At 44.8% G+C, this 115,343-nt stretch carries 90 protein-coding genes, 2 pseudogenes and 1 CRISPR repeat array (2 of these 93 only partly in view); of the genes and pseudogenes, 76 read left to right on the forward strand and 16 right to left on the reverse strand.

All coding sequences use genetic code 11. The features are described from left to right. Positions 1–855: the 5' portion of a class I SAM-dependent methyltransferase gene (locus C6P39_RS11565; protein ID WP_104803882.1), read on the reverse strand. 12 nt of this gene lie to the left of the window's left edge; only the first 855 of its 867 coding nucleotides appear in the window; it begins with the start codon at positions 853–855; its stop codon lies off the left edge, out of view. A 507-nt stretch (positions 856–1,362) separates the two neighbouring features. Here C6P39_RS11565 and C6P39_RS11570 point away from each other — a divergent pair. The 3 genes from C6P39_RS11570 (at position 1,363) to C6P39_RS11580 (ending at position 7,305) form a co-directional block, all read left to right on the forward strand. Then, positions 1,363–3,948: a cation-translocating P-type ATPase gene (locus C6P39_RS11570; RefSeq protein WP_095174829.1), complete on the forward strand. Its 2,586-nt coding sequence runs from the start codon at positions 1,363–1,365 to the stop codon at positions 3,946–3,948. Between the two features lie 259 nt (positions 3,949–4,207). Continuing rightward, positions 4,208–5,488 carry an aminotransferase class I/II-fold pyridoxal phosphate-dependent enzyme gene (locus C6P39_RS11575; protein WP_104803883.1) on the forward strand — a complete coding sequence of 427 codons (1,281 nt, stop codon included), beginning with the start codon at positions 4,208–4,210 and terminating at the stop codon, positions 5,486–5,488. A 413-nt stretch (positions 5,489–5,901) separates the two neighbouring features. Beyond that, positions 5,902–7,305 (forward strand): L,D-transpeptidase family protein, encoded by a 1,404-nt coding sequence (locus tag C6P39_RS11580; RefSeq protein WP_104803884.1) that lies wholly within the window; start codon positions 5,902–5,904, stop codon positions 7,303–7,305. 207 nt (positions 7,306–7,512) lie between these two features. Here the strand turns inward: C6P39_RS11580 and C6P39_RS28170 are convergent, their stop codons facing one another. Beyond that, positions 7,513–12,132 carry a family 16 glycosylhydrolase gene (locus tag C6P39_RS28170; RefSeq protein ID WP_104803885.1) on the reverse strand — a complete coding sequence of 1,540 codons (4,620 nt, stop codon included), beginning with the start codon at positions 12,130–12,132 and terminating at the stop codon, positions 7,513–7,515. A gap of 133 nt (positions 12,133–12,265) precedes the next feature. On the opposite strand from C6P39_RS28170, the gene C6P39_RS11590 reads away from it, so the two are divergent. The 4 genes from C6P39_RS11590 to C6P39_RS11610 all read left to right on the forward strand — a co-directional run bounded on the left by C6P39_RS11590 (position 12,266) and on the right by C6P39_RS11610 (position 16,623). Further along, entirely contained in the window at positions 12,266–13,174 is a 909-nt protein-coding gene (locus C6P39_RS11590) for an AraC family transcriptional regulator (RefSeq protein ID WP_158661544.1), read from the forward strand. Positions 13,175–13,592: 418 nt separating this feature from the next. Then, positions 13,593–14,624 (forward strand): D-alanine--D-alanine ligase family protein, encoded by a 1,032-nt coding sequence (locus tag C6P39_RS11600; protein ID WP_104803887.1) that lies wholly within the window; start codon positions 13,593–13,595, stop codon positions 14,622–14,624. Positions 14,625–14,796: 172 nt separating this feature from the next. Next, positions 14,797–16,176 (forward strand): UDP-N-acetylmuramoyl-tripeptide--D-alanyl-D-alanine ligase, encoded by a 1,380-nt coding sequence (locus tag C6P39_RS11605; protein WP_104803888.1) that lies wholly within the window; start codon positions 14,797–14,799, stop codon positions 16,174–16,176. A gap of 222 nt (positions 16,177–16,398) precedes the next feature. Next, positions 16,399–16,623, forward strand: coding sequence for a hypothetical protein (locus C6P39_RS11610; protein ID WP_158661545.1), 225 nt, complete (start codon positions 16,399–16,401; stop codon positions 16,621–16,623). A gap of 98 nt (positions 16,624–16,721) precedes the next feature. Here the strand turns inward: C6P39_RS11610 and C6P39_RS11615 are convergent, their stop codons facing one another. After that, positions 16,722–17,597, reverse strand: coding sequence for a tyrosine-type recombinase/integrase (locus tag C6P39_RS11615; RefSeq protein ID WP_242987021.1), 876 nt, complete (start codon positions 17,595–17,597; stop codon positions 16,722–16,724). A gap of 94 nt (positions 17,598–17,691) precedes the next feature. Beyond that, positions 17,692–17,859 (reverse strand): hypothetical protein, encoded by a 168-nt coding sequence (locus tag C6P39_RS27925; protein ID WP_242987022.1) that lies wholly within the window; start codon positions 17,857–17,859, stop codon positions 17,692–17,694. Positions 17,860–18,306: 447 nt separating this feature from the next. Between C6P39_RS27925 and C6P39_RS11620 the strand changes: the two genes are divergently transcribed. The 23 genes and pseudogenes from C6P39_RS11620 (at position 18,307) to C6P39_RS11735 (ending at position 44,579) form a co-directional block, all read left to right on the forward strand. Next, entirely contained in the window at positions 18,307–19,509 is a 1,203-nt protein-coding gene (locus C6P39_RS11620) for a zinc ribbon domain-containing protein (RefSeq protein WP_104803890.1), read from the forward strand. A 477-nt stretch (positions 19,510–19,986) separates the two neighbouring features. Beyond that, a complete protein-coding gene (locus C6P39_RS11625) occupies positions 19,987–21,990 on the forward strand; it encodes a polysaccharide biosynthesis protein (RefSeq protein ID WP_104805912.1) in 2,004 nt (667 codons plus the stop codon). A gap of 1,519 nt (positions 21,991–23,509) precedes the next feature. Then, a pseudogene (locus C6P39_RS27485) lies at positions 23,510–23,644 on the forward strand (IS66 family transposase); the annotation flags it as partial. A gap of 187 nt (positions 23,645–23,831) precedes the next feature. Then, positions 23,832–24,314 (forward strand): PglD-related sugar-binding protein, encoded by a 483-nt coding sequence (locus C6P39_RS11635; protein ID WP_104803892.1) that lies wholly within the window; start codon positions 23,832–23,834, stop codon positions 24,312–24,314. 53 nt (positions 24,315–24,367) lie between these two features. Next, a complete protein-coding gene (locus C6P39_RS11640; protein WP_104803893.1) occupies positions 24,368–25,039 on the forward strand; it encodes a PIG-L deacetylase family protein in 672 nt (223 codons plus the stop codon). A 31-nt stretch (positions 25,040–25,070) separates the two neighbouring features. Then, a complete protein-coding gene (locus C6P39_RS27755) occupies positions 25,071–26,372 on the forward strand; it encodes a 3-hydroxyacyl-CoA dehydrogenase family protein (RefSeq protein ID WP_207657126.1) in 1,302 nt (433 codons plus the stop codon). Between the two features lie 9 nt (positions 26,373–26,381). Beyond that, positions 26,382–27,635 (forward strand): acetyl-CoA acetyltransferase, encoded by a 1,254-nt coding sequence (locus C6P39_RS11650; protein ID WP_104803895.1) that lies wholly within the window; start codon positions 26,382–26,384, stop codon positions 27,633–27,635. 3 nt (positions 27,636–27,638) lie between these two features. Next, positions 27,639–28,526: a UDP-3-O-(3-hydroxymyristoyl)glucosamine N-acyltransferase gene (locus C6P39_RS11655; RefSeq protein ID WP_104803896.1), complete on the forward strand. Its 888-nt coding sequence runs from the start codon at positions 27,639–27,641 to the stop codon at positions 28,524–28,526. Continuing rightward, the gene (locus tag C6P39_RS11660) at positions 28,523–29,209 is read left to right on the forward strand and encodes a sugar transferase (protein WP_104803897.1); all 687 of its coding nucleotides are present in this window, start codon (positions 28,523–28,525) and stop codon (positions 29,207–29,209) included. Before C6P39_RS11655 ends, C6P39_RS11660 begins: the two co-directional genes overlap by 4 nt. 2 nt (positions 29,210–29,211) lie before the next feature. Beyond that, a complete protein-coding gene (locus C6P39_RS11665; RefSeq protein WP_104803898.1) occupies positions 29,212–30,108 on the forward strand; it encodes an NAD-dependent epimerase/dehydratase family protein in 897 nt (298 codons plus the stop codon). Between the two features lie 33 nt (positions 30,109–30,141). Further along, positions 30,142–31,326, forward strand: coding sequence for a DUF1972 domain-containing protein (locus tag C6P39_RS11670; protein ID WP_104803899.1), 1,185 nt, complete (start codon positions 30,142–30,144; stop codon positions 31,324–31,326). An 18-nt stretch (positions 31,327–31,344) separates the two neighbouring features. Next, positions 31,345–32,736 carry a glycosyltransferase gene (locus C6P39_RS11675; RefSeq protein ID WP_104803900.1) on the forward strand — a complete coding sequence of 464 codons (1,392 nt, stop codon included), beginning with the start codon at positions 31,345–31,347 and terminating at the stop codon, positions 32,734–32,736. Positions 32,737–33,638: 902 nt separating this feature from the next. Continuing rightward, positions 33,639–34,550, forward strand: coding sequence for a glycosyltransferase family 2 protein (locus tag C6P39_RS11680; protein WP_104803901.1), 912 nt, complete (start codon positions 33,639–33,641; stop codon positions 34,548–34,550). 2 nt (positions 34,551–34,552) lie between these two features. Next, positions 34,553–35,632, forward strand: a complete 1,080-nt coding sequence (locus C6P39_RS11685) for an EpsG family protein (protein WP_104803902.1) — start codon at positions 34,553–34,555, stop codon at positions 35,630–35,632. 11 nt (positions 35,633–35,643) lie between these two features. Then, positions 35,644–36,354 carry an acyltransferase gene (locus C6P39_RS28175; RefSeq protein ID WP_104803903.1) on the forward strand — a complete coding sequence of 237 codons (711 nt, stop codon included), beginning with the start codon at positions 35,644–35,646 and terminating at the stop codon, positions 36,352–36,354. Between the two features lie 39 nt (positions 36,355–36,393). Further along, on the forward strand, positions 36,394–37,677 hold the full coding sequence (locus C6P39_RS11695) for a flippase (RefSeq protein ID WP_158661547.1): 1,284 nt from the start codon (positions 36,394–36,396) through the stop codon (positions 37,675–37,677). Between the two features lie 10 nt (positions 37,678–37,687). Further along, entirely contained in the window at positions 37,688–38,770 is a 1,083-nt protein-coding gene (locus tag C6P39_RS11700) for a polysaccharide pyruvyl transferase family protein (protein WP_104803905.1), read from the forward strand. A gap of 15 nt (positions 38,771–38,785) precedes the next feature. Beyond that, positions 38,786–39,793, forward strand: coding sequence for a glycosyltransferase family 2 protein (locus tag C6P39_RS11705; RefSeq protein ID WP_104803906.1), 1,008 nt, complete (start codon positions 38,786–38,788; stop codon positions 39,791–39,793). Positions 39,794–39,814: 21 nt separating this feature from the next. Continuing rightward, positions 39,815–40,639 carry an SDR family NAD(P)-dependent oxidoreductase gene (locus C6P39_RS11710; protein WP_104803907.1) on the forward strand — a complete coding sequence of 275 codons (825 nt, stop codon included), beginning with the start codon at positions 39,815–39,817 and terminating at the stop codon, positions 40,637–40,639. Positions 40,640–40,928: 289 nt separating this feature from the next. Further along, entirely contained in the window at positions 40,929–41,138 is a 210-nt protein-coding gene (locus C6P39_RS11715; protein WP_104803908.1) for an ATP-binding protein, read from the forward strand. Positions 41,139–41,594: 456 nt separating this feature from the next. Next, positions 41,595–43,154 (forward strand): IS21 family transposase, encoded by a 1,560-nt coding sequence (gene istA / locus C6P39_RS11725; RefSeq protein ID WP_104803910.1) that lies wholly within the window; start codon positions 41,595–41,597, stop codon positions 43,152–43,154. 6 nt (positions 43,155–43,160) lie between these two features. Beyond that, on the forward strand, positions 43,161–43,937 hold the full coding sequence (locus C6P39_RS11730; RefSeq protein ID WP_104803911.1) for an ATP-binding protein: 777 nt from the start codon (positions 43,161–43,163) through the stop codon (positions 43,935–43,937). Positions 43,938–44,231: 294 nt separating this feature from the next. Next, positions 44,232–44,579, forward strand: coding sequence for a hypothetical protein (locus C6P39_RS11735; protein ID WP_104803912.1), 348 nt, complete (start codon positions 44,232–44,234; stop codon positions 44,577–44,579). A gap of 432 nt (positions 44,580–45,011) precedes the next feature. Here C6P39_RS11735 and istA (C6P39_RS28475) read toward each other — a convergent pair. Beyond that, positions 45,012–45,982: pseudogene (istA, locus tag C6P39_RS28475) on the reverse strand (IS21 family transposase); the annotation flags it as partial. A 250-nt stretch (positions 45,983–46,232) separates the two neighbouring features. On the opposite strand from istA (C6P39_RS28475), the gene C6P39_RS11745 reads away from it, so the two are divergent. The 3 genes from C6P39_RS11745 to C6P39_RS11760 all read left to right on the forward strand — a co-directional run bounded on the left by C6P39_RS11745 (position 46,233) and on the right by C6P39_RS11760 (position 49,142). Further along, on the forward strand, positions 46,233–46,760 hold the full coding sequence (locus tag C6P39_RS11745; protein ID WP_104803913.1) for a VanZ family protein: 528 nt from the start codon (positions 46,233–46,235) through the stop codon (positions 46,758–46,760). Between the two features lie 430 nt (positions 46,761–47,190). Beyond that, a complete protein-coding gene (locus tag C6P39_RS11755) occupies positions 47,191–47,910 on the forward strand; it encodes a hypothetical protein (RefSeq protein WP_104803914.1) in 720 nt (239 codons plus the stop codon). A gap of 56 nt (positions 47,911–47,966) precedes the next feature. Beyond that, a complete protein-coding gene (locus C6P39_RS11760; RefSeq protein ID WP_158661548.1) occupies positions 47,967–49,142 on the forward strand; it encodes a plasmid pRiA4b ORF-3 family protein in 1,176 nt (391 codons plus the stop codon). Between the two features lie 282 nt (positions 49,143–49,424). Here C6P39_RS11760 and C6P39_RS11765 read toward each other — a convergent pair whose 3' ends face one another. After that, a complete protein-coding gene (locus C6P39_RS11765) occupies positions 49,425–50,354 on the reverse strand; it encodes an extracellular solute-binding protein (RefSeq protein ID WP_242987023.1) in 930 nt (309 codons plus the stop codon). A 182-nt stretch (positions 50,355–50,536) separates the two neighbouring features. On the opposite strand from C6P39_RS11765, the gene C6P39_RS11770 reads away from it, so the two are divergent. The 8 genes from C6P39_RS11770 to C6P39_RS11805 all read left to right on the forward strand — a co-directional run bounded on the left by C6P39_RS11770 (position 50,537) and on the right by C6P39_RS11805 (position 61,395). After that, on the forward strand, positions 50,537–52,675 hold the full coding sequence (locus C6P39_RS11770) for a CRISPR-associated helicase/endonuclease Cas3 (protein WP_104803916.1): 2,139 nt from the start codon (positions 50,537–50,539) through the stop codon (positions 52,673–52,675). 43 nt (positions 52,676–52,718) lie between these two features. Beyond that, positions 52,719–53,378, forward strand: coding sequence for a type I-C CRISPR-associated protein Cas5c (gene cas5c, locus C6P39_RS11775; RefSeq protein WP_104803917.1), 660 nt, complete (start codon positions 52,719–52,721; stop codon positions 53,376–53,378). After that, positions 53,375–55,171: a type I-C CRISPR-associated protein Cas8c/Csd1 gene (gene cas8c / locus C6P39_RS11780; RefSeq protein WP_104803918.1), complete on the forward strand. Its 1,797-nt coding sequence runs from the start codon at positions 53,375–53,377 to the stop codon at positions 55,169–55,171. Before cas5c ends, cas8c begins: the two co-directional genes overlap by 4 nt. Next, positions 55,155–56,045 carry a type I-C CRISPR-associated protein Cas7/Csd2 gene (gene cas7c, locus C6P39_RS11785; protein WP_104803919.1) on the forward strand — a complete coding sequence of 297 codons (891 nt, stop codon included), beginning with the start codon at positions 55,155–55,157 and terminating at the stop codon, positions 56,043–56,045. Before cas8c ends, cas7c begins: the two co-directional genes overlap by 17 nt. After that, a complete protein-coding gene (cas4, locus tag C6P39_RS11790; protein WP_104803920.1) occupies positions 56,045–56,713 on the forward strand; it encodes a CRISPR-associated protein Cas4 in 669 nt (222 codons plus the stop codon). Before cas7c ends, cas4 begins: the two co-directional genes overlap by 1 nt. Continuing rightward, positions 56,710–57,741 carry a type I-C CRISPR-associated endonuclease Cas1c gene (gene cas1c / locus C6P39_RS11795; protein WP_104803921.1) on the forward strand — a complete coding sequence of 344 codons (1,032 nt, stop codon included), beginning with the start codon at positions 56,710–56,712 and terminating at the stop codon, positions 57,739–57,741. Before cas4 ends, cas1c begins: the two co-directional genes overlap by 4 nt. Positions 57,742–57,750: 9 nt before the next feature. After that, the gene (gene cas2 / locus C6P39_RS11800; RefSeq protein ID WP_104803922.1) at positions 57,751–58,041 is read left to right on the forward strand and encodes a CRISPR-associated endonuclease Cas2; all 291 of its coding nucleotides are present in this window, start codon (positions 57,751–57,753) and stop codon (positions 58,039–58,041) included. Between the two features lie 171 nt (positions 58,042–58,212). Next, positions 58,213–59,305: a CRISPR direct-repeat array (repeat unit 32 nt; unit sequence GTCACCACCTTCGCGGTGGTGTGGATTGAAAT). A 362-nt stretch (positions 59,306–59,667) separates the two neighbouring features. Beyond that, positions 59,668–61,395: an AAA family ATPase gene (locus C6P39_RS11805; RefSeq protein ID WP_104803923.1), complete on the forward strand. Its 1,728-nt coding sequence runs from the start codon at positions 59,668–59,670 to the stop codon at positions 61,393–61,395. 306 nt (positions 61,396–61,701) lie between these two features. Here C6P39_RS11805 and C6P39_RS11810 read toward each other — a convergent pair whose 3' ends face one another. Both C6P39_RS11810 and C6P39_RS11815 read right to left on the reverse strand, forming a co-directional pair. Then, the gene (locus tag C6P39_RS11810) at positions 61,702–63,072 is read right to left on the reverse strand and encodes an MATE family efflux transporter (protein WP_104803924.1); all 1,371 of its coding nucleotides are present in this window, start codon (positions 63,070–63,072) and stop codon (positions 61,702–61,704) included. A gap of 141 nt (positions 63,073–63,213) precedes the next feature. Then, positions 63,214–63,954, reverse strand: coding sequence for a lysophospholipid acyltransferase family protein (locus C6P39_RS11815; RefSeq protein ID WP_104803925.1), 741 nt, complete (start codon positions 63,952–63,954; stop codon positions 63,214–63,216). 422 nt (positions 63,955–64,376) lie between these two features. Here C6P39_RS11815 and C6P39_RS11820 point away from each other — a divergent pair, with 422 nt between their 5' ends. From C6P39_RS11820 to C6P39_RS11865, 11 genes are all read left to right on the forward strand, one after another. After that, complete coding sequence (locus tag C6P39_RS11820; RefSeq protein ID WP_095174785.1) at positions 64,377–65,774, forward strand: MATE family efflux transporter; 1,398 nt, start codon at positions 64,377–64,379, stop codon at positions 65,772–65,774. Between the two features lie 921 nt (positions 65,775–66,695). Next, a complete protein-coding gene (locus tag C6P39_RS27935; RefSeq protein WP_242987024.1) occupies positions 66,696–67,436 on the forward strand; it encodes a protease complex subunit PrcB family protein in 741 nt (246 codons plus the stop codon). Positions 67,437–67,451: 15 nt separating this feature from the next. Then, on the forward strand, positions 67,452–69,011 hold the full coding sequence (locus C6P39_RS11830; protein ID WP_095174783.1) for a DUF3794 and LysM peptidoglycan-binding domain-containing protein: 1,560 nt from the start codon (positions 67,452–67,454) through the stop codon (positions 69,009–69,011). 327 nt (positions 69,012–69,338) lie between these two features. Further along, positions 69,339–70,211: a 4-(cytidine 5'-diphospho)-2-C-methyl-D-erythritol kinase gene (ispE, locus tag C6P39_RS11835; protein ID WP_104805913.1), complete on the forward strand. Its 873-nt coding sequence runs from the start codon at positions 69,339–69,341 to the stop codon at positions 70,209–70,211. After that, the gene (locus C6P39_RS11840; RefSeq protein WP_095174782.1) at positions 70,208–70,882 is read left to right on the forward strand and encodes a GntR family transcriptional regulator; all 675 of its coding nucleotides are present in this window, start codon (positions 70,208–70,210) and stop codon (positions 70,880–70,882) included. Before ispE ends, C6P39_RS11840 begins: the two co-directional genes overlap by 4 nt. Before the next feature lie 396 nt (positions 70,883–71,278). Next, entirely contained in the window at positions 71,279–72,787 is a 1,509-nt protein-coding gene (locus C6P39_RS11845) for a spore germination protein (RefSeq protein ID WP_104803926.1), read from the forward strand. Next, the gene (locus C6P39_RS27940) at positions 72,777–73,847 is read left to right on the forward strand and encodes a GerAB/ArcD/ProY family transporter (protein WP_242987025.1); all 1,071 of its coding nucleotides are present in this window, start codon (positions 72,777–72,779) and stop codon (positions 73,845–73,847) included. Before C6P39_RS11845 ends, C6P39_RS27940 begins: the two co-directional genes overlap by 11 nt. Further along, positions 73,828–74,454 carry a Ger(x)C family spore germination protein gene (locus tag C6P39_RS27945; RefSeq protein ID WP_242987026.1) on the forward strand — a complete coding sequence of 209 codons (627 nt, stop codon included), beginning with the start codon at positions 73,828–73,830 and terminating at the stop codon, positions 74,452–74,454. The genes C6P39_RS27940 and C6P39_RS27945 overlap by 20 nt, the downstream gene beginning before the upstream one ends. Before the next feature lie 120 nt (positions 74,455–74,574). Next, positions 74,575–75,234, forward strand: a complete 660-nt coding sequence (spoIIR, locus tag C6P39_RS11855; protein WP_242987027.1) for a stage II sporulation protein R — start codon at positions 74,575–74,577, stop codon at positions 75,232–75,234. A gap of 82 nt (positions 75,235–75,316) precedes the next feature. Then, entirely contained in the window at positions 75,317–76,138 is an 822-nt protein-coding gene (murI, locus tag C6P39_RS11860) for a glutamate racemase (protein ID WP_104803927.1), read from the forward strand. Between the two features lie 2 nt (positions 76,139–76,140). Next, entirely contained in the window at positions 76,141–76,599 is a 459-nt protein-coding gene (locus C6P39_RS11865; protein ID WP_104803928.1) for a DUF1934 domain-containing protein, read from the forward strand. 63 nt (positions 76,600–76,662) lie between these two features. On the opposite strand, the gene C6P39_RS11870 is transcribed toward C6P39_RS11865, so the two are convergent. Next, positions 76,663–77,154, reverse strand: coding sequence for a hypothetical protein (locus C6P39_RS11870; protein ID WP_095174777.1), 492 nt, complete (start codon positions 77,152–77,154; stop codon positions 76,663–76,665). Between the two features lie 165 nt (positions 77,155–77,319). On the opposite strand from C6P39_RS11870, the gene tig reads away from it, so the two are divergent. The 7 genes from tig (at position 77,320) to C6P39_RS11905 (ending at position 87,719) form a co-directional block, all read left to right on the forward strand. Further along, positions 77,320–78,501 carry a trigger factor gene (gene tig / locus C6P39_RS11875; protein ID WP_095174776.1) on the forward strand — a complete coding sequence of 394 codons (1,182 nt, stop codon included), beginning with the start codon at positions 77,320–77,322 and terminating at the stop codon, positions 78,499–78,501. Positions 78,502–78,648: 147 nt separating this feature from the next. Further along, positions 78,649–80,709, forward strand: coding sequence for a penicillin-binding transpeptidase domain-containing protein (locus tag C6P39_RS11880; RefSeq protein WP_104803929.1), 2,061 nt, complete (start codon positions 78,649–78,651; stop codon positions 80,707–80,709). Positions 80,710–80,715: 6 nt separating this feature from the next. Continuing rightward, positions 80,716–81,933, forward strand: a complete 1,218-nt coding sequence (locus C6P39_RS11885) for a DUF6070 family protein (RefSeq protein WP_104803930.1) — start codon at positions 80,716–80,718, stop codon at positions 81,931–81,933. 119 nt (positions 81,934–82,052) lie between these two features. Next, positions 82,053–82,439 carry a hypothetical protein gene (locus C6P39_RS11890; RefSeq protein ID WP_065543436.1) on the forward strand — a complete coding sequence of 129 codons (387 nt, stop codon included), beginning with the start codon at positions 82,053–82,055 and terminating at the stop codon, positions 82,437–82,439. A 217-nt stretch (positions 82,440–82,656) separates the two neighbouring features. Next, positions 82,657–83,826, forward strand: a complete 1,170-nt coding sequence (locus C6P39_RS11895; RefSeq protein WP_104803931.1) for a class I SAM-dependent methyltransferase — start codon at positions 82,657–82,659, stop codon at positions 83,824–83,826. Positions 83,827–83,994: 168 nt separating this feature from the next. Next, positions 83,995–86,454: a hypothetical protein gene (locus C6P39_RS11900; protein WP_104803932.1), complete on the forward strand. Its 2,460-nt coding sequence runs from the start codon at positions 83,995–83,997 to the stop codon at positions 86,452–86,454. Positions 86,455–86,603: 149 nt separating this feature from the next. Beyond that, entirely contained in the window at positions 86,604–87,719 is a 1,116-nt protein-coding gene (locus C6P39_RS11905) for an aminopeptidase (RefSeq protein ID WP_095175059.1), read from the forward strand. Between the two features lie 83 nt (positions 87,720–87,802). Here C6P39_RS11905 and C6P39_RS11910 read toward each other — a convergent pair whose 3' ends face one another. Both C6P39_RS11910 and C6P39_RS11915 read right to left on the reverse strand, forming a co-directional pair. Next, positions 87,803–88,249, reverse strand: a complete 447-nt coding sequence (locus C6P39_RS11910) for a hypothetical protein (RefSeq protein ID WP_104803933.1) — start codon at positions 88,247–88,249, stop codon at positions 87,803–87,805. A 4-nt stretch (positions 88,250–88,253) separates the two neighbouring features. Next, positions 88,254–88,472, reverse strand: coding sequence for a helix-turn-helix transcriptional regulator (locus C6P39_RS11915; RefSeq protein ID WP_095174770.1), 219 nt, complete (start codon positions 88,470–88,472; stop codon positions 88,254–88,256). 236 nt (positions 88,473–88,708) lie between these two features. Here C6P39_RS11915 and C6P39_RS11920 point away from each other — a divergent pair, with 236 nt between their 5' ends. The 11 genes from C6P39_RS11920 to C6P39_RS11970 all read left to right on the forward strand — a co-directional run bounded on the left by C6P39_RS11920 (position 88,709) and on the right by C6P39_RS11970 (position 104,025). Continuing rightward, positions 88,709–89,209, forward strand: coding sequence for an RNA polymerase sigma factor (locus C6P39_RS11920; RefSeq protein WP_095174769.1), 501 nt, complete (start codon positions 88,709–88,711; stop codon positions 89,207–89,209). 17 nt (positions 89,210–89,226) lie between these two features. Next, complete coding sequence (locus tag C6P39_RS11925; RefSeq protein ID WP_104803934.1) at positions 89,227–91,452, forward strand: beta-propeller domain-containing protein; 2,226 nt, start codon at positions 89,227–89,229, stop codon at positions 91,450–91,452. Positions 91,453–91,643: 191 nt separating this feature from the next. Further along, entirely contained in the window at positions 91,644–93,035 is a 1,392-nt protein-coding gene (asnS, locus tag C6P39_RS11930; RefSeq protein WP_095174767.1) for an asparagine--tRNA ligase, read from the forward strand. A 13-nt stretch (positions 93,036–93,048) separates the two neighbouring features. Then, on the forward strand, positions 93,049–94,104 hold the full coding sequence (locus tag C6P39_RS11935) for a metallophosphoesterase family protein (protein WP_104803935.1): 1,056 nt from the start codon (positions 93,049–93,051) through the stop codon (positions 94,102–94,104). A gap of 7 nt (positions 94,105–94,111) precedes the next feature. Beyond that, a complete protein-coding gene (locus C6P39_RS11940; RefSeq protein WP_104803936.1) occupies positions 94,112–95,704 on the forward strand; it encodes an ATP-binding protein in 1,593 nt (530 codons plus the stop codon). A 135-nt stretch (positions 95,705–95,839) separates the two neighbouring features. Further along, the gene (locus tag C6P39_RS11945; RefSeq protein WP_158661549.1) at positions 95,840–97,843 is read left to right on the forward strand and encodes a beta-galactosidase trimerization domain-containing protein; all 2,004 of its coding nucleotides are present in this window, start codon (positions 95,840–95,842) and stop codon (positions 97,841–97,843) included. Between the two features lie 148 nt (positions 97,844–97,991). Beyond that, a complete protein-coding gene (locus C6P39_RS11950) occupies positions 97,992–99,761 on the forward strand; it encodes a sensor histidine kinase (RefSeq protein WP_158661550.1) in 1,770 nt (589 codons plus the stop codon). After that, on the forward strand, positions 99,758–100,834 hold the full coding sequence (locus C6P39_RS11955; protein WP_158661551.1) for a response regulator transcription factor: 1,077 nt from the start codon (positions 99,758–99,760) through the stop codon (positions 100,832–100,834). The genes C6P39_RS11950 and C6P39_RS11955 overlap by 4 nt, the downstream gene beginning before the upstream one ends. Positions 100,835–100,948: 114 nt before the next feature. Further along, on the forward strand, positions 100,949–102,292 hold the full coding sequence (locus C6P39_RS11960; protein WP_104803940.1) for an extracellular solute-binding protein: 1,344 nt from the start codon (positions 100,949–100,951) through the stop codon (positions 102,290–102,292). 17 nt (positions 102,293–102,309) lie between these two features. Further along, positions 102,310–103,191, forward strand: coding sequence for a carbohydrate ABC transporter permease (locus C6P39_RS11965; protein WP_095174760.1), 882 nt, complete (start codon positions 102,310–102,312; stop codon positions 103,189–103,191). After that, a complete protein-coding gene (locus C6P39_RS11970) occupies positions 103,192–104,025 on the forward strand; it encodes a carbohydrate ABC transporter permease (protein WP_104803941.1) in 834 nt (277 codons plus the stop codon). Positions 104,026–104,080: 55 nt separating this feature from the next. Here the strand turns inward: C6P39_RS11970 and C6P39_RS11975 are convergent, their stop codons facing one another. From C6P39_RS11975 to murC, 4 genes are all read right to left on the reverse strand, one after another. Further along, on the reverse strand, positions 104,081–105,271 hold the full coding sequence (locus tag C6P39_RS11975) for a ribose-phosphate pyrophosphokinase (protein WP_104803942.1): 1,191 nt from the start codon (positions 105,269–105,271) through the stop codon (positions 104,081–104,083). Between the two features lie 3 nt (positions 105,272–105,274). After that, positions 105,275–106,264, reverse strand: a complete 990-nt coding sequence (locus C6P39_RS11980; protein ID WP_095174757.1) for an ATP-binding protein — start codon at positions 106,262–106,264, stop codon at positions 105,275–105,277. 156 nt (positions 106,265–106,420) lie between these two features. Continuing rightward, the gene (locus C6P39_RS11985; protein WP_095174756.1) at positions 106,421–107,506 is read right to left on the reverse strand and encodes a DnaD domain protein; all 1,086 of its coding nucleotides are present in this window, start codon (positions 107,504–107,506) and stop codon (positions 106,421–106,423) included. A 429-nt stretch (positions 107,507–107,935) separates the two neighbouring features. Next, positions 107,936–109,315 carry a UDP-N-acetylmuramate--L-alanine ligase gene (gene murC, locus C6P39_RS11990; RefSeq protein ID WP_095174755.1) on the reverse strand — a complete coding sequence of 460 codons (1,380 nt, stop codon included), beginning with the start codon at positions 109,313–109,315 and terminating at the stop codon, positions 107,936–107,938. 239 nt (positions 109,316–109,554) lie between these two features. On the opposite strand from murC, the gene C6P39_RS11995 reads away from it, so the two are divergent. From C6P39_RS11995 to C6P39_RS12020, 6 genes are all read left to right on the forward strand, one after another. Further along, positions 109,555–110,829 carry a glucose-1-phosphate adenylyltransferase gene (locus tag C6P39_RS11995; protein ID WP_095176304.1) on the forward strand — a complete coding sequence of 425 codons (1,275 nt, stop codon included), beginning with the start codon at positions 109,555–109,557 and terminating at the stop codon, positions 110,827–110,829. Further along, positions 110,826–111,941, forward strand: coding sequence for a glucose-1-phosphate adenylyltransferase subunit GlgD (gene glgD / locus C6P39_RS12000; protein ID WP_095176303.1), 1,116 nt, complete (start codon positions 110,826–110,828; stop codon positions 111,939–111,941). The genes C6P39_RS11995 and glgD overlap by 4 nt, the downstream gene beginning before the upstream one ends. A gap of 85 nt (positions 111,942–112,026) precedes the next feature. Further along, complete coding sequence (spoVG, locus tag C6P39_RS12005) at positions 112,027–112,314, forward strand: septation regulator SpoVG (RefSeq protein ID WP_095176302.1); 288 nt, start codon at positions 112,027–112,029, stop codon at positions 112,312–112,314. 303 nt (positions 112,315–112,617) lie between these two features. Further along, positions 112,618–113,652 carry a uroporphyrinogen decarboxylase family protein gene (locus C6P39_RS12010; RefSeq protein ID WP_104803943.1) on the forward strand — a complete coding sequence of 345 codons (1,035 nt, stop codon included), beginning with the start codon at positions 112,618–112,620 and terminating at the stop codon, positions 113,650–113,652. A 22-nt stretch (positions 113,653–113,674) separates the two neighbouring features. Further along, positions 113,675–114,286, forward strand: a complete 612-nt coding sequence (locus tag C6P39_RS12015; RefSeq protein WP_104805914.1) for a GTP-binding protein — start codon at positions 113,675–113,677, stop codon at positions 114,284–114,286. Beyond that, a complete protein-coding gene (locus C6P39_RS12020) occupies positions 114,279–114,953 on the forward strand; it encodes an urease accessory protein UreE (protein ID WP_104803944.1) in 675 nt (224 codons plus the stop codon). Before C6P39_RS12015 ends, C6P39_RS12020 begins: the two co-directional genes overlap by 8 nt. Here C6P39_RS12020 and C6P39_RS12025 read toward each other — a convergent pair. Continuing rightward, a protein-coding gene (locus tag C6P39_RS12025; RefSeq protein WP_207657127.1) for an RsmF rRNA methyltransferase first C-terminal domain-containing protein crosses the window boundary here: on the reverse strand, positions 114,950–115,343 show its end. Its footprint extends 986 nt past the window's final position; the window shows 394 of its 1,380 coding nt (coding positions 987–1,380); its start codon lies off the right edge, out of view; its stop codon occupies positions 114,950–114,952. The genes C6P39_RS12020 and C6P39_RS12025 overlap by 4 nt on opposite strands.

A 115,343-nucleotide genomic window follows, 5' to 3' on the forward strand; every position in this document is an offset into this window, starting at 1 on the left:
ACATTCCCAGCGGCCGGAAGCACCACAGGGCAGCACAAGTCCGCTTTCCCTTACGGGCAGCCCGATTTCCTGGGAATCCACTTTTCCATGAAGGTCCTTCAGCTCTGTAGCCAGCATATAAGTCAGCACGGCCGGCGCAAGCCCGGTGGTATAAGAATTCACCAGAAAGAAAAGCGGTTTATCACTGAGAAGCTGTGCACACAGTTTGATCAGCGGATGGATCGCTTCTTCAATCTTCCAGATCTCACCCTTAGGTCCCCTGCCATAAGAAGGCGGGTCCATAATAATGGCATCATAATGATTCCCCCTGCGGATCTCCCGTTCCACAAACTTCACACAGTCATCCACCAGCCACCGGATCGGTGCCTCCCCCAGTCCGGAGGACACAGCATTCTCCTTAGCCCAGGAAACCATCCCCTTAGAAGCATCCACATGCGTGACCGCCGCTCCCGCAGCCGCAGCTGCCAAAGTAGCCCCGCCCGTATAAGCAAACAGATTCAGAACCTTAACCGGCCTTCCGGCCCCTTTGATCTTATCCGAAAACCAATCCCAGTTCACCGCCTGCTCCGGAAAAAGCCCGGTATGCTTAAAACTAAAAGGTTTCAGGTTAAACGTAAGCTTCCCATACCGGATACACCACTGCTTGGGCAGATCAAAAAACTCCCATTCCCCTCCCCCCTTCGTACTCCTGTGATAATGCCCGTTCATCTTCCTCCACCCGGCATTTTTCCTGGGCGTATCCCAAATCACCTGCGGATCCGGCCGAACCAACAAATAATCCCCCCACCGCTCCAATTTCTCCCCGTCAGAGGTATCAATAATCTCATAATCCTTCCACCCATCAGCAATCCACATACATTTAATTCCTCTCAATCCTTAATTTCTTATTCAATCACACTTAATCCTAATAAGTTTTTTGTTCCCAGTGTCCGGCAACACAGCCCGCTGCGCCTCTCTCATCGGAGTCAAATTTCCCACATCATATTGAGCAGAGCGCAATAAGCATAAACTGTGACGCACAGCTTGCCGAAGCAATTTTCAAACACATCCAGTACAGCCATCCGCTTTTAAAATCTTTTACCCACTACAGTTTATCGTAGCCAGGGAGTTTGTACGCGGGAGGGGCGGGGATGGTGTTTGCATCGCTGTATGTATTCCGAGGCTACACTTTGCGGAGATTGTGCGCCTGAGGCGGACTCTTGAGTCCGATTCAGGCGCACAATCTCCGCAAAGTGTAGAAATCGGCTTCATACGAGAGCAAACACCATCCCCGCCCCTCCCGCGTACAAGCTCCCGTCCCATATAACTATACCTATTCTAACCCCCAAAAGTCAAGCATACATTATCCAAGGAGGTGAAGCCATGTACGAAGCATTCACAACCCCCCAATTAGAAGAAACCTTCCACACCCGCCAATCCACCGGTCTCCCCTCCGCCGAGGCCGCCGAAAGACTCCGTAAAACCGGAGAAAACATACTAAAAAAAGGCAAAGACCAGACAATCCTGGACATGGTCATGGAACAGCTCAACGACCCTATGATCTTCATCCTGTTCATGGCCGCGGCAATCTCCATGCTTCTGCGCCAGTTCAGCGATACCGCCATCATTTTTGTTGTCATAGCCCTGAACACCACCGTAGGCGTCATCCAGGAGGGCAGAGCCAAAAAAGCCATGGATGCCTTAAAGAAAATGACTGCTCCGTCCGCAGTAGTCAAACGTGACGGTATCTACAAGAAAATCCCCGCCTCCGGCGTAGTTCCCGGAGACCTGGTCAAGATCGAGGCAGGGGACCAGGTACCGGCAGATATCCGCCTGATAAGAGTACAAGGCTTCCAGACCAATGAGTCCGCCCTCACCGGCGAATCCATGCCTGTCCGGAAGACAGATACTGTGCTGCCCCAGGGGATCCCTATGGCAGAATGGAAAAACATCGCATTTATGTCAACCGAAGCCATGAAGGGAAGCGCCGAGGGAATCGTGGTAGCCACCGGCATGGAGACAGAGCTTGGCAAGATAGCCGGAATGATCAACGACACCCCCACAGAGCTGACACCCCTGCAGAGACGTTTGGGCGACCTTGGAAAAATATTGAGCGTAGTGGCTGTTGTCCTCTGTGCTGCCCTTTTCCTTCTGGGTGTTGTCCAGCACCGCAACATTCTGCAGATGCTTCTGGTTGCCATTTCTCTGGCAGTAGCGGCCATACCCGAAGGCCTGCCTGCAGTGGTGACCATTGTCCTTGCCCTGGGTGTTGCCCGCATGGTTAAAGTCAACACCATTATAAGGAAGCTTCCCGCAGTGGAAACCCTCGGGTCTGTGGGCATCATCTGCTCCGACAAAACAGGCACCCTGACGGAAAACAAGATGAAGGTGGTGGAGATTTACGGTGATGACCGCAAGCTTCCGCTGTCAAAAATCCGCCGCAGGGAATTTCCCCGTCTGATGGAAGGGTTTCTCCTGTGCAACAACAGTATGCTGGGAAAACAGGAGATCGGTGACTCCACAGAGCTTGCACTTCTCCACATGGGAGAGGAAATGGGGTATAACCGGGAGAAATTAAAGGAACAATATCCACGTACCCATGAAATCCCCTTTGATTCCGAACGAAAATACATGGCAACCGTACACAAAGACGGGGGCAACGAAACCGTCTACGTGAAAGGAGCCTGTGATTATCTGCTGGAGCGCTGCGCGTTTGTATCAATCCGTGGAAATGCGGTCCCTATGACGGAAGTGCAGCGCATGAAGATCCGCATGGCAATGGAGGCAATGGCCCAGGACGGACTTCGTGTGCTGGCTCTGGCATTTAAGGAACACGTAAAAGATAAAAGCGAGTCTGCCCTCACAGGCAATCTGGTGTTTGCAGGAATGGCAGGCATGATGGACCCGCCCAGAAAAGAAGTCACCCAGTCTATCCGTACCCTGAAAAAGGCAGGGGTACAGGTGGCTATGATCACGGGGGACTACAAAGACACAGCATTGGCTGTTGCAAAAAAGATTGGCATAGCGGACTCCATGGACCAGTGCGTCACCGGCGCAGAGCTGGACAACATGAGCGAGGAGCGTTTTGCAAAGAAGATGAAAGACCTGCGGGTATTCGCCCGTGTCACCCCTGCACATAAAGTAAAGATTGTCAGCCGTTTCCGGAAAAACGGACAGATTGTAGCCATGACCGGGGACGGAGTCAACGACGCACCCTCCCTGCAGGCCGCCGACATTGGAATCGCCATGGGCAAAAACGGAACGGATGTGGCAAAGAATGCTGCGGATATGGTGCTGACGGATGACAACTTTTCCACCATTGAGAAGGCCATGGAAGAGGGCAGAGGCATTTACGTGAACATCAAGAAATCCATCCTGTTCCTGCTGTCCTCCAATTTCGGAGAGATCATTACCATGTTCGTGGCTGTTTTGCTTTCCCTGGAAACGCCTTTGAAGGCAAGCCATATCCTGTGGGTAAACCTGATCACAGATTCCCTGCCTGCCCTGGCCCTGGGCGTGGACAAAAATGACCCGGCATCCCTCATGAGGAAAAAGCCCAGGGATCCCAATGAAGGGCTGTTCGCCCACGGAGGGTGGCTGTTCACCGTATTTTACGGAATGCTGATCAGTGCGATCACGCTCTACGCCTTTCACAAAGGAGGCCAGACCTACGCCTTTACCGTGCTGGGTGTGTCGCAGCTTTTCCACGCCATTGGAATGCGGGACAGGGATAAGTCGGTACTTCGTATGAACCATCTGGATAACCCGTTTATGATACTGGCATTTTTCCTGGGGCTGGCCCTTCAGGTTATGGTCACGGAGGTGCCGTATTTTGTCCGGGCATTTCAGACGGTGCAGCTGTCCTTTGGAGAATGGCGCTGGCTGCTGGGGATTTCCGCAATTCCGCTTCTTATGCATGAGATTCTGCTGCTTCCGAGGCTTATCAGCGGGAATAGAAAAAAACAGTAAGGAAAATGCAGGATTTCATTTGTTAAATTGCATATAAAAAGCTATAAACCCAGTAAAAAGGGGAAAAAATTACCAAAAATGCAAGAGGGTATTGACATAAAGTCATATTCTATCATACAATACCACATAACGAAGCATAATTGTTAAGAAGCTGCACGGGATGCTTTACCGTGGCAGTAAGTCTTCGCAGCCCGACGGAATCGTTGCCCGCGAAGGAATAAAACAGTTATAAATTATGAAGATCACCAGGAGGAGAGCCATGACGCCGTACAAAGAACTGAGCAGAGAGCAGCTGCAGGCTATGAAAGCCGATTTGGAAAAACAATTTGAGGAAGTAAAAGCAAAGGGACTGAATCTGGATATGTCCAGAGGAAAGCCATCCAAGAAGCAGCTTGAGCTGGCAATGGATATGCTGGAAGAGTTAAAAAGCACTGACAAACTGAAATGTGAAACAGGTATTGACTGCCGCAACTATGGCCTGCTGGACGGTATTCCTGAAGCAAGAAGACTTCTGGGAGCCATGACCGAGGTTTCCGCAGACCAGATCGTGATCTTCGGCAACTCCAGCCTGAACGTGATGTTTGACACAGTTTCACGTTCCATTACACATGGTGTCTGCGGCAGCACTCCCTGGTGTAAATTAGATAAAGTAAAATTCCTGTGCCCGTCACCGGGATATGACCGTCACTTTAAGATCACCGAATACTTTGGTATTGAGATGATCACTGTGCCCATGACTCCTGCAGGCCCGGACATGGATATGATAGAGGAGTTGGTAAGCTCCGATCCGGCAGTCAAGGGCGTGTGGTGTGTTCCGAAATACTCCAACCCACAGGGCATCACCTACTCTGAGGAGACCGTGAAACGCTTTGCCAGACTGAAACCGGCGGCAGAGGATTTCCGTATTTTCTGGGATAATGCATACTGCATCCATCATTTATATGAGGAACAGGATTTCCTGCTGGAGATTCTGGAGGAATGTGAAAAAGCGGGCAATCCGGATCTGGCTTACAAATTCATCTCCACTTCAAAAGTCAGCTTCCCGGGTTCCGGTATCGCTGCTGTTGCGTCCTCACCCAGAAACCTGGCTGATTTCAGGAAACATATGGCGATCCAGACCATTGGTCATGACAAGATCAACCAGTTAAGGCATGTGCGTTTCTTCAAGGATATTGAAGGTATGCATGAGCATATGAGAAAACATGCAGAGATCCTTCGTCCGAAATTTGAGGCAGTGGAGAATACACTGGAAAAAGAGATCGGCGGAGCAGGGATCGGAACATGGACCACACCGAAGGGCGGATATTTCATTTCCTTTGACTCCATGGAAGGCTGTGCAAAGGATATTGTTGCCAAGGCAGCGGAAGCCGGCGTGAAGATGACAGAGGCGGGCGCTACCTTCCCATATGGTATTGATCCTCATGACAGCAACATCCGTATTGCACCCAGCTTCCCCACACCGGAGGAGCTGCAGCTTGCAACCGAGATTTTTGTACTCAGCGTGAAATTGGTTAGTATCGATAAGCTTCTGGCAGAGTGATGCACGTTAAAGGTGCAGACCTGCCAAATAGCAGCGGGAAACCACATAAGTGAGATAACAAGGCAGAACTTTTGCAGAAAAGCAGAAGGTCTGCCTTATTGTATAACGCCTTATTTCTATTTGGTTACGGAAGTACCGGATAATTATCGGATAATTTACAGAAATGTGATATTTTAATGAATTTTGCATAAAACACTTTACTTCGACAATCAAAATGAAATAGAATAGTAAACGAAGGATAAGTGTAACTGCTCGGTCAGGTCTGCGCACCTACTGCGTTGAACGTGCAAAAGAGCAGCGGCAGCAGGTATTTGCCCCATTGCAAAGTAATGTATAATGGGCGAATACACGTAGCGATACAGACGACCGGATCGTTACGGACAAACAAAGTTATAACATAAGGGGTAGAGGTTATGAAAAAAAAGAAAGGGAAGAAAGGAAAGTATACGAAGGCAAAGAAGATCGTACTGGGTATTTTGATCGGATATATAGCGCTCATGGTGCTTGGGTACATAGCCGGTGTCGTATACTTTACCAAACATTTCTATCTGGGTTCCCAGATCAACGGAATGAATGCCTCCGGCAAGAGCGTGGAGGATGTGGAAGACAACATAGTGGATGAGATTGCGTCTTACACGCTGCATTTGAAGGAGCGGGACGGTAAGACGGAATCCATAGTGGCATCACAGATGAATATGCAGTATGTGGATGACGGCAAGATCCAGGAGCTGAAGGACAAGCAGAATCCGTTTCTCTGGTTCCTGTCATTTGCGCATCAGAATGACTACGATATGTCAGCCACGACCACCTATGACAAAGACATGCTGTATACTGCTATAGATGCCCTGGATGCGTTCCAGGAAGCAAATATAACACAGCCTGCGGATGCTTATCTGGGCGATACAGACACCGGATACGAGATCGTGCCGGAGGTTATGGGAAATGCCCTGGATAAGGACAAGGTAAAAGAACAGATCCTGAAGGCCATTGATGAGGGAAAAACAGAGCTGGACCTGGAAGCGGAAGAGTGTTATCTGAAGCCCACAGTATACAGCACAGATGAGAATCTGATCAAGCAGCGTGACCAGAGCAATGTATTTCTGGGTGTAACCGTCACCTTTGACTTTTCGGACAGGCAGGAAGTGGTGAACAAGGATGTTATCAAGAACTGGCTTACCACAGATGAGAACGGGGACGTGGTCCTGGACGAGGAGAAAGCAAAAGAGTACGTGGTGGAAATGGCTAAGAAATATGATACCTTTGGTTATCCCCGCCAGTTTGTTACCTCCAATGGAGAGACCATTACAGTCAGCGGAGGAGACTACGGATGGCTGATAGCGAGAAATGATACTACCGCAAAGCTGGTGGAGGCCATAAAGAGCGGCCAGTCCCAGACCATGGAGCCTGAGTACACTTACAGGGGCTATGTGCGGGATACCAATGATATCGGAAATACCTATGTGGAGATCAGTCTGCAGGCGCAGCACATGTGGTTCTACAAGGACGGACAGCTTCTGGTGAGTACGGATGTTGTAACAGGCAACCATAACCAGGGTTGGGATACCCACACGGGAATCTACGGCATTATGTATAAAGAGAGAAATGCCACACTGGTTGGTGAGAATTATTCCTCACCGGTTCAGTATTGGATGCCGTTCTATGCGAATACAGGCATCCACGATGCAGACTGGAGGGAAAGCTTCGGAGGTTCGGAGTACATCAACAATGGTTCCCACGGCTGCGTGAATACGCCTCCGGCCAATGCGGAGAAGATTTATAATAATATAGAAAAAGGTGTGCCGGTAGTGGTGTACTGATGTTGGCAGGAATAAGGCATTCAGAAGGTATAGACCTGCTGAATGGATAGAAGAAAAAATGAATGGATAGAAGAAAAAAGACGAACGGTTGGCAGAAGGCCAATAGTTCGTCTTTTTTCATGAAAATATGTTTCATAAATTTGTGGGGCCGGCATTTTGTGGATACCGGCCCCTTTTCTATAGTGAGTGTGTGCTGTCTGAAATAAATTAACGGGTTTGTGTCCAGGCACCGTTTGCGTTGACATAGTAATTGTCAATCCATGTGTTTTGGGCCATAGCGCCTGAAGCAGTCAGGTAATACCATTTGCCGCTGTCTTTGATCCAGCCTGTAGCCATGGTGCCTGAGGCGGTGAGATAATACCATTTGCCACTGTCTTTTATCCACCCGGTAGCCATAGCGCCGGAGTTAGTCAGGTAGTACCAGCTATTTCCCAGTCTGAGCCATCCAGTAGCCATGCGGCCTGAGGCAGTGAGGTAATACCAGTTGTCGCCGTCTTTCAGCCATCCGGTGGCCATAGAACCTGAGTTTGTCAGGTAGTACCAACTGCTTCCCAGCCGGATCCATCCGGTAGCCATGCGGCCTGATGCATTGAGGTAATACCAGTTATTGTTCAGGTGAAGCCATCCGGTAGCCATAGTGCCTGAAGCGTTCAGATAATACCAGCTATTGTCCGGTTTGATCCATCCGGTAGCCATGGCGCCTGAGGAGGTCATGTAATACCAGTCACTTCCCGGTTTGATCCATCCGGTAGCCATAGCGCCTGAAGCGTTCAGGTAATACCAGGTTTGGCCAAGCTTTATCCATCCGGTGAGCATGGCGCCTGAACCGGAGAGATAATACCAGGTACCACCAACATTCATCCAACCGGTAGCCATGCTGCCGTTGTCTCTGAGATAATACCAGTTTCCTCCGTCTTTGAGCCAACCGGTAGCCATAGCGCCTGAACCGGTGAGGTAATACCAGGTATTTCCGTCCCGGAACCATCCGGTCCGCATATAGCCGTCGGCGTCAAACGCATACCATTTCCCTTCGATAAGCTCCCATTTTCCTGCCGGCCACTTGCCGTTGCCGTAATCATACCACCAGCCCTTGGCATTTTTCTTCCATGTGCCTTTTATTTCCTTTTTCAGGTCAGATACAGCTTTTGTGATGCTTTCGGCTGCTTTGTCAATATCCTTCTGGGAAGCATTTTTATTGTCCAGCACTTTTTTACCTGCGTCTACTGCTTTGGTGAGGTTCTTCCATGAGGACGCGGTATAGTCGTTTTGTTTCAGTTTAGATGCTTTGTCAAGCGCATTTTTTAATGCTGTTTTATTTGTTTTTGTTATCTTCTTCAGTCCGTCTATTGCCTTTTGAATATCCTCTGCAGCTTTTTTGATATCACTGTCAGAAGCTTTTTTGTCATCAAATACCTTTTGGCCTGCACTGACTGCCTCTGTCAGAGTCTTCCATGAGGCTGCGGTATAATCGCTTTCGATGAGCTTTGCAGCTTTATCGAGTGCGGATTTAAGCGCCGTTTTGTCTGCTTCCGGTGCTTCCTCCAGGCTGTCGATAGCATTTCGGATGGCTGTGGCAGCATCCGCGATCTCCTGTGCAATGGCTGTCTCATCATTCATGACAGCCGCTCCAGCATCCAGGGAATCACTCAATACCTTCCAGCTCTCAGCCGTATAATCTTCGGCGTTCAAAGCATCCGCTTCTGCCATGACTGCTTCCAGTTGGGATTTATCCGCAGTTTCCTGCTGATCCTGAAGGAAGGTCACTTTTGCAAGCTGGATATCTGTGTTCTGTACCTCTTTTACTGCCCCTGATCTCAAAGTGTAACTGACACCTTTATAGTCCGGGAATGCAACTTTCACATAATTTGTGCCTTCCGGAAGTCCGTAAGCGTCAAATGTGATCCTGGCATAGCTTGGATATGCCTCAGGGAAATTATCTACAGTCTTAATATTTTCAAACTTTGTCCAGTTCTTTCCGTCAGGTGAGGAAAATACCTGGAAATCAATATTTGCATTATCCTTCAGCGTGGTCCTGATGGATGCGCCTTTGTAGGAACCTGCGCCGCCGTCCCACTGGGCCGCGTCACTGAGGGTCTGATAATAGGCGGTCAGATGTACATCATTTACACCGGGGATTTTGTATACCAGGGACTGGTCCTCAGCGTTTTCTTTTACTGCGATTCTGCTGTCCTCATATCTGGGCTGTCCGCCGTAATAGAAATTGTCCTTGTCCTCATAAGGTTCATCTCCCTTTGTGAGTGCCATAAGGTCGTCTGTTGCCGAGGAAGCACTGATAAAGTAATCGTCATTGGTTCCCCCTGAAATTTCTGTCAGGTCGTCAAAACGGGTAACTGCCTGATCTTCAGTCTGGTATACACGAACCCAGTCAACCAGGAAATCACTGTCCTGTTTTGTGTTCTGTTTGCTGTAGTCCACATCGCCGACCCAGCCGTCGCCCACCTGTGTTTCCAGGATTGGGAACATGGGGCGGGTGTGCATGCCGTCTCTGCCGTCATCCCTGGCCTGGCTGGTTTTATGTACCTGATTGCCATCGATAAAGAAGGTGATAGCTTCAGGGTCCCATTCTACTTCAAATACATGGAAGTCCTGGCACCATGCCTCATAATTGTTGGTGGCAATACCGTGTGAGCCTTTATTGTAGCTCAGGATACCGAAATGGTTGGTGGTCCAGGCTGACCAGGCGTCCTGACCAAGGTATTCCAGCACGTCGATCTCATCATGTCCGGTCTCATCCTGGCACAGCATCCAGATAGCCGGCCAGATACCCTGGGAATCGTTGGGCTTTGCGCGGACTGCCATGCGTCCGAACTGGAAGGAGAACTTATTCTTGGATTCCAGACGGCCGGATGACCATGTGACCTTGGAGGCCAACTGCTGTGAACCGTACTGATCCCAGCCTACCGCATCAATAAGGGCATCTGTGGAGCCGTAGTTTTTGGAGTTGATGGAAAGATAGCTTTCCTCTCCATCCTTCACGATACTGACAGCGTCTCTGTTGTAGATGGCTGCGTGGTTTGCCATACCGTCAATGATATTCCATTTTGTCTCGTCAATGCTGTCTCCGTCAAACTCATCTGCCCACACCAGGGTGTCATATTTGGAATCCGGTGCCACATATTCGGGCTTGGACTCGTCGTAAGATTTACCTGTGGCCCAGATCTCCACCTCTGAATATTTGGTGGGGCTGTTGTTATCTTTGTTTACAGTAAAGCGCACGTATCTTCCGGTAACAGGCTGGTCAAGGGTTATTGTCTGCATGTCAGCACCCTGTGTCCAGTTATTCTGCTGGAATACAGTCTGTCCCGCATTGGTGGGGGAAGAGGACACGGAGACCTTTACGGACTGGTATGTGCCTTCTTCGAGCTTGAAGCAGATTTCTTTCATCTGGTAATTATTCTTGTATTCAAACTGAAGCCAGCGCTCTCCGGTGCTGTTGTGCACCGCATAGTTGTCGTCAACACTGCCGTCTGTGATGGCCTCAATATTGGTAGGGGTCAGACCGCGCACATATGGGATCTTACCCAGGGCAATATTCTGTGACTCCTCCTCCGGCGGCGGAGCGGGAACCTCTGATCTTGGAATGCTGGCAATTACTTCAATCTCATTAAAGAGGATACCGTTGCTGTAACCTTTCCAGGCGCTGTTGGTGTTCTGGATGTAGTGGCCTCTCTCCCAGATCCTGATGTACTGGGCAGATACGGGCTCCTCCAGGACAAGAGTCTGGGGCTGTCCTTTATTGTCGGTGGTCTCCTCATAATCGGCAGTATCGTATACGATGGTGCTCTCTGAGAAATCCTCATCTGCGGACAGTTCCACTTTCACATCTTTGAAGGTGGACACTGCGTTGGGATAAGTGTTCCGGTACAGGTCGATCTCTTTTACGTCGCGGAGCTTGCCGAAATCATACTGCAGGTATACTTGATCCCAGCCGGAATAGCCGTTGTCATCGCCTCCGATTTCTTCTCCGGCGATTATTTTGGTGTTGTTGGAGTCATCGTCACTGCCGGATTTGACACCATCTGTGGCAGCTTCTGGATTCTTGATCTGAACCTGGGGCACGGTGGCGTCACCGCTTACAATCTGGTGCGGAGAGTTGGAGGTGGGAAGAAGACCTGTCATGATGTTGGCGTCCACCATTTCCTCATCGCCGCCGGGGTCTGTGGATCCCTCCTCAACAGAGGCAATGACTTCGATCTCATTGAAAAGGACGCCGTTGCTGTAGCCCTTCCAGGTACCTACCGTATTTTCAATGTAATGCCCTTTTCCCCATACACGAAGGTAGCGGGCATCCACTGTATTCTCTGCTTCCAGGTACTGGGAGGTGCCTTTGGTGTCCACGGTTTCCACTATATCTTCGCCGTCAGGATCACCGTAAAGGACAACACTTTCAGAGAAATCTTCCGTAGACGACAGTTCCACTTTAACGTCCTTGAAGGTGGAGACTGCGATATCATAGGTGTTGCGGTATATATCCACGGCCTTTACACTGTAGACATCACCAAAATCATACTGCAGATACACCTGGTTCCACTGGGAGTAGCCATTGTCATCCCCGCCGATTTCTTCCCCGGCGTCGATGCGGGTATTGTTCATGTCTACATTGCTGTCTGTCTTGATACCGTCTGTTGCAGCCTCGGGATTGGCAATGCCTCCGGCAGCATTTGTGGTGGGAACCAGTCCTTCCAGGATGTTCTTATCCACGATTACGGGTTCTGCCTTGACTGTGGCAGGAGATAGATTTCCTGCGGTCAGGGCCAGAGCCATGAGCAGTGACAGGGACTTGCGGATCTTCTTGTTTCTTTTCATACATATGCTCCTTCCTTGTTATAGATGTTCGGCACATCCGTTGGTATTACATTTTCCTTTTCACCGGATGAGCATAATGCTATAATACTTATAGCTGATTTTATGGATGAGGGTGAAAAGGAGGAGATTCAAAATGGACAGCGTACATAAGGACACCGAGGTGAAATACACGGAATCCCCCAAGTATCAATGCCTGGAATTTCTCAGAAAAAACTCTGTGGAGCTTTATCTGGCTTACTGCGGCAGGGAAATCTGCGAGGCAGGGCATACTTACGGCCCTGCTGCCCGGAAGGAATATCTTCTGCATTATGTAGTAAGCGGAAAAGGCACCTTTACAGCAAATGGAAACACCAGAGAGCTTAGCGCTCATGATGCATTTCTCATTATGCCGGAGGAGACCACTGTATACCGGGCAGATATGGAAACGCCCTGGTCCTATGTCTGGGTGGCATTTGACGGTATCCGGGCATATGAGTGCCTGGAACACGCCGGGTTTTCTGACAGTCAGCGGGTGGTCCGCTTTGAACAGGAGGAGAAACTTACCGCCTGTGTGGATGCCATGCTGGCGGCCCATCAGCTTACTTATGCCAATGACCTGGTGCGTCAGAGCCAGCTTACCCTGTTTCTGGCAAATATTATCCGTGAATATCAAAGTACGCACGTCTCACGGGAGCCTTTCACAGAATATCACCAGCAGGAGTATGTGGACTATGCGGTTGCCTACATTGAACAGAATTATCACAAAGATATAAAGGTCAATGACATGTGCAGTTATATCGGCATTACCCGCAGCTACCTGACTAAGATATTCAAGCAGATTCTTCACGTTTCGCCCTATGAATATCTGCTGGGTGTCCGTATGAATAAAGCATCCCTGCTTCTTCAGGACACAACACTGCCGGTCAAGCAGATCGCGGAAATGGTGGGATATAAAGACGCACTGGTATTTTCCAAAGCATTTAAGCAGAAAATAGGCATCAGCCCCAAGGTGTTCCGCGCCTCCTCGGGGACGCTTGTTCTGTCTGATACAAAGAACGCATAAAAGGGTAAGATGGAGTGCCCATTCGGAATCTCGTCCAACCAGCGCCTGACTTGTTGGAATGTGATAATTTTACTGTAAAATGTGCACAGAACATATGATTTTTTATGCTGTTTGCATGTCAAATTGTATTTTGTGTTGAAGATATATGTCATAAAGATGAAAAATATGGATAAAAGTGCTGAAAAAGATTGCGGTGTGACAGTTATTTTGACGATGGAGAGCTGCTGCGAAATGCTTTTTTGCAGCAGAGATGGAGCCCGGGAGATCAGGATAGAAGGAAAAAATCTGAACCTGAGGTGTCTTTTTTATTGCAGATTATGTTGTGAGACAGCAACAGCGTTGACAAAAAAGTTTAAATTGATTAGTATAAAAAGAACAGGTTAATAAAACCAAATGGCTGTGAAAAGGGAGAAAGAGCATGAATATAGTAGTTTTAGCAGGCGGCAGCAGTACGGAGAGGGAAGTTTCCATTGTGTCCGGACAGGGGATCTGCACAGCTTTGCGCAAGAGAAATCATAAGGCAGTATTGGTGGACGCGTATTTTGGAAAAGAGGAGTGGGGTGAGGAGATGTTTCCCCTTACCTATGATATAGATGCAGAGACTGCTTATATGCAGGCAAAAAGCAGGGAACTGGAAGAAACCATGAAGAGCAGGAAAGAATTCTTCGGACCGAATGTACTGGATATCTGCAAGGCCGCAGATATGGTTTTCCTGGCTCTGCACGGCTCCAATGGGGAGGACGGCAAGGTCCAGTCAGTATTTGACCTGATGGGCATTCCATACACCGGTTCCGGGCCGCTGAGCAGTGGGATGGCGATGGATAAAAGCATCACAAAAATGGTATTTGAAGCAAAAGGAGTACCCACACCCAAGGGTGTGACTCTGCAGAAGGGAAAATGCAGCAGTGAACTGGCTGACTATGATATGGATTTCCCGGTTATCGTCAAACCTTGCTGCGGCGGTTCCAGTGTGGGCGTGTGTATTGCTAAGAACCAGGAAGAGTATGAGGCAGCCCTTGAGGAATCCTTTTCCTATGAAAACGAAGCGGTAGTGGAACAGTTCATTGAGGGGCGTGAGTTCTCTGTAGCCGTAGTGGATGGCAAGGCATATCCGGTTATTGAGATTGCGCCGCTTCAGGGATTTTATGATTATAAGAACAAATACGAGGCAGGTTCCACCATTGAGACATGTCCCGCGGAACTGCCCGAAACACTGACCAGGGAGATGCAGAAATACGCGGAGCTTGGATATAAGGCACTAGCCCTGCAGGCATATGCAAGACTGGACTTCATTTTGGACAAAGAAGGAAATATGTACTGTCTGGAAGCCAATACGCTGCCGGGGATGACACCTACCAGCCTGATCCCCCAGGAGGCAAAGGTATTGGGCATGGATTACCCGGAACTGTGCGAGAAACTGATTGAGGTTTCCTTGAAAAAATATAAATAGCCGGAAAAATCTAACAGTTCAGACGGGTCTGCGCATGCACTGCGCTGGCCGTATGAATGCGTGGCGGCAGTCGGCATCCAGCCCATCGCAAGGCGATCCTTAATGGTTGGATGCATGTAACAGTTCATCTGTCTGAACTGTTACGGAAAATATAACGGATCAGAGGTGTGCCATGAAAAATCTTACGTTGGAAAATATAGCAAAAGTCTGCGGCGGTGTCTATGTGGGCAGCCCGGAGAAGAAGGAACAGGAAGTACAGGGAATAGTCACGGACAGCAGAAAGGTGGAGGAAGGTTTTCTGTTTGTTCCTATTAAGGGTGCCAGGGTAGATGCCCATGATTTTATTGACGGTGTGATGGAAAAAGGGGCACTGTGTACCCTCACAGAAAGGGGGCTGGGTGAAAAAAGCTTTCCTTATATAAAGGTGAATTCTTCGTTGCAGGCTGTGAAGGATATTGCGGAGTTTTATCTGAAGCAATTGTCCATCCCGGTAGTGGGAATCACCGGCAGTGTCGGTAAGACCAGTACCAAAGAAATGATCGCGGCTGTGCTGGAAGAAAAATACAATGTGCTGAAGACAAAAGGGAATTTTAACAATGAACTGGGAGTTCCGCTGACTGTATTTGGGCTGCGCCCGGATCACGAGATCGCGGTGCTGGAAATGGGCATCAGTGATTTCGGGGAGATGCACAGACTGGCTAAGATCGCGCGGCCGGATACCTGTGTGATCACGAATATCGGACTTTGCCATCTGGAATTTCTGAAATCCCGTGACGGGATCTTGAAGGCAAAGACAGAGATATTTGATTTCCTGGAAAGTGACGGACATGTGATCCTGAACGGGGATGACGATAAGCTGATCACGGTCAGGGATGTGAAAGGGATAAAGCCGTTGTTCTTTGGTGTTGATAACCATCAGGGAGTATGGGCGGATGAGATTGAGAGTAAGGGACTGAAAGGCATTTCATGCCGGATTCATGCGGGAGAAGAGAGCTTTAAGGTAGTGATTCCCATACCCGGGCGTCATATGGTGTATAATGCGCTGGCAGGAACGGCTGTTGGGCTTACCTATGGGATGAATATGGAAGAGATAAAGAAAGGGATCGAGAGTCTGCAGTCTTTGAGCGGTCGCTTCCATATTATAGAGACAGGGAACAGGACGATCGTGGATGACTGTTATAATGCCAATCCGGTTTCCATGAAAGCGTCTCTGGATGTGCTGCAGGATGCGCTGGGTAGAAGAGTTGCCATATTGGGTGATATGGGTGAGCTTGGAAAAGAGGAAGTGGAGATGCACCGGGAAGTTGGGGTGTATGCCGCTGCCAGAGATATTGATAAGATCATCTGCGTGGGTGAACTGGCAGGGGATATGGCTGAGGCAGCCAGGCTGGCAGCACCTACAAAAGATATTGTACATTTTGCGGAAAAGGAAAGCCTGCTGGAGGCTCTGCCGGAGATGATCCGGGATGGGGATACCATTTTGGTGAAGGCTTCGCACTTTATGGAGTTTGAGAAAGTGGTGGAGATGTTGAAGGATTTTCCCTGTAATTGATTGACAAAATGTTTGAATTTTGAGATACTGAGTTTGATAATAAGAATAATCATAAAAGTGGAAACCCCTGCCGGTGAATGATACGGCGGGGGGTTTTACTTTTTTGATGGGGTGATAAAGAGATAGAGGGGGTCCGTGTGGTGCGGGGCCTTTTTTGTTATGTGGAAAATTTCGCCCAACTTCTTTGTGTGACAAAAAAGCTTTCCGGGAGGGATGCGTATTGTGTGTAAGAGGAAGATGGGTGTAAGTGCTCAAATTTCCGTGCGAGGATTTGGCAAGGAGATACCTGTTTTGATTTATGGATTTGATTTATGGATTTATAGAAAGTTTTTAGGGATATTCTGTGTAAGAAACATCTTTTTGGGGAAGATGTATGAATATGGAGGAAGGCGGATAATGGCACAAGGTATGCCTCAGTGCAGGATTTGGGGGATGGTATATCTTTAACCATATTATTTTAGAAATGCGACAGGAGATAAAAAAGACAGGTCAGAAGGCGCGTCCGGCGGCTTCTGACCATTTTGGTGACCATTCATAATTCTTATTCATAGTATTGTGAGCTGGTTCATATACCTGCGCTTGGTATCCGGCTGTATATGCACATATAAGTCAAGCGTTGTCTTTACAGAAGTGTGGCCTAGGATTTCGGACAGGGATTTTGTGTCAAAACCCTGTTCTATCCAGCGGCATGAGAACTGGTGGCGGAGCGCATGGATTTTTATGTGAGGGATCCGGCATTTTTTTAAAAGAGCGGCGTATCTGCGTTGTATTGTCCTTGGCTCCATGCATTTTTCTGTTCCGGTTAGGATAAAATAGCTGCTGTCCTTCTTTAAAGACGCAGCCAGTGCCAGAAGTCTGTCAGGCAGAGGAATGGAACGTATGGATGTTGGTGTTTTGGGAGTGCCGATATTCAAATGTGTGCGGGAGCATTGATTTTTTCCGTCTGTTATGAGCATATTCAGGTTTTTTACACGTGTCACAGTGCGGCGTATTTGAATTTTGCACTGGGCAAAATCAATGTCTTCCCATTTCAGGCCGCTCAGTTCGCCTACACGGATTCCGGTGTACATGCATAAGAGGATACCAAAAGAAAAGGGATCCATATTGTTGAACAGGTAGGAATCGAGTTTCTTGTAATCCTCGCTGCTCATGATCTGTATATCACTGCTGCTTGAAGGGATACGGGGGAATTTAAGCGGCTCAGCCGGGAAGTAACCGAATTCCTGAGCATACCGGAGAATGTTTTTGAGCACACTTAGGATCACATGGATACTTCCGAAGGCCATTCCCTGCTCCAGTTCCTTTTGCACAAAACCTGTGAGGGTATGGTTTGTAAACTTTTTAACCTGCATTTGGCCCAGGAGGGGCAGAATGTGGTTGTCAAGAATCTCCTCATAGTTGGAATATGTGCTTTCTTTCACGGTATAGCGGATATGGGCTTTCCACTGTATGCTTACGGTACGGATCTGGTCATCATGGGGCAGTGAAGAGGACTGGCTGCCGTACAGATAAAAATTAGGATTTTCGGATATGATCTTGTTTTTTTTTATCTTTTACTTCCGTGTAGGACCTGCCGTACAGATAACCGTAACGAATCTTACCGTCCATATCACGCCCTTTGATATATCGTGCTTCCCAACGTCCATCTTTCCTTTTTCTGATATTTTCACCTTTTCTGGACATATTGACCTCCTAAAAATTATGAATTTATTGTACAAATTCAGACCACTTTTCTGACCATTAATGATTTTCTATTAATGGTGCCAAAATATCACGGTTTTCATTTTATATCCGGTAAAGTTTTCCAGTGGTTCCGAATATACTAAAAATAGCCAAAAAATTGCCATTATTTTTTGGCATATTGACTTTAGAGGCTTTTAGCGTTAAACTTAGTTTTGACTAAAGACCGGAAACTTATTTTTGTTAATACTACTTCCTGTCTTTTGATGTCGCATTTCTAAAATAATATGTCCCATTTATTGGAATAAGTGAATGAAAACAGGATACAGCATTAAGACAATTAAATACAAACTTCGCTGTTCTCACCCGGAATGGCTGACAGAAACAGAGAAATATTACAGACNCTGTCGCATTTCTAAAAAAATATGTCCCATTTATTGGAATAAGTGAATGAAAACAGGATACAGCATTAAGACAATTAAATACAAACTTCGCTGTTCTCACCCGGAATGGCTGACAGAAACAGAGAAATATTACAGACAGGTGCTGGACTTTTATTTTCGCCTGCTTCTGGACCATGAGGAAATATGGGAATTGAATCTCCTTCAGATGCAGGGCGCGCTGGAACGTTTAACCATTCCGGGGAGGGACGGGAGAGTGCCCGAGAGGCCGCTGCCGTTTGACAGGGTTCCGGTATATTTCAGGCGTTCGGCTATTAATAAAGCTTCTGCCAGTTTAAAAAGTTATACGGAAAAGTATAAGAATTCAGGCGATGATTTGGTCTATACCATACCGGACACCATTGATGCATCGGTTACCTACTTTAAGGGGATGTATAAGGATTTTAGGGATAATAAGATTTCTCTGAAGGTATGGGATGGAAACAGGTGGAACTGGATGGACTGCAGGTTAAAGGGGCAGTTGCTGCCTGAGGATGGCATGATACTTTCTCCTACTGTTGTTTTTAGGGAGAAGGGATTTTGGCTGCATGTGCCTGTAAAACAGCAGACAGAGGATGCCAGGAACGCAAAAGAGCGGATGAAGGAAAAAGAAAATGTCTGCAGCGTACAATTTACGAATACGGACATTTTTGCTATGTGCTGTGTGCTGGATGGGGATGGGAAACAAAAGGCTGTGTATTCCTGCAGAGGCGGGGATGCGTACAGAAGCAAATGTAAGGTCCTTTTGGAGAAAATCGAGAAATCCAGGGTTTATACGGACAAAGATAATGCTCCTCATGCGAATCACAAATATTATCTGCGGTTAAGAAACCTGTCTGAGCATTATGCGCATCAGGTGAGCAGGGAAATCGTGGATTTCTGTGTGAGGGAAGAGGCCAGCGTGATCGTATTTCCGTCTTATGATAAGGAGTTTACGAAGGTTGTCCAGTATCGTTCAGGAATGTATTCGCCATTGTATTTGGGAAGCAGGATAAGAGAGTTTCTGAAATATAAGGCATGGGGCGCCGGGATCGTGGTTTTGGAGCTTAGTGCGGAAGGGACAAGCAGTAAGTGCTTTGTCTGCGGCGGGAAGATCAAGAAAAATGGGGCTATGTTTGAGTGTGAGAATGGGCATCAGGGCAGCCGGTTCCTGAACAGCGCGAGGAATCTTGGGGAGAAATGCCTGAAGGATTTTGAGCGGAAGAGGAAATGAGTCAGACAAATAATTTAGACATAAGTGTGAATATCACTCTTATATAGATGCCGGGAAACTGGCAAGAGGCTGTGCGCCAGTGACGCATGGTTTCCGGTTGAATATCGCCGGTCGGCTCCTATGCGGGGTCGGCGAAGAATTGTCTTTTGTGGGCAGAGAATATTCAAAGTAATAATAAATAAAAATAAAGAGATAAAAAGATTTGGAAATACGAGGGGAGATATTATGTGGCAGATAATCATTGTGCTGCTGCTTCTGCTTGTACTGTTCCTGTTCGTGATGGTATTTGCTTTGGCGAAGATCAATTCCGGAGACAGGAAGAGAGAGGATAATGAGCAGGAGGCGTTTATTCGTGGCAGAGAGGACGCTGGATATGACGAGAGTATGGAACATGGCTCCAGTTTGACCGGTGAGGAAGAGAGAAGATGGAAAGCGGCACAGACGAATGAGGAAAGAGACAGGGTTCAGGAAGAGTTGATGCGGAAGGCTGGTAAGAAGAAAAAAGTTATGGAACATTGGCAGGCGATTGCGCTTTGGCTGGTGCTTTATGATATTGTTGCTGTGAATGCGGCGTTTATGCTGGCTTTGTGGGTTAGGTTTGACTGTCGGTATTCCTTGATTCCGGATGTTTATCTGGGGGCGTTTTTGAGGTTTGCACCTTGGTATACGGTGTTTTGTATTGCGGTTTATTGGGGACTGAGGCTGTATAAGAGCGTTTGGCGGTTTGCCAGTTTTAGTGAGTTGTTCCGGATTGGGGCGGCTAATGTTTTGACTGGGTTGTTTCAGATAATTGGAATTACCTTGTTTTTGAAAAGAATGCCTATTTCTTATTATCTGTTTGGGATTATGCTGCAGTTTGTGTTTACGGTTGCTGTTCGGTTTTCTTATCGGTTTATTTTGTTGGAGCGTAATCGGAATAAACAGAGTGAAGAGGATGCGGTTCTTCATCGGGTTATGCTGATTGGGGCAGGAGCTGCCGGGCAGATTATTATTAGGGATTTGAACCGTGCCAGTGAAGTGAAGGCAAAGGTTTGTTGTATTATTGATGATAATCCGAATAAGATGGGACGTTACATAGAAGGGATTCCGATTGTCGGCAACAGAGATGATATTCTGCTGAATGCGGAAAAATATAAAGTTGACCAGATTTTGCTGGCGATTCCCAGTGCCTCGGCTGAGGAAAAGAGAGATATTCTTAATATCTGTAAAGAGACTGGGTGCGAAATGAAGATACTTCCGGGAATATATCAGCTGGTGAACGGGGAAGTGTCGATCAGTAAGATGAAGAGTGTGGCTGTGGAGGATTTGTTGGGAAGAGATCCGATTAAGGTCAATATGGAGGAAATCTTTAATGCGCTGCGGAATAAGACGATTCTTGTTACTGGTGGAGGTGGATCTATCGGCAGCGAGTTGTGTCGGCAGATTGCGGCGCATGGTCCGAAACGGCTGATCATATTTGATATATATGAGAATAATGCTTATGACATTGAACAGGAGTTGAGACGGAAATATCCGAAGTTGGATTTGGTTGTTTTGATTGGGTCGGTTAGGGATAGCAGAAGGGTTAATAGTGTGTTTGCAGAGTATAGGCCGGATGTGGTCTATCATGCAGCGGCACATAAGCATGTGCCTTTGATGGAGACGAGTCCTTGTGAGGCGATAAAGAATAACGTTCTGGGTACATATAAGACTGCAAGCGCGGCACTGCAGAGTGGGTGCGAGAAATTTGTGCTGATCAGTACGGATAAGGCGGTTAATCCTACGAATATTATGGGAGCCAGTAAGAGGCTTTGTGAGATGGTGATTCAGACTATGGATAGGCTGAGTAAACAGGGGGGGCCGATTATTTTGCCGGACCTGAATGGGCATGATGAAGGTGCAGACTATGAAGTGGCGGCGGCTACCAGGGAAAAGGGTGCGGAATGTGAAGAGGGTCAGAGAAGACATACCGATTTTGTGGCGGTTCGATTTGGTAATGTTTTAGGGAGTAATGGATCCGTGATTCCGCTTTTTAAGAAGCAGATTGAAGCAGGAGGGCCGGTTACGGTTACGCATCCGGATATCATTCGGTACTTTATGACGATACCTGAAGCGGTGAGTCTTGTGTTGCAGGCGGGAACGTATGCGAAGGGTGGGGAGATATTTGTGCTGGATATGGGGGCGCCGGTGAAAATTGATACGTTGGCAAGGAACTTGATAAAGCTGTCGGGGTATAAGCCGGATGTTGATATATCGGTTGTGTATACTGGGTTGAGGCCTGGAGAGAAGCTTTATGAGGAGAAACTTATGGCGGAGGAAGGGATGAAGACTACGCCGAATAAATTGATACATATTGGGAAGCCGATTCCGTTTGATTTGGAGAAGTTTTTGGGGGATTTGGAGGATTTGGCGAAGGCTAGTTATGGGAATAGGGAGGATATCTGTGATTTGGTGCAAAGAGTGGTGCCAACTTACAAACAGGATAAGGCTATTTCGCAATAAGTTATGGTTGAATTAGCATAGTTTTATTTAACTAATGTGTAAAATTATGTAATATGTTGTATGATTCTGACGGGCAACGCATTTGCAAGATTTAATTAAAAAGTCTATCGATAATTATATAATAGGGACAACCAGAGAAAAACCAGTATCTACAAGGGTTTGGTGGCTTAGTCGAGTCCCATCTTTATTGTTTTTTGTTTAAAATGGGGAGAGCTGCCAATCCCAGTCGATATACATTACCCTTCTGGCACCCGTTCTATTAACCCAATTTGCAGAGCAAAAATGAATAAGGAGATAATCGACTAAGCCTGTTTCTGGAGAGAAAACTATCCAGGCAGGTTTATTGTTGTCAAAATAAAGAAATTTTATAGATAGTCATATCATTGTTATTTAACAAACAAATATATAAAAGGAACAATGGTACAAAATAAGAAATTATGGGCTCTCGGAATCTTCACTAATGTTAACAGGGTTCAATGAAATACATCTCCAATTAAAAGTTAGAACCGGCGGCTGCAGGAACGAAATACCTCATTATTAAAGGCGCGAAGCGCTACATATTTGAGGTGGAATGTCCAGACAAAAAAGGTGGAGAAAAATAAAAAATGGAGTTTCACAAGCCACATCATTAAAGGCTCAGAGATTCCGAGAGGCTATCTATATGTAAGTGAGAATTACCGATGGAAACAATAAAAGAATCAGATAACTGTGTCAATTTATGAAGCACTGACCGGATGCTATTTTCAGAAGACCTGATGAGCATATCAACGTACTGGTAAGTTAATCAGATCTCCTGAGAAGGATGATCTATAAAAAAAGGAATAAGAAAGGAGCTACCACAGTTGTACTGTGGCAACTTGGATGAAAATGATTACTCGATGTGACTGGCCAATAAAAAAATGTGATGCGATCTACTGGTGGTGGAGTACTCCTCACATCTGTAGGCACCGGGCTTGTGAAGAATGTACCTTCTAATATTTGTTTTTATACTAGAACAGGTATTGGCTATGATTTAATAACCAATTGTTTTAGGGGGCTTGTATATTAGCTCTGTATTTTGTACATAGCAAGTCATATACTAGTAAATCAATTTGCTTCAATTCCAATACTCTTGTTTCGGGAGAACAATTAAATCACTTGGAATCGAGGCTAGGGACCACGTGATAGCTCTTTCATATAAAAATGCATGACTGTTAGGCTTTGTATTGGAACTACGAGTACTGTCAGCATGCCATCTACTGTAACACTTATTACGGGAATTGACTGGTGTTATAGAGAGACGTCCCGAATAGAAATGGGCATCTGCGTTTATAGACCTTCTGTTAGAAATGAAGAAGGTCAAAGAGAAAGCTATTGAGGCAGGAAAAGAAACTCTCAGCTATTATCACTATTATAAGTTTGATAAGCGATACAAGGAACTTTTCAAACAAGCCAGAGAAGAGAATCCTCTTCCGGTCACCACAGAGAAAAAGTGTGGCTGGAAGAAAAAGGAAAGACCTTTGTTCTGGTAGAATGCATTGATAATAATCAGGCGGAACGTGATATCAGGATGATAAAAGTCAAGACCAAGGTGTCTGGCTGCTTTCGCAGCGAAGTCGGTTCTAGAGATTATCTGAAAATCATGTCATATGTTGGAACTGCTCATAAGCAGGGATAACACATATGATGTAATCAAAAATGCGATTTTAGGATGCTCTGATTTTATTTTCGAATAGAGCCTCCTGAGTAGTTATCACAAAACAAAGAAATAAACAAAAAATAATCATAAAAGCATAATTGTCATAAGAATGGTATTTGCGTAAAAAAGAATAGCACATTAGTCTTATACGGAGGGGAGTAAAGTGAAATCTTTATTGATTATAGGAGCCGGAGGTTATGGTCAGCTAGTAAAAGAAATAGCTGAAATGATTGGCTATAAAAAAATCGATTTTCTGGATGATAATTCGCTGGAAGCAATCGGGAAGATAAATGAAATTGAAGAAATTGAAGGTGGATATGGTGGTTCGATTGTTGCTATCGGAAATCCGGAAATCAGAGAAAAAATATTTGAAAGATTGAAAAAACCAATCACTTTGATTCACCCAAAAGCAGTAGTGAGTAAAAGTGCGGCAGTTGGTGCAGGGTGTGTAATTGAAGTAAGGGCAGTAGTTAGCGCTAATGCGGAAGTGAAAAGAGGTTCTTTTATTTGTGCAGGAGCAATAGTTAATCATAATTCTGTTGTAGGTAAGTTTGCTCAGCTGGACTGCAATGCTGTCGTGGCATGTGAGAATTATGTGCCAGATGGTTATAAAGTACACAGTTGTACGGAATATAGGAAGCCATAAAAGACTGTTGGAGGCGAGAGTTTTTTAAGAAATAATAACAAGGGAGAATGGACATGAATTATTTAGTGGTAGTTGCACATCCAGATGATGAGGTTTTGGGTGCAGGTGCAACAATACATAAATTGGTTGAAGAAGGACACAACGTTGCAGTAACAATTATGGTAAGCCAGGCTGCAGCTAGAAAAGACTTGTCATCTACTTTATTGGAGGACGAAAAAAAGGCTTTTTCTATTGTTGGTGTGGAAAAGACATATCATGCTGATTTTCCAAACATTCAGATGAACACGGTACCTCATCTTGAGTTGGTTCGGTTCATTGAGTCGTGTATTGAGGATTGGAAGGCAGAAGCAATCATTACTCATCATCCTTCTGATACAAACAATGACCATGTTCAGACTTCCTACGCAGCTCAAGCTGCGTGTCGATTATTCCAGAGACGAGATAATCTTCCGGCATTAAAGGAACTCCTTTACATGGAAGTACCTTCGAGCACTGAATGGTCATTTGATACTTCCGCTAACAGATTTTCTCCAAACTATTTTGTGGAGATTGGTAAGGATGGCGTTGAGATAAAGATTAAGGCTCTATCTGCTTATAAAGGAGTTATGAGACCATATCCACATCCAAGGAGTAATGAAGCACTTGAAGGGTTAGCCGCGTATCGAGGGGTGCAGGCTGGATGTTACTATGCGGAAGCTTTTGAATGTGCGTTTAAGAGAGAATAAAAAAACAGATAATTATATGGAGGAAATAATTGTGAGAGAAATAAAGACAGTTACTATTGTTGGTGCAAACGGAACGATGGGACGTAATGTAGCCGCAATTTATGCAGCCTTCGGTGGTTGTACAGTTTATCTTGTTTGCAGAGATATTAATAAGGCAAAAGCAACAGTAGCAAAGTCGGTTTCATCTGTAAGGGCAGATAGCATTGCATCACGCTTGATTCCAGCAGATTATGCTATGCTAGATGAATGCGTAGCAAAATCGGATATTGTCGTTGAGCATATTAAAGAAGAACTTGGAGCAAAAGTGGAGTTGATGCAGAAAATTGGAAAAGTGATGCCATCTCATGCTATTGCCTGTTCTGGTTCATCGGGACTCTCGATTACTTCATTAGCAGAATGTTTCCCTGATAATTTGAGAAGCCATTTCTTTGGCGTACATATGTTTAATCCGCCATATGCTATGACTTTATGCGAACTGATTCCAACGAAATACAGTGATATGGGTCTTTTCACCGATCTCAAGGATTATCTATCAAATATACTTCTTCGTACTGTAGTAGTAGTTAAAGACAGCCCTGCTTTCTTGGGTAACAGAATTGGATTTCAGTTTATCAATGAAGCTCTCCAGTATGCAGAAAAGTATAAAGATAATGGTGGTATTGATTATGTGGATGCTATTTTGGGTGCATATACGGGTAGAACAATGGCACCTATCACTACAGCGGACTTCGTAGGTTTGGATGTTCATAAGGCTATAGTTGATAACATATATGCCAACACTAATGACTTTTCACATAAATCTTTTATTTGTCCCGGTTATATCAATAAGTTAGTTGAGAAAGGAATGCTTGGTAGAAAATCTGGTGGTGGATTGTATTATCTGAAAAAATTTGATAGTGGTGTAAAGCAGATGTATGTGTATGATATTGCGTCTGATTCTTATAGAGAAGCAAATAAATATGTGTTTCCGTTTGCTGAAACAATGATACGTAAGCTGAGAAAAGGAAGCTACAGATCTGCATTCCAGGCATTGATTGATAATCATTCTCAGGAAGCTGAGATGTGTCTGCACTTCTTATTGAAATATGTTATTTATTCAATAGCGGCTTCAGAAGAAGTTGGATTCAGTGTTCATGACGCAGATGATGTAATGGCAGCTGGATTTAACTGGTGTCCGCCTATGGCTGTTGTTGATGCAATTTTAGAGGTGACAGATTTTAAGGAACTAGTAAAAGAGAGACTTGAACTTGGTAGTGTAGATGTTGATCATTTATTGTCATTGATTGAACCTTCCAAGTATGATTTCAGAATCTATTTCAAAGCAAAGAAGTGAGGTGTAGGAATGAACAACGTATATATTCTCGGTGGTGCTCAGACCGATTTCGAACGTAACTGGACAAAAGAAGGAAAGAATGTTGTTGGTATTCTAAAAGAGGCATTCACAGATGGTTTGAACGATGCAGGTCTTTCATATGAAGATATTATTTCTCTTAACAAGGATAACAGAGTGGCTTGTTATGTAGGAAACTTCATTGCTGAGCAGTATATCAGTCAGGGGCATCTTGGGGCGTTTATTACTGAAGTAAGTCCTGCATTTTATGGAGTGCCTTGTGCACGTTACGAGGCAGCTTGTGCTTCCAGTTCTGTCGCTCTTGATGCAGCAATAACAAAGATTCAGAATGGTGATTATGATGTAGCAGTTGTTATTGGCTGGGAGTTGATGAAGACTGTTGATAGTAAGGTGGGGGGAGATATTCTCGGTCGTGCTGCTTATTATGAAAAAGAAGGAAAAGGCATTGATTTCCCATTTCCAAAACTATTTGGCCGACTCGCAGATGAAACAATAAAGAAATATAACTTGGATGAAAATAGATATATGAGTGCACTTGCCCAGATTTCAAACATTAATTATTCCAATGCGAAGCGCAATTCAATGGCCCAGACTCGTAAATGGTTTATGAGTTATGAGCAAGCAAATATGCGTGGAACAGCAACGAATATGCTTGTCGGTGGAAGACTGGCTACTTCTGACTGTTCACAGGTTACAGACGGAGCAGCAGTAGTAATTCTCTGCTCAAAGAAATTTATTGATGAGAGAAACATTGAGAAGGCTCCGGTTGTTAAGGGGTACGGTCATAGAGTGGCGCCAATGCGTTTTGATAAGAAGATGGAAGAGAGTAAGAACAATAAGTACATTCTTCCGTGGACAAGACAGACAGTTCTTGATGCATATAGAAGAAGTGGATTGACTATCGATGATATTGATGTTTTTGAAACTCATGACTGCTTTACATCATCCGAATATGCAGCAATATCTGCGTTTGGTATTACTGAACCAGGAGAGGAGTGGAACGCAGTAGAAGATGGCACAATCGCTTTTGACGGTGCAAAGCCTATAAATCCATCTGGTGGTTTAATTGGATGTGGTCATCCAGTTGGTGCTTCCGGCGCAAGAATGTTCCTTGATATCTATAAACAGGTAGCTGGAAAAGCTGGTAAGTACCAGGTTAAGAATGGTGAGGTCAAGAATGCATTGATGTTAAATATCGGTGGTTCGGCTACAACAAACTATGTTTTTATCGTTGGAAAGGAATAAACAATGGAAAAGGTGTTCTTTAGTGTAAATATAAGTAAATACGATTCAGATAGAGATTATGTTCTTACTAGAGCAGCTTCTCTGAACAAACCTGCAAATAATTCGGTTATGTTCTGTACAAAAGAACATCTGTCTGAAGCAGTAAGTTTGAATAATGTTAATAACTGTTTAGTTTTCTGGCCAGAGGGCGAAGAAATTCCTGCTGAGCTGGCTGAAATGCACGTATTTGTACATGTAGAAAATCCAAGACAGGCGTATGCCATGTTCTTTGTTGATAACGATATTACATATCTGCCAAAGCCTTGTGAGTATGAGGTCATCAATGGGGCATACATTGCAAAAGATGCGCAGATTGGTGAGGGGACTGTAATCTTTCCAGGAGCATATATTGGTGATGAAGTTGTAACCGGTAAGAATTGCTATATTGATACGGGTGTAAAACTGCTTGGAAGAGTCATTTTGGGCAATAATGTTGTAATTCGTGCAAATACTGTTGTTGGTGCAGATGGTCTTACCACAATGAGAAGAGCAGACGGTTCTTCAGCAACAATTCCTCAATTCGGAGGAGTTATACTTGAAGATAAGGTGCAGATAGGTGCTAATACAGTTATTGCTAGAGGTGCAATTGATGACACAGTAGTTCACATTGACAGCAAGGTAGATAGTAGTTGCTTTATTTCCCATAACGTTCAGATTGGTGCACATTCTTTAATCGTTGGCGAGACGATTATGTTTGGTAGTTCAAGTACCGGAGAGCGGGCCTATATTTCTGGGAATTCTACTATCCGTGAAGGTCATCATGTAGGAAATAAGTCTCTAGTTGGTATGGGGTCTGTTGTAGTTAAGAATGTTCCTGATGGAGCGGTTGTAAAGGGGAATCCTGCAAAATGAGTGAGATAAAACATCCTGAATATAACAGTGCACATAGGTTTACCGCAAAGCAGAAGAGCTATATAAAGGTAAAACGATTTTTGGACTGCGTTTGCGCAATCCTGCTTTTGATTCCTTCTGCAATCCTAATAGGATTTTCGGCTATCTGGATTAAGCTTGAGTCTAAAGGTCCTGTAATTTACAAACAAGCAAGACCTGGCTATCATCAGAAGATATTTCATATCTATAAACTGCGTTCGATGAGAACGGAAGTCAGGGATAAAAATGGTCGAGCTTTAAGTGATACTGAGAGAATGACAAAGTCGGGGAATTTTGTCAGAAAAACTAGTATTGATGAGCTTCCGCAGCTTATTAACATCTTAAAGGGTGAAATGAGTTTTATCGGTCCCAGACCGTTCTTGATTAATGACCTTGGTACATATAACGAGGAACAACTTATTCGATTTGAAGTACTTCCAGGTATTACAAGTTGGACAGCAATCCATGGCAGGAATAATCAGACTATCGAGGAGAAATACAATCAGGAAATCTACTATGTCAATAATATAGGTTTTGCGTTGGATGTAAAGATATTCTTCAAAACTATAGCTTTGGTATTCTCTCAGAAGGATGTTGAGGATCAGACCACAAATGGAAGAATTGCAGCAGAGATAATGGAAGACAATAAAAATAAAGAGGATTGACTATGAAAAGAGTATTGATAACAGGCGCAGGTAGTTGCGTTGGAATGTGTATAGAAAAATGGCTTAACCAATGGCCGGAAAAGTATTCAGTAGACAGTGTGGATATGCGAAATGATTCTTGGAAGTCATTTGATTTTTCCAAGTATGATTCTGTCTATCATGTTGCTGGAATTGCACATGTAACGCTAGATCCTTCAATGGAATCTCTTTTCTACAAAGTAAATCGTGATCTTACCATTGAGACGGCAAAGAAAGCTAAAGAAAGCGGAATCAAGCAATTTATTTTTATGAGTAGTGGCATTGTGTATGGTAACAGCTCTCACATTGGAGAAGAATTTATAATTACAAAAGATACAAAACCTAATCCTGCAAATTTTTATGGCATGAGTAAGTTGCAGGCCGAAGAGGGTATTAAGAAGCTTGAAGACGAATGCTTCAAAGTTGCGATTATTCGTGCCCCAGCTTTGTATGGGCTTGGAATGAAGAGCCATTATAATAACCTTTCTTCATTTGCAAAAAAGTTTTCAATTTTCCCAAATATCAAAAATACCAGAAGCATGCTTTACAACAAGAATTTAGCTGAATTTGTTCGATTACTTATAGAGTATGAAGAAACTGGTACATTCTGGCCACAGAATGCTGAGTACACTTGTACTGCACAGATTATAAAGGACATAGCAGTTGTAAACAAGAAGAACATGTTATTAATAAATGGATTTGGATGGATATTCAAAATTATGGCAAAGTTCTTGCCAGCTGTAGATAAAGCATTTGGAAGCTTTGCGTATGATATGAAACTGAGTGAGTACAAAGAGAACTATCGTATTGTGAGTTATATGGATTCTATTAAAGAAATTGAAAAAGAATCAGATAGCTTATTGGTTGAAAAATTGATGTAAGTGAACATGGTGCGGTTCGGTTAGGAGCAAATAATGGCTATAACTAAAAAGAATGTTTTTATTATCGGTCTTCGAGGATATACACAAAACTATGGTGGATGGGAGACTTTTGCGCATGGTCTTTTAGATAATTGGGAAGATGATGATGTTCATTTCTATGCTTTTGAAAAAGTAGACAATAAGGAAGAACAGGAGTTTATTGAATATAATGAGTTTATTACTTGCATAAGAGTATGCGAATCATCTACCGGTAGTAGTGCAATGATGAAGTATGATAAAAATTGTACAGACTATGCAATTCAATACGTTCAGGAAAGAAAAATAGAGAATCCCATATTTTTCTATTTGGGTCTGAGAGTAGGTCCTTATGTTTGGCTTAAAAAGAAAAAAATCAAGAAATTGGGCATAAAGCTCATGGAAAATCCTGCTGGAGTAGAGTGGAAAAGAACAAAATGGAATAAGCTGGTTCAGATATATGCATTCGTTTCGGCGATTATGATGGCAAAGTCTATGGATTTACTTACATGTGATAATGAAGGAATTCAAGAAGTGTATCAAAAATTATTAATTGGAAAAAAACCAATACTTGATTATGTTGCCTACGGCGTTGACTTGGTGCCCGCTGTAGCAGAACCAATGCCTGAAAAAGTTAAAGATTTTTTCAATAAGTGGAGAATCGAAAAGGATGAGTATTATCTAGTACTTGGAAGATATATACCAGAAAATAATTATGAAATGATGATTAAAGGTTTTATGAAGTCTAAGACAGATAAGAAGCTTTTGATTATTACTAATTATAAAGCAGAAATCCAAAAGTTTCATCAGCATATTTTAGATAGTACCCATTATCCTGATGATGATCGAGTAATTATGGCGGGTACTTTGTATGATAAGGAAATACTTCATTATGTTCGACAGTATGCAAGAGGATATATTCATGGGCATTCTGTAGGAGGAACAAATCCAGGGCTACTTGAAGCAATGGCTGAAACTAATGTAAATCTACTTAATGATGTTTCATTTAATAGATATGTGGGTGGAGATGCAGCAGTGTATTTTAAAGATGAGGATTCTTTAAAGAAATTAATTGAAGAAGTGGATATGCTGACTGAAAAAAAAATATTGTATATTGGAAATAGAGCAAAGAATAGAATGATTGAGAAGTATTCATGGAAGAAGATAGTAACTGAGTATAGTAGAATTTTTCGTTCTATATAATTGAGAAGGGGATTAAAAATGAAGGTTTTACATCTTACATTAGGACCACCACAAATTAGAAGTGGAGGACTATCAAGATATTCATACGATTTAGCAATTGCAGAGAAAAAATTGGGTGTTGAAGTTGCATTATTATATCCTGGCAATGTCGACCTAATCAATAAGAATTCTAGAATTGTTGAAAAGAAAAATGTTGGAGTTAAAGCCTATAAACTAGTTAATCCAGAATATGTTCCTATACCATTAGGAATTGGTAATCCTGAATTGTTTTTAAAACATCACGATACCGAGCCTTTTAAATGCTTTGTCGAAAAATTTCAACCAGATTATGTGCATATTCATTCGTTTATGGGCTTTCCGATTGAATATTTTCGATATTTGAAAGAATGTAAAATAAAAACAGTTTATACTACTCATGATTACTATGCAATTTGTCTAAGAACAAGTTTGATTAATAACCAGAATAAGAATTGCGAGGGTCCATCTGCTGGCCGTTGCGCCTATTGTAATTATGGACTTAATAACTCTAGTTTTATGCAGTTCGTTTTACAATCTGAGTGGTATCCTAAAATAAAAAATAGTAAATTGTTAGGATGTATAAAAAATAAACGTGCAAAAGAAAAAAATGATAGTGAAGGGTTAAAACAAGTATGCTCATATGAAATGACATCCAGAGATTATAGTAATTATGCTGCTCTATTAGAACAAAAAAAGGAATTATTAGAAGGAATTGATCTGATTCATTTTAATAGCACTGTAGCTCAACAAATATATAAAAAATATATTTCGAATAATATTGAATTTGTCGTACAAAACATTACTGTCGAAGGATTGGTCGATAATCGTAATAAAGTACGAAAATACGAAAATACTAACAAAGTACAGTGGAATATAGGATTTATAGGAACTAGCGGATTTCATAAAGGTGCATGGATGCTTATCGGAGCGGCTAAAATATTAAATGAGAAGGGGTTTGATTTTTTACTTCATTTTTATGGAGATGAATATGGAATGGTTAACAAGTATTCATTTTGCCGTGAACACGGAAATTATAATCACGCTGATATTGCTAAAATCATGAATGAGTTGGATTTTTTAGTGGTACCTGGTTTCTGCTACGAGACATTTGGGTTTACTGCAATTGAAGGTCTTGCAAATAATGTTGTAGTTCTGGTTTCAAATAGAGTTGGGGCAAGAGATTTATTTGAAGGAACTAAAGCAATGCACGTATTTTCCCCGACTAGTGAGGAACTGGCGAAAATGCTAGAAGATTATTTTCTCAGTGAGAATATTTATTTCGATGCATTGGATGAGCAGAGAATGATTGCATTTGATTTTGATATGCAAAATCATGCAATTAAAATGCTTGAGCTCATTGAAAATAAATTAAAAGCTAAAAGAATTAATTAATAGTTTAGGCTTTTAATAAATATCAGGTAATTGCTATACGAGTTCTCAATCGTGCTTCTGGACAAGGCTGAAATCACACCTACGCAGGATTCCTTAGTTAAATCGACCGGAAGGTGGGAAATTGGCACACGAAATCAGGAAACTGCAGATAAGATTCCGTGAAAAATGCTAAGTCCTATCTTGTATTATGGTTTAAGGCACCAGTGATTTCAGACTGCGGATATATTGGTGCGGATGGAGCTTGTCCGTAAGGATAGCCCCAAGGAGTTGGGATAACCCTACAAAGAGCAGATCCGCATGGAGCGTTTTCTTATTTTGTGTTTTCTGCCTGCAAGACAGAAAGAATCTTTTACATGATTGATAGATTGTTCAACGATAGTCCTGATCTTATAAGTGTCATCTCAATCCGGGGTGCCCCTTAAGGTAAGTTCTTAAATCCTTTTCGGGATAAATGTATATCATCCTTCCCCAGGAGGAAGAGTTGCAGGAAGCTTCACAAAAGCATTGGCGGCGGTACTTTTTAGTAACAGGATCACAGATCCATCGCATTTTAGGACAGGCAAATTTATACCGGATCACGCCGAGTTTAGAGGTTCCCTCATATTTCATGGCAGTTCGAAATTGGAAGGACAGCAGGGAATGCCATCCGCATTGATTGTATAGTCCACAGTCGGGTTTCTTGTTTAGGATGATATCTGGATGTCGGTTGAATAAATACTTATTATAAAAGTCGACGTGAAGGATAATGCCCAGTCCATTTGTATAATGCCGAATTTATAAACATAACAAAAATGCCCTGTGAGGAGTTATTTATTTTTAGCAAAGAAAAATGCCCAAATTTATGTGGTCTGTAGTGTATCGCAAACTCCTATTAATGAATATGATTGAGAGGAAGAAAACAGATGATAATATCCATTGTAGTACCAGTCTATAATGTAGAAAATGAATTGGAAAGATGTGTAAAGTCTTTGTTGAGTCAGAGCATTGATGATATAGAAATTTTGCTGATAGATGATGGAAGTAAAGATCAATCAGGGGTTATTTGTGATAATTTATCTGAAAAGGATAAGAGAATTCATGTTTATCACAAAAAGAATGGAGGACTATCGGATGCAAGAAACTACGGTTTATTAAGGGCAAAAGGGGAGTATGTTTTGTTTGTTGATTCAGATGATTATATAGATTTGAACACTTGTGAAAAATTTAGACATGCTATAGAACATTGCCATGCAGATGTCATTGTCGGAGAAGCTATTAAGTATGAGGATAATCAACTGTATAATATGACACATACTAATCTTGAAGAAGGAAAGGTGTATACTGCTAAACAATATATTTTAGACTCAATAAAAGCAAATGAGTTCTTTGCGCCTTCGTGGTTGAATATTTATCGTAAGGATTTCTTGTTAGAGAATTGTCTGTTTTTTGTGAAAGGATTTTTCCATGAGGATATGGAAATATTGCCAAGAATATTTTTAGCGGCTAAGAAAATTTCCTATATGAGCGGCCCATTTTATCATTATATTATTAGAACGAATTCTATAATGACGAGTAAAAATCCTAAGAAATACAATGATTCAATTGAAATTCTGCAAAAATGGGATAGTATATTTTCTGTTATAGATGACAAAGAATTAAGGAAAGCATTAAAAGGGTATCTTGTAAAATGTTATTTACGTATTTGTAGAAATGAAAAAAGGTGCGAAAAGGAATTTGGATTTAGATATCTTATGAGAAATGCTCTTAATATGAAGGAACGAGCAAAGGTTATGTATTTTACATTATTAACGAATCAATATATAAATGGAGATTAAGAATGATAGCATATGCTTTATTGTTAGCATTTGTTTTGCTTTGTGCAATCATGCTAAAGGGACGAATTATTAAAAGAAAAACATTTGTGTATATATGCGTATTAGTTATGGCTATAGTAGTAGGCTTTCGCGCACCAAGTGTAGGTGAAGATACAAAAAGTTATCTAGATTTAGCTGAAAGTGTAGATAATATGAGCTTCTCGGATATTTTAGCAACATTTCCCAGATCAATATATTCAACCACAGCATGGGGGTATGCAAATAAAGTTGAAACCTTTTTTTTATTGTTTGCAAAGATAACTATGGTACTGTTTGGTAGTTCACAAATGTTATTGGTTATTATGGCTTTTTCAACATTTATATTATTTGGTAAATTTATTCTTGATAACACTACAAATGTTGTAATGGCGGTACTGATCCTTTTGTGCGAGTCAATATTTATGCAATCTTTTAATTTGGGAAGACAGTTGTTTTTTGTTTTAATTTCAATACAATCATATAAGTATATAAAAAGTAGGGAATACAAACCTGCAATTCTTATAATTCTTTTTTCATCATTATTTCATTTGACAAGTTTACTTTACGCGTTAATTGTACCAATTTTTATTTTTGATAAGAAGAGGTACAAGGTTGCATATTCATTTTTTGCATCGCTATTTATTATTAGTGTAATTCCATTTTATAATTTGATTTTTTCTTCAGTTAGTACATATTATGCTGCATACTTTTTGAATGGTAGCTTTAACTTTGCTATCAGCGGAACTTTTATATTATGGTGTGCTATTCTTGTATTAATCTTTTTTTCACATTTTACAAATAAGATTGAGCCTGAAGAGTATAACTTAATAGCGGTATACTTCATTTATCTAGCGTTATCAATTATAGGATTTATTTTCCCGTTTTTAGATAGAATTTCAATGGATTTTAGATTATTTATTATACTTCTTATTCCTTCTTTGGTGGCTCATTTTAAAAGAAAAGATAAACGTATACTAAACACCGTTTTTATTGTTCTTTTATTTGCATCATATTTTGCATATGCAAATACAGTGTCTCGTTATTATTTAATGTTTTTTAGTTGAGGTATTAACATATGGTTAATTTAGTAAATAAAATAATTGCAAAATTATTGGAGACAAATTTTTCATTTCCTGAAGAAATACCATTCTCTTACATATTAGGTGTATTTTTTGAGAGAGGGGGTATGATTATTCGGGGGTGGTTCAAAGCTTTGGGCCTAAAGAAAAAAGGAAGATTTTTTTTCCTTGGTAAAAGAACAAAGTTAAAATGTAAGAGCAAGATTGTCATAGGGTCTAGTGTCACATTATATAATGAAGTGCTCATTGATGCATTTTCGCAAGATGGTGTTTTAATAGGTGATAATGTATCAATTGGAGTTAGAACAATGATAAAGACTTCTGGTTCATTGCAGAAGATTGGTAAAGGATTTTCCATTGGAAGTCATTCATCAATGGGGAATGATTGTTTTGTAGGAGCTGCCGGAGGTGTAATGATTGGAGAGTATGTTGCAATCGGTCAAAACGTCCGATTTCACTCAGAGAACCATGAATTTAACGATAGTAGTAAAAAAATATGTGAGCAAGGAGTTTCAAATAAAGGTATTAGAATTGGAAATGATTGTTGGATAGGTGCAGGTGTTGTTTTTTTAGACGGAGTTAATGTTGGCGAAGGAAGCGTAATCGGAGCAAATAGTTTAGTAAATAAAGATGTACCTGAATATTCTATTGTAGTAGGAAATCCTGCAAGAGTAATAGGAAATCGTAAAAACGAAAAACCATTATAGTCATAAATGATATGGTTTGGGAGGAGAATGTGGCAATCAATGCATAATAGAGTGATAAAAAATGCATCTTGGATAATATTTTGTAAAATAATACAATCAGTGCTTAATTTGATTGTAACAATGTTTACCGCCCGTTATTTGGGTCCATCAAATTATGGTTTAATTAGTTATGCATCTTCTGTAGTAGCATTTGTTCTGCCAGTTATGCAACTTGGTGTTACAAATGTGCTTGTGAAAGAGCTTATTAACAACCCAGAAAATGAGGGAAAGGTGATGGGTACTGCAATGTTTATGTGCAGTATTTCTAGTTTCATTACTATTCTTTCTGTAGCATTTTTTTCTATTGTTGCTAATGCAAGTGAGACAGAAACTATTCTTGTGTGTGTATTATACAGTATTAGTTTATTTACACAAGCACTTGAGCTGATACAGTATTGGTTTCAAGCAAAGCTGCTATCTAAGTATACTTCTATAGTGTCACTATGTTCATATAGCATAGTAACTATTTATAAGGTGTTTCTACTTGTAACAGGAAAGGGCGTATATTGGTTTGCGGTTTCATATGCGATAGATTATTTCCTTATTGCAATTTTTTGTATTGCTATTTATATAAGAATTGGTGGGAAGCGCTTATCAGTTTCTTCTGAGATTGCAAGAAGTCTATGGAATCAGGGTAAGCACTACATTGTCTCTAGCTTAATGATTACTATTTTTACCCAAACGGATCGAATAATGATAAAAATGATGATGTCAAATGCAGATGCCGGATTTTATTCCGCAGCTGTAGCTTGTGCAAGCATGACAGGTTTTGTTTTTACTGCAATAATTGATTCTGCGCGACCGGTTATCTTTGAAAGCCAAAAAAATAATGGCGTATTTGAAAAGAATGTTATTAGATTGTATTCTGTTGTGATATGGTTTTCATTAATTCAATGTTTGGGTATTTCAATTTTCGCAGAACTAATTATTCGAATATTATTTGGAGTTCAGTATATACCTTCCATAATATGTTTACGGATTGTAGTTTGGTATACGACATTTTCATATTTGGGAACAGTGAGAAATGTATGGATACTTGCAGAAAAAAAACAAAAATACTTATGGATCATTAATTTCTCAGGGGCTTTAGCAAATGTAGTATTTAATTTATTATTAATTCCAGTAATGGGGATAAATGGCGCAGCCTTTGCTTCATTAGTGACACAGATATTTTCAAATGTAATCATTGGTTATATTATTAGGCCAATTAGCTACAATAATAAGCTAATGCTTGCTGGAATTAACCCGAAATATTTGTATGAAATTATTAAGAAGAAACATTAGGAGTTAGAATATGTTAGTTGGAATATTATCAATGCAAAGAATTATTAACTATGGTTCATTTATGCAAGCGTATGGCTTGAAAAAAACAATTGAGAGTCTCGGTAATGAAGTGCATTTTGTAGACTATCATCCAGGTACTGTCATTAACATACAAAAATCAATTCATACAACAAGTATAAGAAGAAATGTTAAAGATAGAGTTCAAATGAAGTTGTTTGTTAATCTTTTTAAATCGAAGTATCTAAAAAGTTTGGGCATTACTTCGGAGTACAATTACGATACCAAAGTCGATGTTTTGGTAATAGGAAGTGATGAAGTCTTTAACTGTTTTCAAAGAAATCCTGAGATTGGTTATACACTAGAATTGTTTGGAGAGAACAGTAAGGCCGCAAAAACTGTATCGTATGCGGCATCATTTGGTAATACAACATATGATAAAATAGAAAAATATGGAAAGAAAACAGAAATACAGAATTGTTTGAAGAAACTAGATCAGATTTCTGTGCGCGACAAGAATTCATATGATATTGTTACAAAACTATGTGGCTCATCTCCAAAGATGAGTATTGATCCGGTTCTATTATATGATTTTTCAAAAGATCCGCTGTTCAACAGAAAAAAAAGCACACATCGTAAAAAATATATATTATTGTATGCTTATGCATATAGATTTACAAAAGAAGAATGTGATAAGCTTTCAATTTATGCCGATAGAAATAAATTAAATATTCTCATAATGGGAGGACCACAGCATATTAAAGGAAAACTGATTACATGTTCACCTTATGAAGTATTGGGATACTTTGAAAATGCATCAGCTGTTATTACGGATACTTTTCATGGCACTATTTTTTCTGTAATAACGCATTCAAATTTTTCTACAATTATAAGAAAAAGTACAAATGGAAACTATGGAAATGAAGAAAAATTAAGTGCATTACTTGGAACTTTAGGTATGAAAAATAGAATAGTAACAGAAAAAAATTCTTTTGAAGAAATATTAGTGTGTAAGCCTGATTATCATCATGCTGATGAGGTTATCATTGAGGAAAGAGAAAAATCTTTATTTTATATACGCGAGTGTATAGAGTAAGAGAGGAAATTTATAATGAAAAAAACAATATTAGTTTCATTGATTGTTGCTGTGTATAATGGAGAAAAACACTTAAGAGAGTGCTTGGACTCAATACAGAAGCAGACGTATGACAATTTGGAGATTATATTAGTCAACGATGGATCACAGGATCAATCTCTCGAAATCTGTAATAGGTACAAAGAAAAAGATGAACGGTTTATTGTGATTAATCAGGAAAATGGTGGTGTTGGAAATGCTAGAAATCATGGGTTAGCAATTATTAGTGGAGATTATTTTGGGATTATTGATCAAGATGACGTGTTGCATAAAAGGTATGTCGAATATTTTATGAATTTGATTGCTACTACAAATGCTGATATTGCTACTTCGAGAAGTGTACATAAATATTCCGGAAGAACACCTGAAGATAAAAAAATTGATTTTACTACCTACTATAATGGAAATGGAATGCATGCAGTTGAAATGATGTTGTTGCATCAGCTTAATATAGGTCCGTGGAATAAGCTTATTAATAGTAACATTATAAAAGAACATTCAATTGCATTTCGAGAAGATATTTACTGTGGTGAGGGATTTGCTTTTTCTATAGAGTGTTTTCAGGCAGCTGGAAAAGTGATAATAGGGCAGGCTCCGGTGTACTATTATCGCATAGATAATATAACTAGTGGAAGTAGTACCTTTAGTTGTTTTAAACTTAAAAGTAGTCTGACTGCGCATGAATATATGGAGAACAAAATCTCAGACAAGTCGCGTCGAATGAGGAATATACATAGATATAGTAAATGGCATTCGTGCTGTGATTATTTGACTGTACTCACACTTAGTAATGAAACAGGAAAGTATCCCAAAGAGTATGAAATGCTTTTAAAAGAATGTAGAAAGAATGCGCTATCGGGGTTTGGGGTCGATATTCCGCTGAAATCAAAACTAGTTAGTTGTCTATATTATTTTTCGCCGAGAGTTGCAGTGAAACTTCTTGCTAAAAGAGTAAGAATCAAAACAGGAAATAAATATTCGTAATGAAATACTCGGGAGGGAAACATGTTTGGGAAAATTATTGATAATTTAATTCGTATAGTTAAAAAGAAAGAAGTACTTCCTATTGTACAATACAAGGAGGAAGTAAAATCTTTTGAGGGCAAGGTTTGCCTTATTTGTGGGGGAACCGGTGGGATTGGATTTGCAATAGCAAAATTACTTATTGATAGTAAGTGTAAAATTATTATTGCAGGAACTAATGTTAATAAATTAGAAGAAATAAAAAAGGATAAAAGATTCCCGGAAATCAAAACCGTAGTAATTGATTACTCAAATGCGAATGGAATGAATGAAGCAATCAATAGAGCAATTGATATATATGGTCATATAGACATTTTTATTAGTTCAAGCGGTGTTCATACCCACAATGTTAGTTTTTGGGATATTTCTCCTAAAGAGTTTGATAGAGTTCATGGCATCAATATGAAAGGAACATATTTTGCATGTCAAGCGATTGCAAAGCATATGAAAGATAGTAGCATTCGAGGGAATATACTAATTGTATCATCCTCACGTGGTTCAGAACCAGCATGGTCTCCTTATGGGATATCGAAATGGGGGATTAATGGGTTTATAAAAGGATTGGCTAGTTTATTGATACCTTATGGGATTGTTGTTAATGCAATTGCACCAGGTACTACAGCAACTCCATTAATTGGGGTGAAAAATGGAGACAGTATTTGGACAGATGAGAATAGGGTGAAGAGATATATCTTACCGGAGGAAGTTGCGTCATTAGCGAAGTATCTTGTAAGCGAAGAAAATAAGATGATAGTGGGTGAAGTAATACATATTTCTGGTGGAAGGGGGACATTTGATATTCGTTAGTACAATGTGAATATTCGATTGTGTAAATAAAATTGTGTCTTTGGTAAAAAATGGATCGACGGTGTGAAATTTTTTCTGTAAATTCAGATCTTCTATGATAATAGATGCGGCTTGACAGCAGTTTTCTGCTGTTGAGCCGTTGTTTATTTAATAGCAAAAATAAGCTGGCATGTCAAGACCGCCCGTATACGCCTCAGCAACAGTCGCATCAGTTTCTGTTCCGATTCTTTCAATCCAGCCGTCGGTTTGAACTGCGTGCAAAAAATCACAGAACCACGAATACCGCGAGCTGGACAAAGGCCTGATCACAAAACTTGCCACTTGTGCCTACATCCAGGAAAACCACCATATGATTCTGAAAGGCGCTACAGGAGCCGGGAAGTCGTACATTGCAAATGCCCTCGGTGTCGCTGCGTGCAGGAAGATGTATAAGGTGTGCTATGTCCGTCTGCCGGACCTGCTGAATGAATTCTCCGTAGCCAAGGCACTTAATACGTGAAATAAGGTGAAAGCCGCCTACGCAAAGTTCGACCTGTTGATCATTGATGAATGGCTGCTACGGCCGCTTCCGTAATCTGAGGAATACGACCTTCTGGAAATCATTGAAACTGGCAGCCGGAAAGGCGCCCTGATCCTGTGCACGCAGTATGATGCGGATGAATGGTACTTTAGGATAGACTGTGACCGCGCAGAAGACGAAGACAGTGCCGTCGCGGAGGCGATCCTTGACCGGATCATCCATAACAAGTATTCCATCGAGGTAAAGGGCTGTGTCTCTGAGTATTCCGGGCGTTTTTAAACCGCCATTCCGGAGGCACAGTACCGCGAATCCGGTTTGGTGGATACCGCCATTCCGGGCATTGGATACCGAGATTCCAGCTAAATGATACCGTTTCCTTTATAATGTATCTATGCGCTTTGAAGCGTAAATACATTACAAAGGAGGTCACCTCTTATGACCAAGTATCGTGAGATCATCCGACTGTCTGGATTAGGTCTCAGCCAAATCAACATTGCTCTCAGCTGCAGCGCATCTAAAACAACAGTCAATAAAGTACTGAAGGCCGCAAGAGAGCAGGGCCTTTCATGGCCTCTGGATCCTAAGCTGACGGATCCAGTCCTTAACAAACTGCTTTTTTCTGATGCAAAAGAAAAACCTGCCACATCAAAGCGGATGCCTGATTATAATCACATCCGCAAAGAGCTTCTCCGTAATGGAGTGAACAAGAAACTCCTTTGGACAGAGTATCTTGAGGAATGCCGTCTTGCCGGAGATGAGCCACTTATGTACTCTCAATTCTGCTATTACATCCAGCAGGATGAACAGAGACGCCGTGCTACCATGCATATCAATCGCAAGCCTGCAGAACAGGTTGAGGTAGATTGGGCCGGAGATCCGGCGCATATCATTGATCCAGATACTGGCGAGATCCTGGATGCTCACATTTTTGTAGGAGTAATGACCTACAGCCAGTACCCATACGTAGAAGCATTCAGGGATGAAAAGCAACCGTCATGGATCGCTGCACATGTCCACATGTATGAGTACTTTGGCGGTGTTGCAAAGATCCTCGTGCCGGACAACTGTCGTACTGCCGTGGATCACAACAAGGGCTGGAAAGACCAGCGGATCAATGCTGTTTATCAGGAAATGGCAGAGCACTATGGCACAGCTATTATTCCAGCCCGCGTCAGGGCCCCTAAAGATAAGCCAAATGCCGAGGGCAGTGTAGGTAATATTTCCACCTGGATCACAGCTGCCCTGCGTAATGAGCAGTTCTTTTCTCTCAGCGACTTAAACCACGCAATCCGTCATACACTGGACTCTTTCAGCCGCCGTCCCTTCAACACCAAAGAGAGCAGCCGAGACGAAATCTTCCGCGATGACGAACTGCCATTGCTGACACCGTCACCTGCTACCCCATCTGAACTGGCGGAATGGAAACATGCCACCGTTCAATTCAATTATCACATATCTTTTGCCGGAATGCTATACTCAGTCCCTTATGAGTATATAAAACGCAAAGTTGATGTGAGGGTTACAGATAAAACTATTGAGATTTTTTACAACCATAACAGGATCGCGTCCCATCGCCGGCTTTACGGCCGCAAGGGACAATACAGCACAGTTACAGAGCACATGCCGGCTTCCCACCAGCAATATCTGGAATGGAACGGTGATCGTTTCCGCAAATGGGCAGAGCGGATCGGCTCCAGTACCTATCAGGTTGTAGATGCGGTCCTTACCTCCAAACGTGTAGAACAACAGTCCTACCGCAGCTGTATGGGGCTTTTAAAACTGGCCGACAAATATTCTGTAGACCGTTTGGAAGCTGCCTGCCGGAAGGCACTCTCTTTTACGGCAGCTCCCAGCTATAAGAGTATCAAGAACATCCTTGATACCGGAAATGACCAGCCAGAGAAGTTGGACAAAGAGCCGACAACTGGCAGCCATACAGAACCAGCAAAGAGCAGCCATGCGCTTACAAGAGGCGCTGATTACTACAGGAGGTAAGGAATCATGACTACACAAAGCACCATAGATAAGCTCATTGAAATGCGCCTGACTTCTATGTCAGATGCATTCCGTAACCAGATGGAAGACCCCCGGATGAAAGAGATTCCTTTTGAGGATCGCTTCGGGATGCTGGTGGATATCGAATACAGCAACCGTAAGAGCAACAGTCTGAAACGTCTGATCTGCAATGCCGGGTTTGATCAGCCGGACGCATACATAGGCAATATCAATTATACTTCCGGGCGAAAGCTGAACCGGCCACTGATCGAACGGCTTGCAACTTGTGAATATATCGTAGAGCATAGGAATCTCTTTATCACAGGAGCTACCAGGAGTGGGAAGACCTATCTGGCCTGCGCGTTCGGGATGGAAGCCTGTAAACAGCGCTACAAGACGAAATATATCCGTCTTCCGGATCTGCTCCTCGAATTGGAGATGGCACGCAATGACTGCACATATAAGAAAGTCCAAGGGAAATATGCCAATCCAGTCTTGCTGATCATCGATGAATGGCTTCTGCTGAAGCCTACAGAATCGGAACAGCATGACATTCTGGAACTACTCCATAGGAGACGTAGGAGGTCATCCACCATCTTCTGTTCCCAGTATGATCCAAGTGGATGGTACGATCAGTTGGGCGGGGATGACAGCCCTCTTTCGGAAGCAATTTTGGACCGCATCAAACATGATGCATACAAGATCAACATCATCCCGACAGATCCGGCGAATTATAGATCCATGCGGGAAGTATACGGATTAGATCCTGCATTAAGCGAGTAAACTCGCAGGTAACAATCTGCTAAGTATGGTATCTCTGTTCCGGACTTGCGGTATCCGTTCCTCCNCATCCCGACAGATCCGGCGAATTATAGATCCATGCGGGAAGTATACGGATTAGATCCTGCATTAAGCGAGTAAACTCGCAGGTAACAATCTGCTAAGTATGGTATCTCTGTTCCGGACTTGCGGTATCCGTTCCTCCGGAACAGGGGTACATTTTCATCGTAATATACAGTGTCTCCATGCGCAAGCGGTACGCATTCACAGATGGCGAAGGAAGCGGGGTGGAAAACAATGGCTGATTTCCGCGATTACGATTTCCTGGATGAAGTAAACTGTGCTGACACCTGTGAGGCTGTCATAGCCCTGTGTGGGCTGATAGACAGCCTGATAAAAGATATCCAATATCTTGAGCTGGAATGCATCAGCACCAGATACCTGCTCAGCCAGCATATGGATGATGAACAGGGCGAGCTCCTGCGGATGGACATCCTGGAAAACCTAGGGCGGCGCTTTGGCGATGACCCTGCCTATGCGCTCTATAAAAACCTGATGTATAGCGGTGGAGATCCTATGGAGTTCCGTGATTATTTTGTCAAGGTGCACGAGGCCTGCAAAGGGAGATATCCCTGTTGGCAATAAAAAGGCATAACGGGCCACACGTCATCCGGCTCCCTAGATGAGACCTGAATTCGGACAGCGCCCCGTATATAATGGGACATGCCCATCAAACAAACAAAGTACCCTCCCTGCGTATGATAAAGTGACGGTTAAACCTTCTGTTTTGTCTGCCTCTCCGTTGTCGCCGATGCTTAAACACGTAGGGAGGCAAGTCCGTCAAGAGGACCGTGGAATAAGCCGTAGCAGTGCCTCAGTATACTTGGCACGGGATTTCTGCGAAAGGCTCTTTAGGGACGCAGCGCATAGCGTCCCTAAAGAGTAACTGATCTCTTGTCCGTGAAAGGTGGGCAAAATCTCCGTGAAGGGTGGGCTATCTGTCCGTGAAAGTGAGCTTATCGAGTGAAATATACACATGGCTCTCCGTATCGGATTGGGTGGATCAGAAGCGTCAGAATACTCAGTAGCAGACAGTGGTGTCAGAAATGGCTTTTCTTCCTCAAGAAACAAGCTGATCCGGCTGCCCGTTTTCTTTTGAAAGAGTTTGTGGTTGTACAGTTCCAGCTTCTCTCTTATTGCCGGTTCAATTCGGCAAGGGAAAAGAACTGTTCATCCCGAAGAGCTGCGGTGATCCATGTTGATATCATTCCTACAGTTCCCTCCGTATTGGGCGTGTCTTTTGGGGTCCTGACACGTGCCGGGATGATGGCTGCTCCATAATGCTCCGCCATTTCCTGGTAGGTCTCATTAATCTGCTGGTCTTTCCAGCCGCCATTTTGGGCAACGGCAGTCTTGCAGTTATCCGGCACTAAGATTTTGGCAAAGCCGCCAAAGTATTCATACATATGTACATGGGCAGAGATCCAGGATTTCTGCTTCATATCCAGAAACGCTTCAACGTATGCATACTGGCTGTAGGTCATGACACCGACAAAGACATAGGCTTTCAGGATCTCGCCTGTATCCGGGTCGATGACCGTGGCAGGGTCACCTGCCCAGTCAACCTCAACCTGCTCGCCGGGCTTCCGGCTGATATGCATGGTTGCACGGTGTTTCTGTTCATCCTGCTGGATGTGGTAGCAGAATAGGGAGTACATGAGAGGCTCTTCGCCATTTGCACGGCAGTCCTCCATGTACTCAGTCCATAACAGTTTTTTGCTTACTCCATTATGCAGAAGTTCCTTACGGATGTAAGCAAAGTCGGGCATCTGTTTATTGGATGCAATGGGTTTGTCCGCAGATGGGAATAGTTTTTATGCAAGCACAGCATCGGTGTCGTTCGCATCAAGCGGCCAGGAAATGTTTATCTCTTTGGCTTTCTTGAGAACACGATTAACCATATTCTTGGAGACGCTGCAGCTGTCAGCGATACTCTGCTGGCTGAGACCGAGATTTGATAATCTCAGAATCTCTCGATACTTGGTCATGATAAAGACCCTCCTTAGAATGTATTTACACCTTACGGTGCATGCTTACATTCTAAAGGATGTATGTTAATGGTTTCCATCTTCGAAATGACGGTTTCCTTAAAAACGGATTTGCGGTTTCCTATCACTGGACAGCAGGGACACGGAAGCCGGAATATTCATCACGAAATATTTACTTGCCTGCATATAATTTAAGTGGTAACCTGATAATAACAAATAATAAATCAATGAAAGAGAGCAAAAAACCACATTGGACTTATATCAAATTTTCATCACCCACAACAGGGCCTGGACAGTCCGTGAAGTTATCGGTTTTTCTATACTATTTACCATCGCATTACTGACAGCACTATATTTACTGCACAACAAAAAAATCAAACCATCACAGGCCATATCAGGCTTGCTCCTTCTTCTCTTCCTAGGCATCGTATTCGGCTCCACGGTATTCACCCGCATGCCAATGGAACGGCAATACAACCTGGAACTATTCTGGTCCTGGAAAGCAGTCTTCTTGAACCACAGCCGTGAGATGCTGAAAGAAAACCTGCTAAACTGCATACTATTATTCCCCATGGGCCTATTGCTTCCGGTAACATTTAACCGCAGGCTAAGCTGGTGGAAGGGAGTGCTCGCCGGCGTTATTGTTTCAGGTATGATTGAAACTTTCCAATTAATATTCTGTAGAGGATTATTTGAATGGGATGATATAGTCCATAATAGTCTTGGCTGTATGGCTGGATGCATAATGATCAGTACCGTTCTAAAACGGAAAAAATAGTCTGCCGCCTCAACAATTACTGCATTAAATTAAAATAACGCAAAAGAGTGAATCATGGAGCTGTCAAGCCAACAAGCCATCAATCCAATAAGCTGTCAAGCCAACAAGCCATCAATCCAATAAGCTGTCAAGCCAACAAGCCATCAATCCAATAAGCTGTCAGACCAACAAGCCATCAATCCAATAAGCTGTCAAACCAACAAGCCATCAATCCAATAAACTGTCAAACTAACAAGCCATCAATCCAATAAGCTGTCAAACCAATAAGCCATCAATCCAATAAGTTGCCAATCCAATAAACCATTAAACCAATAAAGCCAAACCAATAAAGCCAAACTAATAAAGCCAAACCAATAATCCACTAAAACAATACCCCGCCAAATCAGTACCCCACCAATACATCACACCATCATACAAGGAGAAAAAGCCTATGAACAAACTCTGGAAAAAATTCGACCAACTATCCACCCGATGCTACGAAGATATGATCCAATCCAACCCCACCATGGACAACTGGGATGAAGCATTTTCCGTATTAGTTGAAATCACTGAGGAAGGAAGACAGCGAGACAGCAGCTTCGCCCAAGAGATGTACCAGTTAGAGGAGAGCATTGAGTACAAATGCGATGTCAGCGGATGGTTTGAAGATTACATGGACGAGCTTGAGATGTGTGAGAGATATAACCGGCTTCAGTATGTCTGCGAAAAAGTCCTCCAATTATTCCAGTGGAAAGAGGAGAGCCCTTCAGACATTAAATTCCACATTGCGTTCGCCATGGCAGGCCAGGGGAAAAATGAGGAAACCCTTGCCTTTTGTGAGGATTGGTATAAAGCAGAGTATGACAATATAGTTGCAGCAACTTCTCTAATCTATGCGCAGACCGCAGTGAAAGATTATCAAGGCGCGGAAGCCGTTGTTAAAAAATTTATCACCAAAGACACGGTTTGTTCGGAGGAAAATGATATTATCTATACCGCAGCTTCCCATTTATACAAGGTTAACGGTAATAAAAAAGAAGAAAAACGCATAAATAAGGCTATTAAAACATATGAGAAAGAACTGGAGGAGTATTTTTTGAGTTTAGATGAAGAAGATCTGGATTTCGATTTAAATCTGGATATCCCAGATGAGGAACTGCCATTTAAATAAAAAACGCATAAAATTACAGCAGATTTCCCACGCACATATAAATGGGGGCACATAAAATGGAAAAAAACAAAAAATCAGTCAAAGCAAATATACTGAATATGCAAGAAGTACAAGCGGCTGCAGAGTGTTTGGCAGAGGACTACATACAATTCTTAAATTATATGGGTAACAATACCGTAAAATTAACCGCAAGAACCATACGTTTGGGAAAGAAGGACTGCTTTGAAATCAACAGTCTGTTCCATTGTGCACCGGAGATATGGCAGGGGGCGGGGCGCACACAGGAATATTATGTGGAAATAGATTATTTTTTCTGTTTTTCAATATATTATGGGATCATCCGTCCATTCAAAAAGGGCAGCAGCTTTTTGGTTGAGATGACCGGAAAAAAAGAACAGTTCTTAAAGATGACCAGTACCCAGCGCTATGGCATTATGCTGACATACATGTTTGGAGAATACCTGTGGAGCGAAAACAGTGATGGCTGCACAAATGATTTTTCCCATGCATTAATACGTGATGAGTGCATGCCTGTAGATTATTCGCAAATTACAGACATGAGAAGTTTCAAATACATTTACTTAACATTCCCCAGGTTGTTTTCGGTCTTTGGATTATTGGAAATTAAATGGGTGGAAACATTAGAAAAAGATGATAAAAACGGGATGCACCATATACGTCTGACAAGTCTGGGAACGGATATCTTCCGCTTCATTCGCATCCGAGATCTGTTATCTCTCTGGGATGAGGAAAGGATTCCTTATCTGCTGAACAAGTTTACGGCACTTGGTTCCACCATTGATGACGTAAAAGCGTTTATGCAGCCGGAAAGCACATCCGGTGATGTTACATACATACTGAAAGTGGAGCTGGGGAGCTGCATGAGAAAAATCAGGATAGGCGGCAGGGCAACCCTGGAGGAACTACATGAAGCGATACAGCGGGCAGTTGACTTCGATAATGACCATATGTATTGTTTTACGATAGGATTTGGAAGAACAAAGAAAAGTTATTACCATCCCTATTGTAGAGACGAGGCATATCTGGCTAATGAGGTGTATTTGCAGGAGATACTGCTGTATGAAAAGATGAAGTTTGAATACCTTTTTGATTTTGGAGACTGCTGGAGATTTGAAATTACAGTGGAGAAAATCCTTCCGGAGTATACGGAAAACGCGGGGGTGATCGAACAGAAAGGAAGAAATCCTGAGCAATATTGGGACGAATTTTAGGATACGTTATAGGATGTGCATGCACCAGAAGCAACCAGATAAGAGAAGTATTCCGGTAACTGTTCTGCAAGTCTGCGAGTTCCGAGCACTGACCGTCAGAAAGCGTTCAGCGTGCAGGCAAAAATCCCATTGTGAAAACAATTTTGCACGGCTTTTTGCTTGTAAGAGTGAATGTAGTAAGTTACTAAACAGTCATGAATTCTGCAGAATAGGAGTGCTGTACGTGCTGTTACACCATTGTGTACAGCACGCGCAAGCAGCCTGTGAAGGACCTGATATGCTTCAATATTTCCATTTGCCAAGCAATTCATCCCGAAGTTCCAGATCATCGATCCCCGTCATATCCGCATATTTAATATCCTCCGGATAATTCTTCATTTTACTCTCCTGTCCTTCCAATATCTTCCCCGGATTATAATGGTCCTTATCATAAACAAGATAGTCATTTACCAGATAAGTAAACACATCTTTAACATCCTGCTTATCATCCTTCCCCTTCACAATACTAACCCCATCCAACGAATACGGTGACCCGGATTCGGGATAAATCATTTTCAAAGGATTTCCATTATTGATCTCCGTTACCACCTGATACGTGAGGGCAGTACCCACAGCACATTCCCCCTGGATCAATAATTTCACCGGACCGGACCCCGACTCAGAGTATTGTTTTACATTCTCATTGAGTTTGTCAAAATAATCTAACGCCTTGTCCTCCCCCCACACATTCCTCAGATTCAGATAAAAATTATATCCTGTGGAACTGGATTTGGGATTTTGGATAGAGATTCTATTCTTAAATTCCGGTTTCAGCAAATCTTCATACGTTTTGGGTTCGTCAATCCCATACTTTTCCAGAATTTCCGTATTTACCGCAAACCCTCCGCCATAACTCTCCCATATTAAATACTTCCCATGCTCCGGAAGCATACCCTCTATATAATCCAAATGTGAATACTCCGATACATCGGCCAAAGCATCCTTCATTTTTTCCATGTATCCGGTTTCAATCCCCAGCACAATATCTGCATCAGAGCTTTCTTTTTCCGTTTGAACCTTAGCAGCCACCTTTGCTGTAGGCATGTACATGATCTGTACGTTTAACCCCGGAAATTTTTCTGCCAGATGAGCTTTCAGATCATCATTTCTATATTGTTCCAGAGCGGAATAAATCACCAAATAGGGATAAAAACTTATTATATCAATTTGCATTTCTCTAGAGTTTTATCAGCTGAATAGGCACCATAGGATAACTGATATTAGAGCATGAAAATGCAGTAGATAAATGTGGTCATAATGACGCAATAACTCAAATATAAACAATAAATATTGTGCAATATGCATACATGGTGTATAATGGAAATGTAACTAAGTAATAAAATTGAGGAAGTAAAATGTATTTAGCCCATATAAGTGAAGATAAATTAAGGCAACAATCCATCGCAGATCATGCGGAAGGCGTTGCAGAACTTGGCGGTATGTTTGCCGCTTGTTTTGACTGTAAGGAATGGGGATATGGCTGTGGATTGGTGCATGATATCGGAAAATATTCTATGGAATTCCAGCGGCGTCTGCACGGAGGTCCTAAAGTAGATCATGCAACTGCAGGGGCGCAGGAATTATTCCGCAATAGAAATGTCATGCAGGCATATTGTGTGGCAGGACATCATTCAGGTCTGCCTGACGGTGGTTCGCCTGCAGAACCGGCAGCATTTTATGGAAGAATGAAAAAGGAACTGAAAGATTATCAGGCCTTTAAAGAGGAGATTAAGATACCGGCATTTCCGGCTGCACCGCTTAGGCCCATAGGAAAAGGTGGGTTTAGTGCGGCCTTTTTTATCCGTATGCTCTTTTCCTGCCTGGTAGATGCAGACTATCTGGATACTGAGCGATTCATGAAGCAGGGGAAGATTTCCAGAGGAAATTACGATTCTATAGAACAATTGTTTGACAGGCTATATAAGCATATAGCCTCCTGGCTGATAAATTATGATGAGGATACAGTAAACGGAAGACGCTCTGCCATACTGCGTGCATGTTTGGAAAAGGGAAAAGAGAAACAGGGCCTTTATCAGCTCACCGTGCCCACAGGTGGAGGAAAGACTGTTTCGAGTTTGACCTTTGCCCTGCAGCATGCCAAAGAACATCATTTAGAACGTATCATTTATGTGATTCCGTTTACGTCCATCATCGAGCAGAACGCACAGGTATTTAAGGATATTCTGGGAAAAAATAATGTGCTGGAAAATCACTGTAATGTAGTCTGCGACAATGATGAGGAACTTGGGGATACGCAGCTTGCAGCGGAAAACTGGGACAAACCGGTCATTGTAACCACGAATGTCCAGTTTTTTGAGTCCTTGTTTGCCAATAAGACATCCAAATGCCGTAAGATACACAACATTTCCAAGAGTGTGATAATCTTTGATGAAGCACAGATGCTGCCGGTGAATTATCTCAGGCCGTGTATCCAAGCTGTCAGTGAATTGATATATAACTATCATTGTTCCGTAGTATTATGTACCGCAACACAGCCTGCGCTGAAACCGTTTTTTCCGGAATTCATAAAGGCGGAAGAGATATGCCCGGATGTGAAGGGACAACATGAGTTCTTTAAAAGGACGAATGTTAAAGATATTGGTGAGATTTCGGAGGAAACCCTCATTTCTGAATTGGAAGGAAAGCAGCAGGTACTCTGCATATTAAACAGCAGGAAACGAGTCCAGAGAGTGTATGGATCTTTAAAGGGAAAAAATACATATCACCTGTCAACTTACATGTATCCAAAGCACCGAAGAAGTATCTTAGACAGGATAACAAGGAATCTTAAACATGGCAGGCCATGTAAACTGATCGCGACAAGTCTGGTGGAAGCTGGCGTTGATTTTGATTTTGCGTCTGTGTTTCGGGAATTGGCTGGAATTGATTCTGTCATTCAGGCAGCAGGACGGTGCAACCGAGAAGGGATTCGGAAAAAAGATGAGAGTGAGACTATAATTTTTAGTTTGGAGCAGAGCGAAGATATTCACATTCCGGGGCAATTGAAGCTGCCTATATCTGTTGCAAAACAGATCACAAAAAAATATGAGGATATCACATCACCAGAGGCGATCCACGAATATTTTCAAAGGCTTTATCACTTTCGGGGCGAAAGTCTGGATATAAAAAACATTGTAGAGAGTTTTGAGAAGGGGATTCCTTCTTTTAACTTCCCTTTTGCAACAGCAGCAAAAGAATTTCACATCATTGAGTCACAGACAAAAACAATTCTTGTTGATAAAGAACCGGAGGCAATGGAGCTTGTGGAACGCCTGAGAAGAGGAGAGCATTCCAGGGAGCTGTTCAGGGCTGCAGGACAGTATTGTGTAAGTGTATATGAAAATGATTTTAAAAACCTGGACGGGGCAGGTATGCTGGAGGCTCTGTGTACAGATATAGATACAGATTTTTATGTACTGCGTGATAAAGAGCTTTATACCGATGACAGAGGTCTGACGGTCAGGGCAGAGAGGGGAGATGCATTATTGTGGTGAGTGTTTTTACATGGAAGGCAGCAAAAGCGGGAGGAGGAGAAAAATGAGCCATGGTGTACGCGTAAGGGTTTGGGGGGATAGAGCACTGTTTTCGCGGCCTGAGATGAAAGTGGAGCGTTGCAGCTATGATGTGATCCCACCGTCGGCAGCACGGGGGATTTTGGAAGCAATCTACTGGCACCCGGGATTGCGCTGGGTAGTTGACAGGATCTATGTCAAAAAGCCGATACAGTTTACCAGTATCAGGCGTAATGAGGTCAAAAGTAAATTACAGGCCGGAAATGCATTAAGCGTTATAAATGGAGGGAATAAGCCGCTGTATCTGAGTGCCAGAGAGGAAATTGTGCAGAGGGCCGCTATCTTACTGCGGGATGTTGAGTATGTGATAGATGCACATTTTGAGATGACAGAACAGGCAAATCAGACGGATAACTGCGGTAAATTTAAGAATATTATTGTGAGACGGCTGCGCAGAGGACAGTGTTTTCATATGCCGTATTTTGGATGCAGAGAATTTCCTGCTAATTTTGAAATGTATGAGCAGGAGGAGGTAGAGACTGCCTATCCGGATTGTGTAAAGGATTTGGGATATATGTTGTATGATTTTGATTATTCCGATCCGGAAAATATCACACCCATGTTCTTCCGGGCAGTCATGGAAAAAGGGGTACTGGATGTACGGGATTGTGAGGTGGTCAGATGATCCTGCAGTCGTTAGTGGAATATTATGAGGCTTTGGAAAAGAAAGGAGAAATAACCAGGCCCGGCTGGTGTAAAGCAAAAATATCTTTTGCACTGGATATCTCGGAGACAGGTGATCTCTTAGGCGTGATTCCTCTGAAGATTGAAAAACAAAAGGGGAAGAAAACAGTGATGGAACCCCGGCAGATGGAAGTCCCGGAAATGGTGACCCGCTCCTCCGGTGTATCAGCGAATTTCTTGTGTGATAACTCGGGGTATTTCCTGGGGATTGATAATAAAGGAAAACCTAAGCGTTCAAAAGAATGCTTTGCTGCGGCTAAAAACAAACATCTGGAGATCCTGGAAGGTATGGAAGGAACCACCGCCAGGGCAGTGTGCAGTTTCTTTGAATCCTGGAATCCGGACAGTGCTGCGGAGCATGCTGTAATAAAGGAGAGTCTGGATGAAATAATTTCCGGAGGGAACCTGATTTTCTGCGTGAACGGTGACTGGGTCCAGGATGAACATGAGATAAGAGAAGCCTGGGAAAACAGCAGAGGTAATGTGGAATGGGAAAACGAAGGTATATGCCTTGTCACAGGGCAGAAAACAGAAATATCCAGGATCCATGGACTGATCAAGGGAGTGCCCGGCGCACAGTCAAGCGGGGCAGCTCTCGTGTCTTTTAATGCACCGGCATTTGAATCATACGGAAAAGAACAGAGCTATAATGCTCCTGTAGGGACTTATGCGGCATATGCCTATACTACAGCTCTAAATCATTTGTTGGCGGACAGGTCACATACCAGTCAGATTGGTGATACGACAGTTGTATACTGGGCAGAGGATGGGGATGAGAAGTATCAGAATATATTTGGCGGTGCTGTGGACCCGTCTGTAGATAATCAGTATATCATTGACGGCGTGTTTAAAAGCCTGGAGGCAGGAAAACCAATCGCAGTTGACGAGGCGGAAGAAAGCCTGTCTTTGGAACAGAAATTCTATATATTGGGCTTGGCACCTAATGCCGCCAGGATTGCGGTGCGTTTTTTCTATCAGGACAGTTTCGGAAATATCCTCAGGCATTTAAAGGAACATTATGACAGAATGGAGATCGTTAGGCCGGCTGCTGATGAAATGCGGTATATGGGAATCTGGCGTATGCTTCAGGAAACGGTGAATAAAAAGTCCAGGGACAAAAAGCCAGTATCGAATATGGCGGGGAGCGTATACCGGGCAGTTATTTCTGGAGGACAGTATCCTGCATCTCTATTTCTGGGAGTGATGGGGAGGATCAGAGCGGAGCAGGATGATAAAGACAGCCATAACCGAAAAATAACAAAAGGAAGAGCAGCAATCATCAAAGCGTATCTGATTCGCAACGGCTATGATAAAAAGGAGGAGATAACAGTGAGTCTGAATGAGGACAGCAGAAATGTAGCATACACTTTGGGACGGGAATTTGCAGTGCTGGAAGCCATCCAGGAGGAGGCAAATCCGGGAATTAATGCAACGATAAAGGACAAATACTTTAATTCAGCTTGTGCCACGCCTGCAGCCATTTTTCCGGTGCTGTTTAAGTTAAAGAACAGTCATATCCGTAAAATTTCAAACCGAGGCAAGGTGGTTTATTTTGAAAAGCTTTTAAGTGAACTTCAGAACAGAATACCGGTAACGGAAGGGCAGACGGTTCCCTGCCCAAGAAGACTTTCACTGGAAGAACAGGGGATGTTCATACTGGGGTATTATCACCAGAACCAAAAACGATACGAGAAAAAGGTTAAGGAGGAAGAGCAGGATGTCAGAGGTAATTAAAAACAGATATGAGTTTGTGATTTTATTTGATGTAGAAAATGGGAATCCAAACGGAGATCCCGATGCTGGAAATCTGCCCCGTATAGATCCGGAAAGCGGATACGGGATTGTCACAGACGTATGTATTAAAAGAAAAATAAGAAATTATGTGGAAGCAGTAAAAGAGGATGAAGAGGGATACAAAATCTATATAAAAGAAGATGTGCCTCTGAACCGGAGCGATAATACAGCATATGAATATTTGCAAACCAACGAAAAGGAAATTAAAGATTTAAAGAAAAAGGATCCGGATGTGGATCGGAAGATTCGTAATTTTATGTGCGGAAACTTTTTTGATATCCGAACATTCGGAGCTGTTATGACTACGTTTGTGAAAGCTGCCCTAAACTGCGGACAGGTCAGAGGCCCTGTTCAGTTGGGATTTGCCAGAAGTATTGATCCGGTGGTGAGCCAGGAAGTGACAATAACCCGTGTTGCCATTACCACAGAGAAGGATGCGGAAAATAAAAGTACAGAGATGGGAAGAAAGAACATAATTCCATATGCACTTTATAGAATGGAAGGATATATATCGGCAAATCTGGCAAGGAAAGTGACTGGATTTACAGAGGACGATCTGGAGCTTTTATGGGAGGCCATTATCAATATGTTTGAGATTGACCATTCTGCTGCCAGAGGGAAAATGGCTGTCAGAGAGTTGGTTGTTTTCAAACACAGCAAAGAATTTGGCGATTGTCCGGCCTATAAACTGTTTGATGCGGTTGAGGTAAAGAAACATGAAGATGTGATCTATCCCAGAAAATATCAGGATTATCAGGTTGAGATCCATTCGGATATGATTCCGGAAACCGTGGAGATTTCAAGGAAAATATGATGGAATATAAGGAAGAGGATTTTCTGATGCTTTCAGGCATCCAGCATTTTGCCTTCTGCAGGAGACAGTGGGCCTTGATACATATTGAGCAGCAATGGCAGGAAAACGTGCGTACTGTGGAAGGTGAACTGCTTCATAAGAGGGCACATGATACATATTCTTCGGAGAAAAGAAATGATGTGATAATCAGCAGAGGGATGCCTGTACATTCAAGGGAGATGGGAGTCAGCGGGGTATGTGATATTGTGGAATTCAGAAGGGCAGAAGATGGAATTTCCCTGCATGGGCACCGCGGGACTTTTCAGGTTTATCCTGTTGAGTACAAGAGAGGCAGGCCGAAAGATCCCCCAATTGATATTCTGCAATTGACAGCTCAGGCTATGTGCCTGGAAGAGATGTTATCATGTACGATTGCGGAGGGAGCTATTTTTTACGGAGAGGTGAAGAGGCGGGAACGTGTTGCATTTTCGGAAGATTTAAAGACACAGGTGAAGGATATATTTGCAGAAATGCATCAGCTTTTCAATAAAAAATATACTCCTCGTGTTAAATGGTCAAAGGGTTGTAATGCATGTTCTCTCAAGGATATATGTCTGCCGAAACTGGGAAAGGTACCTTCAGTTAGGGAATATATACATGATGCGATTGGGGAGGAGGGCAGTCAATGAAGAAACTATTGAACACCTTATATGTCACCTCCCCAGATGGTTATTTATCTCTGGATGGTGAAAATGTAGTGGTGTTGGATAAGGACAAGGAATTAGGAAGGGTACCACTGCATAATTTAGAAGCAATCGTTTCCTTTGGATACAGAGGAGTGAGTCCGGCATTGATGGGAGGCTGCGCAGAGCGGGATATTTCGTTGAGTTTTATGACGCCCCAGGGCAGGTTTCTGGCAAGAGTGACAGGGAATGTGCGCGGAAATGTTATTCTAAGGAAGAAGCAGTATAAGGTATCCGGGGAGGACGAAACAAGTCTTATGATCGCACGCAACTGTATACTTGGGAAAATTTATAATTCCCGGTGGGTTCTCGAGAGGGCTGTAAGGGACCATGGTCTTCAGATTGATACGGAGGAGGTAAAGCGTGCATCAGGATATTTGCAGCAGTCTTTAAAACAGGTTAAAGGCTGCACAAATATGGAGCAGCTTCGAGGATATGAGGGGGAAGCGGCAAGTGTTTATTTCCGTGTATTTGACCAGCTTATCCTGCAGCAGAAAAAAGACTTTAAATTTGAAGGAAGAAACAGAAGACCACCGTTAGATAATGTAAATGCGATGCTCTCGTTTTTTTATACGTTGCTTACAAATATGTGTGCCTCAGCATTAGAAAACGTGGGATTGGACCCATATGTAGGGTTTATGCATACAGACAGGCCCGGCAGAGTCTCGCTGGCACTTGACATGATGGAAGAGCTGCGGCCTGTTTTGGTGGACCGGTTTGTTCTGACAATGATTAATAAAAAAATGGTCAGCAAGAAGGATTTTTCTGTTAAAGAGGACGGGGCAGTATTGATCAGTGACAAATGCAGGAAGCAGTTGCTGACAGAGTGGCAGAATAAAAAGAAAGAAGTCATCACCCACCCATATTTAGGAGATAAAGTGGAGTGGGGAATCATTCCATTTGCGCAGGCAATGCTTCTGGCTCGTTATTTAAGAGGCGATTTGGATGAATATCCACCATTTTTCTGGAAGTAGGTGAAGTGGATGTTAGTATTGATAACCTATGATGTGAATACAGAAACAGATGCCGGGAAAAGACGCCTTAGAAAAGTAGCCAAACAATGTGTGAATTACGGGCGGCGGGTACAGAATTCTGTTTTTGAATGCATCCTTGATAATACCCAATGTGTTTCACTGAAAGCCGTGCTGGAAGATATTATCGATAAAGAAGTTGACAGCCTGAGATTTTATTATCTGGGAAATAATTATAAGACAAAAGTTGAACATATGGGAGTTGATAGGGGAACCGCAGCTGATTCAACTTTGATTTTCTAGTGCGAATATGAAGTGAACAGAAAAACCCTGGGGGATTCGCACCGGGCTTTAGAGATAGGATGGGTGGATTTGGAGATGGTTTATGGGGCTAATTGGGATTAGATGATAAAATATGATTGATATTTGGAGATGTTGCACAAATATGTAATGATAGGTTTGGTAGTTTTTGCTGTCACCACCTTCGCGGTGGTGTGGATTGAAATTTTTGAGTCAAAGCTGATGACGTGGGAACCGGAGCGTCACCACCTTCGCGGTGGTGTGGATTGAAATTCCTCCGGCTTTTTCGTATTTGTCTATGGCTTCCGTCACCACCTTCGCGGTGGTGTGGATTGAAATCGGATGTATGGGTCTATGTAGCAGCTATAGTTCCTCGTCACCACCTTCGCGGTGGTGTGGATTGAAATACTGGATCCGTAATGACGTCGTACACATCCTTAAGTCACCACCTTCGCGGTGGTGTGGATTGAAATTCACCGTCCAGCGCGATCAGCGCACCTATCTTCTTGTCACCACCTTCGCGGTGGTGTGGATTGAAATATACTACACCCCCGCTCACGTGATCCTGCGTGGTCACCACCTTCGCGGTGGTGTGGATTGAAATAAAAGCAGATCAGCAATGTCCTCGGACAGCTTTTTGTCACCACCTTCGCGGTGGTGTGGATTGAAATAGGGTGAGTCTTATAATATAAAAAGAGGGCATAAGTCACCACCTTCGCGGTGGTGTGGATTGAAATTTTTCCATTGACTTAGATACTCATCCGAATTATGTCACCACCTTCGCGGTGGTGTGGATTGAAATTTTGAAGCTTTTGGAGAAAAGGCACCACTTTTTTGTCACCACCTTCGCGGTGGTGTGGATTGAAATTCCTTCAACTGAAACGTGCATGGACTGACGCAGTTCGTCACCACCTTCGCGGTGGTGTGGATTGAAATGACGAATTGGAAAAACTACTGAATGAATACAGTGTCACCACCTTCGCGGTGGTATGGATTGAAATCCTCGTGTAGTCAGGAACGTGATAGGTGCTGCCATGTCACCACCTTCGCGGTGGTGTGGATTGAAATCAGCACACTGTTCTCGATCACGTACTGCCCCGCCGTCACCACCTTCGCGGTGGTGTGGATTGAAATACCCAGGACTTAGACAGCTATATACAAAATAACGTCACCACCTTCGCGGTGGTGTGGATTGAAATTCAACTTGCCGGTTCTGTCCGCATTCTTCAGGCCCGTCACCACCTTCGCGGTGGTGTGGATTGAAATGTACCAATGCCCGAGACTGACCCTACAACGGCGCCGTCACCACCTTCGAGTTGTGGGAGTGAAATATTGACATCTTCTTTTAATCCTCTTATAATGAGGGGCATCCTCCTCGCGTTAGTGTGGATTGAAACATTTAAATGTAGGGTATACTGTGATTGAAAACGAAAGTCACCTTCCTCACGCTGGTGTGGATTGAAATGCTCTATTGCTTATTTCATGGTACAATACACTCTCGTCACCACCTTCGCGGTGGTGTGGATTGAAATACACAATGAATCCATTGGCATCTAGCGAGGATTAAGGGGAATTGAAGAAAATATGACTAAGTGAACCTGATTTTTCAGAAAGGGGCGTGCAGAAGAAATGAATACCAATATTAAAAAGAAACTCCCTATTGGTATAGAGAGTTTTGAGAAAATTCGCATAGAAGATTTTTACTATATTGATAAGACCGGTTTAATTAAAGCCCTACTTTATAATTGGGGAGAAGTTAATCTTTTTACACGACCCAGACGTTTTGGAAAATCTCTTAATATGAGTATGTTAAAAAGTTTTTTTGAAATAAACACCGATAAGGAGTATAAAAAAAATCTGTTTGAAGGGTTAGACATTGCAAATGATACGGACTTATGTAAGACGTATATGGGAAAATTTCCGGTCATTTCAATCAGTTTAAAAGGTGTAAATGGAACTGATTTTTCGGCTGCACGCTCTATGATGAGTTCAATCATCGGAAATGAGGCTTTGAGATTCTACTTTTTGTCAGAAAGTCCCAAATTAAACGAAAAGGAAATAAAATTATTTAATCAACTGACAGAGGTTGATGAAAGTAACCGTGAAGGTTTTATTATGTCAGATACAGTGCTGACAAGTAGTCTAAAGATTCTATCTATGCTGCTCCAAAAACATTATGAAAAAAAGGTTATAATACTGATTGATGAGTATGATGTCCCTTTGGCTAAGGCCTTTGACAACGGTTATTATGACGAGATGGTGATGTTGATACGAAACTTGTTTGAGCAGGTATTGAAAACGAATGACAGCCTGCAGTTTGCTGTATTAACCGGATGTCTGCGGGTATCAAAAGAAAGCATATTTACAGGGTTAAATAATTTGAAAGTCCTCTCTATCACTGATGTACGATTTGATGAGTATTTTGGATTTACAGATAAGGAAGTGCAGGATCTCTTAAAATACTACGAACTGACCCAATTTTATGGCATAGTGAAAGATTGGTATGATGGGTACCGCTTTGGAAATGTGCATATTTACTGTCCTTGGGATGTAATATGTTATTGTGATGAACTTAGATTTGATCCCAAAGCACTGCCAAAGGATTATTGGTCGAACACCAGCAGTAATGAGGCTGTCAGACATTTTATAGAAAATGCTGAAACTAATACAACAAAGCGTGAAATAGAACGCCTTGTAGAAGGTGATATAATCAAAAAAGAGATCCGTCGGGAACTGACTTACCGGGAGCTATATAATAACGCGGAAAACATTTGGAGTGTTTTGTACACAACAGGCTATCTGACACAACAGGGAGAACCTGATGGAGATATATTTCCACTTGTAATTCCAAATCAGGAAGTCAGAAAGATATTTACAAAGCAGATTACAGATTGGTTTCAGGATACAGTTAGGAAAGACGGAGCAGCATTAAATGCATTTTGTGAAGCATTTGAAAAAGGCGATGCAGCTGAAGTGGAAAAACAGTTTAATTCCTATCTGAGAAAGACCATCAGCATCCGGGACACTTTTGTTAAAAAGGACAGGAAAGAAAACTTTTATCATGGAATTCTTCTGGGTCTGCTTAGCTTTAAGGGGAATTGGAATGTATGGTCTAATCGTGAATCCGGTGAGGGTTATAGCGATATCCTCGTAGAAATTGAAGATAAAGACATGGGGATTGTAGTTGAAGTAAAATATTCAGATGACGAAAATCTTGAAGCTGTGTGCAGACAAGCGCTGAAGCAAATAAATGATAAAAATTATCCTGAAGAGCTTCAGCAGCTAGGTTTAAACCATATATTGAAATTTGGAATAGCGTGCTATAAAAAAAGATGCAAAGTGATCAGTTTAAGATAACAGTTCAGACAGGTCTGCGAATTTACTGCGCTGACCGTATGAAAAAGTAGTGCCAGCTTTATCCAGCCCATCGCAAAGCGATTTTTAATGGCTGGATGCGTAACGGTTCAGCTTGTCTGAACTGTTACAGTTTAGAGAAAGCTGATTATAATCAAAACAATATTTTTTTCTTAATCTGTAAGGAGAGGCATGGGATTAGTCAAATCATATGTAAACAGATAAATCGGACCGGAGGAGTGCGTTTGAAAACCCCTCCGGTTTTATTCCCATCTTGCCTGAAAACTAAACTAAACCGGATATATCGATTCAATTTCTTTTCGTAACCTTACCAACTTTTTCCCATTTCCATTTCCACCTCCCCGTCAAATACCACCCAAACGATATCACATAATTAGCCGCCCACCCCATAGGCACAGCCATCCATGCAACCTGGATCCCATATACCGGCGCAAACACATTCGTCACGACCACCCGAATAGACAGATTCACCAGATTAGCCACTGTAAATGCTTTCACATCCCCAGCCCCCCGCAGCAGACCATCTGTGGAGGCTTTCAATCCGATCAAAGCGTAAAAGAACGAAAGAAATTTCACATAATCCAGTCCTGTCTGAAAAGCGACACTCCCATTTCCGGCATCTAAAAATGCTGAGACAAACACATTCCCAAACAGCTGATAAAGAACACAAAGAAACGCCCCGGCGCTCAGAACTGTCACATAGCACATCCGATAGCCCTTCTTCACCCGCTCCAATTGCCCTGCACCGACATTTTGGGCCGTAAATGTGGACATGGCGTTTCCCATTGCCAGCATAGGCACAATACTGATGGATTCAATCCGCATTCCTGCAGAATAACCCGCCAGCACAGAAGCCCCGAAGCTGTTCACCACGGACTGGACCAACAAAATCCCAATCTGCACAATAGACTGCTGTATTATAGAAGGAACCGCGATCCGCACCATGGAAACCATCAGCCCTCCGTTGTACAGCTGACAAGGCTCATCCGTTTCATATTTCTTCAATTTCCGTAGAAGCAGTACAAACGATATAACAGCGGACACCCCCTGGGCAATCAACGTTCCCACCGCAACCCCTCTCACCCCTTGCTGAAATTGGATGACAAAAACCATATCCAGAAAGATATTCAAAAGAGAGGAAAATATCAGCAGATAAAGCGGCGTCCTGGAATCGCCCAGCGCATTGAAAATAGATGCCTCTACATTATACATAAACAAAAACGGCAGCCCGGCAAAATAAATCGCCAGATACAGCGCTGCATCTGAAAACACCTCTTGGGGCGTATTCACCCACCCTAGAATCCTGTGGTTCAAGAAAAGTCCCAGAGCCCCCAGACAAATACTCACCACCAAAAAGTTGATCAATGTGGTGAAAACAGCTGTCTTCATCTTACTTTTCTGCCCTGCGCCAAGACATTGTGAAATGATCACAGAACTTCCAATTCCTCCGCCGATGGCAATGGCAATAAATACATTCGTGATCGCATAAGAAGCTCCAACAGCGGCAAGCGCCCGCTCCCCGACGAAATTACCCACGATCACAGAATCCGCAATATTATAAAACTGCTGAAAAAGATTCCCGAAAATCATAGGCAGAGCAAAAAGCAGCAGTGAACGCCCTGGCGGATCGGTCAGCATATTGTATGATTTTTTTCTCATAATTCCTTTGTCCCTCTCTTTTACGGCATTTTCCTTCTGTTAAAATTCAGAAACGCTGCCCCGGTATTCCTTCTATAATAATAGAATAACCGAAACAGCGTTTTTTACGATAAACTGCAGCATAAACTATAAAATTTAATTTTAGAAGTTTTCTCTGTGTTCCTTCAACATATGTAAAATAGTTTCCTGTGTATATGCTCCCAGACGTTTCTTATCTTCCTTTGACAGCTGGTCTGGATAAATCGGTTTTCCGTATTCCACAATCACTTTAGCCGGCTTGATCTTTGGAAAATGAGCCTCAAAAATCTCAGCCGAATTGGTGATCGCAATGGGAATAATAGGACAGCCCGATTTTGTGGCAATCTTAAAGCTTCCTTCATGGAAGGGCAGCATCTCCAGTTCACTTTCATTTTTATTTCTGGTTCCCTCTGGGAAAATACAGATGGAAATACCATTTTTCGCTTTGTCAATAGCAGTCAGAATGGTTTTCATACCAGCTTTGATATCCTTTCTGTCCAAAAACAGACAATGCAGATATTTCATCCAGTTAGACAGCAGAGGGATTGGCTCCATTTCCTTTTTGGCAACATATCCCGTCAGATCCGGGCACATGACATAAGTGAGAAGAATATCAAAAAAACTTCTATGATTTCCTATGTAGAGCACAGCTGTGTCATTGGGAACATTTTCATGGCCTATGATCTGAATATCAGAGCCCGTAATTTTAAGGACACATCTAAAAACAGCCTGGACAATACGAAGAGAACTGATATCCTTTGCTCTCCGGCTGCATTTGCCGATCACCCACTCGACCAACAGAATAGGAATGGATAAAATAAGAAATCCTACAACTACAATACATACGAGAATAAAGCGGAACATAACACTCACCTTTCTATACCGTTTGGTATATGTTATTGGATAAGAAACCAGATATGCTGTGTGCATACCTGGCCGGTAATTTTATATATTATATGACACGTTTCCTATGCCAAAAGGTGTGGGAGCCATTCACAGCACATTTTGCTGTACCATGCTGCTGTCATTACACCAATACCTGGAACTCCTTATATTATACGGAAAACACGAAGGGGATGCAAGCCATATTTACCTATATAACGTGGAAAATATATCACTACACCCCTAAAAGACACACCATTTTCTTTTGATGCAAACATTCTTGTTATTCTAACGAAAATCCTCGCAAAAAATCGTCAATATATTCCATATTATTTTCTTTACAAAGAAGATTTCCTGTAGTAAGTTATGTATTATATCGCTGATTTTAGGGGGCTTAGAGGAAAATGGAAAAGACCGGAGTGATGAAGAAATTCATCGGAAACAAAAATTTTTATAAGATGATCCTGGCAATAGCTGTACCTATTATGATACAGAACGGCATCACCAATTTCGTGAGCCTTCTGGACAATATCATGGTAGGAAGGATCGGCACAGAGCAGATGTCAGGTGCAGCCATTGTAAACCAGCTCATCTTTGTCTATAACCTCTGCATCTTCGGAGGTGTGTCAGGGGCAGGTATATTTACTGCGCAGTATTTCGGGCAGAAGGACAACGAAGGAATCCGCAATACTTTCCGTTATAAAATATGGATGGCTCTGATTTTAACAGTGGGGACTGTCATCGTTTTCCTCATTGGAGGCGAGCAGCTCATCAGCATGTACCTTCACGGTGAGGGCAGTGCAGAGAATCTGGCGGCTACACTTATCTACGGGAAACAATACCTTTACATTATGCTTATAGGACTTCCGCCGTTTATGATGGTCCAGGTATACGCAAGTACGCTGCGTGAATGCGGAGAGACCGTTGTACCCATGAAAGCCGGTATCACAGCCGTAATCATTAACCTGGTGTTTAACTACATATTAATTTACGGAAAATTCGGTTTTCCGGAACTGGGTGTACAGGGTGCGGCCATAGCAACCGTACTGTCCAGATATGTGGAGGCAGCCATAGTCATCCATTGGACCCACAAACACAAAGAAATAAACCAATACATTGAAGGCCTGTACAGTACCCTGAAGGTCCCTGCGCTGTTGACTAAAAAGATTCTCATCAAAGGAACCCCTCTTCTTCTGAACGAGGCCCTTTGGGCTGCCGGAATGGCCATGCTGACACAATGCTATTCTATCCGGGGACTTAATGTAGTTGCGGCCCTGAACATTGCCAACACCATCAACAATGTATTCAATATTGTATTTATAGCTCTTGGAGATTCCGTGGCCATTGTAGTGGGTCAGCTTCTGGGAGCCGGCAAAATGAAAGAAGCCCGGGATACAGATACAAAGATGATCGCATTTTCTGTATTTTGCTGTACCGGTGTTGCGCTGCTCATGCTGCTCCTAGCACCCCTGTTCCCCATGCTTTACAACACCAACCAGGAAGCCAGGGAGCTTGCAAAATACTTCATCATGGCAACCGCAGTCTTCATGCCCCAAAATGCCTTCCTCCACGCAGCCTACTTCACCCTGCGGTCCGGCGGAAAAACCATTGTCACCTTCCTGTTTGACAGTGTGTTCATCTGGTGCGTAAGCGTAACCATAGCCTTCACCCTAAGCCACCACACACTACTTCCTGTAGTTGCCATCTACATTCTGGTACAAATGGGTGATATGGTGAAATGCCTCATAGGCTTCATACTAGTAAAAAAAGGCGTATGGCTGCAAAATATAGTAGCCAATTGATCCCCACTCAACAACACCCTTGAAACATACATCCCTAGAGCTGCCACACGAAGCAAGTCCCACATAGCAACCCGTGCAACACTTTCCAAAACGCACCCAGCTATAAACACCTTCGTCCGGCAGCTCCATTTCCCTAAATTCATAATTTCCCATTAACTGTTTCATCCCTTAACATCCACAACCAAGATCATAAAGCACCACCTTATACCATAGAATCCTACCTTCCACTCAACAATCCCCTCAAGCAAACTTTTTCACAGCAACGCAATCACCACACAAATGAATAAATTATCTGCTACATATTCCACAACCCAAAACAACATAGTATTCATCACTTAATATCCACCAATTCAAAAACACCTCCCATACCACTATAACTTAAAAACAACTTCCAAAAACTATACCCTCAACCTGTAACCATAATCTGAATTCCCCAAATGGTATTCTAAAGCTGTACTCACAAACTGAGTTTCCGAAAATGTATTCCTAAGCTGTACTCACAAACTGAGTTTCCAAAAATGTGTTTCTAAAGCTGTACTCACAAACTGAGTTTCCGAAAATGCATTCCTAAAGCTGTATTCACAAGCTGATTTTCCGAAAATGTATTCCTAAAGCTGTACTCACAAGCTGAATTTCTGAAATCGTATTCCTAAATCTTTATTCACAAGCTGAATTACCAAAATCGTACTCCTAAAGTTGCACTCACAAGAAGAGTTTCCAAATCCGCATCCCTAAAATTGTATTTCAAAAGCTTTATTCTCAAAGCCATATCCCAAAATCAACGTCACTAAATCCGCATCCAAAAAGCCAGATCTCAAAGCCACAACCAAGCCCATCCAACGCAACACATCACGCCAAAAACATGAAGTTTTCATCAAAACCAGGGGGAACAGGGCAGGGCGGGCATAAGTCCCAGGAGTGATGTTTCAGAGGAGCGGACAGGAGATCCACCTGCCCCAGACACTTAGCGAGGAACCCACTGGTGACGAGCTTAGTGACTGGGAGCAGGTTAGCTTCTGTCCAGCGGAACGCTTCACTCCTGGGACTTATGCCCGCCCTGCCCTGTTCCCCCGTCCGCCTTCAAAAAAATCCCCAAATCCCCAATCCCCTGTTCCCCCGTCCGCCTTCAAAGAAATTCCCAATTCCCCAATCCCCAATCCTTCATTTCAAAAAAATTCCCTGTCATATTACATCCCTCCTCCACATACACTATTGCTAAGAGCACCAAAAACCAAAGGCGGCACCCCAACATTGAAAAAATTAATCCTAACACTATGTTTCATCTGCCTCCTGACCCTCCCCCTGGCCTCCTGCAGCATAGAAAAAGTCAAAGCCCAGGACGGAGTCAAGCCAGAGTACACAGTGATGAAGGAAGAGGATTTTCCTGATAAAGTCAAGGAACTGATAGAAGAAAACAAAGAATCAGAATTCCAGCTTACATATCAGGACGGTTCCTACCTATACCTTCTCAAAGGCTATGGCAAACAAGAGACAGGAGGATACAGTATCCAAATTGAGGACTTGTCCCTGTGGGACAATGCGATCCATCTACAGACCACCCTAATAGGGCCGGAGGAGGACAAAGACCTAAAAGACGAGCCATCCTATCCATATCTGGTGGTAAAAATGAAATACCGGGAAGAGCCGGTAATTTTTGAATAGAAAAGAGGGCTTATTGTGGAATTAATAACAAAACAGATGCGTATGATGCATACAAAATGTGAAGCTGTCAGCCAGATTACTTTTGACGAAGATTTAAATGTGCCGGATATCAAACCCGATGTAGGCCGCATGATACAGAAAAAAGGTGAGATTCACATAGACGATGTACAGATATCAGAGGGCCACGCCTTTCTCACAGGCGCATTGATGGTCTATCTCCTCTATGTCAGCGACAGCGAGGAACGCAAGATCCAGAGTCTTCTGGGCACCCTTCCCATAGGGGAGACCATGCACCTGGAGGGCCTGGAAAACGGTGACAAAGTCCGGGTAAAATGGGACATTGAAGACCTGAGTGTCCAGCTCATCAATTCCAGAAAGCTGAACATCAAAGCCCTGGTAACCTTCACCGCGTCCGTGGAGGAAATGCAGGAGACCAATCTTCCTGCAGGTGTGGACGCGGAAGGCATTTCCCAGAAAAAAAAGGACATCTCCGTCATGGGCATCGCAGTCCATAAAAAGGATACCATGCGGGTAAAAGAAGACATTGCCCTTGCTTCCAACAAGCCCAATATCCACGAACTTCTGTGGAACACCGTGGAAGTTCGCGGCATGGACATCCGGGCGGAAAACGATAAAATAGGTGTAAAAGGCGAGCTCTTCATATTCGCCCTGTACCGCGGGGATGATGACAACAATTCCCTTCAGTGGCTGGAGCACTCCGTCCCCTTCTACCAGGAACTGGAATGCGTGGGCTGTACCGTGGATATGGTGCCCAACATAGATGTGACCATGCCCCAGAGCAAACTGGAGGTGAAAACAGACAGCGACGGGGAGGAGCGCCTGATCGGAGTGGATGCCGTCCTGGAATTAGAAATGAAAATCTATGAGGAGGAGGAAATGTCCCTGCTTTTGGACGTATACACCCCTGTAAAAGAATGCGTCCCCATACGTGAAAATAGAAAACTGGAAAGCCTCCTGGTGAAAAACAATTCCAAATGCCGTGTGGGGGACCGCATCAAAATGGAACAGAACCAGGGGAAGATCCTTCAAATATGCCACAGCGACGGAAATGTGAAAGTAGACGACACCCATCCTGTGGAAAACGGCATAGAAGTGGAAGGCATCGTCCAGGTGAGAATCCTCTATATTATAGGGGACGATGATATGCCCTTCTATTCCATGGATGCCATGATTCCCTTCACCCATGTGGTGGAAGCTCCGGGAATAGGGAAAAACTGTACCTATCATCTGCGGACAGATCTGGAACAACTGTCCACCACTATGATAGACAGTGACGAGATAGAAGTGAAGATAGTCATGAACTTAAATGCTCTTGTGCTGAAGCAGACAGACACGGGCATCATCCGGGAGATAGAAGAGCGGGAGCTGGACCGGGAAAAGCTCCAAAGTATGCCCGGAATCGTGGGATACCAGGTGCAGCCCCAGGACACCCTCTGGGACATTGCAAAGAAATTTTATACCACGATTGAAACCATTGTGCAGCTCAATAATCTGGAAAGTGACGAGGTTAAACCATATGATACCCTGATATTGACGAAGAAAGTAGAATCATAATGTTTTTTGGTGTTGAAAAAAGGAGGTATATCGTATAGAATAAAGTGTATAAAAACGAATACAATATACAATAAACATTTGTAGCTGTCCGGTATCTTCTCAGCCACAAGCAGAAATCCATGCAGGACCGCCTGGGAGGATGGGATTTTTGCCTGGCTGCTGAAAGCTTTCCCTTCACGGGGGCATTCTTACAGTCAGCCCGGTTCATGTGAAGACCTGCCAAACAGTTATAAAAACTTAACGATTCACCTGGGGCATGTCTGCATATGGCAGAAAGGAATACCAACCATGCTTTCAGGTGCAGAATTGGGAACACAGGAGATAAAAATGAGATTAAGGGCACTGGCGAAAATTAATCTGGGATTGGATGTAGTCAGAAAACGTGAGGACGGTTATCATGAGGTTCGCATGATCATGCAGACCATTAACATGTATGACCAGTTAGAAATTGATATCAAAGAGGAACCGGGGATTTCCATTACTACAAATCTGCCGTTTATTCCTACCAACGAGAACAATCTGGTCTATAAAGCAGCGCAGCTTTTGATGGATGAGTTCAAAGTGAAGAAAGGGATAATAGTGGATCTGCAGAAATTCATACCGGTCGCTGCCGGCATGGCAGGCGGGAGTTCGGATGCCGCCGCCGCCATGATCGGAGTGAACCGATTGTTCGGACTGGGGCTTACCGTGCGGGAGCTTATGGAGCGGAGCGTGAAGGTCGGTGCGGATGTTCCGTACTGCCTGCTCCGTGGCACTGCACTTGCGGAGGGGATCGGAGAGAAGCTGCGTGCTCTGCCCCCCTGTCCGGACTGCTATGTGCTCATTGGAAAGCCGCCTGTCAGCGTGTCCACGAAATTTGTCTATGAGAAACTGGATGCATCGGAGATTGCAGAACATCCGGAGATAGACAGAATGCTGGAGGGGCTTCAATGGCATAATTTGAACAGGATTGCCGAACATATGGGAAATGTTCTTGAGAGCGTGACGATTCCGGCATACCCTGTGATCGAGGAGATCAAACAACATATGAAGGACCACGGCGCAGTCAATGCCATGATGAGCGGCAGCGGTCCTACGGTCTTCGGACTCTTTGATGATAAGGCGACAGCGGAGCAGGCCTGTGAGGCACTGCGCGAGACTAAGATCGCCAGAACCGTTTTTTTGACTACAGTATTCAATAATGGAGGAAGACACAGATGACAACGGATTTGGAAATGCATATGGATGAATACCTTCCGCTGCGGGATGTGGTTTTCAATACACTGCGGAGGGCTATCCTTAAAGGAGATTTAAAACCGGGCGAGCGGCTTATGGAGATTGCTCTGGCCGAGAAACTGGGTGTGAGCAGAACCCCCATCCGCGAGGCGATCCGGAAGCTAGAACTGGAAGGGCTGGTAGTCATGGCGCCCAGAAAAGGGGCGAAAGTGGCATCCATCACAGAGCGTGACTTAAATGATGTGCTGGAAGTCAGAAAAGGCATGGAGGAACTGGCGATCCGTCTGGCCTGTGAGCGGATCACGCCGGAGGAGTTGGACGAGCTGGACAAGGTGGAGCAGAGATTTTTAAGCCTGACTGAGAACGGGGATCTGACGGAGCTTGCGGAGATGGATGTGGCATTTCACGATATCATTTATAATGCCACCAATAATAATCGTCTGGTGCAGCTCTTGAGCAATTTGAGGGAACAGATGTACCGTTACCGTATTGAGTATCTGAAGGATATCGCTGTGCGCCGTACCCTTGCCCAGGAGCACAGAGCCATCTGCGAAGCTCTGCGCAAAAAGGACAAGGAGTCTGCGCTGAAATATGTCTATGTCCATGTGGACAACCAGCAGAAGGCTATCATCCGCAGCCTGAACGAGCCGGATTAGTGTTACTGTTAACCGTAACATGTTTTGCGATGCATAGTTCTGCCCTTTGGAGTGCGAAATGCAGTTTCTTACATTTTGCGCTGTGTGAATGGAGCTAGTACAGCGTTGCATAAGTTCCAGTGATATAGCACCCGCTATTTACGCAACGCTGTACTAGCCGTAGGAACCGCTGCGCCGTCACTTCGGCGCCTTGCACTGACGAAAATATCAGGCACTCTATCACCGAAACTTACGCAATGCTGTAGTGCTAGTGACGGAATAACGCATTGTATAATAATAGAAGAAATGGATATTCTAAGAGAGATGTAAAAAAATACGTCTCTCTTTTTTGTGCGGCAGATCCATCCTGTTTTCAGGTATACTATAGCGGCGGGAGAGCGGAAAGGGGCCTTCCAAATGAAAAACAACGACGAAATATCCATCCATATACAGGAAAATGAAGACTACATCCGAAAGATACTGAAAGACTGCGCTGACGTTATCATCCGTCCTATGATTCTGGGACAGGAACAGAAAATACGCTGCCTGGTAGTCTATATTGAGGTGGCAGTCAGCAACATGATGCTGGAGGACTCTGTCATCGGCAAGCTGGTAAACCATATGTGGGAAATGCCAAAGGATGAGATCCTGGAATTTGTGGATGAAAACGGTCTGGGGATCTCCGACGTTAAAACCCTGGATACCATGTCAGAAGCTCTGGCAGCCATGTTTGCCGGGAATGCCATCTTCTTCTTTGACGGCTACCCACACTCCATCAAGGTATCCAGCAAGGGTTATCCCAGTATGGGAGTACAGGAGGCGTCCAGGGAAAAGGTGCTGCGCGGTTCAAAAGAAGGGTTTTCCGATGTGGTCAAAACCAACTCCGCCCTTGTGCGGAAAAGGATCCGGAATGCCAAGCTGAAAGTCAAAGAAAAAACGCTGGGTGTCAGAAGCCAGACATTAGTGCAGATCCTTTACATGGAGGAACTGGTGCGCCCGGAACTTTTGGAAGAGCTGGACCGGCGATTGGATAGCTTTGAGATTGACGGTGTCATGGACAGCGGCATTGTGGAACATCTGGCGGAGGAAAACTGGCTGTCCCCGTTTCCCCAGTTCCAGACATCGGAGCGCCCGGACAAGTGCGCCATGGAGATCCTCAACGGCAGAGTCCTGGTGCTTGTTGACAATTCCCCTATGGGAATCCTGCTCCCGGCTGCGTTCAACGACTTTCTGCAGGTGAGCGAGGATGAGTACAACCATTTTGAGCTGGCATCCTTTTTGAGGATCATCCGGTATATAGCGGCAGCATTTGCCATGCTCTTTTCAGGAACCTATCTGGCAGTGACGAATTTCCATACCCAGGTACTTCCCACCAACCTGATCCTCTCCTTTGCGGAGGCCAGAAAAGGTGTGCCCTTTCCGGGGATCCTGGAGGTCTTCTTTATGGAGGTGGCATTTGAGAGTATCCGGGAGGCCGGAGTTCGGGCGCCCGGGCCTCTGGGCGGCACCATCGGTATTGTGGGCGGTCTGATCATCGGCCAGGCCGCTGTGGAGGCCAACCTGGTAAGCCCCATTGTGGTGGTCGTGGTGGCTGTGACCGCGTTAGCCACATTGGCTATCCCAAATGGGGAATTTACGGCGCCCTTCAGGCTTCTGAAATTCGGTTTCATCCTTCTTGGAGGTACCATGGGTGTCTTTGGTATGCTCTTAGGGCTTTATCTTGTCATCAGCCATCTGGCAGGCCTGAAAAGCTTTGGCATCCCCTATCTGACACCGTTTGCTGCGCAGAGAGATGCAGGATACAGAGGTGAATCAGACGGCGTTGTCCTGGCACCGCTCAGATTTATGACAAGAAGGCCTCTCTATGCCAGAAGAGATCAGCAGGTGCGCCTCAAAACAAAAGGAGGAAAGAAGCATGTACGCTGACAATCAACGGATTTCCCACAGACAGCTTTTTCGGCAGTTGGTCCTGGGACAGCTGGGGATCTATTTAGTCACCGTTCCCGTCACCTCATATCTGGAGGGGCGGCAGGGGGTGCTCTCCCTGCTTTTAATGGGATTTTTGTTCCTGGCAGCCAGCATATTCTTTATCCGTATGAAATCCTGCTATTTAACGCCTGAGCGGTATATGGGAAAATACGCGGGAAAGATCTTCTGTCTTCTGCATCTGTCATACCTTTTTATAACAGGGGTCTTCCTGCTTCTTGTGACCAGCAGGATTACGGGCCGTTTCTTTATTGAGAGCAGCAAACCCTTTGTGATCATCACGATCACTGCTGTGGTGTGCTATCTGGGAAGCCATCAGGGACTGGAGCGAAGGGGACGTATGGCGGAGATCTGTTTTCCGGTCATTTTATTTGTGCTGGCAGTCATGTTCCTGCTGTCTGTGACCAGAGTCAACGGTGCTTACCTGGAAGCGACAGGATATATGTCACTGAAAGGCGTGATCCAGGGATGTTACAGGGTGTTCTGTACCTTCCTCCCGGTATTCTTCCTGCCCTTTACCTTGGGAAATGTGGACCGCCCGGGCAACGCGGGAAAGGCCCTGAACAGCTCCGTGTTCCTTCTTCTGGGGATTTTGTCCGCAGCCCTGATCCTGTTGCAGGGAGCATTCGGAGCAGGGGGCTATGTGCAGAAGTCCTACCCGCTATTTGACATGATGGCAGGCGTGGATCTGCCCGGGGATTTTCTGGAACGTGTGGATATCTTTTTCATTGCTGCTGTCATGTTCTGTATCTTTTTTGCTGTGGGCAGTATTTTTTTCTACAACCACGAGCTGTTAAAGCGGGGGCATATGGAAAAAGGAGCGCCCTATCTGGCAGGCGGGATTCTGGTATGCGCACTGGGATGTGAGAAAGCAGGCATTTCCCTAGAATGGTACCGCGAGGTCCTGCAGAACATTTATGCGCCGCTGTTCCTGCTGCTGGCGCTGTGGGCAGGGATTGCGTACGGAAGGGGGAAACATCATGATAAGGAAGAAAAGTAAAGCAGTGCTCCTGGCTGCCATACTGGCATTAAGTCTTTCCGCCTGCGGGGTGGCGCTGGAGAACCGCAGTTTTCCCCTCTCCATGGGCGTGGATTATCAGGACGGGGAATATCAGGTTTATTACGGCCTTCCCGACTTGTCAGGGGTGACCGGGCAGAACAAGGACAGTGAGAACCAGAAAGCCGGAGAAAAAGCGGATTTTTACCAGGGTAAAACCATGGAGGATGCGGAAAAAGATTTTCAGAACAGCCAAGAGGACTATCTGGATACCGGACATCTCAAAGTCCTCCTTCTGGGGAACGGCTTGCTTGATGACCAGGAAGCCTATAAAAATCTGCTTCACTATCTGGAAGACAAGCCCTCAGTAGCAGGAAATATCTACGTGTTCTCCTGCAGCCAACTTGGGGATGTGATGAGCATGGACGGGCAGGAGATGGATTCCCTGGGGGATTACCTGACAGGTATCGTGGAGAACCGGCCTGACAGTCAGGCAAAAGAGCAGACGGACCTGCAGGACTTGTATAATGCCTGGCACAATGGGGAGGAACGCCCCAGTCTTTTGGAAGTCAGCGCTTTGGAAGATAAAATTATGCTGAATCAGGAATAGGCCTGCCAGGATAAGGCAATACTCTGTCTATAATAAAAAAAGAGTTAAAAGAACCGGAGAGAGGTGCGGGAATACGGACATTTCCGTACCATCCCACCGGGTTAGACGGAGGTATTTGCTGTGAGACGAAGAATGCAGAGAAATATATGGATCGCCGCTACGATCATTGGACTGCTTGCCACGGTGCTGATCGGGGCTGTGCGTATACATACACTGAAGAAAGAAAATGAAGAGACACAGGTGCGTCTGGAACGGGAAGTGCAGCAGGGGATCGCAAAAGAAATCTTCCGTTTGCATGTGGTTGCCAACAGTGATACAGAGGAAGACCAGAACCTGAAGCTTCAGGTGAAAACAGGCATTGTGGATTATCTGGAGGAAGTCCTTGGTGAAGACAGGTCCCTGGATGCTACGAAAGAAGGGGTTTTGACCCATTTAGATGAGATCGAGAAGACCGCCAGACAGGTGATGGCGGACCGGGGATATGATTATACGGTCACAGCCGCTGTGGAAAAGACATATTTTCCGGATAAGACGTACGGGGACTGCACGTTTCCGGCAGGAGAATATGAAGCGCTGAATGTGAAAATCGGGGAGGCCAAGGGGCATAACTGGTGGTGTGTCCTCTATCCAAGCCTTTGCTTTATTGATGAATCCCACGGTGTGGTTTCGGAGGACAAAAAAGAGGACTTAAAGGAAGTTCTGACAGAGGAAGAATTTCTGGCTGTTTTAAACGATCCGGAAAAAAGAGACAAGGTGAAAATAGGATTTAAGTGGTTTTAATGGTTGCTGCTTGCATTCTGGGCCTAATGAGGGTAAAATGGAAACACGGTTAAAATAGAAAAAATTTTAAGAGGGTTTTCATATGAACCAGAATAAACAGGCACCGATCGGTGTTTTCGATTCCGGCGTGGGCGGACTTACCGTTGCCAGAGAGATCATGCGCAACCTGCCCAGTGAGCGGATTGTATACTTTGGGGATACTGCAAGGGTGCCCTATGGAAGCAAGTCAAAAGAAATCGTGCTGAAATATTCCCGTCAGATCGTGCGTTTTCTGCAGACCCAAAATGTAAAAGCCATTGTGGTAGCATGCAACACAGCCAGTGCCATGGCTCTGGAGACCATACGGGAGGAGATAGATATTCCTATCATAGGTGTGGTGAAGCCGGGAGCCAAGGTGGCTGCACAGACTACCAGGAATAAAAAAATCGGTCTGATAGGTACAAGAGGTACGGTGAACTCGGAACTGTATCCTGCCATCATACATGAATATGATCCCCGGATACAGGTCATAGGCCAGGCCTGCCCTCTGCTGGTGCCCCTGGTGGAGGAAGGCTGGCTGAAGGATGAAGTTACGGTTGAAGTGGCAAAACGATACCTGAACCCCCTTCTGAAACAGGGCGTGGACACCCTCATCCTGGGCTGCACCCACTATCCGCTGCTGCGCTCCCTTATGCGTCAGGTAGCAGGTGACGGCGTGACACTGGTGAATCCTGCCTATGAGACTGCCCAGGCTCTGCGGGAGCTTTTGAAGGAACACGGGATAGAGAATGACGGGCATGAGGAGGAAGAGTTTCCCTACCGCTTCTATGTCAGCGATGCGGAGGAGCGTTTCCAGGAGTTTGCAGGCTCTATCCTGCCTTATGATGTGAGGATGACCAAGCAGATTAATATTGAGGAGTATTGAAAATGACGAAAGATGTACTGATCACAGTTAAAGGGATGCAGGCAATGGATGCCAACGATGAGCCGGAAGCAGTGGAAGTGGTGGCAAAGGGAGATTATTATTTCAGGAACGGCCATCATTTTATCTGCTATGAGGAAGTTCAGGAGGGATATGACAAAATCACAAAGAACATGATCAAAGTCATGCAGGGTTCCGTGGAAGTCCAGAAAAAGGGACTTACCAACACACACATGATTTTTGAGGAGACCAAGAAGAACCTGACCTATTATGCCACGCCCTTTGGGGATATGCAGATGGGGATATCCGCTACAAAGATTGATGTGAAGGAGCAGGAGGAGAATATTGACATCCTCATTGACTACGCACTGGAGATCAATGAAGTACATACAGCGGACTGTCAGATATGTGTGAATGTGAAGCCACAGAGTGCAGGGAATTTCCACTTGGCATCTTCCCATTGAAAAACAGAGCAGCAGATATAAAAAAGGCCGTCCGGGATTTGGTCCATTCCGGGCGGCTGTTTTTTACTTTTTCTTTTTCGTATCCTTAGTTTCCGTTTGTTTTCCCTTTGCAAGGTTCTCTGCCTTTAGACGCATTCTTTTGAAGAAGCCTTTCTTCTTCTGAGGAGCTTCCAAAGCACCGCGCAGCCCGCGGACACCGGTAATATAAATACCGCTGACTTCAGCCTTGACTTCCTTCTTTACGGGGATGATCTCAAAGACCTGCTCGTCCGCCACCAGGGTAACGATCTTGGGACCGATCTTTGCTTTTACGATCGGGAGTTTGGAACGTCTCATAAGCTTCGGTGTCTGGTCGATTACCATCTGAGGAAGACCGGACTGTTTAATGGGAAGCCTCTTTTTATCGATAACCAGCATGGAGACGGACTGTTTTGCAGCTTCGATCTGTTCCTGCTGTGCTTCCTGCTTTTTCTGTGCCCTCTTGCCGAGGAAATATAAAACGGCAAGAACGACTACTAAAATGATTAAAATAATCAGTAGAACTTTCCACACCATTTGTGTTAGACCTCCTAAAATCTGGACTGATAACGCAACTATTATTCTAGCATTGTTTCTGTGAAAAGGCAATAAAAATGTGAAAGAAAGGGTTCCTTTTTCAGGTCATGTGTGGTATAACTTCCTTATGTGGAAACCAGAGACCATAGACGAAAGGAATTGTATATGAAGAAAAAATTGATCATGGTGCTATTGACACTTGGCATTGCAGTGATGGCAGCAGGATGCGGCGACAAGAAGAGTGACAACAGCAAAGACGATGATAAAAAGACGGAAGCGTCCAAAGAGGATACAACAGTAGATACCAACAGCAAAGGCAATGTGGTAGCCGTGGATGTGGATGATATCAGCAAATATGTCAAACTGGGTGAATATAAAGATCTGGAAGTGACAGAGACGAAGACCGAGATCACAGACGCTGATGTGGAGGATTATATCAGCCAGCAGCTCACCTACAAGGCAGAGGAGATCACAGAGGACAGGCCGGTACAGGAAAATGATACGGTCAACATTGATTATACCGGATATATGGACGGCGCGGAGTTTGAGGGCGGTTCTGCTACAGACTCGGATCTGCTGATTGGTTCCAATTCATTTATTGAAGGATTTGAGAGCGGCCTGATCGGCAAAAAGAAAGGGGAAGAAGTTACCCTTGATCTGAATTTCCCGGACCCCTACAGCAATAATCCTGACCTGTCAGGCAAGGCTGTGCAGTTCAAAGTGAAGATCAACACCATCAAAGCAGCACCGGAGCTGACAGATGAGTGGGTCAAGAACAACACAGACTACAAGACAGTAGATGAGTATAAAGAAGAGATCAAGAAATCCCTGGTGGAGAACGCGGATCTGAACTATATGAGCCAGCTCAAATCTGATCTGTTCCAGAAGGTAGTGGAGAATACAGAGATCACAGAGTATCCGGAAAAACCCATGTCTGAGACCATGGAATATGTCAAGAATAAGATCCAGGAGCAGTATGCCAGTCCAAGCGGCATGACCCTGGATGAGTATTGGGAGTCACAGAGCATTTCCGCAGAACAGGCAGAGGAGACCATGACACAGATGGCACAGAATATCCTGCAGCAGTCCCTGATCGTGCAGGCTATCTTTGATGCGGAAAAAGTTGAGATATCTGTAAAGGATTACGAGGCAGAGCTTGAAAAATTCGCAAAGGATTACGGATTCAAAGATACAGCAGCTTTAGAGAGCGCATACAGTGACGAGGTCATGGTAAAGGCCAATGTACTCTGGAGCAAGTCCTGTGAAATCCTGCAGGAGACCGCCAAAGTCACAGACGTGGCAGCAGATGCGCAGAGCACTGGTGACGGGGAAGAAAAAACAGAATAAAAAAATGCTTGACAATAAGTCCTACAAATGTAATATATTAGGTGAAACTATATCTTACGTTTGTAGGATTTTTGCAACTGTTCAGCTTGTCTGAACTGTTACGGATTTTTGTGTAGGGAGTGTATCGTACATAAGGAGGTTATTTTTATGAAGCGAAAGAAAGCAGCAGCAGTGATAGGGACCGTGGCGGCAATTGCCGTGTGCGCGGCAGGCATATTTCTGTACAAGGTAAAATTTGAGGAGAAGCGCCAGGATGTATTGGAGGAGTACATGGGTTATATCGAGAAGGGAAGATATGACAAGATGTATGCTCTGCTGGATGAGGCCAGTAGGAACACTGTGAGCGCAGAGGATTTTGTGGTCAGGAACCAGAAGATCTATGAGGGAATAGAGGCTGACAACATCCGCCTCGACATTTCCGACAAGCAGGAGAAGAGCCAGCCCATATCCTATAAAGTCACCATGGATACCGTGGCAGGGGAGATTTCCTATGATAATGATGCTTTTTTTGAAAAAGAGAGCGGAAAATGGCGCATTAAGTGGAGCGATTCCATGATCTTTCCCAACCTGAAGGCAGCCGATAAGGTGAGTGTGGTCAGCATAGAGGCAAAGCGGGGAGAGATTTATGACAGAAACGGTGAACTTTTAGCAGGCCAGGGGACTGTGGCCAATGTAGGGCTTGTCCCGGGCAAGATGGCAGTCCAGCCCCAGGAGGAGCTGGAGGCCATGGCAGCACTTCTGGGAACCACAGCCGGCAGTATTTCCGATAAACTGGATGCATCCTGGGTGAAGGATGATTCCTTTGTACCAGTGAAAAAGATGACCAACAGCGCGCTGGAAATGCCTGCAGGGGAAGGGGAGGCTTCACTTAAAGATAAGCTGCTGGAGCTGCCAGGCGTTATGATCTCTGACGCGGAGAGCAGGGTCTATCCTTACGGGGACTGTACCTCCCATCTTCTGGGGTATGTGCAGGAGATAAACGCAGAGGAACTGGAGGAGTTAAAAGGCAAGGGATATGATGAACAGAGCATTCTGGGAAAAAGCGGACTGGAGAAATTATACGAAGACAGGCTGAAGGCCCAAAAAGGCTATAAAATCTCCATTGTGGACGCAGAGGGCAATGAGAAGGAGGCACTTGCCTCCGTTTCTGCAAAGGATGGGGAGAACATTACCCTGACCATTGACGGACATCTTCAGCAGAGTGTGTATGAGCAGTACAAGAATGACAAGAGCAGTTCTATTGTCATGAACCCCAAGACCGGTGAGGTGCTGGCAATGGTCTCCACGCCCACCTTTGACAGCATGGATTTTGTGCTGGGAATGTCCCAGGAAAAATGGGATTCCCTGAATAATGATGAGGATAAACCTATGTTTAACAGGTCAAGGGAAAGCTGGGTGCCGGGTTCTTCTTTCAAACCCGTCATCGGTGCAGTGGGCCTTACAACAGGAACCCTGTCCGCAGATGAAGATCTGGGTGCCAGCGGCCTGTCCTGGCAGAAGGATGAGAGCTGGGGCGATTACCGGATCACCACGCTCCACGAATATGGGGGGGAAGCTGTTCTGCGGAATGCACTTATCTACTCCGACAATATTTATTTTGCTAAAGCAGCGCTGAGGATCGGTGCGGATACACTGACAGAACAGTTGAAAAAGCTGGGATTCGGTGAGGATATTCCCTTTGAGATCGGTATGAGCAAATCCCAGTATTCCAACGAGGACGGCATTTCCTCTGAAATCCAGCTTGCGGACAGCGGCTATGGACAGGGACAGATATTGGTGAATCCCCTCCATCTGGCATGTATCTACTCCGCCTTTGTCAACGAGGGGAATATGATAAAGCCGTATCTGGAGATAAAAGACGCAAGGGGTCCTGAATACTGGAAGGCAGGCGTGTTTTCAAAGGAGGCTGCCGCTGTGATACAGGAGGACCTGACGGCGGTCATTGCAGATGAAAATGGAACCGGGCATGGAGCTTACACAGAAGGCGCGAACCTGGCAGGGAAAACAGGGACAGCGGAAATTAAGGCGTCCCAGGATGATGAAAGCGGAACAGAGCTGGGATGGTTTGCCGTATTTAATACGGATGGGGACAAGAAAAGCAGTTTCCTGATGCTCAACATGGTAGAGGACGTGAAGGACCGCGGAGGAAGCGGTTACGTGGTGGATTTAGATAAAGGACTGTTGGATGAAATGCTGACAAAGGAGTGACGTGGTGTGAGATTAAAAGGGGTTATGATGTGTGTGACGGCAGTAAGCCTGGTCCTGGGCGGCTGCGGAGACAAGGCAAAGCAGGAAAGTGATGTGGCAGTCAAAGCGGATGTGGCTGAAGCAGAGGACCGGGAAGCTGTCAAAGAAGACAACAATTATTACGAGATGGAAATACCCGCCGATGAGGCGGAAACCCTCACGGAAGCCGCTGTCCAGGCTGCTAAAAGCTGTCAGGACCTGTTTATACAGGCCAGGAAGAACAGCAGCAAGGAGGATGTGCTCTCCATGGAAAACGTGGCAGCCCTGGTAAAAAAGATGGGCAGCCAGGGATATGCGGCCCTGGATAACAGGAACCGGGAGAATATGGAGAACTACCAGTTAGTGGAAAAATTTCTGGTAAGTCAGGAAAAGAAGGAAGAGGCAGCCATCTCTGTGTACCGGATCCACCGGGACGGGGGAATGGATAAGACCGATTTCGCCTCAGACGATACAGGGGCGGTGACAGTTACCAACACGATCATAGACTGGAATAAAAAGCAGGAGCCTTACGTGGTGGATATGGTCCGCTATCAGGCATGGAAGTGGGAGTATACAAAAAAAGGATATCTTTTCTATGAGAGGTACATACCGGATGGGATGGAGGCAGACGGGACCGTCGGCATAAGAGTCCTTCCCCTGGATGAAGAACTGCGTAAACTTTGTGAGGACTATATAGAGCCTATCGGATATGAAGCAAATAATCTGTTTCTTGTGGAGTGGGATGAGGAGAATTTCCAGCAGGTAAATTTCAATGACCTGTATGATATCCTTTACCGGATTGACCAGGGAAGCCTGCCGGACAGCACCCAATATCCAAACGGGATTGGCAGAAGTGAGTTTGAGGACCTGATAGGGAAATATTTCAGTATACCTGCGGAGCAGTTAAGGGAACAGGCAGGCTATAACAGCCAGACCGGCACATATCCCTGGACACAAATCGCTGGCAGCAACGCTGCTGTATGGGTGGAGAGAGACCCTGAGGTGGTGGACTCCAGGGACAATGGGGATGGCACCATGACTATGACGGTGGATGTTGTCTGCCCTCAGCTTAAAAAGGATAAGCTCTTTTCCCATCAGGTGACTGTAAGGAAAGTGGATGATGATGATTTTTTGTATGTGAGCAACACCATTGAACCGGGGGGAGAGGTTCCGCCCTACACACCCCGGACCGCGGTCGGACAGTAACACGGGATGTTTGCTGCCGCCGGGTATCCATACGGCCAGCCGGGTGAACGCGCATACCTGTTGAACTGTTATATCTTTTCTGCATATACTGACTATGAGAAGAATCAGTGAGGTTTTTTATGGCAGTTAAGAAAGTGGACCCCAGGGAAGAAATGCTGGGGCAGGAGCGGGTGCTGCAGCAGGATATGCGGCGCCTGCGGGCTAACTATCCGGAAAACGCGGCCTACATCCAGTGTTTTGTGGAGGATGCCTGTGACCGTATGGATTATGAGGGCAGCAGGATGTATGATGAACATCCCGACAAATACATGATGCGCAAAGTCTGTGATTCCATCCACAGTCAGATACGCAGAGAGAGCGAAAGGATAGGTGTGGAGTCCGGCTTCTGCAGAAAATGCGGAAACCTTCCGGACGAAGCGCTGCGGGATTTGATCGAAGTCCTGTTTTTCAATGAAGTATACAGACGCAGATGCCAGAGAAGGCGATGCAGAAGACTGTACCGCTGACTATGCTGTTCACAGCCACTATCCCGCCGGGTGTTTCTATGCACTTGCGCATGAAAATCCCGAGGCAGCAGGCGCAGTCATAATAAAACTGCACTTGGGGCTTGCGGTTTTGTCATAAAACTTTTACAATAGTAATGATACTGCAGCGGTTCAGCAGGCCGGCCCGTTTCAGCGCTGACTGTATGAGAGACTGCGTATACTGTTTAGGAGAGAAAATATGACAGAACTGGAAAGATTTCTGGATTTATATATAAATGAAGAGTTAATAAGAGTAATCATCAGCGGCCCCCGGCAAAAAGAGGGGCCGTCTAAAATACAGATACGTCCCTTATTACTGAAGGGGCAGGTAATGTATCAGATAACAAGAACAGTGGGACAGAAGGAACTTCACGAAAACCATCAGAGGGCTGAAGTCCTCTGTCTCATCAGTGATTGGATGCAGCAGGATTTCCGTCAGCTTCAGCTTGAGGCAAAGGGGATCCAGGGAACGGTTCTTGCCAGTAAAAAAGGCAAGCTTACCATCAAAACAAAGAAAACACAGGGCAGGGAGGCATTTGTTCCCATGCTGACACACAACAGGCAGAAGAAATATCTGCTCCAGGAAGGTGTGCCGGTGCCCTATCTGATAGATTTAGGAATTATGAATGAAGCGGGCAGGGTGAAGAATGCCCGTTATGATAAATTTAAGCAGCTCAACCGCTTTCTGGAGTTTATTGAGGACATCCTCCCCAGGCTTCCAAAAGACAGGGAAGTGAATATTATTGATTTTGGGTGCGGTAAATCGTACCTTACATTTGCCATGTATCACTATCTGCATGAGCTGAAGGGTTATGATATCCGGGTGATCGGTCTGGACCTGAAGGCAGACGTGATCGAGACATGCAGCCGTCTGGCAGAAAAATATCATTACGAAAAACTGCATTTTTATCAGGGAGATATCGCATCCTATGAAGGGTGCAGTCATGTGGATATGGTTGTGACTCTGCACGCCTGCGATACGGCTACGGATTATGCCCTGGCAAAAGCCGTGAAGTGGGGTGCCTCAGTGATCCTGTCCGTGCCCTGCTGTCAGCATGAACTGAACCGGCAGATCGAGAATGACATTTTGGCGCCCGTACTGGGATACGGTATATTGAAGGAGCGCTTTGCTGCCATCCTCACGGACGGACTTCGGGCGCAAATCTTGGAAAGTGCAGGATATGACACGCAGATCCTGGAATTTATTGATGTGGAGCACACACCTAAGAATCTGCTCATTCGTGCAGTGAAAAATGAAAACAAAACAGTCAGCAGACAGCAGAGACAGGCATGGGAAAAATGCGCGGAAGAATTTCAGGCAAAGCCCACGCTTGCATCACTGTTGTTCTTAGAAGGTTACTGTTCATAGTATACGAAAAAGGTAATTCTTCGCACAGTAACACGCTTCGCGATGCACAGTTCTGCCCTTTAGGGTGCAAAATGCAATGGATTGCATTTTGGCGCTGGCCAACTCGGGTGCGCAAAACACCTCCCGGGACATTGGACTGTGAACAGTTACCTTAGAAGGGAACGATAGATGAAAAAGGTATTGACTAAGCTGGGAGTCCTGCTGCTCATATTTATCCTGGGTGTTATCGGATTCTCCAGTTTTATGAATAAGGAGACAACAGACAACAAGATGGACATGGAGGAAGCCACCCTTCCCGTACTCTCCATGATGTACAAAGACCAGGAGATGAACCGCATGTACGGTTATGCACAGGAGATGCAGGTGGACTTTATGAGGGACAGCCTGACCCCTGTGGGAACAGACAAGAAAATGACAGTGAGCATCCTGCCATACGGCCATAAGATACAAAGTCTTGTATATGAGGTCAGAACCTCAGACGGCAGCAAAGTGGTGGAGAATGCCAAGATCAAGAATTTTGAGGAGAACGGCAGTGCACAGACTGCCACGTTTGAACTGGAAAATTCCATTTTGATGAATCAGGAGTATTCCCTGGTCTTTACCCTCAATACGGATAAAGGCTCCTGGCATTACTACACAAGAGTGATCCAGCGTACAGGCCTCAATGCTGACAAATACCTGGAGTTTGTACAGAGTTTTTCATCCAAGACCTTCAGCAAAGACAATAACGGGGAGCTGAGGACCTATCTGGAATCAGATGACACTGCGGTGAACAACAGCTTTACCAATGTGGACATTCATTCCAGCGTGGATATGGTCACATGGGGAAGCCTGGCACCAACCATCAGCAGAAAAGGCGTTCCTACGATCAAGGACATTAATGAGACCACGGGAAGCCTGACCCTGACTTACTATATCACAGCCAAGGACGAGGAAGGGTATGATGAATTTTATCAGGTAGATGAGTTCTATCGTATGCGGTATGGAGATACCAGAGTTATGCTCCTGGACTTTAACCGGTCTGCAAAGCAGATCTTTACAGGCAATGAGGTGTCTGTATCCTCAGGAAAGATCAACCTGGGCGTTACCTCAAAGTCTGTCCAGTTTGCAGCCAGCCAGGCAGGAAGTGTTCTGGCTTTTGTGCAGCAAGGGGATCTGTGGTCATACAATACCAGCACCAACAAGATGACGCAGGTTTTCAGTTTCCGGGAAGGGCAGGACGCGGATGACAGATATGACTACCCCATGCATGACTTTAAGATTGTGCGTGTGGAGGAGAACGGAGACATGGATTTTGTTTTCTACGGTTACATGAACCGGGGAGAACATGAGGGATATACCGGCACATGCGTTTATCACTATTACAGCGAACAGAATGTGCTGGAAGAAAAATTTTTCCTGCCTACCACCAAATCCTATGAATTTATGAAGCGGGATGTGGAAATCCTTTCTTATGTAAGCACAGATGATCTGCTGTATCTTATGCTGGACGGCAGCCTGTACCAGATGAACATGTTGGATAAGACCTACGAAATTGTCAAGGAAGGGATTGCGGAGGACTGTTTTGCAGCGTCCGGTACCAACCGGCATGTGGCGTGGATGGAGGAGATGGATCCGCTTCAGACTACCCATATTACCTTTATGGATTTGGAGACCGGGAAGCAGCAGAGCATTACTGCGGACGAGGGGACAAAGATAAGGGCCTTTGGATTTATAAATGAGGATCTGGTCTATGGTGTGGCCAGGGACGGAGATATTGTGGTGGATGCCACAGGAAGTCTTCGTTATGCCATGTATAATATAAGGATACAGAAATTCTCCGGGGAACTGGTGAAGGATTACCAGCAGGATGGAGTCTACATTATGGATGTGGATATCCAGCAGGGACTTCTGGAGCTGAAGCAGGCCCAGTGGAATGTGGACCAGTACACAGAAATCCCCAGTGAGCACATTATGAACAATGTGAAGAACGCAGAGGATGAAGTGATCTCCGTTGCAACTGCCACAACTGTGCGGCAGGCAAATATCACAAGGCTGATATTTTCCGAGGACAGCAGGAATAAAAATCCGCTCAGGATGGAATCAAAGCTTATGGTAAATAAGAATGACACGGTGCTGAACATGGATTTGAAAGAGTCAGTCAGGGATGGATACTATGTCTACGCAAAGGGCAGTCTGGTGGATATTTACAGCAGCCCGGCCCAGGCAGTGCAAGTGGCTGACGGGATGACAGGTGTTGTGCTGAACCGTTCCCAGCAGTATGTGTGGGAGAGAGGAAACCAGAAGACAAAAGTGACGTTGAATCTGGATGACATTCCGGAAGGCTTTAAGACAGCCAGCCTCGACACCGCAGCCCTCCAGGAGAGTCTGGGGGATGCGGGGACCGTGCTGGACCTGACGGGGTGCACTCTGGAACAGGTACTTTACCAGGTCAGTGCCCAAAGACCGGTCATTGTGTCACTGGGAGAGAATGACAACCGTGTCATTGTAGGGTATGACGGCTATAATACCCTGCTCTATAATCCGGCGGACGGACAGACAGAGTATAAAGGTTTAGGTGACAGTACCAGGGACTTCGGGGCAGCCGGAAATGTATTCATCAGTTATATAGAAAACCTGCCGGAGTAAAACCGGCAGAAAGGAAAAGAAAAACGTTACGGTTCAGCACTCTTTCGTGTATCTGAGACTGCTTTTGGAAAGCATCAGATATGCGCAGGCCCCTGCCGAAAGGCAGTGACGCAGATGCTGATAAAGTACGGGAAAGCAGGATGACAGTTATGGATGAGAGAATCAGGAAACTAGCGTACGGACTGGTAAATCACTCCTGCCATGTGCAGAAGGGTGAAAAGGTCTATATCCATTATACGGGCTATTCTACCACTGAGCTTGCGAAACAGCTCATCCGGGAAGTATACCGGGCGGGAGGGATGCCCTTCCCCCACTTTACGGACCCGAAAGTCCAGAGGGAGATGCTGCTTAACTGTACCAAAGAGCAGATCGAACTTATGGCAAAGGTGGACAGGGAAGAGATGGAGGCCATGGACTGCTATATTGGAGTCAGGGGCGCGGACAATATTACAGAGCTGTCCGATGTACCGAAAGAAAACATGGCTGTCTATGATAAATACTATAATACCCCGGTACACCATGAGGTGAGGGTGGCAAAGACAAAATGGGTGGTCCTGCGCTATCCCAATGATGCTATGGCGCAGTTATCCGGCACCAGCACGGAAGCCTTTGAAGATTTTTACTTTGATGTATGTACACTGGATTACAGCAAGATGGGCAGGGCTATGGAGAATCTGGTGGAGTATATGCAGCGCACTGACCGGGTACGGATCACAGCCCCGGGCACAGACCTGACTTTCTCCATTAAGGATATACCGGCGGTCCCATGCAGCGGTGAGAGCAATATTCCCGACGGTGAAGTATTTACGGCACCGGTCCGGGAATCTGTCAACGGTACCATCCGTTACAATGCAGCCTCCTCCTATCAGGGGTTTGTATTCGAGAATGTGACACTCACATTTGAAAATGGAAAGATCGTGAAGGCAGAGGCCAATGACACGGAGCGCATCAATGGAATCTTTGATATGGATGAGGGCGCGCGTTATGTAGGGGAATTTGCCATAGGGGTGAATCCTTTTATCCTTCACCCTATGAAGGATATCCTGTTTGATGAAAAGATTCAGGGTTCTATTCATTTTACACCGGGAAGCTGCTATGATGATGCCTGGAACGGAAATGTATCGGCGATCCACTGGGATCTGGTGCTGATACAGAGGCCGGAGTACGGCGGCGGTGATATTTATTTTGACGATGTGCTGATACGCAGGGACGGGCGCTTTGTGGTGCCTGAGCTGGAAGGGTTGAATCCGGAGAACCTCCGGTAGGAAAAAGAGGAAAAGGGTTGAATCCGGAGAACTTCCGGTAGGAAAAAGAGGAAGAGTGTGGCTGCACTCTTCCTCTTTTAGTATTACAGTTTGTGCATATAATAGAATTTCAGACAGACTCCCAAAAGAAGCTGACATACCCCTGCGGCTAAAAGAGAGTAGAAAACGATAATATTAAAATAACCGGCTATAATACCTGCAAAGATCATGATCACAGATGTGATGAGAAGAGCAGGCATACCTGCTTTGGAGCGTATCAGGATCATCCTTTCGTCTGTTTCTTTAAGGTAAGCTTCCCTAAGCATCCGTTCATTTTTCAGCAGCTTGCAGTATTTTATAAGTATAAAGAGAGATACAATAGCCAGGCTCAGCATGAAACCGGTCTGGAAGTCCGTGATATTTCTAACGGCATTGGGAATTTTCCCTTTGTTATCCAGTAAACGCAGGGTTACAGATAAGATGACGTTCAGAAGTATGACGATTCTGAACAGTGCAATTCTTGTTTTCAAGGTCTTTTTATATCTTTCCATAATGTTAAACCTCCTGATCCGTAATATCTACATCTGAAAAATCAAAAACTTCTTCAATGGTAAGACCAAAATAATGTGCTATCTTGTAGGCCAGGACAAGGGATGCGGTATACTTACCCACCTCGATGGATGTGATGGTCTGTCTTGTGGTTCCTACTGCGTAGGCCAGTTCTTCCTGGGAGAGCCTGCGGGCTTTCCGCAGTTCACGTATCTTTGTGCGCAATTTCCTATCAGCTCCTTTTTTAAAAATGCATAGTTAACTTTGCATTTTAAGTATAGTAAACTTTGCAAAAAATGTCAAGCAGACTTTGCAAAATAAATGAAAAATATTTTTCCCGGCTGAATGCAACAAAAAGATGCAAATCGAACACTATATTTATATAATAAAAGGGAATAAGCGGCATAAGGGGTGCCGTGCGTATAAGAAGGAATATATGAAAGAGAAAGGGAGGTGGCGGCATGACGGACTGTAAGGAATTGGCATATGAGGCAAAACAGGGAAACAAGGAGGCGTTTGCAGAGTTGTATAAAGCAGTTTATCAGGATATGTACCGTTTTGCGCTATATATACTTAAGAATCCGGAGGATGCCCAGGACGCAGTGGCCGAGACTGTGGCGGATGCCTATGCGTCTATCACAAAACTGAGGGACTGCGAGGCCTTTAAGGGCTGGATCTTTAAGATCCTGTCCAACAAGTGCAAACGGAAATTAAAAGAGTATACCAGGAAAACGGAACCTCTGTATGACCAGGAGGGAAGTGTACCCGGAGACCTGGACCGGGATATGCAGGTGCGGGAGGCCTTCTTCTCCCTGAGCGATGAGGAACGGTTTATTGTGGCTATGCAGGTTTTCGGGGGGTATAGAAGCAAAGAGATTGGGCTGATATTACATAAAAACCACAATACCGTGCGCTCCCGGCTGGACAGAGCTTTGAAAAAAATGGAAGAGATATTACAGTGAGAGAGGAGGCGAAGAAAATGAAGGATGAGAATTTTAATGACAATCAAATGCAGGATGAGTACAAAAGACGGGAGATCATACAGAAGATCAGGGAGTCAGCCGGTAAGGAAACCATTCCTGAGGACTTAGATCCCGAGAATCTGGACAATTTGATAAAGCAGGGGGGAAAAGCAGAAGACAGATCAGGAAGATGGAGAGAGGCTGCTGCAGATTTTGCATTCCGTTACAGGAAAGCTGCCGGGGTGGCAGCAGCATTTGTGATCCTGGTGATCGCCGCCGTGAACCTTACGCCTCTCATGTATTCCGGCTCTGCCAGTGAGAAGTCCGCGGGAAATGCCGCCAGCATGGATTCCGCCGCTGAAGCGGCAAAAGAGGATGCACAGGCGGGAAACGCCTCTGATTCCGGCGGGAATGCCGGAGATGAGAAAAGAGATTCCAAGGATATGGCAAAGGCAGATGAAGCGAAGGCAGAGAAGAAAGATCAGGTGGAAGGGTATGTGTCTGGCAGCAGTTATGAGGAACTGTATGAGCAGATTTATACAGAGACACAAAAAGCCCAGGAAGAGTGGGAACGGAAAATTATGTCTGATACCCAGAATCTTGCAGGACAGTCTGATGGAAGTGCGGCGAAAAGTGATGCGGCGGCAAGCCAGGAAACAGCTGCTGTGGAAGATTCGGCAAGCCAAGACGCAGGCGCTGCTGCTGGCGGAGGCGGCGGGTATTCCGATACCAACGTGCGGACAGAGGGCGTGGATGAGGGTGACATTGTAAAGACAGACGGCAGCTATATCTATACGCTGAACCGTTCCGGTATCCTGCAGATCGTGGCTGTGGACGGCGGTGATATGTCTGTGGCAGGTCAGATTTCCCTGGATGATCTGACAGATTCCATACAGGAGATGTACGTGGACGGCAATACCCTCTGTGTGGTCACCAGCGGTTACGACTCAGGTCTGGAATGGCAGGGGGATGACGCGTATATGGTAAACAGCCGGGATTTTGTCCGTCTGTACACATATGATATTACAGATAAGAGCAAAATAACCCTGAAGGGCACTGTGGAGCAGGACGGCATTTACGATTCCACCAGGAAAGTGGGGAATTATGTGTACCTCTTTTCGCAGTTCTATCCGGCATATAAAGACCAGGTACAGCCTGCCCAGCCAAGACTCTATGTACCATCTGTGAACAATGAACTTCTGGACAGCGCAGATGTGCTTTATCCGGCCATACCGCAGAGAGAGAACGGGCAGCTTGTGATTTCCTCCGTGAATCTGGAGAAGCCGGATAAGATACAGGACAGCAAATCCCTCATTGGGGCGTCCGGCAGGACTTACGTGAGTACAGAGAGCATCTATATCTTTGGGGATGATTATACCGGTGAGGAGATGCAGACCCAGATCGTCCGGTTTTCCTATAAGGACGGGGAGATACAGGCCGGGGCGGCAGGGGAAATTAACGGGAGTATTAACAATACATTTTCCATGGACGAATATGAAGGCTATCTGCGGGTGGTGGCTACCAGATACAATGACGGATGGTGGGGCGGAAATATGAGCAACAGCCTGTTTGTCCTGGACGATAAACTGAAAATGGTGGGTAAGGTGGAAGACCTGGCAAAAGGGGAGCAGATATATTCAGCCAGGTTCATGGGAGACACCGGATATTTTGTCACATACAGGCAGATGGACCCTCTGTTTTCTGTTGACCTGTCAGACCCAACGGATCCAAAGATACTCGGTGAACTGAAGATCACGGGCTTCTCCGAATATCTGCATTTTTATGGTGAGGATAGACTGCTGGGAATAGGCTGGGAGACTGACCCGGACACAGGGGAACGGCTGGGCCTGAAGCTTTCTATGTTTGATATCTCCAACCCCGCCAAGGTAAAGGAGATTGATAAGATGGTCCTGAAAAATGTGGATTTCTGTCAGGCGATGGATAATTACAGGTCGATCCTCATTGATCCCGGGGAGAATATCCTTGGATTCGGTATGGGAGTATATGACACACAAAACTATGAACTGCAGGGTTATTATGGGGTGTTCACCTATGATCCGGAGGAGGGATTCCAGAAACTCCTGTATCAGAGTATGAGCAAATGGATGGACAGCTCCGGGGATGAATTGGCCGGTGTGCGGGGCCTCTATATCGGCGATACCTTCTATATGTGCGGCAGCAGCGGGATCAGTGCTTATGACAGAAATAAAGAGTATGAAAACTGCGGAATCCTGGAGTGGTAGAGCGTCAAATACCCCTTGCATAGCAGGAAACAATGAGATATACTAATGTGGAGTGGATAAAAAATCCACTCCGCTTTTTATAATTAATGATGATAGAAAGTCCGCAGAGCGTGCTTTCTATATGTTTTAGGTATTTTAACGGTCCGGGGGAATCAGTTTTTTCCGGCACCGGAAGATAAAGGAGAATAAATATGCAGCTTACAACAGTAAAAGAAATTTACAGGAACAAAGAACAGTACCTGGACAAACAGGTGACTGTTGGCGGATGGGTAAGAAGTGTCCGTGATTCCAAAACATTCGGTTTTATTGTACTCCACGACGGAAGCTTTTTCGAGACACTTCAGGTAGTTTACCATGACAGCATGGATAATTTTCAGGATATCAGCAAGTTAAATGTGGGTGCCGCAATCATTGTGAAGGGCACGCTGGTTGCCACACCCCAGGCAAAGCAGCCCTTTGAAGTACAGGCGGAAGAGATCACGGTGGAGGGAGACTCCGCAGCAGATTACCCGTTGCAGAAAAAACGCCATTCCATGGAGTATCTGCGCACCATTTCCCATCTGCGCCCGAGAACCAACACGTTCCAGGCAGTATTCCGCGTGCGTTCCATGATCGCGTTTGCTGTTCATCAGTTCTTTCAGGAGAGAGGCTTTGTCTATGTGCACACTCCACTGATCACAGGAAGTGACTGTGAAGGTGCAGGGGAAATGTTCCGTGTTACTACCCTGGATATGGAGAACCTTCCCAGAACACCGGAGGGAAAGGTGGATTACAGCAAAGATTTCTTCAAAAAGGAGACCAGCCTGACGGTAAGCGGACAGCTCAATGGGGAGACGTATGCCCAGGCATTCCGCAATATTTATACATTCGGCCCAACTTTCCGCGCTGAGAACTCCAACACGACCCGCCATGCCGCAGAGTTCTGGATGATCGAGCCGGAGATGGCATTCGCAGACCTGGAGGATAACATGGCACTGGCAGAGGCCATGCTTAAATATATTATCCAGTATGTACTGGAGAATGCCCCTGAGGAGATGGAATTCTTCAACTCCTTTATTGACAAGGGATTGTTAGAACGTCTGCAGCATGTGCGGAACTCTGAATTCGGACATGTTACCTATACAGAGGCGATTGAGATTCTGGAGAAAGTCAATGATAAGTTTGAGTACAAAGTATTCTGGGGCTGCGATCTGCAGACAGAGCATGAGCGTTATCTGACCGAGCAGGTGTACAAACGCCCTGTATTTGTCACAGACTATCCTAAGGAGATCAAAGCCTTCTATATGAAACAAAATGATGACAACAAGACAGTGGCAGCTATGGACTGCCTGGTTCCCGGAATCGGTGAGATCATCGGCGGAAGCCAGAGGGAAGATTCCTATGATAAGCTGAAAGCCCGTATGGCAGAGCTGGATCTAAACGAGGCAGATTATGACTTTTATCTGGATCTGCGCAAATACGGTTCCACCCGCCATTCAGGTTTTGGCCTGGGATTTGACCGCTGCGTGATGTATCTGACAGGTATGCAGAACATCCGTGACGTCCTTCCGTTCCCCAGAACTGTAAACAACTGCGATTTATAAAAAAGGAGAACCCATGATATTTTTTCATGCCGCGGACATACATCTGGGCGCAGAACCTGACAAAGGTTTTCCCTGGAGTAAAGAAAGAGGCCAGGAGATATGGGACAGTTTCCGAAGATTAATAAGACAGGCCGGCGAAGAAAAAGCCGGTCTGTTTCTGATTGCAGGGGATCTGTTTCACAGGCAGCCTCTGATGAAAGAACTGAAAGAAGTAAATTATCTGTTTTCAACCATACCCGACACGAAAATCGTGCTGATCGCCGGCAACCATGATTATCTGAAGAGGGAATCCTATTATCTGCGGTTTCCCTGGGCAAAGAATGTTTTTTGTCTGTGGGGGGAGCAGGAACCATGTGTGGAACTTCCAGAACTTGGCACAGCTGTTTACGGTATAAGCTATGACCGGAAAGAGATCACAGACCCACTGTACCATCACATCAAGCCCCAGAGACGACAGCCCATTGAAATCCTGCTGGCCCATGGGGGCGATAAAAACCATATACCCTTTGACAGATCCGTACTGGAACGGGCCGGGTTTTCTTATGCTGCCCTGGGACATATCCACAAACCGGAAATGCTGGTAAAGGATAAGATCGCCTATGCAGGGGCACTGGAACCCATTGACAAAAATGATCTGGGGCCCCATGGGTATATAAAGGGAATATGCAGCCATGGAGGTGTCAGAGCAGAATTTATTTCCGCAGCCTGCCGTTCCTATATTCTTCTGCCCGTAAAAGTGAAAGAAAATACCACGCAGTTTTCCCTTGAACAGGCCCTGTCCAGGCTTATGAAGGAAAAAGGTGAAAAAAATCTGTATCGGATCGTGATCAAAGGCGAACATGCCATGGGGACGGAATTTGACACAGAGCGGATCATGAAGCTGGGCAATGTACGTGAAGTGATAGATGAGAGCCATACTGTCTATGATAAGGAAGCTTTGATGCGGCAGTACCGGGGCAGTCTCATAGAGGCGTATGTAAAGCGGTTTGAAGGTGAAGGACTCTCCCTGAGGGAAGAGAAGGCTTTTGCATACGGCATGGAAGCTCTGATGGCTTCAAGGGAGGAATAGATTTTTTATGGTGATCCGGGAACTTATATTAAAAAATTTTGGAAAATTCCAGAACCGGTCTTTTCGGCTGGAGGAAGGGATCAATATAGTATACGGGGAGAATGAGAGCGGAAAAAGCACCCTCCATGCTTTTATCCAGTGTATGCTGTTCGGGTTGAAAAAAATGAGGGGCCGTGCTGCCAGGACAGATTCCTACACCCGCTATACCCCATGGAATAACCCATCCTGGTATGAGGGAAGCATCCGTTTTTCCTGCGGGGGGAAGGATTTCCGACTGGAGAGAGACTTCCGAAGGGGAGAAGAGGGGACTAAACTGGTCTGCGAAAGCGATGGGGAGCTTCTGTCTGTGGAGGACGGAGACCTGGAGATGCTTCTGGGCGGTATAAGTGAAACCGTGTATGAAAATACCGTATCCATCGGACAGATGAAGAGCCGTACCGGGGACGCCCTGCTTCTGGAGTTGAGAAATTATCTGAGTAATTACCAGGAGAGCGGGGACGGGAAGCTGAACCTTGACAAGGCGCTTTCTATTTTAAAAGAGAGGAAAAAGGAATGGCTGAACCGTCTCCGGATAAGAGAACAGGAGCAGCAGGCGGAGGAGGAAAAGATAAGGTTTGAGATCTCTTACCTGGAACGTGAGGCGAAAGAGCTGGAAGGAAAGCTCTCGGAGGAGCGGAAGATAAGAGAAGCCGGACTGAAGCTTGCAAAGGAGCGGGACAGGGAAAATGCGGCACGGACCGCCCTGACGGAAAGGGAAGCAAGGGTTTCTAAGCTGAAATGGAGAAAGATCGTCCCGGCTGTCCTTTTGGGAGATTTGCTCCTATGGGACATTTTGTTTTTTACAGCGGGATTCAAAGCTGCCTGCGTATCTGCGGCAGTGATTCTGATAGCAGCGGTTCTGCTCTGCATCCTTGCTTGGTATAAGACTGATCAAACACAGGATCAGGATACACGGGACAGTGCTTCAAAAAATAAGTTAGGTGATGACAGCCGGGATCATGTCCGGGAGACAGAACAGACAGCGGGAGATAGTATTCGTCTGCTCACAGCCCAATTAGGCGAAAAAAGAACCAGGATATCCAACCTGCAGGAGGAGCTTCTGGAGCTGCAGATGTCAGCAAGCCAGGGGCAGGGGGAGGCGGAGGAGATACGGAGTATCGAGCTGGCAGCCCAAACCATAGAGAGCCTGTCAGTCTCCGCCCAGGAATCAGTGGGAGAAAGTTTGAAGAACCGCATCTCAGACATTTTCTGTACAATGACAAGAGGAAAATATAACAAAGTCGCTATAGACGAAGAGCTGAAAATAGATTTATTTACAAAAGACCGCCATGTGCCGCTTTTTATGGCAAGTCAGGGTACCATAGAGCAGGTATATCTGGCCCTGCGCATTGCAGTTGGAGATATCTTCTGCGGCGAGGAGCCAATGCCCGTTCTGCTTGACGAGGTTTTTGCCATGTATGATGAGGAGCGTATGGCAGAGACGCTGCGGTGGCTGTACCGGGAAAAAGAACAGACCATTATTTTTACCTGCAACAAGAGGGAAGCGGAGGTTCTTCAAAAGTCCGGTATTCCCTGTCACATGGTGCGCCTGCATCCGTAAAGAAGGAAAATTTTGCAAAAATAGGTAAAAAATTTACCATATTTTAAAATTGATTGGAACTAATTGACTTATTTTCAAGACAATTCTATAATCAAGACAAGATACCGAAAGTTAATGAACGTAAAGGAGAAATGCATGGAGAAAAAAGGAATCCCCTTTCGGCAGATACATCTTGATTTCCACACATCCCCGCTGATCGGGGATATCGGGGCAGAGTTTGATGCAGAGGAATTTGCAGATACATTAAAAAAAGCCCATGTTAATTCCATCAATCTGTTTACAAAGTGCCATCATGGAATGTATTATTACCCCACGGCAGTGGGCACAATGCATCCTGAGCTTACCTTTGATCTATTCGGTGCCCAGGTGCAGGTGTGCCGGGAGAACAAGATCCGGCCGGTGGCCTACACCTGTGTATCATGGAATGAGGATTGGGCAAAACGCCACCCGGAATGGCTTATGGTAAATACGGAAGGGATTTGGGGAAATAAAAAGCCTTTTGACAATTCTTACTATTCCTGGAAATGCATCTGTTATAATAACAAAGATTACCAGGAAATCTTAAAAGCAGAAATGAAAGAGGTCTATGACAGATACCATCCCGACGGCTTCTGGATTGACATTGTACAGGGAAAGGGATGTGTGTGCGGGACCTGTTCGGAAGACATGAAGATTCTGGGGCTTGATCCGGAAAGACCGGAGGATGTGCGCCGTTTCGACAAGATATCGGAGACACGTTTCTGCCGGACATTTTACAAGTATTTAAAAGCGCTGGATGAGGATCTGGAAGTGTACTTTAACGCCTTTCCTTATGAGCTGGATGACGGTACTGATCCACAGTGTTCATCCATTGAGAAAAGAAAATATTTTGACTTCCTGGACATAGAATCTCTTCCCAGTGAACAGTGGGGATATACACATTTTCCCGTTGCAGCTAATTATCTGAACAAATATAAAAAAGATATCTGTATGATGAACGGAAAGTTCCACACTGCATGGGGAGACTTTGGCTCACTCCGGCATGAAAATGCCCTGGAATATGAATGCTTCCGGGCCATTGCAAATGGGGCAGGCGTGTGTGTGGGCGACCAGATGCATCCCTGCGGGAAGCTGGATCAAGTGGTATATGAACGGATTGGAAGGATCTTTGAACAGATAGAGCATATGGAACCGTGGCTGTACCGGACCGAAAAGGTAAGGGAGATCGCCGTGCTGATTCCAAGCAGAGCAGGGGCTTGCGACCCATCCTCCGGAGGGATGAGTGAGGAGGGGGTATACCGTGTACTATCAGAACTGCACCATCCCTTTGACTTTGTGAATCAGGAGGATTCCCTTGCAGATTACAGACTTTTGATCCTTCCTGACCATGCAGAACTGGACCAGGCGTATGCGGAAAAGATTGGAGCGTTCCTAGATCAGGGCGGGAAAATCCTGGTATCCGGAACATCGGGGCTGAAGGATGGAAAGTCCATACTTCCCGGGATGGATTTGGTCCATGAGGGAAAAAGTCCATATGATGTGCGGTACCTGAGGATGAGGGACAGCCGGACCTTCCCGGAAGTACCTAAGACGGACCACGTCTTATACGAAGCGGGGGAACAGGTGTCCGGTAGTGGAAACGTGCTGGCAGAGATAGTAGATCCGTATTTTTCCCGTACATATGAACACTTTTGTTCACACAGGCAGACCCCGCCAAAAAGGGAGAGCCGGGGGGAACCGGCCATTTTGGAAACGGAGGCAGGGATCTATATGGCATTTCCGGTATTCAGGATGTACACGGACAGCGGATATACGGTATATAGGGATTTGACTGCAGGATGTATCCGGCGTCTTCTGAAAGAACCTTTGATAGAAACAAACCTGCCGGCCCTTACAGAATTGAACCTCAGGCGCCAGGGGCAGAATTATATTCTTCATATGCTGAATTACGTGGTGAGCGGGAAAGCGAAAATGTTAGATACCATAGAAGAGAAATATATGGTGAAGGATAAATCCATCAGAATCAAGACAGGGTACAGCCCCGCCGCCGTTGTGAGGCTGCCCTTGTGTGAAAAGGCAGATTTTCATTATGAGAATGGCTATACAGAGATTATGATTGACTATTCCAGCGGGTACGAGGCCTTTTTAATTGAACAATAACAGGTAAACAGCGTTTTGTGTTGCTCAGTGTGGAGTCATCCTTTTGCAAGAGGTGATTTTTACAGGCTTCACCAAACGCTGTTTTATTGTTACTAAAAAAATCCGGGGGTACCGGTACAGGGCTGTAATTACGGAGGGGGGATCCGGAATGAACGGGGCAGAGAGACGGTTTTCATACAGGGATTTAAAATTAAATTTTAAGATACTGCTGATATACTTTATAGTTCTCGCGGTATTTATCATGTTTTCTTTCTGGCTGTATAATGATTACACGCTGAATATTACCAAGGACAAAGTGCGGGAGTATTCAGAGCAGGTACTTACTGTGCAGGAGTCTTCCATTGAGAATACGATCAGCAGCCTGAATAATATTTCCAGGATGATCATTGCCAATTCATCTGTACAGAACTTTTTAAAATCCGTGGACAAAAATTATACAGTGCAGTCAAAAGAAGTGTTTTCGCAGATCATGACATATATGGACATCTATCCGGTTGCCAAGTCCATCACCATTTATGACCGCTATCACAATAAATACGGGATCAACAACAATAAGAAAAATACATTGGAAGGGACAGATATCTTCAGTCAGGACTGGTTCCATGAAGTTGAAAAGCAAAAGGGCGGATTTAAGCTCATACCCAATATTTATTACTATAATGAATATCCGGGAGAATCCGTGATATCTCTTGTCAGGATCATAAATGATATTGAGACGCAGAGACCGATCGGCGTGCTGGTGCTGGATATTCTGGAACGCCAGTTTTTAGGTGCCCAAACGAAACCGTATGATAATATCCCATTCCTGATCTTAGACGCAGACAACCATATCATCATATCAAATACAGAGCGGACAGAGGTGCCGGGAGAAATCCTTGACTTTAAGGAGAGCAGGAAAATATGTTCCGTATTAGAGAAAAACGGGGATGGAGAATATGTTTTTTCCGGTGTAAATATGGACAAATACGGATGGAAGATCGTGAACACGGCCTCGCTGAAAAATGTGGAGGCAGAGAGTAAGACCGCCAAGTCCACCATTCTGATCATGGGTGTGTTCTGTTCTGTTATTTTCATAGCTGCCTCTTTTATCATATCACGCTCCATCACCCGTCCGGTTCAAAAACTGATAAAGTCAATGAATAAAGTAAAGAGGGGCAGTCTCAAGAAGGTGGAACTGGATACAGGGAAGGATGAGATCGGGATCCTGAAGGATAATTATAATGAGATGATAGAGGAAATAGACTGCCTGATAAAACGGGGCATACAGACCGAGAAAGATAAGAGGACCTATGAGCTGAATGTGCTGTATGAGCAGATAAAACCACATTTCTTGTATAACACGCTGGATACCATCGGTTACCTTGTCCTATCCGGCGATAAGGAGCGGGCATACACTGCCATTGAAAATCTGGGCAGTTATTATCACGGCAGTTTAAGCCATGGTTCCACAGTTGTCACTGTGGAGGAGGAAATAAAGATCGTGACCGATTATCTGGAATTACAGAAGTTGAGATACGGGGATATTTTTGATTACAGAGCTGAGATTGAACCGGAGCTTGGAAAGAAAAAGGTACTGAAGCTGATCCTGCAGCCTATTGTGGAGAATTCCCTTTACCATGGAATCAGACCGGGAGGGATAAAAGGAAGCATCCGTATCAGCGTTTACCGAATGGAAGAGGAAATGTTTCTGCGTGTGGAGGATACCGGGGTGGGGATGGAGCCGGAGAAGGTAGAAGGATTATATTCCCAGGAGAGGCAGAGGAATAGCTTTGGCCTCTGCGGTACAATGGAGAGGATCCGTATCTATTACGCTTATGAGGACTGCTGTGAAATAATAAGTACCAGGGGAATGGGGACCCGTATCACCTTTAAGCTGCCGCTGCGCTTATGCAGGGAGGACCAGGAGGAAGTAAAATGAGTGAGCAAAAGATTAGAGTTATGATAGTAGATGACGAAGAGAACACCCGGAGTTTACTGAAAATATGCCTGGACTGGGATCAAATGGGATGCGAGATCGTGCAGGAGGCAGAGAGTGGACAGGAGGCACTGGATCTACTGGGGGAAAATGGAGCGGATATCCTTATAACAGATATTAAAATGCCCTTTATGGATGGGCTGGAGCTGTCCCGCCGTGTGGCCGAAGAATTTCCGGATATTAAGATCATTATGCTGACAGCGTACGAGATATTTGAGTATGCCAGAGAGGGCATCCGCATGGGCGTAGCGGATTATATTGTGAAGCCTGTCAGAAGAGATGCTCTCAGACAGAGTGTATGTAAGGTAAGAGACAGTATTCTGGAGAAGAGAAATCTTCTGAAAGCACAGCAGGAGTATCAGGAAAAAGTAGATGAATGTATGGAGGAGATATGCAGAGCAGTGAAAGCCGGGAAAGAGGAGCAGGCATATACTCATATTAACAGGATGTTTGCCTGCTATCAGGGGAACTCAACCCTGGAGATCAATGCGGCGAGAATGGATACCGTTAACTGTATTACCCGGTTAATGCGCCTGATCTGTGATTTCGGCTTTGATGTGTCACAGTTTTTTAAGACAAACAGTGTGCCGTTTAAGTACGTGATCCGGATGGAGGAGAAGGAGGAGATGCGGACCTATCTTCTCAACTTTACCGGGTACATTATAGCAGGATGCAAAAACAGAAGAGAACTGCCGGAAAACCATGTGATCAGCCAGGTATGCAGGGATCTGGAGGAGAATTACAGTGACAGTGAAATAACCCTGACCGGAATGGCTAAAAAATATTATGTAAACTCAAGCTTTCTCTGCCGTCTGTTCAAGCAGGAGACAGGAGCCAATTTTTCCAATTATTTAATGCGTATTAGGATTGACCGGGCAATTGAACTTTTGAGGCAGGGACATTATAAGATTTATGAAATCGCGGAGTTGGTGGGCATACCGGATGCCAATTATTTCTCCAAGTGTTTCAGGAAGGTCACAGGGGTTTCCGTGCGGGATTATCAGGAATCTATATAGTAACTATTTTCCTTATTCCGGTAAATTTTCTCTCTCTACATTCTGGAGGGCAGATGATAGGATAATAACATAAAGACCGGCCGGTTAAAAAATGAGACGAGAGAGGTAAGGAAGATGAAGAGAAGATGGAAAAAGGTATTATGCTTCACCACAGCCGCAGCGTTAGCGCTTACAGCCGCAGGATGCGGTGGGGGCAGCAGTGCAAAAGAAGAGGAAAGCACTAAGTCTGCCGGCAGCCAGAAGGAGACTCAGGATAATCCGGAAGGTGATGAGAAGATCCAGCTTACGATCTGGTCACTTTACGGAACAAATCCGGATGACAAGTCAGCAGTAGCCTTTCAGGAGTCCGTTAAGGAGATCATGGAGGAGGATCCCTCCCTGGAAATCCAGCTTGACTATGCAGAAAATGAGGCATATAAGACAAAGATAAAGGCAGCCGTGGCAGCCAACGAAGCGCCGGATATTTACGGCACCTGGGGCGGTGGTTTTACCAAACCCTTTGTGGAAGCAGATAAGGTACTTCAGATTGATGAGTATATGACAGATGATATCAAAGGACAGCTCCTTCCGGGTGTTCTTGACTATTTTACTTTTGAGGATAAGCTTTATGGTCTACCCACAAAAATGTCTACCTGTCATCTGTTTATAAACAAAAAGATAATGGAAGAGAATAACGTGGAAATCCCTACAACGTATGCGGAATTGTTAGAAGGCTGTAAAACACTGAGGGAAAACGGTGTTACACCGATCGCGCTGGGGGCAAAAGACAGATGGGCTATCGGCAAGGTATTTGATATGATGGGTGTGCGTGCATGCGGAATTGAGAATGTAACCAAGATCCTTTCCGGTGAGAGCACCTTCACAGATCCTGATTTTGAAAATGCTGCTAACAAATTTGAGGAGATGGCAAAGGCAGGGGCATTTACGGAAAACGCAGTGGCCATCAGCAATGACGAGGCACTTGCGGATTTTACACTGGGCAAAGCAGCCATGTTTTATAACGGTTCCTGGTCCTGCGGCTTTATCAACGGGGAATCCTCAACCGTAAAGGATGATGTGATCACCATACCGTTTCCTGTTATGGAGGACGGGAAAGGTACTGTGAACGAGTATGTGGGAGGTGCATCTGACGGTTTTGTCATCAACAAAGAGACGAAACACCCTGAAAAAGCATTTGAAGTGCTGCAGAAGATTTCCTATAAAATGTCTCTGAAATCCTACCAGGCAAGCCTTGATATGCCGGTATGGGATGTAAAAGACCAGGTGGATGAAAGTAAAATAGACCCCCTGTTTAAATCCATTGCCGATGATGCGCAGAATGCAGCCGGGTATATTGCGTGGTGGGATACTTTCTTTGAAGGCAGTGCGGCCCAGGATTATCTCTATGCGCTGATCGATCTGTCCATGGGAGATATCACCGCCGGGGAATTCTGTGAGAAGATGGATACCCTGAATTAATCGAATGGAGGGGTGTTATGAACCGGTTGCTGAAGAATAAACAGGCTATTTTCTTGTTTATGCTGCCTGTGGTGATACTGTTTCTGCTGATCGTGGCAGCACCTGTGTTCCTTTCAGGGTATTACAGCCTTTTGGAGTGGGATGGTATGGGAAAGCAGGAATTTGTGGGGCTTTCCAATTATGTGAGGCTGTTTACAGACCAGAGCGATAAATTTTTGCTGGCACTGCGCAACAGTCTGGTGATCGCAGTTTTGTCACTGCTGATCCAGCTTCCTGCCGGTATGGCGTTCGCTCTGCTGCTGTCAGGGGGGATAAAAGGGGAGCGGGCGTACATAACTATTTTCTTTATTCCCGTTATCATTTCCGGTGTGGCCATCGGACAGCTTTGGGGGAAGATATACCACCCGGACTATGGACTGCTGAATACCTTTTTAAGGGGCATTGGTCTGGATGGGCTTACAAGGGCCTGGCTGGGAGATAAGAAAACCGTCCTGGGGGCAGTCATTGTACCTATCATATGGCAGTATATCGGGTATTATATGCTGCTGTTCTATTCCTCCATAAAGTCTGTTTCCGCGGACATCTTCGATGCCGCTAAGATTGACGGCGCTTCCAGGATCAAGACTGCCCTATGTGTGACCATACCGCTGGTTAAGCCCATGATCAAGACCTGTGTTATCTTCTCTTTGGTTGGCTCCTTTAAAACCTTTGATCTGGTCTACGTTCTCACGGAAGGGGGGCCTGCCCATGCAAGTGAAGTGCCCACAACATTGATGGTGTGGACCATATTCAAACGCAACCAGTACGGCTACGGAAGTGCAATGGCGGTCATTATCGTACTGATATGTTTCCTTCTGTATATAGGGGTACAAAAGTTTTTCAGGACAGAGGAGGAATAAATGGTGAAAAAGACAAGACAAAGCAAACCGCTGATACAGATCCTGCTGATCGTATGGGCATTTATACAGCTTTTTCCTCTTTACTGGCTGTTTGCCTTTTCCCTGAAAAGCAATGAGGAGATCTTTGGGGCAAATGTCATAGGCCTGCCCAAGGCCTTCATATGGGAAAATTATCAGGTGGCGATTGTGGGGGCCAATATTGGACGCTTTTTCCTTAACAGCGTGATCGTTGTCGGCGCCAGTATACTGATAACCAGTGCGGTTTCTTTATTTGCCTCCTATGCGCTGAACAGGATGAGATGGAAAATGAGCAAAACCGTATACGCGGTGCTTATGCTGGGACTTATGATCCCCATGCACGCTGCGCTGCTTCCGGTCATGTTGATGTTAAAGAACCTTCATCTTCTGGGGGGCTATGTTTCCCTGATCCTGCCTTATACGGCATTTGCCGTTCCGATGACCATCTTGATCTTTTCGGGATTTATATCCGGAATACCTGGGGAATTGGAGGAATCAGCCTGTATTGACGGGTGTAATATTTACCAGATGGTTGTGAAGATCATTTTTCCTCTTATGAAGCCTGCGGTTGCTACTGCCAGCATATTTACCTTTATGAATACATGGAATGAATTAATGTTTGCCACTACTTTTGTGAACTCCACGGAGTTTAAGACATTGACAGCAGGTATCCAGACACTGGCAGGACAGTACAATACCAAGTGGGGGCCTATAGGGGCAGCCCTTGTGTTAGCCACATTTCCAACAATTTTTCTATATATTTTACTATCAAAAGAGGTGCAGAAAAGTTTGATCGTTGGAGCAGTCAAAGGATGAAAAAATTAAAACAGGGATGAGGACCGCATCTTGGGGTTCTCATCCCTGTTTTCACTTACTCTTTATTTTCAAGCTGTTTTTTATGTTTTATCATCAGTTTATTGATCCTCTCCACCGGATTCAGCAGTTTGCTGATAGAGGCATCGTGGTTGAGCGTATCAATGAGAAGCGCGATATATTTGCTCATATCGCAGTTTACATAATATTCTTTGCAGAGAAGCTCGTCAGGCTGGTATACTAAGTTGGTGGTGAGCAGTCTGTCGAATTCGCCTCTCTCAAAGGCTTTGTCGAATTTTTCCATTCCGTTGGTGAAGAGACCAAAGGTGGAGCACATGAAGATCTTACCGGCCCCCTTGCTCTTTAAAAGTGCGGCAACTTCCAGCATGCTGTCGCCGGAGGAGATCATGTCATCAATAATGATCATATTCTTGCCTGCCACATCCGTGCCCAGAAATTCATGTGCAACGATGGGATTGCGGCCGTCAATGATAGTGGAGTAATCACGGCGTTTGTAGAACATACCCATATCCACGCCCAGTACGTTAGCCAGGTAAATGGCCCGTCCCGTACCGCCTGCATCGGGGCTGATCACCATAGTGTTATCACTGGTTATTTCAAGGTCAGGTTCAGCCTTGAAAAGTCCTTTGATGAACTGGTAAGACGGCTGTACCGTCTCAAAGCCTTGCAGAGGGATGGAATTCTGCACACGGGGGTCGTGGGCATCAAAGGTGATGATATTGTCCACACCCATGTTCACTAACTCCTGCAGGGCAATGGCGCAGTCCAGGGATTCTCTGCCGGAGCGCTTGTGCTGACGGCTCTCATAGAGGAACGGCATAATGACATTGATACGTCTGGCCTTCCCGCCGATGGCAGCAATGATGCGTTTGAGATCCTGGAAATGGTCATCCGGTGACATGTGGTTCGGGTGTCCGCAGAGGGAATAGGTGAGGCTGTGGTTACACACATCCACCATGACATAGATATCATCGCCGCGTACGGACTCACCCAGAATGCCCTTTGCCTCTCCGGTACCGAAGCGGGGGGTCTGTGCTTTGACCAGATAGGAGTCCCGCTCATAGCCTTCAAACTCCAGGTTGTTTTTCTCCTGATGTTCACGGTCCCTGCGCCATTTTACAATGTAGTCATCAACCCTGGAACCCAGCTTTTCACAGCTTTTCAGTGGAATGATCCCAAGGCGGCCTACGGGAAGGGAATCTAATGGAGTTGCATCTTTTGGTGACATGTTTTACTTTCCTCCTAAAAGTTTTTTTTGGATCCTTATATCATTTCCGATCAGCTTCAGCATGGTATAATTGCTGGAGATCCTGGAGAAGATACGCTCGGAATACGTCTCCAGAAAGTCTTCCATGGCAAGGTTGGTGGAAATAATAGTAGATTTATGGTTCATAATACGTTCATTGATACAGCAGAAGAGCTGGCTTGCCACAAAATTGTTGGTAAGCTCAGTTCCCAGATCGTCAATGATGAGCAGGTCACAGTCATAGATAAACCCGGCTACATCAGAGGCGGCTGCATCCTTCTGGAAGGTGTTCTTTGCCAGCAGGTCAAAGAGATCAAAGGATGAAAAATACAGCACGAAATACGCCCTGTCAATGAGTTCCTTGGCAATACAATGGGAGAGGTAGGTCTTTCCCACACCTGTGTCGCCGTAGAAAAACAGGCCACATGGATGCTCACCGAAATGGTCAATAAAATCCCAGGCCTTGTCCACTGCGTCCTGGGCCGTCTCCAGTGCGCTGAGGCCGGTGGCAGGGTTTGTGATATCCTGTGGATAATACTCAAAGGAAAAGTTTTCAAAGTTCTCTGTTTCAAGTATTTCCCTGATATTGGACTGTGTATACAGCAAATCTACCGCGGCCTTCTTAAAACAGGAACATTTTTGGTTATCTACATAGCCGGTATCCTTACAGAACGGGCAGTCATACTTCAGTTCCAGATAGTCAGGCGTAAAGCCGTGGATCTGCAGAAGCGCAGTCCGTTCTTCGGAAAGCTCCCCAATGGCGGCAGAGAGGTCAAAGTCATCCTTAGGTGAGGGGAGCAGCAGGGCCCTTGCCTTTTTCAGGCTCAGGGACGCAATCTCTCCGTCGATTTCCTGGAGACGCGGAATCATCTCATAAGCCTGTCGGATGTGTTCATCCTGCTCATGCTTATGATTCAGTTGTTTCTCGTTGTATGCGCGCATCAGCGCGTCGTATTGGAAATTGTTCAGCGACACAGTGACCTCCTTATGGTAACTAAGCAGCAGGTCTGCGCAATTGCTGCGCGACCGTAAGAGAACATTCGGCATTCAGGCAAAAATTGGTAACAGTTCACACAAGCTGAACTGTTACAAAAATTGGGCCGAAGGAAAATCTGCAAAGGGTGGTTTCCATTATTTCAGTAATTGTTTTTCCAGTTCATCCACATTGTAGGTGCGTTGGTGGAAGTTGTTGAATTTGTTCTTGGAAGGTGCCGGTTTTGGACGGGCAGCGCTGTTTTCCGCCTTGGCTGCTTTCTGCTGCCTGCGGTCTTCATCCAGCTTGTCTATGTCAGACAGGTGTTTGACACCCTTTTTCTGCCAATTATGCAGAATAGAGTCCGCATAGGCGAAATTGGGCTGGCCGGTGGCAATGACAGTACGGCTGCAGGCAGCGGATATGATATCCAGTGTGAAGGCGTACTCGTTCAGCCAGAGATTCATATAACGGATCTCTTCATCCACAGGGTTCCGGTTTTTGATGCCGAAGGCCTTGAGGATAGCAAAGAAATTTTTGTTATATGTATTGGTCTCCTGTTTTGCCTGCTTTACGGTGGTGATATTCTCCTCCGCCCAGGCAAGCGCCACTTTTTCAATATAACGGATACTGCGGCTTCCTTTGGATACGCAGTATTCGATCAAATATTCCATCAGATCCTTTGAGAAATGAAGCTCTTCGTAAAAAAAGAGGAGCTTGTTGATCTCCGTGGGAGTCAGGGTTTTTCCCAGATATTGTTCCGCAATAAACAGAAGTTCGATCACGTCATCCCTGCCGGACAGTTCTTTTACTTTGTCGGGTGACAGGGTCTTGGGTTCAGAAGTCTGGCTTTTTTCCCTGGAGGCGGCAGCCTCAGGTACCGTTTCAGCCAGTGTTTTGGCGGATGGTGCCTGAGATGTCTTTGGCGGCACAACTTTTGCTCCGCCTGTGAGGGAACGCAGCCGGAGTTCTTTTAAATTACCGCGTCCGTCAAAGGTTACATCAAGGACGCCTGTGTTTTTCCAGTATTTCAATGCGCGGAGCACATCATTTTCCGTACAGTTAAAGATATCGGCAATCGATGACAGCTCCAGAGCGGCGCCGGATACGGAAGCGCTGCGCAGAAGCCAGAGATATATTTTGACAAACTCTCCGTTGGCCTGCGGCATATAAGTATCCAGAAAATAGTTGGAGACAAACGTAAAGTCTCCGGGAAAATCATTGTGTATGATGAACTGTCCCATGTCTAACATCCTTTTCTATTCCAGAGCGTGTTTGAAATTCAAAAATATTGTGAGCCGAAAAGATTCCGACACAACAAACAGGAAAACATCTTTTCGTGTACGCCAGGCACAGACATGTCAAAAAGGTCCGCCCAAGCAAGTGTTTCCCCGTCTTTTGTAAGTATAACATATAACTTTTGAAAAGAGAATAAGCATTTTTTAGCAGAGGCCTTTGTGCGGGCATGTTGAAAATTTTGTGGGGAATGTGGATAATGTGGATAAAAAAGTGGAGTATTTTTATTAGCAACCGAAAAATGTCGAAAACATGGGGATTTTAAAGGTTTACAGCAAATTATGTTACATTATTATGTTAACTGGCTTATACCCAAAAAAATCCACATGCTTATAGGGGAGTAAATGTGTATAAGCATGTGGATAATGTGGATAACTTTACATTCCTAGCAGGTTTTCGCCGATTTTATACACATCTCCGGCCCCCATAGTTATCAACAAATCATCGTGGATACAATTTTTTAATAAAAATTCTTCTATCTCATCAAATGTGGAAAAATAATACGCATCTGTACCAAGAGAGGCAACCAGATCACGCAGATTTCGGGAGGATATCCCCAGGTTGTCGGTCTCGCGGGCTGCGTAGATGTCAGCCAGCACTACCTTGTCGGCCAGGGTCAGTGCCTCTGCGAATTCATTCAGCAGGGCTTTTGTCCTGGTATAAGTATGTGGCTGGAAGACACACCAGGTGGTTTTGTGTGGATAATTTTTGGCAGTCTGCAGGGTTGCGGCGATCTCTGTGGGATGATGGGCATAGTCGTCGATGATAGTCACGCCGGCTACCTTACCCTTGTACTGGAACCTACGGTCTGTACCGCCGAAGTGCAGAAGACCTTTTTGGATATGCTCCATGGAAAGGCCCAGTTTTTCCCCCAGGGCAATGGCGGACAAGGCGTTGGCAACATTGTGGGTTCCCGGAACAGACAGGGAAAAGCGGCCAAGTACCTCATTGCCCTTTACGCAGTCAAAGGATGCGTGGGCGAATTCGTCAAAGGTAATATTCTTAGCCATATAATCAGCCTCATGTTCCAGCCCGCAGGTGATTACTGCGCAGGAAAGACCTTCGGTGATCTCCTCATAGGCGGGGATATCGCTGCTGATGATCAAGGTCCCGTCTGCGGGCAGTTTCTCTGCAAACAGTTTGAAGGAATGGCGGATATCATCCAGGTCTTTGAAGAAATCCAGATGGTCCGCATCAATATTCAGGATAATGCTGATCTTGGGGAAAAAGCTCAGAAAACTGTTGGTGTACTCACAGGCCTCTGTGACAAAAGTCTCTGACCGGCCCACACGGATATTGCCGTGGATGGCAGGCAGAATACCGCCTACAGAGATGGTAGGGTCAGCATCAGCTTCCAGCAGAATATGTGAGATCATGGAGGTGGTGGTGGTCTTACCGTGTGTACCTGCTACAGCTACCGGTACTTCATAGTTTTTCATGATCTGTCCCAGAAGCTCTGCTCTTGTGAGCATGGGGAGCCCCTTTTGACGGGCACATGCAAATTCCGGATTATCTTCGTGGATGGCTGCGGTGTAGACCACCAGTTCAATGTCATCTGTAATATTGGAAGCGCGCTGGCCAATGCGGACAACGGCACCAAGGCTCTCCAGATGGGCGGTCAGTTCGGACTTTCTGGAGTCTGAACCTGATATGGGGAAATTTTCTTTTAAAAGGATTTCAGCCAGACCGCTCATGCTGATGCCGCCGATACCGATGAAATGAATGTGCAGCGGCTTATTAAAATCTATCTGATACATAAGGTTGTGCTTCCTTTCTCTTCTTTATTATTATATGGGGCAGTGTCAATGGGGCACTGTTTGTGTTTATTATACCTAAAAAAAGTACAAAATGAAACCCCTAGTTATAGAAATGGTTATGGGCAGGTAAAATGTCACAAAAACTAAAGTAAAGTCGAAAAAAAATTGTTAAAAATGTTCACAATTGCGATTTAGTGTGGTATAATAAAAAAATCATAGAATATACAAGAGGTGATTGCATGATTAAGAAAGAGATGATTGCAATGTTGCTCGCAGGTGGACAAGGCAGCAGATTAGGCGTACTGACTGCAAAAGTCGCAAAACCCGCAGTAACATTCGGGGGAAAGTACAGAATAATAGATTTCCCGCTGAGCAACTGCATTAATTCAGGAGTTGATACCGTAGGTGTACTTACACAGTACCAGCCGCTTCGCCTGAATACTCATATTGGCATCGGTATTCCGTGGGATCTCGATAAGAATGTTGGAGGCGTATCCATTCTTCCGCCATACGAGAAGAAAACGGATACGGAATGGTATACAGGAACTGCAAATGCTATCTACCAGAACATGGCATATATGGAAGAGTTCAACCCTGATTATGTGCTGATCCTGGGCGGCGACCACATTTATAAAATGGACTATGAGGTGATGCTGGATTACCACAAAGCGAACAAGGCTGATGTCACACTGGCATGTATGCCCGTTCCGTGGGAGGAGGCAAGCCGCTTTGGACTTGCTATCACAGATGAATCAGGACGCGTTACGGATTTTGAGGAGAAACCGGAGCATCCAAAGAGCAATCTGGCATCCATGGGTATTTATATTTTCAGCTGGCCGGTACTGAAGGATGCCCTTCTTGCCCTGAAAGACCAGCCTGGATGTGACTTTGGAAAACATATCCTTCCGTACTGCAAGGAAAAGGGCCAGCGCCTGTTTGCTTACGAGTACAATGGATACTGGAAAGATGTTGGAACACTGGGTTCCTATTGGGAAGCCAATATGGAGCTGATCGATATCATTCCTGAATTTAATTTATATGAAGAGTTCTGGAAGATTTATACCAAGAGCGATATTATTCCTCCCCAGTATATTTCCGCTGATGCTGTGGTGGAGAGAAGTATTGTGGGAGAAGGGACAGAGATATACGGCGAGGTACATAATTCCGTTATTGGTGCAGGTGTCGTTATCAAAAAAGGCGCGGTTGTGCGCGATTCCATTATCATGAAACAATCTTTCCTTGGCGAGAACTGTGTGATAGACAAGGCGATCATTGCAGAAAATGTCACAGTGGGAGACAATGTAGTCATGGGAATCGGTGAAGAGGTCCCGAACAAAGAAAAACCGGGTGTTTATTCCTTTGGTCTTGTAACCGTGGGAGAGAACACAGTGATTCCGTCCGATGTGAAGATTGGCAAGAATACTGCCATTGTTGGTGAAACATCAAGTGAAGACTATCCGGACGGCGTACTGGAGAGCGGCGAAACATTGAATAAGGAAGGTGAGACATCATGAGAGCAATAGGTATTATTCTTGCCGGCGGCAATAACAATAAAATGAGAGAGTTATCACAGAAAAGAGCGATTGCAGCAATGCCGATCGCTGGAAGTTACCGCAGCATAGACTTTGCGCTTAGCAACATGTCAAATTCCCATATTCAAAAAGTTGCGGTTCTGACACAGTACAATGCCCGTTCCTTAAATGAGCATCTGAGCTCATCCAAATGGTGGGATTTCGGAAGAAAGCAGGGAGGCCTCTACACCTTCACACCTACCATTACCGCTGACAACAGCTTCTGGTACAGAGGCACAGCGGATGCTATGATCCAGAACCTGAATTTCCTTAAATCAAGCCATGAGCCTTATGTGGTGATCGCATCCGGCGATGGTGTGTACAAGCTGGATTTCAATAAAGTTCTGGAGTACCATATTGCAAAGCGGGCGGACATCACAGTTGTCTGCACAGATGTATATGGAGATGACACCACCAGGTTCGGCTGCCTGAAAATGAATGAGGACAGCAGGATCGAAGAATTTGAAGAAAAACCCATGGTGACACGCACCAATACGGTTTCTACCGGTATCTATGTCATCAGAAGAAGACAGCTTATTGAGCTTCTGGAAAAATGTGCACAGGAAGACAGATATGATTTTGTAAAGGATATTCTCATCCGTTATAAGAACCTGAAGAGGATCTATGGTTACAAGATCAATACTTACTGGAGCAATATTTCCACTGTGGAATCTTATTATAAAACCAATATGGACTTCCTGAAACCAAAAGTAAGAGATTACTTCTTCAATCAGTATCCCGGAGTTCAGTCAAAAATAGATGATCTGCCTCCGGCAAAATACAATCCCGGTTCAGATGTGAAGAACAGCCTGGTTTCCAGTGGATGTATCATCAACGGACAGGTTGAGAACTCTGTTCTGTTTAAGAAAGTATTTGTAGGCAATAACTGCGTGATCAAGAATTCCATTATTCTCAACGATGTGTATCTGGGGGATAATACCCACATTGAGAACTGTATCGTGGAGAGCCGTGATACCATTCGTGCCAATTCCTACTATTGCGGTGAGGACGGCATTAAGATTGTAGTGGAAAAGAACGAGCGTTATGTACTATAAAAATACACAAGTAAAAAGTGTGCAGGGTGCAGTGACATCATAAGCAGGACTTTTTAAGAATGGCATATGAAAGGGGAAGGTTTTTATGAACATCACAGATGTAAGAGTAAGAAGAGTTGCGAAGGAAGGTAAGATGAAAGCTGTTGTCTCCATTACAATTGATGAAGAATTTGTAGTGCATGACATCAAGGTTATCGAAGGGGAAAAAGGTTTGTTCATTGCCATGCCCAGCCGTAAAGCAACCGACGGTGAATACAGGGACATCGCACATCCGATTAACTCTGAAACCCGTGAAAGAATCCAGGGCATCATTTTGGAAAAATACGAACAGGTACTCGCTGAGGAGCCTGTGGAAGCTGTAGTTGAAGCATAAGAAGATAGAATAGTTAGAAAAGCCGTTTGCATTCGCAGACGGCTTTTCTACTGAACAGGGGGGCCTGGCCGCAAGTGCTCCATCCGGCAAGAAACAAGACTGTCAGATTAGCATGTATTGTGTAAAAAAGGAAATGCAGGGTACAAAAGTGAGGGAAACAGAAAGTCAATTTTTGTACCCCGCAGACATAGTGCGGGAAGGTGGGAAAAGTTACAATAGAATCATAAGAATCCATGGTTCTGTCCGGGCTGAAGCGTAAATATCGTGCCGGACAGCATCTGTTTGCAAGAAGGAGGATACGATATGGCAAAAATGACAGAAAAAACAAATTATCTTATGACTCTGCGCGGGGAACAGCCGGAGTGGGTGCCCACCTACAGTTTTGGCCCTATGCCCAATATGACAAGGCCCTGCACATCCTGTATGCTGGAACCCGAGATTGTGGCGTATTTCCGTTTTCAGGGGGGCGGCAAGGACTGCTGGGGTGTCACCTATGTTCCTACCAGGGAGACAGGAAACGCGCTGCTTCCTAAGCCCGGTGAATTTATATTGGATGACATTACAAAGTGGAGAGATGTTATCAAAGCGCCTTCCCTGGAAGGGGTGGACTGGGAGGCCATGGCTAAAAAGCAGTTGGAAGGTTTTTACCGTCAGGGGGTAAACCGGGAAGATACGGCCATTGCCCTGAACCTTCACGTGGGATACTTCCAGAATCTGATGGCATTTATGGGATTTACGGAGGGGCTCTGCGCCATGGCTGAGGAACCGGAGGAGGTGTACGCGCTGTTTGATTACATGTGTGACTTTTACACAGAGATCACACGGCAGATCATTGGATATGTGAAGCCTGATGTGCTGACCATGATGGATGATACTGCCGCATGGAGGGCGCCCTTCATTTCCAAGCAGATGTACCATGATCTGGTACTGCCTTTCCACGACAGGCAGGCCAAATTCGGACGTGACCTGGGAATCCCCATTACCATGCACAACTGTGGTAAGGCGGAACCGTTTATAGAGGACTGGCTTTCAATCGGCGTTAATGCCTGGGACCCTGCACAGACGTGCAATGATCTGACAGGCATCAAAGAAAAATACGGAAACAAGCTGGTCATTATGGGGGGATTCGATCCCCGTGACCATCTGGCTGACCCAAATGTGACGGAAGAAGAGATACGCCAGACAGTGCGGGATACCATGGACAGGCTGGCACCCGGGGGCGGTTTCTGCTGGTGCGGCGGATATCTGGGAGCCATTGATGACCCGGAAGTCATTAGAAAAAATGCGGTATTGTTTGATGAAGTATTCCGTTATGGAGATAAGTTTTATAAAAAGTGATGCGGGAAGAAGTGATAAGATTATGAAGGTATTGATATTAGGCGGTTTTCTGGGCTCTGGTAAGACGACCCTCCTTCTTCAGATGGCACGGTATCTGGTGGACAGTTCCGGGTCAGGCAGTGCCTATAAGGTGGTGATCCTGGAGAATGAGGTGGGCAGGGAAGGGATTGATGACAAGCTTCTCAGGGGAAATGGATTTAATGTGGAAAATCTCTTTAACGGCTGTGCCTGCTGTACCCTGGCCGGAGAGCTGGTTTCCGCTGCCTATGAGATTGAGAAGGAATATGCCCCTGACTGGCTGATCGTGGAGACAACAGGCCTGGCATATCCGGGTTTGATCCAGGACAACCTGGCAGCGGGGATCGGAATGGAATCACGGGTGTGTACGGTGGTGGATGTATCCAGATGGAAACGGCTTTTGCATGCCATGCGGGAACTTCTCCTGGGGCAGACAGAACGGGCTGATGTGGTCCTTATGAATAAGGCGGATCTGGTGACAGAGGATATACTCCGCGAGGTGGAGAAGGATATTGAGGAGATGAACCCGGCCGCTGCGCGGATTGCCACCACGGCAGTAGGCCATGTGGATGAACATGTGTGGGATGTTGTGTTGGGAGTGATGGGTCATGGATAAAGAGGAGAAGACTTTGCAGGTGTCCGGGGATGCGCAGGAGAATCTGCCAAGATGCGGAGAGGAACAGGAAGACGAGGGGCATCATGGATGCGGACATGAACATGCAGAGGAACATTATAGATACGGAAATGAGCATGCAGAGGAGCATCATGGATACAGAGATGAACATGCAGAGGAGCATCATGGATGCGGACATGAACATGCAGATTATCATGGATGCGGACATGAGCATGTACATGAGGCGCATCATACCCATGTGCATGAGCACCGTGATGATGAGGCATGTGAATGCCCTTCCTGCACACAGAAAAGAGAAAAATTATATGTGACATCCCAGCTCCAGGACAATGCTGTGGTGGTCTCGGCGGAGTACCACACAGCGGCAGACCGGGAGCGGGCGGGAGAACTGCTTGCCAGGTATATGGAAGCACTGGCCGGTGAGATAGACAGCCGTGGCGGCATAATCGGCCATATTAAGACATCAGTGGAGGTACAGTATGTGGAAATGTATTCCCTTACAGACAAAACAGTGATGAAAAAGACATCAGAACTGCCGGAACTGACCTTATATACGGCTGCTATTGTATTCTGTGTAAAAGAAGAGGAACTGCGCTGTCTGGTCCGGGATATGTTCAGGGACATGGACAGGCAGCTCCATGAGAGTTAATGGATACGCCATCCGGCAGGATATTTATTTTTTAATGTACCGTTCACCAGTTTTCCGAATCCAAGAGGAAAGTCGTCCACGCAGATCAGCTGCCATCCTTTATCCTTTGTGCATTCACCTTTTTCCACCAGGAGAGTTTCACCCTTCAGGTAACGTCCGATGCGCTCATCCTGTGGAGAAAGGCAGAGGCGTGAAGGGAATTGACCTGCTTTAAGGGCCAGGGCCAGAGGCTGGGACGGCTCAAAACGGTTTTTCTTTAATTCCCCCAGAAACAGTCCGTTTCTGAGAAAGCGGATGCCCTTAAAGTGGTTGTCCGCAGGGGGCAGGCAGTAGACATTGCTGCTGCGCACTTCTATTCGGTCCGCGGGAAAGGGAATGTCCATTCCGGCG

Source organism: Blautia marasmi, from assembly GCF_900258535.1.
Classification (GTDB): Bacteria; Bacillota; Clostridia; order Lachnospirales; family Lachnospiraceae; genus Blautia; species Blautia hominis.

Excerpts from the sequence above, each read along its gene's own strand:
- C6P39_RS11570 (WP_095174829.1), top strand. The coding sequence starts at position 1,363 with ATGTACGAAGCATTCACAACCCCCCAATTAGAAGAAACCTTCCACACC.
- C6P39_RS11575 (WP_104803883.1), top strand. The coding sequence starts at position 4,208 with ATGACGCCGTACAAAGAACTGAGCAGAGAGCAGCTGCAGGCTATGAAA.
- C6P39_RS11580 (WP_104803884.1), top strand. The coding sequence starts at position 5,902 with ATGAAAAAAAAGAAAGGGAAGAAAGGAAAGTATACGAAGGCAAAGAAG.
- C6P39_RS28170 (WP_104803885.1), bottom strand. The coding sequence starts at position 12,132 with ATGAAAAGAAACAAGAAGATCCGCAAGTCCCTGTCACTGCTCATGGCT.
- C6P39_RS11590 (WP_158661544.1), top strand. The coding sequence starts at position 12,266 with ATGGACAGCGTACATAAGGACACCGAGGTGAAATACACGGAATCCCCC.
- C6P39_RS11600 (WP_104803887.1), top strand. The coding sequence starts at position 13,593 with ATGAATATAGTAGTTTTAGCAGGCGGCAGCAGTACGGAGAGGGAAGTT.
- C6P39_RS11605 (WP_104803888.1), top strand. The coding sequence starts at position 14,797 with ATGAAAAATCTTACGTTGGAAAATATAGCAAAAGTCTGCGGCGGTGTC.
- C6P39_RS27925 (WP_242987022.1), bottom strand. The coding sequence starts at position 17,859 with ATGTCCAGAAAAGGTGAAAATATCAGAAAAAGGAAAGATGGACGTTGG.
- C6P39_RS11620 (WP_104803890.1), top strand. The coding sequence starts at position 18,307 with ATGAAAACAGGATACAGCATTAAGACAATTAAATACAAACTTCGCTGT.
- C6P39_RS11625 (WP_104805912.1), top strand. The coding sequence starts at position 19,987 with ATGCGGAAGGCTGGTAAGAAGAAAAAAGTTATGGAACATTGGCAGGCG.
- C6P39_RS11640 (WP_104803893.1), top strand. The coding sequence starts at position 24,368 with ATGAATTATTTAGTGGTAGTTGCACATCCAGATGATGAGGTTTTGGGT.
- C6P39_RS11650 (WP_104803895.1), top strand. The coding sequence starts at position 26,382 with ATGAACAACGTATATATTCTCGGTGGTGCTCAGACCGATTTCGAACGT.
- C6P39_RS11655 (WP_104803896.1), top strand. The coding sequence starts at position 27,639 with ATGGAAAAGGTGTTCTTTAGTGTAAATATAAGTAAATACGATTCAGAT.
- C6P39_RS11660 (WP_104803897.1), top strand. The coding sequence starts at position 28,523 with ATGAGTGAGATAAAACATCCTGAATATAACAGTGCACATAGGTTTACC.
- C6P39_RS11665 (WP_104803898.1), top strand. The coding sequence starts at position 29,212 with ATGAAAAGAGTATTGATAACAGGCGCAGGTAGTTGCGTTGGAATGTGT.
- C6P39_RS11670 (WP_104803899.1), top strand. The coding sequence starts at position 30,142 with ATGGCTATAACTAAAAAGAATGTTTTTATTATCGGTCTTCGAGGATAT.
- C6P39_RS11675 (WP_104803900.1), top strand. The coding sequence starts at position 31,345 with ATGAAGGTTTTACATCTTACATTAGGACCACCACAAATTAGAAGTGGA.
- C6P39_RS11680 (WP_104803901.1), top strand. The coding sequence starts at position 33,639 with ATGATAATATCCATTGTAGTACCAGTCTATAATGTAGAAAATGAATTG.
- C6P39_RS11685 (WP_104803902.1), top strand. The coding sequence starts at position 34,553 with ATGATAGCATATGCTTTATTGTTAGCATTTGTTTTGCTTTGTGCAATC.
- C6P39_RS28175 (WP_104803903.1), top strand. The coding sequence starts at position 35,644 with ATGGTTAATTTAGTAAATAAAATAATTGCAAAATTATTGGAGACAAAT.
- C6P39_RS11695 (WP_158661547.1), top strand. The coding sequence starts at position 36,394 with ATGCATAATAGAGTGATAAAAAATGCATCTTGGATAATATTTTGTAAA.
- C6P39_RS11700 (WP_104803905.1), top strand. The coding sequence starts at position 37,688 with ATGTTAGTTGGAATATTATCAATGCAAAGAATTATTAACTATGGTTCA.
- C6P39_RS11705 (WP_104803906.1), top strand. The coding sequence starts at position 38,786 with ATGAAAAAAACAATATTAGTTTCATTGATTGTTGCTGTGTATAATGGA.
- C6P39_RS11710 (WP_104803907.1), top strand. The coding sequence starts at position 39,815 with ATGTTTGGGAAAATTATTGATAATTTAATTCGTATAGTTAAAAAGAAA.
- istA (WP_104803910.1), top strand. The coding sequence starts at position 41,595 with ATGACCAAGTATCGTGAGATCATCCGACTGTCTGGATTAGGTCTCAGC.
- C6P39_RS11730 (WP_104803911.1), top strand. The coding sequence starts at position 43,161 with ATGACTACACAAAGCACCATAGATAAGCTCATTGAAATGCGCCTGACT.
- C6P39_RS11735 (WP_104803912.1), top strand. The coding sequence starts at position 44,232 with ATGGCTGATTTCCGCGATTACGATTTCCTGGATGAAGTAAACTGTGCT.
- C6P39_RS11755 (WP_104803914.1), top strand. The coding sequence starts at position 47,191 with ATGAACAAACTCTGGAAAAAATTCGACCAACTATCCACCCGATGCTAC.
- C6P39_RS11760 (WP_158661548.1), top strand. The coding sequence starts at position 47,967 with ATGGAAAAAAACAAAAAATCAGTCAAAGCAAATATACTGAATATGCAA.
- C6P39_RS11765 (WP_242987023.1), bottom strand. The coding sequence starts at position 50,354 with ATGCAAATTGATATAATAAGTTTTTATCCCTATTTGGTGATTTATTCC.
- C6P39_RS11770 (WP_104803916.1), top strand. The coding sequence starts at position 50,537 with ATGTATTTAGCCCATATAAGTGAAGATAAATTAAGGCAACAATCCATC.
- cas5c (WP_104803917.1), top strand. The coding sequence starts at position 52,719 with ATGAGCCATGGTGTACGCGTAAGGGTTTGGGGGGATAGAGCACTGTTT.
- cas8c (WP_104803918.1), top strand. The coding sequence starts at position 53,375 with ATGATCCTGCAGTCGTTAGTGGAATATTATGAGGCTTTGGAAAAGAAA.
- cas7c (WP_104803919.1), top strand. The coding sequence starts at position 55,155 with ATGTCAGAGGTAATTAAAAACAGATATGAGTTTGTGATTTTATTTGAT.
- cas4 (WP_104803920.1), top strand. The coding sequence starts at position 56,045 with ATGGAATATAAGGAAGAGGATTTTCTGATGCTTTCAGGCATCCAGCAT.
- cas1c (WP_104803921.1), top strand. The coding sequence starts at position 56,710 with ATGAAGAAACTATTGAACACCTTATATGTCACCTCCCCAGATGGTTAT.
- cas2 (WP_104803922.1), top strand. The coding sequence starts at position 57,751 with ATGTTAGTATTGATAACCTATGATGTGAATACAGAAACAGATGCCGGG.
- C6P39_RS11805 (WP_104803923.1), top strand. The coding sequence starts at position 59,668 with ATGAATACCAATATTAAAAAGAAACTCCCTATTGGTATAGAGAGTTTT.
- C6P39_RS11810 (WP_104803924.1), bottom strand. The coding sequence starts at position 63,072 with ATGAGAAAAAAATCATACAATATGCTGACCGATCCGCCAGGGCGTTCA.
- C6P39_RS11815 (WP_104803925.1), bottom strand. The coding sequence starts at position 63,954 with ATGTTCCGCTTTATTCTCGTATGTATTGTAGTTGTAGGATTTCTTATT.
- C6P39_RS11820 (WP_095174785.1), top strand. The coding sequence starts at position 64,377 with ATGGAAAAGACCGGAGTGATGAAGAAATTCATCGGAAACAAAAATTTT.
- C6P39_RS27935 (WP_242987024.1), top strand. The coding sequence starts at position 66,696 with ATGTTTCAGAGGAGCGGACAGGAGATCCACCTGCCCCAGACACTTAGC.
- ispE (WP_104805913.1), top strand. The coding sequence starts at position 69,339 with ATGAGATTAAGGGCACTGGCGAAAATTAATCTGGGATTGGATGTAGTC.
- C6P39_RS11840 (WP_095174782.1), top strand. The coding sequence starts at position 70,208 with ATGACAACGGATTTGGAAATGCATATGGATGAATACCTTCCGCTGCGG.
- C6P39_RS11845 (WP_104803926.1), top strand. The coding sequence starts at position 71,279 with ATGAAAAACAACGACGAAATATCCATCCATATACAGGAAAATGAAGAC.
- C6P39_RS27940 (WP_242987025.1), top strand. The coding sequence starts at position 72,777 with ATGTACGCTGACAATCAACGGATTTCCCACAGACAGCTTTTTCGGCAG.
- C6P39_RS27945 (WP_242987026.1), top strand. The coding sequence starts at position 73,828 with ATGATAAGGAAGAAAAGTAAAGCAGTGCTCCTGGCTGCCATACTGGCA.
- murI (WP_104803927.1), top strand. The coding sequence starts at position 75,317 with ATGAACCAGAATAAACAGGCACCGATCGGTGTTTTCGATTCCGGCGTG.
- C6P39_RS11865 (WP_104803928.1), top strand. The coding sequence starts at position 76,141 with ATGACGAAAGATGTACTGATCACAGTTAAAGGGATGCAGGCAATGGAT.
- C6P39_RS11870 (WP_095174777.1), bottom strand. The coding sequence starts at position 77,154 with ATGGTGTGGAAAGTTCTACTGATTATTTTAATCATTTTAGTAGTCGTT.
- tig (WP_095174776.1), top strand. The coding sequence starts at position 77,320 with ATGAAGAAAAAATTGATCATGGTGCTATTGACACTTGGCATTGCAGTG.
- C6P39_RS11880 (WP_104803929.1), top strand. The coding sequence starts at position 78,649 with ATGAAGCGAAAGAAAGCAGCAGCAGTGATAGGGACCGTGGCGGCAATT.
- C6P39_RS11890 (WP_065543436.1), top strand. The coding sequence starts at position 82,053 with ATGGCAGTTAAGAAAGTGGACCCCAGGGAAGAAATGCTGGGGCAGGAG.
- C6P39_RS11895 (WP_104803931.1), top strand. The coding sequence starts at position 82,657 with ATGACAGAACTGGAAAGATTTCTGGATTTATATATAAATGAAGAGTTA.
- C6P39_RS11900 (WP_104803932.1), top strand. The coding sequence starts at position 83,995 with ATGAAAAAGGTATTGACTAAGCTGGGAGTCCTGCTGCTCATATTTATC.
- C6P39_RS11905 (WP_095175059.1), top strand. The coding sequence starts at position 86,604 with ATGGATGAGAGAATCAGGAAACTAGCGTACGGACTGGTAAATCACTCC.
- C6P39_RS11910 (WP_104803933.1), bottom strand. The coding sequence starts at position 88,249 with ATGGAAAGATATAAAAAGACCTTGAAAACAAGAATTGCACTGTTCAGA.
- C6P39_RS11920 (WP_095174769.1), top strand. The coding sequence starts at position 88,709 with ATGACGGACTGTAAGGAATTGGCATATGAGGCAAAACAGGGAAACAAG.
- C6P39_RS11925 (WP_104803934.1), top strand. The coding sequence starts at position 89,227 with ATGAAGGATGAGAATTTTAATGACAATCAAATGCAGGATGAGTACAAA.
- asnS (WP_095174767.1), top strand. The coding sequence starts at position 91,644 with ATGCAGCTTACAACAGTAAAAGAAATTTACAGGAACAAAGAACAGTAC.
- C6P39_RS11935 (WP_104803935.1), top strand. The coding sequence starts at position 93,049 with ATGATATTTTTTCATGCCGCGGACATACATCTGGGCGCAGAACCTGAC.
- C6P39_RS11940 (WP_104803936.1), top strand. The coding sequence starts at position 94,112 with ATGGTGATCCGGGAACTTATATTAAAAAATTTTGGAAAATTCCAGAAC.
- C6P39_RS11945 (WP_158661549.1), top strand. The coding sequence starts at position 95,840 with ATGGAGAAAAAAGGAATCCCCTTTCGGCAGATACATCTTGATTTCCAC.
- C6P39_RS11950 (WP_158661550.1), top strand. The coding sequence starts at position 97,992 with ATGAACGGGGCAGAGAGACGGTTTTCATACAGGGATTTAAAATTAAAT.
- C6P39_RS11955 (WP_158661551.1), top strand. The coding sequence starts at position 99,758 with ATGAGTGAGCAAAAGATTAGAGTTATGATAGTAGATGACGAAGAGAAC.
- C6P39_RS11960 (WP_104803940.1), top strand. The coding sequence starts at position 100,949 with ATGAAGAGAAGATGGAAAAAGGTATTATGCTTCACCACAGCCGCAGCG.
- C6P39_RS11965 (WP_095174760.1), top strand. The coding sequence starts at position 102,310 with ATGAACCGGTTGCTGAAGAATAAACAGGCTATTTTCTTGTTTATGCTG.
- C6P39_RS11970 (WP_104803941.1), top strand. The coding sequence starts at position 103,192 with ATGGTGAAAAAGACAAGACAAAGCAAACCGCTGATACAGATCCTGCTG.
- C6P39_RS11975 (WP_104803942.1), bottom strand. The coding sequence starts at position 105,271 with ATGTCACCAAAAGATGCAACTCCATTAGATTCCCTTCCCGTAGGCCGC.
- C6P39_RS11985 (WP_095174756.1), bottom strand. The coding sequence starts at position 107,506 with ATGGGACAGTTCATCATACACAATGATTTTCCCGGAGACTTTACGTTT.
- murC (WP_095174755.1), bottom strand. The coding sequence starts at position 109,315 with ATGTATCAGATAGATTTTAATAAGCCGCTGCACATTCATTTCATCGGT.
- C6P39_RS11995 (WP_095176304.1), top strand. The coding sequence starts at position 109,555 with ATGATTAAGAAAGAGATGATTGCAATGTTGCTCGCAGGTGGACAAGGC.
- glgD (WP_095176303.1), top strand. The coding sequence starts at position 110,826 with ATGAGAGCAATAGGTATTATTCTTGCCGGCGGCAATAACAATAAAATG.
- spoVG (WP_095176302.1), top strand. The coding sequence starts at position 112,027 with ATGAACATCACAGATGTAAGAGTAAGAAGAGTTGCGAAGGAAGGTAAG.
- C6P39_RS12010 (WP_104803943.1), top strand. The coding sequence starts at position 112,618 with ATGGCAAAAATGACAGAAAAAACAAATTATCTTATGACTCTGCGCGGG.
- C6P39_RS12015 (WP_104805914.1), top strand. The coding sequence starts at position 113,675 with ATGAAGGTATTGATATTAGGCGGTTTTCTGGGCTCTGGTAAGACGACC.
- C6P39_RS12020 (WP_104803944.1), top strand. The coding sequence starts at position 114,279 with ATGGATAAAGAGGAGAAGACTTTGCAGGTGTCCGGGGATGCGCAGGAG.